This is a genomic window from Kitasatospora sp. NPDC029367 (assembly GCF_055569135.1).
This window is the reverse complement of the sequence record NZ_JBVHYH010000001.1, coordinates 137,810-250,184: the sequence shown is the minus strand read 5'-3', so window position 1 is coordinate 250,184 and position 112,375 is coordinate 137,810. Positions and strand designations below refer to the sequence as shown.

The following is a 112,375-nucleotide window of genomic DNA, read 5'->3' as shown; positions in this document are numbered from 1 at the left end:
GCAGTAGCCGCCGATCTGGTAGAGGTGCGGGTAGCCCATCACCACGACGTGGGCGTTCGGGGCCTTGGCGCTGATGGCGGAGTACACCCGGTCCAGCTGGCCGGGCAGGGTGTTGGTCGCGTAGTTCTCGGCCGTGTTGACGGCGTTGAGGCAGTCGCTGTCGGAGCCGAGCACGCAGGTCTTCATGGTGCTGGAGAAGCCCGCGTCGTTGCCGCCGATCGAGAGGCTGACCAGCGTGGTGCCGCTGTTCAGTGCGGAGATCTGGCTGTTGAGGATGTCACCGGTTCTCGCGCCCGAGCAGGCGACGAAGGTGAAGGAGGCCGGGGAGTTCGCGTTCGTCCAGAGCGAGGCGTACGCGTTGGCGCTGCGCTTGCAGCTGCCGCTGTCGCCCAGGTAGTTGCCGGCACCGACGCCGGCCGAGTAGGAGTCGCCGAGGGCGACGTAGTTCACGCCGGCCGCATTGGCGGCTGACGCCGTGAGGAGCGTCGTCATGGTGAGGGCCGCCGCGATCGCGGCGACGGAGAGGGCACGGGCAGGGCGGAGCATCGTACCTCCAGATATGACGGGGGTCACAGGAAGGGAGACCAAGCGGCAATCGAACGCGGAAGTGTTTATGCCAAAGACGGTGGCGGCCAGCCCGCCGGCGCGGGAGGTGAACTGCCCTGCAAGCAAGGCACGTTCACGCCGACCGTCACACCGGGCGCCGGCGCGCACGCGACCTGCACAGGCGTACGCGCACTCCGGCACGGAGAGTCGCGCCGGTACCTGCCGGCCGTGACCGCCCGGCACCGACGCGCTCGACGCCGCTTCGCTCAGGAGCGACTGAACACCGGGAGGTAGCCCCCGGACTGGCCGGCCGCGTTCGGGTGGTAGCTCTCGTCGATCGGCAGGGTGGTGCTGTGCAGCCAGGTGCTCTGCGAGCCGCAGATCTCGTGCTCGGTGAAGGCGCCGCGCACGTCGCCGAAGGTGAAGCCGGCATTGGCGACCCGCTTGGCGATCACGCCGTCCAGCGTGTCGGCCGCACCGTTGATGGCGGCACGCTTGGTGTCGCCGATGCCGAAGATGCAGTCGCCGCCGACCTTGTACAGGTGCGGGTAGCCCATCACCACGACGTGGGCCTTCGGGGCCTTGGCCTTGATCGCGGAGTACACCTGGTCCAGCTGGCCGGGCAGGGTGTTGGTCGCATAGCTCTTCGCCGTGTTGACGGCGCTGAGGCAGTCGCTGTCGGAGCCCAGCACGCAGGTCTTCATCGTGTCGGCGAAGCCCGCGTCGTTGCCGCCGATCGACAGGCTGACCAGCGTGGTGCCACTGTTCAACGCGGAGACCTGACTGTTGAGCACATCGCCGGTTCTCGCCCCCGAACAGGCCACGAAGGAGAAGGAGGACGGTTTGTTCGTGTTCTTCCACAGGTACGCGTACGCATTGGTGCTGCGCTTGCAGCTACCACTGTCGCTCAGATAGCTGCCGGCACCGACGCCGGCCGAGTACGAGTCCCCGAGGGCGACGTAGCTGACACCCGCCGCATCGGCGGCCGACGCCGTGAAGAGCGTCGTCATGGTGAGACCGGCCGCGATGGCGGCGACGGACAGGGCACGAGCAGGGCGGAGCATGGCACCTCCTGATATGACGTGGGTCACAGAAGGGATACCAGGCAGTAGCCCCGCGCGGAAGCGCTCATGCCAAGGACATTGACGGGCCGTCTGATAGCAGGGAAGTGAACTACCCTCGACCGAGCGTGAGTTCGCCCAGGTGGGTGCGGGTGTATGTCGACGCGTGTCGGTCATCGCGTGTAGACAAAAAACTTCCGAGAAGTCAGCTCGCCGTCAGCCAAAGGTCGGCGTACGGCCGCCGGTGCGTCAGTTCCGGGCCCGCCGCCGGGCAGCCCGTTCCGGGGACGGCACGCCGCCGACCGCGTTCCGAGGCCCGGCTCAGTACCGCGGGAAGCGCCCGCCGCCCGGGTACACCGGGCCGGGGAAGACCGTGCAGCCCTCGACCGGGAGCTCCTCGATCTCCTCGTTCGCGGCGGCCGGCACGCCGAGCCAGCGGACGGCGGTGGCGACCGCCGCCCGGGCCTGGCGCAGCCCGGGCTCGCCCCAGCCCAGCAGCTCGACCGCGAGCCCCGGCGCGACCAGCAGCCGCCGGTAGTGCCGGCCCGAGGCCGGATCGGCCGCGCTCGGACCGACCGCCCGCAGCGCCGCCGCCATCCGGACCCGGGCACACTCGTGCCCGCCGTTCGCCGAACCGACCCGGTCGTACAGGTAGCCGAGGTAGTACGGCCGACCGATCACGGCCTGGGCCTCCTCCCCCGCCTCCCGGGCCAGGGCGGCGGCCGGGTCGCCGTCGTCCTCCGGTTCCAGCGAGCCGCCGGGCAGCGAGCAGATCCCGTCCCTGGGGTTGACCAGGGTCAGCACCCGGCCGTCCGGGGCGAACAGCCAGCCCCAGGACTGCTTCATCGGCAACCCCTCGGGCACCTGCTCGCCCGGCCGCCACGGCCAACCCGCCGTGGGACGCCGGCGCACCTTCCCGAGCAGCTCGGCGATCTCCGCCGTGAACTCGATCCGGCCCATGCCGCGCGTCCCCCCTCTCGGTGTCGGGCTCGCCGGACCCTACGGAGCACGGTACGGAGCGGAGCGACCGGAGTGGCGGCGTGGGGTACCGCGCACTCCTGCTGTTGATCTTCTCCGATCTTCCCCGAACAGGCGGTCGATGAACAGTCCCCAGCGCCGCATGGTGGATGCGGAGGCCGCGAACCCCCTGATCACCCCAGCAGCCCACCCCCGCCCCCGGCTTCCGGGAGGCCCGGCAGCGGGAACCCCGGCTGCGGGACCGCACCGGGCGGGAAGGGCACCCCGCGCGCCGCGTCGTCGGCCAGCTCGTCGAACACCTCGTGAGCGGTCATCGGCCGCAGCCGCCCACCGGCCAGTGCCCAGCCCCGCACCCGCGGCCCGGACCTCGCCCCGTCCGCGGGCCCGCTCCCGCCGTCGCCCGCGGGCCCGTTGCCGCCCCCGGCCCGGGGCCCGCCCGGCGGAGCGCCCGAGGACCGGTTCGACGACCAGTCCGACGACCACTGCGACACCCGCGACGGCGACGCGGCCGGGTCGCCGTGCAGCAGCAACGCCCCCGCGCCGCCCGAGGCCACTCCGGCCGCGAGCGTGACGCAGAACGCCTCCACGTCCCGCCCGGCGGGTTGCAGGCGCCCCGCCTCCACGCAGAGGTCCACCGCCGAGGTGAGCTGCTCGCCGTCCTCCGGGCCGTGGCAGCGCAGCGTCAGCAGGTGGCAGCCCTCCCCCGCCCCCTCGGCCAGCGCCAGGTACACGGACGTCACGTACCGCATCACGGCCGCCATCCGCCGCTGCCCGGCCAGGTCGTCACCCAGCACGTCGAGCAGCACCGCACAGGCGACGGACATCCGCACCCGCGCCCGGTGGTCGTCCAGCAGCACCGGAAGGAGGTCGGCCATCGGCTCCCCCGCGTAGACGAACGGCTCCCCAGCCAGGTCCGGATCCCCCGCATACGCGACCCGGGCGGCCGACGCCCGGGGGTCGAGGCCGAGCGCGGCGCAGTAGTCCTCGAAGTCACCCGCCTCCAGCACGCGCAGGTGCACCTCCAGCCCCTGCTGGTACAGGCCCCTGAGCTGACCCTCCGCCCGCACCAGGTACTCGTGGTGCCCGAGCGCGCCGAACAACCCGTACTCCGCCAGTACAGCGAAGTCCTCCGCCTCGACGGCCAGCGCCACCGCCACCGGCTGGGGCGGCGCCCCGCGGGCCCGGCCACCGCGCCGCCCCCGTGCCCCGGCTCCCCCGGCCCCACCGGGACCACCGGCCCGCGCACCCGGCGGTCGCCCCGCGCCCGGCGGCGCGGCCCCGCCGGGGCCACCGGCCGGCGGTCGCCCGAACCCGGGGCCGGCCCCGCTCCCGGCCCCATTCCCGCTCCCGGGCCCGGACCCCGGCCTCCGCCCGCCGAACAGCAGCGCCCCCGGCTCCCGCAGCAGCCGCTTCCGCACCACCACGACTCCCGACACCGCTCCCGACACCTCGTACACCGACTCCCGCACGGTCATGGTCTCCTCCTGTCCGGTCGGCCTCCGACCCCCGGATCCGCCGACGCCACGGAACATACACAGAGCCACTGACAATCCACCCCGAGTAATCGAACACCGACGCCCGGGGCCCCTCGAAGGAGAAATATTTGCCCCCTAAAGCCGCCCATCGCAGCACAGCAAGGGGCAAAAATGAGCCCCTCGCCCACCATGCACTCACCGCCCGTCCACCGGGCGGCCCCCGTGGCCACTGAGCAGGCCGGGATTGTCAGTGCCGGGCGTTAGGGTCGGGGACCATGCGACTGCTGCATACCTCCGACTGGCATCTCGGGCGCTCCTTCCACCGGGAGAGCCTGCACGACGCCCAGCGCGCCTTCCTGGACCACCTCGTGGACGTGGTCCGGTCCGAGGGCGTGGACGCCGTGCTGGTCGCCGGGGACGTGTACGACCGGGCGCTGCCGAGCCTGGACGCGGTCGCGCTGTTCGACGACGTGCTGCACCGGCTGGCGGAGCTCCAGGTCCCGACGGTCTTCATCAGCGGCAACCACGACTCGGCCCGCCGCCTCGGGGTCGGCGCCGGCCTGATCGGGCGCGCCGGGATCCACCTGCGGACGGACCCGGGCGAGTGCGCCGAGCCCGTCCTGCTGGCGGACGAGCACGGCCCGGTGGCGGTGTACGGGCTGCCCTACCTGGAGCCGACCCTGGTCCGCGAGCGGTTCGGGCTCGCCAAGGGCGGGCACGCGGCTGTGCTCGGTGCGGCGATGGAGCAGGTCCGGGCCGACCTGGCGGCCCGCCCCGAGGGGACGCGGGCGGTGGTGCTCGCGCACGCCTTCGTCACCGGCGCGGCAGCCAGCGACAGCGAGCGGGACATCGCCGTCGGCGGGGTCGCCGCCGTCCCCGCCTCGGTGTTCGACGGGGTGCACTACGCCGCGCTCGGCCACCTCCACGGCTGCCAGACCCTCGCCCCGCACCTGCGGTACAGCGGCTCCCCGCTGGCCTACTCCTTCTCCGAGGCGCGCCAACGCAAGACCATGTGGCTGGTCGACCTCGCCGCCGACGGCGCGGTGACGGCCGAGCGGGTCGACTGCCCCTCGCCCCGCCCCCTCGCCACCCTGCGCGGCACCCTCGCCGAGCTGCTCACCGACGAGCAGCACACCGAGCACGAGCAGTCCTGGGTACAGGTCACGCTCACCGACGCCGCCCGCCCGAGCGAGCCGATGGAGCAGCTCCGCCGCCGCTTCCCGCACACCCTCCAGCTGCTGTTCGACCCCGAGGACGGCGGCGCCGAGCCGTCCCGTTCGTACGCCTCCCGGGTCAGCGGCCGGGGGGACTTGGAGATCGCCGAGGGCTTCCTGCGGCACGTCCGCCCCGGGGCCGAGCCGGAGCCGGACGAGCTCGGCTGGCTGCGCGAGGGCTTCGAGCACGTCCGCACGGACGCCGACCGGAAGGCGGACCTGCCCCGATGAGGCTGCACCGGCTCACCGTCACCGCCTTCGGCCCGTTCGCGGGCAGCGAGACGGTGGACTTCGACGCGCTCGCCGCCGGCGGACTGTTCCTGCTGCGCGGGGCGACGGGCGCGGGCAAGAGCAGCGTGCTGGACGCGGTCTGCTTCGCCCTGTACGGCGAGACTCCGAACGCCCGCCGGGCCAACCGGCTGCGCAGCGACCACGCCGACCCCAAACGGCTGACCCAGGTCGAGCTGGAGCTGACGCTGGGCGGGCGGCGGCTGCAGATCACCCGGCTGCCCGAGCAGCGCCGGCCGAAGAAGGTCGGCACCGGCACCACCGTCGAGCGGCCGCAGACCCTGCTGCGCGAGTGGGCCGCCGACGCGGGCGACGGCGCCCCCGGCTGGCGGCCGGTCAGCAAGTCGCACCAGGAGGCCGGGGAGGAGATCCACCGGCTGATCGGCATGAGCCGGGAACAGTTCTGCCAGGTGGTGCTGCTGCCGCAGGGCGACTTCGCCCGCTTCCTCAAGGGGGACTCCGAGGAGCGCGGCAAGCTGCTGCGCCGCCTCTTCGACACCGAGCGCTACGGGCACGTCGAGGCCTGGCTCGCCGACCGTCGCCGCGCCCAGGAGACGGCCGTCCAGGCCGGACGCCGACGCCTGCGGGACCTCGCCAGCAAGGCCGAGCAGGCCGCCGGCCCCGGGGCCGAACCCGCCGGGGCGTGGGTGCCGGCCGAGGACGACGACGCCGACCTCGCCCCCGGGCTGCTCGGCTGGGCCGCGATCCTGCGCAGCGGCGCGGCCGAGCAGCTCGCCGTCGCCGAGGCCGCACTCGCGGGCGCCGAGGCGGCGCACCGCGCCGCCCAGCACGGGCGCGAAGGCGCCGAGGAGCTCGCCGCCCGCCAGCGCCGGCACCGGGAGGCGCTGGCCGAGGCCGACCGGCTGGCCGCCTTCGAGCCGGCCGCCGCGCGGGACCGGCAGCGGCTCGCGGCCGCCCAGGAGGCGGTCGGCGTGGAGTCCGCGCTGCGCCTGCGGGAGAGCGCGGCCGAGGCACTCGGTCGCGCCCGGGAGACGGAGCAGCGGCGCCGGGAGGCGCTGGCCCGTACCGGGATCGCGGAGCACGTCCCGGCCGGGGCCGAGGCCGGTGCCACCGAGCTGGCCGAGGCGGAGCTGCGGCTGCGCGCCGAGGTGGTCCGGCTGGAGACGGCCCGGGTGGAGGAGCGGCGCTGCGCCGAACTCGCCCGTGAGCAGCTCGCCCTGGCCGGGGAGCGGCGCGGCGCCGAGGAGCGGGCCGAGGAGGCCGAGGACTGGCTGGCCGAGTTCGACGGCGAGTTGGGCCGCCTGGAGGAGCAGCAGGAGCGGGCCCGGACGGCGAGCGCCCGGGTCGAGCAACTGGACGGGCAGCGCGCCGAGTTGACCACCCGCCTGGCCGCGGCCCGGGAGCGGGACGGCCTGCGGGTCGAGATCGCGGCGGCCGAGCCGAGGGTCGCCGAGCTGCGCACGGCCGCGTTGGACGCCCGCGAGGTGGGCCTGGACCTGCGGGACCGCCGGCTGGCCGGCATGGCCGCCGAACTGGCCGAGCAGCTACTCCCGGGCGAGGCCTGCCGGGTCTGCGGCTCCGCCGAGCACCCGGCGCCCGCCGAGGCCGCCGCGGGCGGCCGGGTGAGCGCCGAGGACGAGGAGCGGGCCGGTCGGGCGCAGGCCGCCGCCGAACGGGCCTGGGGCGAGGCCGACCAGGCGCTGACCGCGCTGCGGGTGCGCGAGGCGACGGCCGCCGGTGCGGCCGGCCCCGAGGCCGCGGACGCGCTCGCGCGGTCGCTCGCCGAGCTCGAGCAGGAGCACCGCACCGCGCTGCACGAGGCGGAGGCGCTCGGCCGGGTCGGCCGGGAGATCGCCCGGCTGTCGCAGGACCGCACCCGTCGGCTGGACGAACTGCACGAGGCCAAGGAGCGCGCCGCCGTCCTCACCGACCGGCTGCAGGCCCTGGCGGACGAGCAGCGGGCGCTGACCGCCAGGGTGTCGGCCGCGCGCGGCACGGCCGCCTCGGTCGCCGACCGGGCCGCGACGCTGGGCCGGCTCGCCGAGGCGGTCGCCGCGGTGGCCGGGTCCGCGCGGGCGACGTCGGAGGCGCGGGAGCGCCTCGACGGAGCCGAGGAGGAACTCGGCAAGGCCGCCGCGGCGGCGGGCTTCCCGGACGCCGGGGCCGCGCTCGCCGTCCTGCTGCCCCGGGAGGAGCGGGACCGCTTGGAGGCCCGGCTGGAGCGGCACCGCGCGGAGTCCGCCGCCGTCCGGCACGAGTTGGCGCTGCCCGAACTGGCCGAGGCCGCCGCCCGTCCGCCGGTCGACCTGCCCGCCGCCGCGGCCGCGCTGACCGCCGCCACCGACCGCCTCGGCCGGGCGCACGCCGCCCGGTCGGCCGCCCGGGAGCGCTGCGCGGCACTCGCCGAGATCGGGCACCGACTGGACGAACTGGCCGCCGAGCTCGCCCCGGCCCTGGAGCGCTACGGGCGGATCAACCGGCTCGCCGCGCTGGCCGCCGGCACCTCCACCGAGAACCGGCTGCGGATGCGGCTGGAGTCGTACGTGCTCGCGGCCCGCCTGGAGCAGGTCGCGGCGGCGGCCAGCGACCGGCTGGTCCGGATGTCCGGCGGCCGCTACACCCTGGTCCACAGCGACGACCGCGGCACCGGCAACAAGCGCTCCGGCCTGGCCCTGCGGGTCGTCGACGCCTGGACGGGCACCGAGCGGGACACCGCCACCCTCTCCGGCGGCGAGAGCTTCTTCGCCTCGCTCTCCCTCGCCCTCGGCCTGGCCGACGTGGTCACCGACGAGGCCGGCGGGATGCCGCTGGACACCCTCTTCATCGACGAGGGCTTCGGCACCCTGGACGAGCAGTCCCTGGAGGAGGTGATGGACGTCCTCGACGGCCTGCGCGAACGGGACCGCGCCGTCGGCATCGTCAGCCACGTCGCCGACCTGCGCAGCCGCATCCCGGCCCAGCTCCTGGTCCGCAAGGGCCGCCACGGCTCCACCCTCGCCCTGGCCGGCCGGGAGGACGCCTGACGCCCGCGCCCCGTACCAGCCCGCCCAGCCCATCCGGCTCAGCCAGCCCGCCCAGCCCCGCCGAACCCAGCCGGCCCGCTCAGCCCGAACAGGCGATTCGCTGGGCCTGCTGCCAGGCACAGATCGGGCACAGGGTGCTGCCCGGCTGATCGGCGGGCAACACCGTCGGCTCACCGCACAGCACGCAGTCGGCCCGCGGCCCCTCCGCCCCCGGGTCCTCCCGCAGCGCCGCCTCCGTCGCCCCCACCGGCACCGGCCCGCAGACCGCTGCGTCGCCGCCCACCCCGGCGCCGTCCGCCCCGGTGCCGTCCACCCCGGTGCCGTCCGTCCTGGTCTCACTCATGCCGCCTTCCTACTCCCCGCCCCCACCCCGCCGCAAGGCGTGCCTGCGGCCTGGGGCTAGCGTGACCAGCATGGTTGGCACGGTGGGCGCGGGTGGCGCGGTCGGCAGGGTTCGTGGATCCGGGGACCTCCAGCGGCGGTTGCGGGCTGCCCGGGCGAGTGAGCCCACGTACGCGGAGGTGGGGGCGACCCGGGGCGGGCGGTTGCCGAAGGGGTACGCACACCTGCGCCGGCGGGTGCACCTCGGGCGGGGGCCCGAGGTGCTGGAGCGGGCCGGGCGGTACGTGCTCGGGTGGGGCAGCCAGTTGGGGACCGGGTTCGCGGTGTACCCGGGCGGACCGGTCCGTGACGGGGCCACCGTGCTGCTGCGGCTGAGACCGCCGGGCAGCCGGTGGCCGAGGCTGGTGATCCCCTGCCGGGTGGTGTGGACGGTGTCCGAGCCGGACCGGATCGGGTTCGCGTACGGGACGCTGCCGGGGCATCCGGAGTGCGGGGAGGAGTCGTTCCTGGTGTCGATGGACGCCGAGGGCGAGGTGTGGTTCGAGGTGGCCGCGTTCTCCCGGTTGTCCGCCTGGTACGCCCGGCTGGGCCGGCCGGTCGCGCTGCTCTGCCAGTACCTGGCGATCGAGCGCTACCTCGCGGCCGTGGCCGGCCACGTCGCGTAGCTCGGCTCGTGGCCCAGCTCGCGGCTCGGCTCGTGACTCAGCTCGTGGCTCGGCTCATGACCCAGCTCGTGACTCAGCTCGTGACTCAACCCAGGAAGGACAGCCGGACGGTGCGGCGCGGGTTGTCGCCGTTGGTGTCGATCAGCACCACGGACTGCCAGACGCCGAGGGCCAGTTGGCCACCGAGCACCGGGAGGGTGGCGTGCGGGGCGACCAGGCCGGGCACCACGTGGTCCCGTCCGTGGCCGGGGCTGCCGTGCCGGTGGCGCCAGCGGTCGTCCGCCGGGAGCAGTTCGCGCAGGGTGGCGAGGAAGTCGTCGTCGCTGCCCGAACCGGTCTCCAGGACGGCGATCCCCGCGGTGGCGTGCGGGACGAAGACGTTGAGCAGCCCGTCCCGCCCGGGGGCCCGCTCGTCGAGGAACGCGGCGCAGCGGTCGGTGATGTCCAGCGCGACCTCGCGGTTGCCGGTGGTGATCTCCAGGGTGGTGGTCTGGAAGGACCCGGTCGCCCCGGTTGACGTGGAGTGGTTGTTGTCCGCCATGGCGCCATCCTGGCCCAGGCCGACCGGTCGGACGTACTGCCTCGCCGACTGCCCACGCCGGGACGGCGGGCTCGCATAGAGTGAAAGGCTCAGACCAATGGAGTGGCCCCGTCTCCGTCCCGGCCTCCGGATACGCCGAAGACCCGACGGGCCGGTGATCCGGTGGTCCGTCGGGTCGTTGGTGAAGCCGGTCCCGGGCCGAGGCCCCGGGCCCTGCCAGAGAGTCTCAGCCGCGCCCGCCGAAGAGGCTGCGGCGCAGCCGGCGCAGCGGCGCCAGCAGCGAGACCCGGGTGTGGCGACGGCGGGCCGCCGCCGGGGTGTCGGCGCCGCGCGGCGTCAGCTCCCTTATCAACCCGAGCGCCTCGGCGGTGTCCACCGCCGGGAGCGCGGGCGCGCCGAGCACGGCCAGGTGTCGCTCGATCCGACGGCCGGTCGCGCCGACACCGCACTGGATCGCCGGCACACGGGGCCGAGTCCGCACTTGCATGTGTTCCATCAGTTTTCCCACCCCTACGAGGCGCCAGGGCCGTGAGGCGAAGACTATCCGTGAGGGACGGCCTTCGCGCAACCGTCCTCGGTGTTGTGCCACCGTACCGTGCGGCGTCAACTGACGATGCACCAGGGGCAGCTCGGGCGGTCACGACTAGGCATCAATGATGGTGCACGACCCGCCATCCGTCACCAGGGCCAGGAGGCGCGACCCCGGCGCCCGTCCGCGCACTGTGCGCCGGGCGCGGACGGGCGCGGGCGGGCGGCCGAACGGCGGCTGGCGGGCGTGCGGCAGGCACTCCCGCGGTGTCGACCGCGGTGTCGGCTGCGGTGTCGACGAATCGCTCCCATATAGGGGACAGTCGCAAGGTCGACAAAACGATCACCATCGGGGGTGGGCGACCTCCGGCAAGCTGCTTCATGAAGTGAACACATTCGAGGGATTGACTCGCGTCGATCCTCCAAGCAATATCTGAGGAACGCACCGGTGCCCGCACCGCACTCAGGTGCGTGTTCGAGTCGTGAAGCGACTCGATCGAACTCCGGCTCCCGCGGGCCACTGCCCGGTCACCTCGACGCTGCGGTGACCAGGCCCGTAGGGTGCCCGGACCGGCGGCCGGCCGTAGAGGGTCGGCCCGGCCGCCACCAGACTGCCGGTGCCACCCCGTTCCGGGGCCAGGCACCGGCGGTCCCGGACCGGTGATCAGCCCTCGTCCGGGGCCCGCCCCACCGCTCGACCCCACCCGAGTCCCGCCCCGCCCCACCCTGTGGCCGCCCCGTCCCGTCCGACCGGACGTCCCCGCAGGTCGCACTGCGTGGATCGGTAGACTCGGCCAGCGTGTCCCTCCTCCTCAGCATCGTGCTCCCGGTCCACGGCGTGGAGCGGTACCTGCCGCGCTGCCTCGACTCGATCCTCGGCGAGACCCCCGCCGCCGAGACCCGCTTCGAGGTCATCGCGGTCGACGACCTCTCCCCCGACGGCTCCGGCGCGATCCTGGACGCCTACGCCGCCCGCGACCCCCGGCTGCGCGTGATGCACCTCACCGAGAACCAGGGCCTCGGCGGCGCCCGGGCCGCCGCCCTGCCGCAGGTGCGCGGCGAGTACGTCTGGTTCGTGGACAGCGACGACTGGCTGCCCGAGCGGACGGTCGGCGTGATCCTGGACGAGCTGGCGCAGGAGCGCCGCCGCGAGGCACCCGCCGACGTGCTGCTCACCGACTTCACCCACGTCTACCCGGACGGCGGGAGCGAGCCCAACCCCTGGCGGCACGTGCTGGTCGGCTCCCCGCTGGTCGAGGGCTGCACGGTGGCCGAGCACCCGGCGCTGTTCCAGACCGTGATGTCGGTGTGGAACAAGGTGTTCCGCCGCGCGTTCCTGGAGGGCCTCGGGGTCTCCTTCGGCCGCGGCTACTACGAGGACATCTCGGTCACCTACCCCGCGCTGCTGGCCGCCGGTCGGCTGCGCTACCTCGACCGCCCCTGCTACAACTACCGGCGCGGCCGGGACGGCGCGATCACCGCCACCGCCTCCCCCAAGCACGCCGACGTGTTCGCCCAGTACGACGCCATCTTCGCCTTCCTGGACCGGTGCGAGCTCCCGGACGGCCCCGGCCGGCCCGTCCCGCCGTCGCTGCGCACCCTGGTCTTCGACCGGACCGTCCGCCAGGCGCTGAACGTCTACGACACCCCCGGGCTGGTCCCGGTCGACCGGCGGCGGGACTACTTCCACCGGATCGCCGTGCACTTCGAGCGCCACCGCCCGGCCGACTACCGCTTCCCCGGCGGGGTGCGCGGCGTGCAGTACCGGCTGGCCGCGCGCGGCGCCCGGATCGCGTACGCCGAGCTGCGCCGCACCGGCCGCCTGCCGCGCGAACTCAGGCGCGGGGCGCGGGCGGTGGCCCCCGCGGTGAAGAAGGGCGTGCGCAGCGGTGCCCGGTTCACGGCGTACAACGCGTTCCGCCGCCTGCCGCTGGACGAGCACCTGGCGGTCTACGCCGCGTACTGGCACCGGGGTTACGCGTGCAACCCGGCGGCGATCTACGAGAAGGCGAAGGAACTCGCCCCGCAGATCCGCGGCGTGTGGGTGGTGGAGAACCGCCGGCAGGCCGACGCGATGCCGCCCGGCGTCCCGTACGTGATCGTCAACACCCCGGCGTACCTCAAGGCGATGGCGACCGCGAAGTACTTCGTGAACAACGTCAACTTCCCGCGCACGATGGCGAAGCGGCCGGGCACGGTGCACGTCCAGACCCAGCACGGCACCCCGCTCAAGGCGATGGGGATGGACCTGCGGGGCCGCCCCGAGGCCGCCGCCGAGGGGATGGACTTCGACCGGCTCCAGGAGGCCGTCGACCGCTGGGACTTCCTGGTCTCCTCCAACCCGCACACCAGCGAGCACTTCGCCCGGGCCTTCCCGGGCCGCTACGAGATGCTGGACGCCGGCTACCCGCGCAACGACCGGCTGGCCAACGCCACCCCGGCGGAGGTCCGGGCCATGCGCGAGCGGCTGGGCCTGCGGCCCGGCACCACGGCGGTGCTGTACGCGCCCACCCACCGCGGCGGCAAGGGCGGCTACGTGCCGCTGCTGGACGTGGCGGAGCTGGCCCGGCTGCTGGGCCCGCGGTTCACGCTGCTGGTGCGCACCCACTACTTCCACGCCGACGGCCCGGGCGACCTGACGGCCGGTGAGGACGCGGCGGAGATCGTGGACGTGTCGGCGCACCCGGTGGTCGAGGACCTCTACCTGGCCGCGGACGCGCTGGTGACGGACTACTCGTCGATGATGTTCGACTACGCGGTGCTGGACCGACCGGTCGTCATATTCGCCCCGGACTGGGAGGAGTACCAGCGCGAACGCGGGGTGTACTTCGACCTGTTCGCGCAGCCGCCGGGCGCGGTCACGGTCGACGTGGCGGGGCTGGCGCGGGCGCTGCGCGCGGGCGATCCGGAGCCGGAGGCGCGGAAGCGGTTCCGGGAGCGGTTCTGCGTCTGGGACGACGGCGGGGCGGCGGAGCGGGTGGTGCGGCGGGTGTTCCCGGTGGCGCCGACGGCCCCGACGGACGGGCTGCAGAACTAACGGCGAAGCAGGACGAACGACGGGGCCTGCGGCCGGGACCGGTGCCGCCGGTACGGCGACCGGCCCCGTCCGCGCGGGCTCAGCGCTGGCGGGCGGCCAGGAACTCCTCGAAGTCCAGGTAGCCCTGGTGACGGGTGTCCATCGCGTGGATCAGTGCCTCGGCCATCGAGATGGTGACGCTGTGGTCGCCCATCTCGTTGGCGGCCAGCGCGTACTCGGCCGGGGTGATCTTGCCGTCGCCGTTCTTGTCGAAACGGTCGAACATCTCCTTGATGGCCTCGACGCTCTCCATCGTTCCTCCTGGGTACTGCAAAGTCTTGCTCGGTTCGGACGGCCGTACCCTACCCGGCCGTGGTGTTCGCCACGGTCGGCGGGAGTGGACGGGCGCCCGGGTGGGTGTCGTAGTCTGCGGGTCTGATTGCTGGCCCGGACTCCTCCGGGGCGGTCGTTCGTCCAGGGAGGGAACCCGTGCTCGACCTCGCCACCAGGCTGGTGCTGAAACCCCTTTCACGGGGGATCTGGCGTCCGGCCATCGAGGGCATCGAGAACGTGCCGCGCAAGGGCGGGGTGATCCTCGCCAGCAACCACCTGTCGTTCATCGACAGCGTGGTGATCCCGCTCACCGCCCCGCGCCGGGTCCACTTCCTCGCCAAGGCCGAGTACTTCACCGGCACCGGGCTCAAGGGCCGGATCTCCAAGGGCTTCTTCGAGTCGATCGGCGCGGTTCCGGTCGAGCGCGGTACCTACCGCTCCGCCCAGGCCTCGCTGGAGTCGGCGCTGGAGATCCTGGAGGACGGCAAGGCGTTCGGCATCTACCCGGAGGGCACCCGGTCGCTGGACGGCCGGCTCTACCGGGGCAAGACGGGCGTGGCCTGGCTCGCGCTGACGGCGGGTGTCCCGGTCGTCCCGGTGGCCCTGGAGGGCCCGGAGCAGATCCTGCCGGTGGGCAAGCGGCTGCCGCGGATCAAGAAGGTGACCGTCCGCTTCGGCGAACCGCTGCACTTCGACGAGCTGCACGGGCAGGCGCGTTCGTTGAAGGCCCGTCGCCAGGTGACCGACGAGGTGATGGCGGCGATCCAGCGGCTCTCCGGCCAGGAGGTCGTGGAGAGCTACAACGAGGTGCCGAAGGCTGCTTGAGCGCCGAGCGCCGTAGGCGCCCCGCGCGGCCGGCCATCCGCGCCACGGGCGCTCCGCGCGGCCGGTACGACTACGCGTGACCGAGGGCGGCGTCCGTCAGGGACGCCGCCTCCGGCGTCTCCCGGCGCAGCAGCGCCGCGTACCGTCCGTCCAGTTCCACCAGCTCCTCGTGGGTGCCGAGTTCGACCACCCGGCCGCGGTCCAGGACGGCGATCTGGTCGGCGGAGCGGACGGTGGAGAGCCGGTGCGCGATGGTGATGGTGGTCCGGCCGGCGGCCAGGGTGTCCACGGCCTGCTGGACGGCATGTTCGGTGCGGTTGTCGAGCGCGCTGGTGGCCTCGTCCAGGATCAGTACGGGCGGGTTGCGCAGGATGGTGCGGGCGAGCGCGAGGCGCTGCTTCTCGCCGCCGGAGAAGCGGTAGCCGCGTTCGCCCACCAGGGTGTCGTAGCCGTCCGGGAGGGCGGAGATGGTGTCGTGGATCTGCGCGGCCCGGGCGGCCTCGACCAGTTCGGCGTCGCTGGCGCCGGGCTTGGCGAAGCGCAGGTTCTCGGCGACCGAGGCGTGGAAGAGGTAGGTCTCCTGGGAGACCACGCCGACCGCGCGGGCCAGGGTGTCGAAGGACAGCTCGCGCACGTCCACGCCGTCCAGGGTGACCCGGCCGCCGGTGACGTCGTACAGCCGCGGCACCAGGTAGCTGAGGGTGGTCTTGCCCGAACCGGTCTCGCCGACGACGGCCAGGGACGTCCCCGCCGGGACCTTGAGCTCGACGCCGTCCAGGGTGGGGCGCTCCTGCTCGGGGTCGTACCGGAAGTCGACGGCCTCGAAGCGGACCTCGCCGCGGATGTCGGCCAGGGTGACCGGGTGCGGCGCTTCGGCGATCTCCACCGGCAGGTCGAGGTACTCGAAGATGCGCTGGAAGAGCGCGAGCGAGGTCTGCACGTCCACGCCGGTGGAGAGCAGGCTGACGGTCGGGCGGAACAGGCCCTGCTGGAGGGTGACGAAGGCGACCAGGGTGCCGACCGAGACGATCGGCGCACCGGCGGCGGAGGTCAGTCCGGCCGCCCAGTAGATCAGCGCGGGCATCGCGGCCATCACGATCATGATGGTGTTCATCCGCCAGCGCCCGGCCATGCTGGAACGCACCTCGAGGTCGGCGAGCTGGTCGGACTGCTCGGTGAACTCCCGGGCCAGCGAGTCGGAACGGCCCATGGTGCGGCCGAGCAGGATGCCGCTGACCGACAGCGACTCCTGGACCGCCGAACTCATCGCGGCCAGCTGCTTCTGCCGCTCGGTGGTGATCTTCTTGCGCTCCTGGCCGACCCGGCGGCTGATCCAGACGAACAGCGGGAGCAGGACCAGCGAGACGACGGTCAGCCGCCAGTCGAGGGCGACCATGGCGACGATCGAGGCGATCACGGCGGTGAGGTTGGAGACCAGGCTGGTCGCGGTGGAGGTCACCGTGGACTGCATGCCGCCGATGTCGTTGGCGATCCGGGACTGCACCTCGCCGGTGCGGGTGCGGGTGAAGAAGGCCAGCGACTGCCGTTGCAGGTGGCCGTAGACGGAGGTGCGCAGGTCGTGCATGACGCGCTGGCCGACGGTGGTGGAGATCAGCGTCTGCAGCACGTTGAACACGCTGTTCACCACGGCGGTGAGGATCATCCCCAGCGCGAGCAGGCTGAGCAGCCCGGTGCGGCCCTGCGGGATGGCGGTGTCCAGCACGGCCTTGAGCAGGAACGGCGAGACGACGGACACCACGGCGGAGGCGGCGACCAGCAGCCCCACCGTGGCCAGCCGGCCCCGGTACGGGCGGAAGAGCGCGAGGATGCGGCGCCACTGGGCCGGCGGGCGGGGGGCGCCCTCGGCGCGTTCGGGCGGGGTCCAGTTGATGGCGGGCCTCAAGTACGGGCCTCCCTGGGTCGGGCGCGCCGGGGTGCGGGCGCGGACGGGGGTGCGGCGGCCGGACGGACACCAGCATAGCGAGAGTAGCTCATAGTTAGGCAAGCTAATAGTGAGGGTGGCTCTATTCCCTCGGGGTGGCTCTGTTCCCTCGCGCTGGAGCCGGCTCCGTCCGGCCGCCTCGGTCCGGCCGTCTCAGTTCATCCCGCCGTCGCGGTTGGTCCCGCCGTCCCGGTCCGTGCAGCCGTCTCAGTCCGTGCGGTACGTGCGCGCCGCCTTCGAGGACAAGCCGCCGAGCTTGCCGGACGGCAGCACCCGGGCGACCGCCACGGCCAACTTGTAGCGCTTGCCCGGCACGGACACCGAGCGGCCGCGGGCGAGGTCACGCACCGCCTCGTCCACCACCCGCTCGGCCGAGAGCCAGGACCAGGCAGGGATGTTGCCGGTGCCCATGCCCGCCCGCTGGTGGAACTCGGTCCGGGTGAAGCCCGGGCAGAGCGCCATCATCCGCACGCCCGTCCCGCCGAGGTCGCGCAGCACGCCCTGGGTGAAGCTGACCACCCAGGCCTTGCTCGCCCCGTACGTGCCGCGCGGCAGGAAGGCCGCCACCGAGGCGACGTTCACGATCGCGCCCCGGCCGCGCTCGCGCATCCCCGGCAGGGCGGCCGTGGTCAGCCGCAGGATCGCCTCGATGTGCACCTTGAGCATGTCCAGCTCGTCCTGGAGCGGGACGGTCCCGAAGGCGCCCTTGTTGCCGAAGCCGGCGTTGTTGATCAGGAGGTCCACCGGGCGGGAGGCGTCCGCGAGCCGGGCCTCGACGGCGGCGATGCCCTCGTCGGTCGCGAGGTCGGCGGTCAGCACCTCCGTCTCCGCGCCGTACTTGAGCTGCAGGTTCGCGCTCGCCCGCTCCAGGCGCTCGGTGTCGCGGGCCACCAGGACGAGGCGGTGGCCGCTACGGGCGAGCCGGCGCGCGAACGCGGCTCCGATGCCGGCGGTCGCGCCGGTGATCAAGGCTGTGGTCATGCCCAGACCGTACCGACTCACCGCAGCCACGCCCACACCCAGGGCAACGTCCCAGCTCAGCGAGGTGCGGATGCAGGCACCGGTTCGTGCTCGTAGTGTCGGACAGGGGCATCGCCCGACCGGGTGATGAACACCAGACGAGGAGGCACATCTGATGCTTACTCAGTTCCGGACCGAAACCGCTTCGGCGTCACGCAGCGCGACGCTCGCCGAGGCCGAGACACTCGCGAGCCTGATGGTGGAGGACGAGGCCGTCGTGTCCGACGCGCCCACGTACCTGCCGGAGGCCGCCGGCGCCGCCCTGCTGGCGGGCCTCCTGCTGCTCTCTCCGAAGGGCCCCAAGGAGAAGCCGACCCGCTAGCCGGGCCCGCAGGCTGCCGGGCCCCGCGCCTGCGCTGCGCCTGCGCCTGCGCCTGCGCCTGCGCTCAGCCTCTCGAACGTTCAGCGTTTCGAACGTTCAGCATCTCGTACGTTCAGCGTCTCGAAGGAGAACCACGACACCATGCCGTTCGCCGAGACCCCACTCCGTGACGAGTACGCCGCGGCGGTCGAGCGAGTGGCGGGCCGTACCCTCGACGCCCTCCGGGACGGCGGGGGCACGGCCGCGCTCGCGGACCCCGACACTGCCGCTCCCCGTCCGGTGCTGGCCGCCGTACGGGTGCTGGGCGCGGACGTGTTCGCCCCGCAGTTGATCTCCGGGGCCGAGCCCGACACCGCCACCGCCGCGCTGCTGGCCGAGGCTCGCCGGGCGCTCCCGGCACCGGCGCCCGCCTCCGAGGACGCGGCCCTCGTCATCGGCTGGCAGGACTGGGCGGCCGACCGGCTGCTCGCCCGCACGCCGTACGGGGACGGCGCACGGGCCGCCTCCCTGCCGCCCGCGCCCCCGTTCGACCGGGAACGGCTCGGCTGGCGGACCTGGTCCGCGCGGATGGCACAACTGTCCGTCCTCGCCCTGCCCGGCCTGGACGGCCCCGTGCACGACTCCGCCCGCGCGGGCACGCTCGACCTCGCCCGCGGCACCGTCCGCGCCATGCTGCGGCGCGACGCCACCACCTCCGTCCGACTCGCCCGCTGGCTCGCCTGGGCACAGGCCGACGGCCGGCCGCTGCGACTGGAGCTCGAGCCCGTCCTGGACCGGATCGACCAGGTCAATGACGGCACCGACCGATCCGGGCTCGAACTCGCCATAGCCCGGGCCCTGTCGAACGGGGCTCCGCGATGACCGACACCCAGATGACCGACACCCAGCTGCTCGCCACCGCCCAACAGCTCGGCTCCCGGTCCCTGGCCTGGCTGCACGCCGGCTACCGGAAGGGCTACGGCCGGCTCGAGGACAACACGATCATCGACCTCGCCGAACCGAACGACGTCTACAAGCCGCTCTGCGAAGTCGCCCTGGCCGCCTCGCTCGTGATGCGCGACGGCATCACCGGACCACGCGACACCGAGCTCGCGCGCGAGCTCCTCGAAACCGCCTGGGCCCAACTCCGGGACGGCGAGCTGCTGTACGAGCGGCAACTGCGGCACGTCACGGTCATCGACCCGCTGGAGACGTACGGCCACTTCGCCCGGGCCGGGTTCCGCCACGCCGCACTGGAGGAACTGCTCGACTCGCTCGGCCGTCTGCGCTCCGTGCACGCCGTCGAGATCCCGGCCAACCGCCGGCTCGCCCTGGCCAACGCCCGGCGGATCGCGGGGCTGGAACACCGTCCGGACTGGGACGCGCTCACCGGGGCCACCTGGCTCGGCGCCCTCCCCGAACCGTGGACCATCGCCTGGCTGATCGCCTACCACGTCACCCACACCGTCTTCCACGTCACCGACTGGGGCGCCCGGCCCGAGTGCCTGCCCGAACCGATGCGCGACTACCTGCGCGACTGGCTGCCGGTCTGGCTCGACATCTGGCTGGAGATCGAGCAGTGGGACCTCGCGGGCGAACTGTTGATCGTCGACTCGTGCATCGGCCGGCCCGTCACCGGCCGGATCGGCTGGGAGGCCCTGGCCGCCGTCCAGCAGCCGGACGGCCTGATTCCGTGCGAGGGGTCGGCGCCCGACTACGACGACCCGGAGGACGCCTTCCGCGATCACGGGCACACCGCCGTGGTCGGAGTGGTGGCCGCCACCGTGGCGCTCTCGCGTGCGCTCGGCGGCACTCCGGTGACCGGGTGAGCGACCTGGCCGCCGCGGTGGCGGCGGCGGTCCGGGCCGCCCAACCGCACGCCACCGCCGTCACGGTGGCCGTGGCACGCGGGGAGGCGGAGGAGGTGCACTGCCACGGACGGCTCGGACACGAGCCGACCGCGCCGCCGTGCACGCCGGACACCGTCTTCGAACTCGGCTCGGTGACCAAGACCTTCACCGCGCTGCTGCTGGCCGACATGGCCGTGCGTGGCGAACTCGCCCTGGACGACCCGATGGAGGACCGGCTTCCGCGCCACTGGCGCCCGGCGCGCGTCCGCTCGAGCGAACCGATCCGGCTGCTGCACCTGGCCACCCACACCTCCGGCCTGTCCCGCCTACCGCCGGGGCTGCTCGCGAGCGCCCTGCCGGCCTGGTCCAGCAACCCCTACGCCGCCTACGGCGACGAGCAGTTGAGGGACGGACTGGCCCGAACCACCGTACGCGGGAGACCGGGCAGCCGGTTCAGGTACTCCAACTACGGGGTCGCGCTCCTCGGCCGGGCGCTCGCCGAGACTGCGGGGATCCCGTACGAGCAGCTGCTCGCCGAACAAATCTGCCGACCGTTGGGGCTGCGCTCCACGGGCTGCGCACCGGACACCCCGGGGCGGGCCGTCGGACACCGACGCGGGCGGGCACTACCACCCTGGCGGATCCCCGGACTCCCGGGAGCCGGCGCGGTACGGGCCGGCGGGGCCGACCTGCTGCGCTATCTGAGGCTCCATCTCGACGGAGCAGAAGGCGAGTTGGGGGCAGCAGCGCGGGACGTCCAACGCTCGAGACTGCGGCTGCCGCACTCGACCGACCGGATCGGCCTGGTCTGGATGCACCGCCGCTCGGGCGACCGCGACCTCTACTTCCACTCCGGTGGCACCCGGGGGTTCACCGCCTTCGTCGGATTCTCACCGGAGGGATCGGCCGCCGTAGCCGCACTGGCCAACACCGGGCCGGCACTGAACGGACGGTTCGTGCAGGCCGGGTACGAGGTGCTGCGGGCCGCGAGCCGCGCCGGCTAGACGGCCACCGCCTTGGCCCGGTCGGCGGCGATGTGCACCGCCAGACCGGCGAGCACCGTGCCCATCACGTACCGCTGGACGCGCAGCCAGGCCGGGCGGCGGCCGAGGAAACCCGCGATACCGCCCGCGGTCATCGCGATCAGGCCGTTCACGCCGACCGCGATCACGATCTGGACCAGGCCCAGCACCAGGCTCTGCAGGGCGACGTGCCCGCGCTCGGGCGCCACGAACTGGGGCAGCAGCGAGACGTACATGATGGCGATCTTGGGGTTGAGCAGGCAGGTCAGGAAGCCCATCGCGAACAGGCGGCGCGGCGGGTCCGGCGGCAGCTGCTGCGGGGCGAACACCGCCGTGCCGCCGGGCTTGACCGCCTTCCAGGCCAGCCAGAGCAGGTAGCCGACACCGGCCAGCTTGATCCCGGTGTAGAGGGCGGGGACGACCGAGAAGACCGCAGCCACTCCGACCGTCACGGCGACCAGGTAGACCAGGAAGCCGGTCGCCACGCCGGTCAGCGAGACCAGGCCGGCCCGGCGGCCCTGGGATATCGAGCGCGACACCAGGTAGATCATGTTCGGCCCCGGGGACAGCGCCATGCCCAGCGCCACGGCGGCGATGCCGAGCACGGCGTGGCCGTCCACTGCGGATGTCAAGGTGTCCAGCGTGTCCAGCGCGTCCAGCTCGTCCATGCGAGGAGGCTAGGGCGCGGATCCCGCTCGATGCAATGATGGCTTTGCACTCGGTGCAATGTCTGCTCGGCGCAATCGCTGCGCGGTGTATCCATGCTCGGTGCGTCTCTGCTCGGTGCAGTGCCCCCTGGGCGCGAAGAAGGGGCTCGGAGACCGATGACCGACTACCACCTGATCGCGGACCGGGTCGCCGCCGACATCACGGCCGGAAGGCTGCGACCTGGCCAGCAGCTGCCCACCCAGCGGGCCTTCGCCCGTAGCCGGGGCATCGCCGCCTCGACCGCGGGCCGCGTCTACCGCGAACTGGCCCGGCGCGGGCTGACCGTCGGCGAGGTCGGGCGGGGCACCTTCGTCCGGGCCGGGCGCGGTACGGCGGCGGACGACGGACGGATCCCGCTCGCCGAACCGGCCGACGCGCCGATCGACCTGGAGCTCAACTACCCCACCACGCCCGAACAGTCCGAACTGCTGGCCGCCGCCCTGGCACCGCTGCTGCGGGCGGACGCGCTCGGCGAGGCGCTGCGGCCGGTGGGCGCGGCGGGGACGGCGGCCGCCCGGCGGGCCTTCGCGGAACTGCTGTCGACGGATGCGGGCGGCTGGGGCGCCGACCCGCGGGAGCTGCTGTTCGCGGGCAACGGGCGGCAGGCGGTCGCGGGGGCGCTCGCCGCACTGGTGCCACCCGGACAGCGGCTGGGGGTCGAGGCGCTGACGTACCCGGTGGTCAAGGCCGTGGCCGGGCAGTTGGGCATCCGGCTGGTGCCGCTCGCGGTCGACGAACACGGGCTGCGGCCCGACGCCCTGGCGGCGGCCCACCGCACGGCGCCGCTGAGCGCGGTGTACGTCCAGCCCCGGCTGCACAACCCGCTCGGCACCAGCCTGCCGCCCGAGCGGGCGGCCGCCCTGGCCGGGGAGCTGCGCCGACTGGACCTGCCGGTGGTCGAGGACGCGATCTGGTCCTTCCTGCGGCCCGGGTCGGCTCCGCTCGCCGCGCTGGCGCCCGAGCGGACGGTGCTGGTCGACAGCCTCTCCAAGCGGCTCGCCTCCGGACTGACCACCGGGGTCGCGGTCGTCCCGGACGGGCTGCGCGAGCGGGTCGCGGCGGCCCTGCGGGCCGGCGGGTGGGCGCCGAACGGCTTCGCGCTGGAGGCGGCGGTGCGCTGGATCGGGGACGGGACGCCGACCGCGGTGGCGGCGGCGAAGCGCGCGGACGCGACCGCCCGGCAGGCACTGGCCCGGGAGATGCTCCCCCGGCAGCGGCTGCGGACGGACCCGTGCTCGTACTACCTGTGGTGGGAACTGCCGGGGGCCTGGCGGGCGGAGACCTTCGTCGCCGCGGCCGCCCGGGCGGGCATCTCGATCACACCTGCGGCCGCCTTCGCGGTGGATCCGCGGAGCACCCCGTCCGCGGTGCGGGTGGGACTGGCCTCGCCGCCGTTGCCGGTGCTGGGGTGGGCGCTGGGGGTGCTGGCGGGGATCGCGGGTGGCGGGTGACAACTGACAGGTAACAGATAACAGCTGACAGATTTCGAAAGTTGTTATCTGTTATCCGTCATCTGAAATCTGTCAGCTGTTCGCTGTCAGCAGTCAGCTGTCACGCGCCGCCCGTCCGCCGCCCGCCGTCAGTCCCCCGCCCCCGTCCGTTCCCTCCGCACCGCCGTGTCGGCCGCGCCGCCGGCCCCGACGGCGCGCAGGCGGGAGGCGGCGGTGGCCGCGAGCTGCGGGGCGAGCTTGGCGACGTCGCGGGAGCCGACCACGGCGATCAGGCTCGGCAGCAGCCAGCGCACCGGCTGCATCCCGCGCAGCCATGCCTGGGCGTACACATGGGCGGAGCGCCGGGCGATACCGGCGACGATCCGGTCCACGGCCGGCTCCAGTGGGTACGTCTTGTTGGCCGGCCACGGCAGCCGGCTGCGCATCTGCTTGAGCACGGCATCCTCGTCGGCACCGCGCACCATGTCCGTGTCGGTCCAACTCAGATACCCCACACCGACCTTGACCCCCTGGTAGGCGACCTCGGCGCGGATCGAGTGGGCGAAGGCCTCCACCCCGGACTTGCTGGCGCAGTAGGCGCTCATCAGCGGCGCCGGGGTGAGTGCGGCGAGCGAGGCGATCTGCAGCAGGTAGCCGCGGCTCTCGGTGAGGGCCGGCAGGAAGGCCCGCGCGGTGGCGACACTGCCCAGCAGATTGACCTCGATCACTCGACTGAACGCCCGGTGGTCGCTGTCGGCGAGCGGTCCGCCGATCGCGATCCCGGCATTGGCGACCACGGTGTCGATCCGCCCGTAGTGCTCCTTGATCCGCTCGACGGTGGCGCCGAGCGCCTCCAGGTCGGTGACGTCCACCTCCCAGGCGGTCGCGTCGGCGCCGCACTGCGCCGCGACGGCCTTCAACTCCTCGGGCTCCAGGCCCAGTAGAGCGACCTTGGCCCCGCATCGGGCCAGCTTCCGGGCCAGCGAGGCACCGACCCCACGGGCGGCCCCGGTGACCACCACGACCTGTGCGGACAGCGGCGGGATGGCGTTCATGCGACGGTGGTCCTCTCGACGGCGGGGTCGACGGCAGGAGCGGAGGCAGGAGCGGAGGCAGCAGCAGGGACGGAAACGGTCTCGGTGGGCGCGCCCGCCAGATGGGCGCAGGCCATCCGGTGGATCTCGGCCGCGACCTCCGCCGGGCGCTCCAGCGGCGCCATGTGACCGACCCCGGGAAGCAGCAACAACCCCTGTGGATCGGCGAGTTCGGCGACCATCCGGTGGGCGTGCACCGGCGGGGTGAGCCGGTCGGCGGTGCCCACCACCACGGCGGTGGGGGCGGTGATCCGGCCGAGCCCGGCCCGTACGTCCAGCCGGTCGAGCACTCCGGCCCAGTGGTAGCGGACCGCGGTCGGGCAGGCGTGCACGATCCGGGCCGTCGCCTCGACCTGCCCGGCAGGTGAACTCGGCCCCATGGTCGCGTACTTGAGCGCGGCCCGACTCACTCCCGAGACCGGTCCGAGCGGCAACCGGGAGCGCAGCAGCTGCCGGTGCAGGAAGCGCCGCAGACCCGGGGCGCGCACGCCGTCCGGCAGGACGGTGAGCTCGGCGACCAGGTCGGCCGGGCCGGTGGAGATCAGGACGTTCGCGGCGGTGCGCTCGGCGACCTCGGGGCGGCCGCCGGCGGCCATGATGGTCATGCCACCCATGCTGTGCCCGGCCAGCACGGCCCGTTCCCCCGCCGGGACGGTCCGCGCGAGCACGGCGGCCAGGTCCTCGGCGAGCGCCCGGGTGGAGTAGCGGGCCCGGCTGGGCGGAATCTCGCTCTGCCCGTGGCCGCGCTGGTCGTAGGCCACCACCCGGTAGCGGTCGGAGAGTTCACGGATCACCGGGGCCCAGAAGGCGGTCGAGCAGGTCCAGCCGTGGGACAGCACCACGGTGGGCGCGCCGGGTTGGCCGTGCACCTCGGCGTGCAGCCGGATGCCGTCCGCCGACCGGATGCTCAACTCCTCGACGGGCGTGGGCGGAACGTACTCGGCGGGCAGTTGGACGGCACTCATGCGGTGGCCTCCTGGGCGGCGGTGGAAGCGACGGGACGGGCGGTGCTCGGTTCGGTGCGCATGATCAGCTCGTACTCACCCAGGTCGACCTTGCGGGTGGCGCGGCGGAAGGAGGTCGTGGAGCCGGGCCAGAGCACGGTGTTCTTGCCGTTCGGGTCCAGGTACCAGCTGCGGCAGCCGCCGGTGGTCCAGACGGTGCGGTCCATCCGGTGCTGGAGCTCCAGGTTCCACTGCCGCTGGGCCCGGACGGTGGGCTGCATGGCGGCGGCGCCCACCGTGTCGAGCGTGGTCAACGCGTCGATCATGTAGTTCAGTTGGGACTCGATCATGAGGATCATCGAGCTGTTGCCGAGGCCGGTGTTGGGGCCGATCACGAAGAAGAGGTTGGGGAAGCCGTGCACGGCCGAGCCGCGCAGGGCCTCCATACCGTCCTTCCACTCCTCCGCCAGACTGGTCCCGTTCACCCCGAACACCCGGGCACCGATGGGCATGTCGGTGACGTGGAAGCCGGTACCGAAGACGATCGCGTCGACCTCGTGCTCGCTGCCGTCGGCGGCCACCAGGGTGGAGCCGCGCAGTTCGCGCAGGCCGGAGGAGACGACCTCGGTGTTGGCCGCGGCGAGCGCCGGGTAGTACGTGTTGCTGAGCAGGATGCGCTTGCAGCCGATCCGGTAGTCCGGGGTGAGCCTGGCGCGCAGCGCGGGGTCGGCGACGCCCTGGGCGATGTGGCGCTCGGCGAGCTGCTGGACGACCCGCAGCAGCCCGGGGCGGCGCACGAAGGCGTCGACCTGCAGCTCGCGGAGCGCGAACAGGGTGCCGCGGCGGATCTTGGCGGTGACCGGCAGCCGGCCGTGCAGCCACTTCTCCAGCTGGCTGATTTCGCGGTCGCGGCGCGGCAGGACCCAGGCGGGGGTGCGCTGGAAGACGGTCAGCTTGCCGACCTTCGGCTGGATCGACGGGATGATCTGGGCGGCGGAGGCGCCGGTACCGACCATCGCCACGCGCTTGCCGGTCAGGTCGAAGTCGTGGTCCCAGCGGGAGGAGTGGAAGACCTTGCCGGGGAAGGTGCTCAGGCCGGGCAGGTCGGGGATCTGCGGGTCGGCGAGCGGTCCGGCGGCGGAGACGACGGCGTCGGCGGTCCACTGACCGGCCGAGGTGGTGATCCGCCAGCGGGTCCGCTCGGCCTCCCAACGGGCCTCCAGCACCTCGGCGTTGAAGCGCAGGTGCGGGCGGATTCCGAAGACGGTGGCGACCTTCTCCAGGTAGGCGCGGATGTCGGGCTGGCCGGAGAAGCTGCGCGGCCAGTCGGGGTTGGGCGCGAAGGAGAAGGAGTAGAGGTGCGAGGGTACGTCGCAGGCGCAGCCGGGGTAGCTGTTGTCGCGCCAGGTACCGCCGACCGAGTCCGCGCGCTCCAGCACGACGAAGTCGGTGATGCCGGCGCGGCGCAGCCGGACGGCCGCACCGAGGCCGCCGAAGCCGGAGCCGATCACCGCCACCCGCACGTGCGGTACGGCCTCCGCTGCGGCGCCGGGGTCGGGCGCCGTGGTCGCGCCGGGGCGGGGGCGCTTGCTGCTGGATGCCATGCGGCCTCCTCCTGAGGGTGGGGCGGTGGTCTTCACGCTCTTCCGGGGGCGGCGCCCTCGGAAACCTCCGGGGCCGCGCCCCGGAGCCCTGCCGATCGCGCCAGTAATCACTGGCATGGTGGGCAGGGTAGTCCTTGCTGACACCGGATGGAAGAAGCACGACAGCCCGGATCCACCGGAAGTCCCCGGAATTCCCGGAGGGCCCGCCGCCGACCTGACGGACCTATGCTGATCGCCGTGGACAAGGTCAGAGCTGCTGCGGACGACAGAAAACGCGAGTACCGGGTGGAGGAACTGGCCGAAGCGGCCGGGATCACCACCCGCACCCTGCGCTTCTACCGTGAGCGCAAACTGCTCCAACCGCCCCGCAAGGAGGGCCGGATCGCCTGGTACGGCGAGGAGCACCTGACCCGGCTGCGGATGATCGGCGAACTGCTCGACCGCGGCCACACCCTGGGCGGGATCGCCGAACTGATCGGCGCCGGCGAGAGCGGACGGGACGTCGCGGAGCTGATCGGGCTCGAAGCCGCGATCGTCGCCCCCTGGTCGGACGAGACCCCGGTGCGCCTGGAGTGGGACGAGCTCAAGGCCGCCTTCGGGGACCAGCTCACCGAGGAGAACACCGCCGAATCGATCGCCCAGGGCTACATCACGGTCGAGGAGGACGGGATCACCCACGTCAGCCGCCGGCTGATGGACGCCACCACCGAGCTGGTCGCCGAGGGCGTACCGCTCTCGGCCGTACTGGACGCCAGCCGGCGCACCCGGGAACACGTCGACGCCATCGCCGAGATCTTCATCGAGGTGGTCAGCGACCACCTGCTGAGCGTACTCTCCGCCGACACCCCGCTGGCACCGGGCGAGGCGGCCAAGCTCACCGAACGCATCCTGCGGGTACGGCCGCTCGCCCGCACCGTCGCCGACGCGCAGTTTACCCTCGCGATGGACCGCCGGGTGCGTGCCGAGTACGCCGAACTGCTGCGCCAGCGACGGGAGTACGGATCCGAGGCGTAGCGGGGCGGCTGGGCGGGCAGGGATTTCCGCGCCCCGTCAGTCCGTTGAGGAGCCGCCGATGCCCCGCACCCTCGGCCGTCGAACGCCCGATCGTCGAACTCCCAGTCGCCGCGCGGCACTCGGTCTCGCCGCCGGGCTCGCACCCGGCCTCCTGCTCGCCGCCTGCGGGCCCGACTCCCCCACGCCGGGCGGCGGTTCGACGGGCTCCGGCGGCACCCGGACCGTCCAGCACGCGCGCGGCACGAGCACCGTTCCGGACCGGGCCGCGCGGGTGGTGGCGCTGGACACGGACGCCCTCGACTCGGTGGTCACCCTCGGACTGAGCCCGGTCGGCGCCACCACCGTCAGCGAGGGCGCGCCCTTCCCCGGGTACCTCCCCACCGAGCGGCTGGCCGGGACGAAGGCGGTCGGCACGATCGGCCAGCCCAACCTGGAGGCGATCGCGGCGCTGCGGCCCGATCTCATCCTCAGCAACCAGGTCCGCGACGACAAGCGGTACGACCAGTTGTCCAGGATCGCTCCGACCGTACTGTCCAGGACCACCGGCCCGACCTGGAAGGAGAACGTCCGGCTGCACGCCGAGGCGATGGGCCGCGGGGCCGAGGCCGAGGCGGCGGACGCGGCGTACCGAGCCAAGGTGCGGAACCTCGTGACCGCACTGGGCGGGCCGGCCAGGGCGGCGGCCACCCGGGTCGAGATGGCCCGCTTCCTGGCCGGCGCGCCCACCCGGCTCTACCTCGACGACACCTTCGTCGGCTCGCTGTTCAAGGACCTCGGGCTCGGCCGCCCGGCCAACCAGGGCAAGCCGGGGTTCTCGCTGGAGATCAGCCCCGAGCAGGTGGACCAGGCGGCGGCCGACGTCATCTTCTACTCGGTGTACGGGGACCCGGCGAAGTCCGACCGGACCCGGATCACCGAGGGAGCGCTGTGGAAGAACATCGACGCCGTCCGCAACGGCCGGGTGTACCAGGTGGACGACAGCCTCTGGATGCTCGGCATCGGCTACACCGGGGCCGGGCTGATCCTGGACCAGATCCGCAAGGACCTGGTGTGACGGCCGGCGGGTGGGGGCTGACAGTTCACAGAGGACGGCTGGCGGCTGACAGATCACAGCGAACAGATTTCAGATAACAGATGTTGAAATCTGTGATCTGTTCGCTGTGATCTGTTCGCTGCTACTTGTCAGCCGTCACCGGCCGGCCCCGTCAGCCGTCCACCGCCCCCGGCGCCAGCGCGGGCGACGGGAAGACGTGCCGGGCCTCGCCGCCCGCCCACCAGACACCGATCGCGAACACCGCCGTCGCCTCCAGCAGCCCCGCCCGGTCCAGGCCGCCGCAGTGCACCGGCGTGCAGCCCATCGAAGCCACCAGCTCGGCGGTCAGGGCCGCAGCCGATCGATCGTCCGCGCAGTACGGGACGCCGAGCGACGCCCCCTCGAAGCGGGGCCGTGGCAGCGACCAGATGCTGTCGTGGCAGATGCCGAACGCCTTCACCACCCGCGCCGCCGGGGCCGCCGAGGCGAGCCGCCGGGCCATGGAGTCGGCGGCTCCCGCCGTGGTCAGCGCCGGCCCGTCCGGGCCCGGGGCCATCGGGACGGTGCAGTCCAACAGGACCCGTCCGGCCAGTTCGTCCGCCAGCGACGCGACCACCGGCTCCGCCGCCCCGGCCGGAAGCGCGACCAGCACCGCCTGCCCGAACCGCGCCGCCTCCACGGGTTCGCCGCCGCCCGCGGCCCCGATCGCCCCGGCGAGCTTCCGTGCCGCCGCCGCGTCCCGACCACCCACCACCACTTCGTGCCCGGCCCGTACCCACGCCCCGCCCAGTGCGCCCGCCATGGCGCCGGTACCGAGAATGCCGATCCGCATGGTCCATCCACTCCTCATCACGTGAAATGCCGCGCCCGGACGCTAGCCGGGTCGATGCACACCGCCGGGTAGGCAACGGACAGGGCAGGATGGACCCATGCGGAACGAAGGCGTCAGCGACGAGCGATCGGGGGGCGGGCCAGGCAGCGGGCCGGGCGGCGATGCGGGGTTCGCCGCGGACTGCCGCGCCCGACTCGCCTTCGAGGTGATCGCCAACCGCTGGGACAGCGTGGTGCTGTACGTCCTCGGCGAGGGCGGACCGATGCGCCCGCGCACCCTGCTGGACCGGATCGGCGGCCTCAGCCCGAAGGTGCTCAACGAAACGCTGCGGCGACTGGAGTACAACGGCCTGGTGGAGCGCCACCGTTACGCCGAGGCCCCGCCGCGCGTCGACTACGCCCTGACCGACGCGGGCACCGCCCTGCTCGACCCGATCCGCGCCCTCGGCACCTGGGCGGAGACCCACGCGGACGCCGTCCTCGCCGCCCAGGAGAGGTACGAACACAAAGCCAATTGACGGTACGTCGGCTAAGTCCTCCTGTCGGTCCCGCGTGCCATCCTCCTCGTGCACCCACGACAACCGGAGGCACCCGTGCACACCGATCTGGACGAACTGGAAGTCCTCACCCTCTTCGTGACGGACGTCCCCGCCGCGAAGGCCTTCTACCAGGAGGTATTCGGCCTGCCGGTGGTCCACGAGGACGACGCCTCGGCCGTCCTCCGACTGCGGAACCTGCTGCTCAACCTGCTGGCGGCGGACCAGGCGCCCGAGCTGGTGGAGCCCGCGCCGGTGGCAGCGCCCGCCGTGGGGGTGCGGGCGCTGCTGACCGTCCGGGTCCCGGACGTGGACGCGGTCTGCGCCCAACTGGCAGAGCGCGGCGTCGCGTTGCTCAACGGCCCGGTGGACCGCCCGTGGGGCCGCCGGACGGCCGCCTTCGCCGACCCGGCGGGTCACGTGTGGGAGGTCGCCCAGGACCTCACCTGACCCGCCTGCCCCGCGCCCCACCCGCCACGCCCGACGCGCACAACGACGGGAGCGACGGTGGTCCGCACACCGTCGCCCCCGCCGTCCGACCCGGCCGTTCGGCACCCACAGTCCGACCGGGCCCTGCTCGGACGCGCCCCGGGCCGGGCCTGCCCAACTCAGGCCCGACCCGGTTCAGGCCCGAGTCAGTTGACGTTGACCGCGGTCCAGGTGGCCGCCACCGCGTTGTACTCAGTGCTGTTCGCGCCGTACAGGTCCGACGCCGCGCTCAGGGTGGCCGCACGGGCGCCCGCGTAGTCGGTCGTCGAGGTGAAGTACACGGTCAGCGCCCGGTACCAGATCTGCGCGGCCTTGTCCCGGCCGATGCCGGCGAGCGAGGAGCCGTCCGCCGTGGGGCTGTTGTAGTTGAACCCGTTGATCGTCTTCGCGCCGCTGCCCTCGGACAGCAGGTAGAAGAAGTGGTTCGCCACACCGGACGAGTAGTGCACGTCCAGGTTGCCGACGTTGGCGTCCCAGTAGTCGGCCGAGGAACCGTCCTTGCTGGGCTGGTCCATGTAGCGCAGCGGGCTGCCGTCGCCGCGCAGGTTGATCAGCTCGCCGATCTGGTAGTTCGGCGGGTTGGAGGGCAGGTTGGCGTACCACTCCACCATGGTGCCCATGATGTCGGAGGTGGCCTCGTTGAGGCCGCCGGACTCGCCCGAGTAGTTCAGGCTGGCGGTCGCCGCGGTGACGCCGTGGGTCATCTCGTGGCCGGCCACGTCGATCTCGGTGAGCGGCGCGCTGTTGTTGTTGCCGTCGCCGTACGACATGCAGAAGCAGTCGTCGCTCCAGAACGCGTTGACGTAGTTGGAGCCGTAGTGCACCCGGCTGAGGGCGCCGACGCCGTCGTTGCGGATGCCGTTGCGGCTGAACGTGTTCTTGTAGAAGTCCCAGGTGGTGGCGGCGCCGAACTGGGCGTCCACGGCGGCGGATTCGCGGCTGTTGTTGGTGCCGTCGCCGAAGCTGTTGCTGGGGTTGGCGAACAGCGACCCGCTGCCCGACTCGCTGTTGTTCATGTCCGTGGTGGACTGGCCGCCGCGGCTGGTGTCCTTGAGCTCGAACTGCGAGCCGTTCTCATTGGTGTTGAGGGGGACCTGGCCGACGAAGATGCCGTTGCCGGTACCGGCGGCGGTCTCGATCTTCTCGTGGGTGGAGAGGACCTTGCCGTCGGCCGCGTCGGTGACCAGGATCTGGGCGCTCGGGGTGCCGTCGGCGCGCACGCCCTCGACGGTGGTCCGGTAGGCCAGGCGCGGGTTGCCGTCGGTGGCCCAGACGACCAGCTCGGCCTTGCCGACCTGGTGCACGCCGGCGATCGGGGACTCGTCGGAGTCGATGGTCTGGCCGATGGTGGCCTTGACCGTGCCGGAGGCCTGGTCGGCGGCCTTGTCCGCGGGGATCTTCGGAGTCAGGCTCGGCAGCGCGATCCGGGCGGAGACGGCCCTGTCCACCGACTTCACGGCGCCGCCGGGCTTCTGGTGGACGACCAGGTCGCCGCCGATCACCGGGAGGCCCGCGTAGGTGCGCTCGAAGCGCAGGTGACGGGTGCCGTCCTGGTCGACGACGGCGTCCTTGGCCACCAGCTTCTCCTGGCCGCCGAGGCCGAGCGCCTGGGCGAGCGGGGTGGACTGGCCGTTGGCCACGGCGAGCACGGCCGCGTGCTGCGAGGCGGCCTGTGCCTGCAGCGACGGGGACGCGGGGGCGGCCTGGGCGGCGGTGGTGGCCACCTGGATGACACCGGTCAGCATGGCCGTGGCCGAAAGCACGGCAACAGCGGCGAGCTTACGCTTCAACGTAAGAGTCCTTCCGGGAAACCGCGTCTGGGCGCGGTCGCGCCGCGCTCCGGGGGCCGGGGTCGGCACCTGTGGGGCGGAGCGGGCGCTGACGTGCAGGAACCCCGTGCGGTCGAGCGGCTTGCCACCGAGGGGTGGGGGTGGGGGGCTACCGCTGGGGGGTGACCAGAAGCATGACAATCCAGCAGGTGAATTGACAGGTCTGCATCAGTGATTGGCCAGGTCTCGCCAGTTGGTAAAGGGATTCAAAAGGCGGTCGAACCAGGGCAATTCGAGCGACCTTGCAGGGGGTTCCGATCCGAACCAGGCCCGATCGCCTGCGCCGACGGCGGGCCGGCCACCGACGGTCGGTCGGGGTGTCAATACCGATGACCGGCCGATCGACTTTTACATCCTTGTAGAAGTTTCCATACATACCCTTGACGCCCCAGTGGCGAGGTCCCGCCACCGAACGCCCTTGCCCGCCGGGGTGACGGCCTGATAGAGGCCGGCACCCCGGTGACCGGGCGCCTACGCGCCGTACTCCCTTGCGGCGGCCAGCAGTTGGCGCAACGAGGGGTTCACCATCGGACGGCCGGCCACACTCACCGTCGGCACGGTCTCGTTGCCGTCCGCGACCGAACGCACGAAGGCGGCCGCGTCCTGGTCCTTCCAGATGTTGACCCGGGTGAAGCGGCGGCTGTACCGCAGACGGGTGAAGAGCAAGCCGAACCGCAGCTTCATGCAGTAGGTGCACAAGGGGCGCCAGTAGAGCACCACTTCGCCGGTCCCGGCCACCCCGTCCGCCGTCGCACCGCTCGCCGCGTCCGTCACTGCAACCTCCACTCCTGCGCCGTGTTCCCGGGTGTGCACGCGACCATGGTGAGCTCGTTGCCGGGGCCGTTGTCCGTCATGCACGACTGGTTCTGGTAGTCGGCCAGCGTGTACGAGCCCGGGGTGCTGCCGTTGCGGACCGTCCACCGGGTGAGGAAGCTGAACCCGTTGCTCAGCACGACCTTGCCGTCCATGGTCTGGACCAGCTGCGGGCCGCCGTTGTTGCAGGCATTGAACACGATCCAGCTGCCCGGGTCGGTGGCGCGCACCCAGCCGTACTGCGAGGCACCGCCGAGGACGATCGGGTTGTCGCCGTTCAGGTTGTCGTTGCGCATCCCGATCGGGCGGCCGTTCCTGACGCTGACGATGGTGCTCCAGCTGCTGCCGCCGCAGGACGCGGGACGGGCGGCCGCCGACGGGGCGGACGGGTTGCCGCCCGCCGACGAACCGCCCGCACCGCCCGAACCCCCGGAACCGGCCGAACCTCCCGAGCCGCCTGAACCGCCGCCCTGGGAGGCCGGGTTGCCGGGCTTGGCGGGCGACTGGTCCGCCGCCGTACCCCCGCCCGCGGGCTGGCCGCCCGAAGCCCCACCGGCCGCCGCGCCGCCACCGGGGTTCGAGCCGCCGCGCCCCTGGGAGCCGCTGCCGCCCTGCGCCGGTACGGGAACGGGCAGTTGGGTACCGGGCGGCAGCCCGCCGCCGGTGGCCTGCTGGTCGGCGGTCGGGGTGGCCGACGGGGTGTCGGTCGGTGACGGCGTGGCGGGTCCGGAGCCGGCCGCGGAGGTGGTGGCCGGGACCGCCGGGACCGTCACCACCACGGTGGGCTGGGCAGCCGGTGGCACGGCCGCGTCGGACCGGCCGGGGCCGCGGTCGACCAGCAGCACCGTCGCCGTGCCCATCGAGATCACGATCGGGACGACGACCGGGAGCAGCAGGGTACGGCGCGAGCGGCGTCGGCCCGGCTCGGTCTCCGCCTGCGGGTCCATCCGCACGACCTGCTCCGGACCGACCGGGGCGGCCGCGGCAGCGGCCCCCGCCGGCACGACGGCGGCGCCGCGGTTCGGAGCACCGGCCGGGTCGGCGGGTGCGGCGCCAGATTCGGCGCCAGATGCGGCACCGGCTTCGGCACCGGCCTTGGGAGCCGCCGAAGGTACGGCCCCGGCCCCGCCGCCGACACCGCCCGCCCCGGCCCCGCCGGCGTCCGCCCGCAGGTCGATCGTCCCGCTGTCCGCCGCCTTCCGCGCCGCCCCCGGCAGCCCGATCGCCACCCGGGCCGCCGCCGCCATTCCGGCCGCGCTCTCGAAGCGGTCCTCGGGCTGCTTGGCCAGCGCGGTGGCGATCAGCGCCCGGACCGCCGCCGGGAAGGTCTCCGGCAGCTCCGGTACCGGCTGGTTGACGTGCTTGAGCGCGACCTGCAGCGGCCCCTCGCCCTGGTACGGCACCCGACCGACCAGCAGCTCGTAGCCGACCACGCCGATCGAGTACAGGTCGGAGGCCGGGCCGATGGCCTCCCCCGAGGCCTGCTCGGGGGACATGTAGGCCGCGGTGCCGATGACCGCGTACGGCGCGGTGAGCTTGGTGCTGGCGACGGCCCGGGCGATGCCGAAGTCGGTGATCACGACCCCGCCGTCCTCGCGCACCATCAGGTTGGAGGGCTTGAGGTCGCGGTGCACGATCCCCCGCCGGTGGGCGGCGTGCAGCGCGTCCAGGGCGTCGGCGAGCAGGCGCAGCGCGCGCTCGGCGCTCATCGGACCGTCGTCCTCGAGCACCCGGTCCAGCGGCCGGCCCTCGATCAGGTCCATCACGATGTACGCGCAGCGGGCGTCGTCGCCGTCCCCGCCGCTCTCCCCGTAGTCGTGCACGCCCACGATGCCGGGGTGGTCGACCGCGGCGACCAGCTGGGCCTCACGGCGGAACCGCTGGAGGCCGGTGCCGTCCTCGAACAGGTCCGCGCGGAGGATCTTCACGGCGACCGGCCGGGCCAGCACCCCGTCCTCGGCCCGCCAGACCGCCCCCATCCCCCCGCCGCCGACCTTCTCGACCAGCGTGTACCGCCCGCCGAGCACAGTGCCCGCGCTACTCATCTCCCCTGCCCCCAGGTGTCATGACCCTCCCCGCCGGGTCGTCGGCACACAGTGTGCCAGAGCGTGCCGCGGGCTCAGCAGCCGCTGTGAGAAGGGAGATTGACCCCGGGAGTCAGGCCTTCCGGGCGATTCGGACCTGCCGGGACACCGCGCGGACGGCCTCGGCGACCACCCCCGGCCGGTCCTGGTGGACGGCGTGCCCGGCTCCGGGCACCACCAGGTGGACGCCGAGGGAGGCACCGGCCGTGATCCGCGCCTGGGCGGCGGTGAAGCGGGCCCGCAGCCCGCGGGGCAGCCCGAGCGTCGCGCTCAGCACGGTGACCGGCACCTCGGGCGACGGCCCGGCGGCCCGGCGACGGCGGAGCTGCCCGGTCGCCCGGTTCGACAGCCGGTTCTCGGCCAGTACGGCCCGCCGCTGGTGGGGGTGGGCGAGGACAGCCGCCTCGGCCCGGGCCGCCGCGTTGCCCGGGCCCGGCACATCACGGGTGCCCGGCACGTCACCTGTGCCCGGCGCGGCGGGCACCCGCGCCGCCCGGAACAGCCCGATCCGCAGCAATCCGATCCGGACCAGCTCGATCCGGAGCAGCAGTGACTCGATCACGCTGATCGCCCGTGGCCGGAAGTCCTCGTGCGCCGGATCGACCAGGACCAGTCCGGCCACCAGCTCCGGCCGTTCCCTGGCCAGGAGTTGGGCCAGTTGCCCGCCCCAGCTGTGCCCGACCAGCACGGCCGGCCCGGCGTCGAGGTGCCGCACCAGCGCGGCCAGGTCCGCGACCTGCGTGTCCAGGGTCGGGGTCGGAGCGCGGTCGGGTTCGCTGGCGCCGAGCCCGGCCCGGTCGTACGCCACGACCCTGGCCCGCCCGGCGAGTTCGGGCAGCAGCGGGGCCCAGGTGAGCGAGCTGGTGCCCATCCCGGCGACCAGGACGACCGGCGGACCGCCGCCCGTCCCGGGCCCCGTTTCCAGCCAGCGCAACGCCCGTCCGTCACGGTCGAGTTCGCCCCGCCGCACGCCGCCGGGCAGCTGCTCGGCCAGCGCCTCGGCGATGACCTGCTGAACTCCGGTCAGGGCCGGTGCCCGGCCGGTTCGCCCACTCCACCTGCTGGTTGCCACTTCCGCTCCCCCGGTCGGCCACAACGGCGGGGCCACTCTACGTCCCTACGTCTCTCCGGCTACTGCCGGACGGGGTGCCGGGGCGGCGAACCGGAGTGCTACGCCGGTAGGTTGCGCTTCAACAGGTCGAACAGCGCCGACCAGTGCCGGGCGTCACCGCCCGCGTGGTACCGGGTGGTGTCAGCCTGGGTGTAGCCGTGTCCGGCGCCCTCGTACACCTCCGTCCGGTGGCGGACCCCGGCGGCGGTGAGGGCCTCGTCGAGCCGGGCGATCTGCTCGGGCGGCATCGACTCGTCCTGGTCGGCGTGGCCGAAGTGCAGCTCCGCGGTGATGCGTTCGGCGCGCAGGTGCGGGCTGTCCGGGCGGTCGGTGGCGAGGTGGCCGCCGTGGAAGGCGCCGACCGCGGCGATCCGGTCCGGGTGGCTGACGGCGGCGCTCAGGGCCAGGTAGGCGCCGAGGCAGTAGCCGGTGACGCCGATCGGGCCGTCCTGGACCAGCGGGGACTCCTCGAACCAGGCCAGGAAGCCGTTCGCGTCACGCGCGGCCGTCTCCGGGTTGCTGGCGCCGAAGAGCAGCGGGCCGAGCTGGGCGAAGATCTCGTCGCACTGCTCGATGTCGATCATCTCGGGCAGTTCCACCAGCGGGGCGCGGCCGCTGCGGTAGTAGAGGTTGGGGACGAGGACGGTGTAACCGGCCTCGGCGATCCGCTCGGCCATGGCCTTCAGGTGGGGCCGGAGCCCGAAGGCGTCCTGGTAGAGCAGCACGCCGGGGCGGGGCAGGCCGTCATCGGGGTGGGTGAGGTAGGCGTCGGCGACGCCGTCTGCTGTCGGAATGTCCACGAGGGTTCCGCGCACGGTCATGGGTGAAAGCTCTCCTTGGGGTCGCGGGCAGCGTAGCCGCTGCGGACCCGGAACCGGGAACGCTCATGCCGGGGCGAGGCGTTGGGCCTGGCATGGGGCTGGTCGTGGGAGTGGCGTGCGTGGCCTTGGCCGCGGTCGGGCTGGTGGTGCTGGCGGGTTGGCAGGTGTGGTCCGAGTCCTCGCCGCGCCGTCGTGAGCGCGGGCCCGGGGTCGGCGGCGGTGGCGTGCTGGGCGAGATGCACGCGCTGTTCAGCCCCGGCAAGCGGATCCAGGTCGAGCAGCGCCGGGAGCAGACCTCCCGCCGGGACGACACCCGGGCCGGGGCCCCTCCGCACTTCGGGGTCGACCTGGACCGTGGCGTGGCGGTGCTGCGCCGACCGGACGGCGACGACAACCGGTAGCACCGCCACCGGGCATCGGGGCCGGGCCGGTGGCCGCGGCCGCGTTCTGTGGACCGTCCGTCAGAGCCGGCGGATCCGCTCCTCGTCCGTGGTGCGCGGGCAGGTCAGGCAGGCGAGTGCCTCGGGCCCGACGGCGTAGTAGAGGCAGCAGCCGAGCCGGGTGCGGGTGTGGTGGTCCTGGCCGTCCGGGGTGCGCAGCCGGCGGAAGTCGGCGGCTCCGGGCAGCGGCAGGGTGCCGCCGGGCAGCAGGGCCGCGGCGGCGACGACGGCGGCGTCCTCGCCAGCCGTAACACCACCGGCCGTTGCACCCGCGGCCGCGTCGTCCTGCGCATCGAGCATCCGGCCGAGGTACCAGACGGCGGACGCGAGGTCGTCGGTCACCATGCCCCAGAGCGCGCGGTCGCGGCGCCGGGTCGGTCCGGCGAACGCGGCGAGCACCGGTTCGAGGTGGGCCACCACGGCGGCCCGCAGTTCGGCGCGCAGTTCGTCGTCGCCGGGGAGGGTGACGTGCCCGCGCGGGCGCAGGGCGAGCTCGCCGGTCGGGGCGTGCAGCCAGAGGTCGGCGGGGTCGACGGCGGGGACCCGCCGGGCAAGGTGCCAGGGGCCGGCGATGAGCAGGCAGACGGACCAGGCGTAGTGGTGGAGCAGCCGGGAGGCGGTGACGTGCGGGCGGGGCGCGCGGCCGTGTTCGGCGGCGATCCGCTCCTCCGCCCCGGCCAGTACGGCGGCCAGGGCCCGTTCGTCGGTGGCGAGTCGGGCGCCCGAGTACCAGCCGTCGGCGGCCGAGGGGTCGGGTTCGGCGGGATCGAGCAGGTGCAGCCGGAGCGCGGGGCAGAGTTCGCGCAGCCGCCGGTAGTCGCCGGTCAGACCGGCCGACCGACCGCCGGGGCGAACGGCCGGGGTGCGGGCAGGCGCGGAACAGGCGGGCGGGGAACAGGCCGGTTGGGAGCAGGCCGGTGCGACGGGCAGGGGTGTTCCGGGGACCATCGGCACTCCCGAGATCGACTCCGAGTGATCATTAAGGTGAGGCTCACCTTACAATGCCTCAGAGGGTGCACCGACCACCCGCCCGCAGGGCCGGTTGTGATGTTCGGCCATCGGCACGAGCTTGACGGACTTAGGCAAACCTAACCTAAGATGTCGACTCGTGTTGAGAACCGACCCACCCGCCACCACAGCCCCGGCGACGCCCCGTCCCGCGGCGGCGCTCCGGCGGCCGTTGCTGCTGGTCGCCGGTGTGGCCGCACTCGTGCTGTGCGCCGCCCTGAGCCTCGCCCTGGGCTCCCGCGCCATCCCGCTGTCCACCGTCGTCGACGCCCTCACCGGTGTCGCCCACGGCGGGGACGCCGACGTGGTGACGGGCCTTCGGGTCCCGCGCACGCTCATCGGCCTGGCCGTCGGAGCCGCGCTCGGCGTCGCCGGGGCGGTCGCCCAGGGCGTCACCCGCAACCCCCTGGCCTCCCCGGTCACCCTCGGCATCAACGCCGGCGCGAGCCTCGCCGTGGTCGCCGCGATCTACGCGCTGGACCTCTCCCGCCCCTCCCAGTACGTCTGGTTCGCCTTCGCCGGGGCGGCCGTCGCCGCCGTCTCCGCCTACGGCATGTCCCGGCGCGGCGGGGACCTCGACCCGGTCCGGCTCGCGCTCGGCGGCACCGTGCTCACCGTGGTGCTCACCTCCTGGACCTCCGCGCTGATGCTGGCCAGTCACCGCACCCTGGACGAGGCCCGGTTCTGGCTGGCCGGCTCGATCGCCGGACGCCACCTGGACACCCTCACCCCGGTGCTGCCCTTCCTGGTGCTCGGTCTGGTGGCGGCCTTCGCGATCTCCCCCGCGCTCAACGCGCTGGCCCTGGGCGACGAGACCGCCCAGGCCCTGGGCGTGCCGGTGGCCCGGATCCGGGTGGTCGGCGGACTGGCGGTGGTGCTGCTCGCGGGCAGTGCGGTCGCCGTCTCCGGACCGGTGGCGTTCATCGGACTGGCCGCGCCGCACCTGGTCCGCGCCCTGCTCGGCAACGACCACCGCTGGCTGCTGCCCGGCTGCCTGATCACCGGCCCGCTGCTGCTGCTCGCCGCCGACGTACTCGGCCGGCTCGTGGTGCAGCCCTCCGAGATCGAGGTCGGCATCGTCACCGCCTTCCTCGGCGCGCCGCTGCTCGCGGTGCTGGCCCGGAAGGTGGCCAAGTGAGCGCGCGCAACGGGCGGACCGCCGCGCTGGGCGCGATCGCGCGCCGCCGGGCCCGTACCGCCGGCTGGTCGCTGCTGGCCGTCGCCCTGCTGGTGGTGCTCACCGGCATCGCGCTCGGCACCGGCCAGGTAAGCATCTCCGCCTGGGACGCGCTGCGCGCCCTGTTCGGCCAGGGCCAGCCCGGCGACGTCCTGGTGGTGCAGCAGTTCCGGGCGCCGCGCGTGGTGTCCGCGCTGATCGCGGGGGCCGGGCTGGCGATGGCCGGCTCGATGCTGCAGCGGCTGTTCCGCAATCCGCTGGCCGCCCCCGACACCATCGGGATCACCGGTGGCGCCTCCTTCGGCGCGGTGCTGATGCTCGCCACCGGCGCCTCGCAGCAGCTGATCCCGCTGGCCGCGGTCGGCGGCGGGCTGCTCGCCGCGCTGCTGCTCGGCGGCCTGGCCTGGCGCTCCAGGATGGCCGTGACCCGGCTGGTGCTGGTCGGCCTGGCGGTCCAGCAGGGCCTCGCCGCCGCCGTGAACCTGATGATCGTACGGTTCCCGGCCGAGCTGGCCTCCTCCGCCATGCAGTGGACCACCGGCTCGCTGTACGGGCGCAACTGGACCGAGGTGTGGATCGGCGGCAGCGCCATCGCCCTCACCGCCGCAGCCCTCCTGCTCTGCCAGCGGCGGGTCGCCGTCCTCGACCTCGGCGACGACTCGGCCGGCGGCCTCGGCCTCGACCCCGCCCGGGACCGGCTCTGGCTGCTGCTGCTCACCATCACCCTCGCCTCGCTGGCCGCCGCCCTCACCGGACCGGTCGCCTTCGTCGCCCTCGCCGTCCCCCACCTGGTCCGGCTGCTCGCCGGGCCGCCCACCCCCGGCACCCTCGGCCTCACCGCGCTCACCGGCGCCGTGCTGCTGCTCGCGGCCGACCTCCTCGTGCTGCACGTGATCCCCGTCCACGGCCTGCCGGTCGGTGCCGTCACCGCCACCCTCGGCGCGCCCTGGCTCCTGGTGCTGATGATCCGCCAGGGCCGGCTTCCCCAGAGGAGCAGCTGATGACCTCCCCCTCGGCCCCGGCGACCGCCAACCGGCTCGCCGCCCAAGGCCTCGGACTGCGCTACGGCGACCGGACCATCGTCGACGGCCTCGACCTCGAACTCCCCGGCGGCGCCGTCACCGCGATCGTCGGACCGAACGCCTGCGGCAAGTCGACCCTGCTGCGCGGCCTCGTCCGACTGCTCGACCCGGCCGCCGGCACGGTCACCCTGGACGGCGCCGACATCCACCGGATGCCCGCCCGCACCCTTGCCAAGCGGATGGGCCTGCTGCCGCAGCAGCCCGTCACGCCGGAGGCGGTCACCGTCGAGGCCCTGGTCCGGCTCGGACGCTACCCGCACCAGCGGATGCTCAGCCCGTGGTCCAAGGCCGACCAGGCGGCGGTCGAGGAGGCCCTGGAGCGCACCGGGACCGCCGAGTTGCGCGACCGGCAGGTCGACCGGCTCTCCGGCGGGCAGCGCCAGCGGGTCTGGATCGCGCTCGCGCTCGCCCAGGAGACCGACCTGCTGCTGCTCGACGAGCCGACCACCTTCCTCGACCTGCGGCACCAGCTCGACGTGCTCGACCTGGTCGCCGACCTGCATGCCGAGGCCGGGCGCACCGTCGTGATGGTGCTGCACGACCTCGGACAGGCCGCGCGGTACGCCGACCACCTGGTGGTGCTCAAGGACGGGCGGCTCGCCGCGGCCGGTCCGCCCGCCGAGGTCCTGACGGCCGAACTGGTCGAGGCCGTCTTCGGTGTGCCGTGCCGGGTCGTGCCCGACCCGGAGACCGGCACTCCGCTGGTCGTGCCGCGGGCCCGGGTGCGCACTGGCGCTGCGGCCGCTGCCGTCTGACCCCCACCGCCCTTCCCCTCGCCCTTTCCCTCCCCTCCTCCCTCTTCCGTCTCCCCTCTTCCGTCTCCCCGTTCGACCCGATCCAAGGAACTCCGATGAACCGCCGACTCCCCGTCGCCGTCCTCGCCGTCACGCTGTCCGCCACGCTCCTCGCCGCCTGCGGCAGCAACGGGGACGGCGCCAAGTCCGGTGGTGACTCCGGCTCCTCCGCCGCCGCCTCGGCCGGCACCGCCGCCGGCTTCCCGCGCACCGTCAAGCACGCCGCCGGGACCGCCCAGATCAAGTCCCAGCCCAAGCGCGTCGTGGTGCTGGACAGCGGCGAGCTGGACGACGTCACGCTGCTCGGCATCACGCCGGTCGGCGCGGTGTCCCCGCACATGAAGACCGAGGGCGGGTTCCCGAACTACCTCAAGGACAAGATCAAGGACACCAAGGACGTCGGCCCGATGAACGAGCCGAACCTGGAGCTGATCGCCTCCCTCAAGCCCGACCTGATCCTCTCCTCCAAGGTCCGGCACGCCAAGGTGTACGACCAGCTGAACGCGATCGCGCCGACCGTGCTGGCCGAGACCACCGGTTTCCCGTGGAAGGAGAACCTCGCGCTGTACGCCCAGGCCCTCGGCAAGGAGGACGAGGCGAAGAAGGCGCTGGCCGACTACGAGGAGCGGGCGCACAAGCTGGGCGAGGCGATCAAGGCCAAGTACAACGGGACGATGCCGACCGCCTCGGTGGTCCGCTTCGTGGCCGGCCCGACCCGCCTGTACGCGAAGGCCTCCTACAGCGGCGTGGTGCTCAAGGACGTCGGCCTGACCCGCCCGGCCCCGCAGGACGTGGACAAGAACATCATCGAGGTCAGCGCCGAGCAGGTCAGCCAGGCCGACGCCGACCTGGTGTTCGTCACCACTGCTGACGACCCGTCCAAGACCAAGGAGAGCGAGGTCCAGCAGACCCCGGTCTGGCAGGGCCTGAACGCCGTCAAGAACAACAAGGTCTTCACCGTGCCGGACGAGACCTGGATGTCCGGCATCGGCGTCCAGGCCGCGGACGCGATGCTCGTCGACATCGCCAAGGCGGCGGGCGTGGACGCGCCCAAGTAGCCGTCGCCCAACGCCCCGCGCCCCAAGCCCCGCGCCCCGCGCCCCGCGCCCCGCGCCCCACGAACAGCTGACGGCGAACAGATTTCAGAATTCAACTTTCAGAGTTCATCTTTCAGACGACAGATAACAGATTTCGAACTCTGTCATCTGTTCGCCGTCCTTCGTCCGCCACCACGCCCCGAGGACCCTCCCCATGCGGCTCTACCTGCTCGCCCTCAACCCCACCGACTCGGTCACCCGTGGCTTCCTACCCGCCGCAGCCCGGCTCGGACTCGACGTCACCGTCCTCACCGACCACGTCGAGGCCCACCAACGCGCCTACGCCGAGGCGGAGTTCACCTGCGAGGTGGTGGAGTGCGACGTGCAGGACTTCCGCGAGGTCATCGGCCTGATATCCCAGCACCACACACCGGCCGCGGTGTTCAGCAACAGCGACCACCTGCAGACCCAGACCGCCCTGGTCGCCGAGTACTTCGGCCTGGCGGGCAAGGACTGGAAGGCCGCCCTGCGGACCAAGAACAAGGGCGAGCTGCGCCGCCACCTCGCCGAGTCCGGCCTGGACGCGGTGGAGTCCGCCGAGCTGGCACCCGGGCAGGACCCGACCGGCCTCACTCCCTCGTTCCCGTGCATCGTCAAGCCGCGCGAGGGCGTCGCCAGCGAGGACGTCACCCTGGTCGCCGATGCCGCCGAACTCGCGCTGCGGGTCAAGGAGATCCAGCAGCGCCGCCCCGGGGCCACCCTGGTGGTCGAGGAGTTCCTGGCCGGTGAGCTGTGCACCCTGGAGACCCTGGGCGACGGCCGGACCAGGCGCGTCCTCGGCGGCTTCCGCACCCGGCTCTCCCCGCCGCCGGACTTCATCGAAGAGGTACTGACCTTCACCCCGGCGCACCCCCGCCCGGTGGTCGAGCAGGTGCTCGCCCAGCTCGACGCCCTCGGGGTCGGACTCGGCGCCTGCCACACCGAGTTCGTCCTCCAGCCGGACGGCCGAGCCCGCATCATCGAGGTCAACTACCGCGCCATCGGGGACCAGTGCGACCTGATGCTCGCCGAGATCCTCGGGATCCCCTACTTCGAGCTGGTGCTGCGCACCCACCTCGGCGAGGAGCTGCCCGCCGACCTGGGCGCCCGCAGCGATCAGCGGGCCCGCCACGAGCGGGTCTGCGCCGAGCAGGCCGGCACCCTGACCGCCGCCCCCGAGCCGCGCTTCGAGCGACGGGCCGACGGGGTGACGCTGTCCTACCTGCCGGTTCGCGAGCTCGGCGCCCGGCACGAGCTCTACCGCACCAACCGCGACTACCTGGGCATCGTCTGGGCCGTCGGCCCGGACCAGGACGCGGTGGACGGCGCGGTCGCGGAGTTCATCGCCGCCAACCGCTGGGAGATCACCGCGTGAGCCCGGCCGATCATCCCGCCCCCACCGCTTCGACACCCACCGAGACCGTCCCCACTGATTCGGCACCCACCGCTTCGACCCCCGCCGCGCAGCTCACCCTGCGGGTGCTGTCCGCCCTGCTGCGTGAGGACGTGCTCGGCCTGCGCGCCCGCGGCACCCTGGAGCAACGTCCGGACGGCCCCTGGCTGAGCGACGGTTCGCTCGCCCTGCCGGTCGTCCCCGACGGCTTCCAGGCCGACCACGCCGCCCGGCTGCCGGAGCTGGAGGTCGACGGCGCCCGGCTCACCGAACTGGCCGCCGTCCTGGCCCTGCTGGCGGAGCGGGCCGATCCGCTGGACCGCCCCGGCCACCTGGCCTTCGCCGAGGAGTGCCGGCAGACCCTCGCCACGATGGAGCTGCACGACCGGGTGCGGCCCGAGGTGCTGGCCGAACTCGCCGAGCGCTACAGCAAGGACGTGGCGGACTGGGCCGGCCCGCGAGCCGCGCTCGGCTTCGAGACCCTCGCCGCCTTCCTGGACCACCCCGTCTACCCGACCGCGCGCGGCCGCTCCGGCCTGAGCGAGGCCCAACTGCGCTCCTACGCGCCGGAGTTCCACCCAAGCTTCGAGCTGCGCTGGCTCGCCGTCCCATCCGGCCGACTGACCGTGTACGGCGACGGCCCACTGCCCGCGTGGTGGCCGAGCGCCGAACAGCTCGGCGTGCCGGGAGAGTTCACCACCGTCCCGGTCCATCCGCTCACCGCGGACGAGGACTTCGCGCGGATCGTGCCGGGCGCGGTGCTCGCGCCCGAGCCGTACCTCGACGTGCTCCCCACGCTGTCCATGCGCACCGTCGCCGTGGCCGCCGACCCGTCCTGCCACCTCAAACTGCCGCTCGCCACCGCGACCCTGGGCCTGCGTAACCGCCGCACCATCAAGCCGGTCACCCTGGTCAACGGCGCGGTCGGGCAGCGCCTGGTGGAGGCCGTGGCCGCCCACGAACCGCGCTTCGCCGGGCGGATCCTGCACGCCGACGAACAGCGCTACGCCCACGCCGAGGACGAGCTGCTGGCCGTCCTGCTGCGCCGCTACCCGGCGAGCCTGGACGACGCCGTCACCGTCCCGCTGGCGGCCCTGCTCGCCGAGGCGCCCGACGGCCGACTGGTGATCGACCACCTGGCCGACCGCTTCCACCACGGCTCCGTCCCCACGCTGTACGAGGAGCTGCTGCGGCTGCTGGTCGACTGGCAGACCACCCTGTTCGGCCACGGCATCGCCCTGGAGTCGCACCAGCAGAACACCTCGCTGGTCCTCGACGGCACCGGCCTGCGGCTGCTCTACAAGGACAACGACGGCCCCCGGGTCAACACCACCCGGGTGGGCCGCTCCCCCGTCCGCGAACTGGCCGCCCTGGTCGCCGAGTTCCGCGACCCGAGGATCCTCGGCGAGCAGGACCGCGCACTCACCGACCTGTTCACCACCATCACCGGCCACCTGTGCACCGCCTCGCTCGCCTTCGGCCTGGCCGCGCACGGCCGGGTGCCGCTGGCGCGGAGCCTGGAGCTGCTGCGCACCGTCCTCACCGAGGCGGTCGACCGGCTGGGCCCGGCCGGACAACCGCTGCGCACCGACCTGTTGGACGCCGAACGCCTGCCGGTCAAGGCCATGGTGAGCGCCGGGACGCTGCTCAGCAAGGAGCGCAGCGGCGCCGCGGACATCAACAAGCACTACACCGACGGCCCCAACTACCTCCTTCCCGAGGACCGTTCGTGACGACCGTCGAACCCCTGTCGCGGCCGGCCGAGGCCACGGGGCTGGACCGGCGCCAGGTGCACGCGGTGGCGGCCTGCTACTTCGTCGCCTCCTTCGCCGCCCTCGGCCTGCCTCCGTACCTCACCGAGATCCTCCCCACCCTCGGGGACCACAGCGGCCACTGGGCCGGTCTGCTGTACGTCGTGCCGACCGTCTTCACCGCCCTCGGCGCTCCGCTGTGGGGCCGGCTGGCCGATCGCTTCGGCCAGAAGCGGCTGCTGCTGCGCGCCCAACTCGGCCTCGCCGTCTCCTTCCTGCTCGCCGGAGCCGCCGACAGCCTGCCCGCGTTCACCGTCGCACTGGTGCTCCAGGGCTTCCTCGGCGGCACCTTCTCCGCCACCAACGGCTACCTCGCCGCGGCGCTGGACGGCTCCCGGCTGTCCAAGGCGCTGACCCTGATGCAGGGCAGCGCCCGGGCGGCCCTGGTCGCGGCGCCGATCCTGGTCGGCGCACTGTCGCCGTGGATCGACCCGCACCGGCAGTACCTGGTGATGGCGGTGCTGCCGCTGACCGCCGCGGCACTGCTCAACTCCCTTCCGGAGCCGGTCCGTCCGCCCCTCGCCCCGGCGGGCCACGACACCGGCACGAACACCCCAACCGTCTCGGCCGTCCCGGCCGACCGGCCCGGCTCGCTCCGGCTGCTCTACACCTTCGAGTTCGCCTTCGTCTTCGCCACCATCATCTCCTTCCCGTACCTGATCACCCTGGTCCAGCAGCGGCTGCCAGGGGCCGGCGGCACCGTCGCGGGCCTGCTGTTCGCACTGCCGCACCTGGTCTACCTGGTCGGTGCCGGCCGGGTGCACGCCGCCGTCGAGGCACGTCCGCGCAGCGGACTGGCCCTGGGCTTCGCCCTGGTGGCCGTCGGACTGGTCGGCCACGCCCCGGCCCACTCGCTGCTCACCTTCGCCCTCACCCGAGCGGTGCTCGGACTCGGCATGACCTTCGGCCTGGTCTGCCTCGCCGTCCTCGCCGCCGAAGCCGCCCGCGGCCGCGCGCCGGGCCGGATGTTCGGCACCCGCGAAACCGTCTCCAAGTGCGGTGCCGTCGCCGCCGGACTGGCCGCCGCGCTCGCCAACGGCAGCGGCGGACCGGCCGCCCCGGTCGTCACCGGCACCGTCGCCGCACTGGCCGCCGCCCTGCTCGCCCTCCTGACCCGTAGGAGTCCCCGATGACCGCCCGGCCCACCACCCTCCCCGCCATGCCGTCGACCACGGATCCCGCCGAACTGCCCGGCGCGGACGAGGCGGTGGCGCACACCCTCCTCAACTGCCTGCTGCGCGAGGTGTCCGCCCCCGAGCACCAGACCGCCGTCGACGACGGGCGCCTGCTGCTGCGCCTGCCCCGCCGCGGCACCCTGCTGCGGGTCGCCCTGCGCCGGACCTCGCTGCTCGGAGCACACCGGTTCACCGGTCCCGTACACGAGGAAACCCCGGACGGCTGGCGCGAGTTGGGCTGGCGCGAGCTCGCCGGGTACGCCCAGGACGAGCTGGAGCTGCGCACCGGCACGGTGAACGAGGAGTTCCTCGACCAGGTGGCCTCCAGCCACCGGGGCGTCGGCGCGGGCCTGGCCGACCGGCCGGCCGCCGGGGCGGACCGCTACCTGGAGTCCGAGCAGGCCCTGCTGTTCGGCCACCGCTTCCACCCGGCCCCCAAGTCCCGCTCCGCCGCCCGGGGCGACTGGCGCCACTACGCGCCGGAGTCCCGCGCGGCCTTCCCGCTGCGCCACCTGGCCGTACGCGCCGAGCTGCTGGCCGAGGAGTCCGTGGACCCGGGGGCGAGCGCCGTACTGGACGGCCTCGGTGAGGTGCCGGACGGCTACCGGCTGCTGCCCGCCCACCCCTGGCAGTACCAACTCGTCGGCGACCACCCGCTGTTGCGCGCGGCCCTGGCCCGCGGCGACGTCCTGGACCTCGGCCCCCGAGGCGAGCGCTTCGCCGCCACCGCCTCGGTGCGCACCCTGTACGGCGCGGACGCCTTCCTCAAGTTCAGCCTCAACGTGCGCATCACCAACTGCCTGCGGAAGAACGCCGCCTACGAACTCACCGGCGCCGTCCGGCTCACCAGCGTGCTGGAGCCGGTGCTGACCGACCTGGCCGAGCGCTTCCCGGACGCGGCCATGCTGCGCGAACCCGCCTTCCGCACCCTCGCCCTCCCGGGCGCCGACGGCCACCCCGACCGGGCCCTGTTCGAGGGCTTCGGCCTGATCCTGCGCGAGGGCTTCGGCGGGCTGCTGCGGCCCGGTGTCACCCCGCTGCTCGCCGGCGCCGTCGCCGACGAGCACCCGACCAGCTCGGCCCACATTTCCCGCCTGCTGGACGGGAGTTCGGGCGGTGCGGCCGCCCTCGGCTGGTGGCGCGACTACCTGCGACTGCTCCTCCCGCCGGTGCTGGCGGCCTACTTCGACCACGGCGTGGTGCTGGAGCCGCACCTGCAGAACGTACTGATCGGCGTCGACGCGGACGGTCGGCCGGCCCAGGTGCTCTTCCGCGACCTGGAGGGCACCAAGCTCGTCCCCGAGCAGAACGCCGAACTGCTCGCCGCCCTGCCGCCCGAGGTGGCCGGCCCGATGACGTACGACGCCGAGCGCGGCTGGGACCGGGTGGTCTACTGCCTGCTGGTCAACCACGTCGCCGAGCTGCTCGCCGCCCTCGCCGACCGCCACCCCGAGTTGGAGGGCGCGCTCTGGCAGGCCGTCCGGGACGCCCTGGAGGAGTACGCGGCCGCCCACGGCCGCCCCCCGCGACTGCGGGCACTGCTGGCCGGCGTCCCGCTGCCCGCCAAGGCCAACCTGCTCACCCGCTGGGAGCGCAAGGCCGACCGGGAGGCCGGGTACGTCCGGCTGCCCTCCCCGCTGGCCGGCTCGGTGCTCGCCGAGGCCGCCCGCATGACCGCCCACCTTCCGACCGGGAGCGCCGTCCGATGAGCCACACCCCGACCACCGGCGCCCCGGTGACCGACACCGTCCACCGCCACGTCGCCTCTCTCGCACCCGACCAACTGCCCGCCTACGTCTACGACCTGGCCGCCCTGCGGGAGCACGCCGCCGCCGTCCGGGCCGCACTGCCCGAGCGGGTCGAGCTGTACTACGCCGCCAAGGCCAACCCGGACGCGCCGCTGCTGACCGCGCTGCGCGACGCCGTCGACGGCTACGAGGTCTCCAGCGGCGGGGAGTTGGCGCACGTACGGGCCGCCGTCCCGGACGCGCCGCTGGCCTTCGGCGGACCGGGCAAGACCCCCGCCGAGATCCTCGCGGCCGTGGACGCCGGAGTGCACCGCTGGCACGTCGAGAGCGAGCAGGAACTGCACCGGCTCGCCGCCGTCCTGGCAGAGCGCCCGGCGGTGGTCGTGGACGTCCTGCTGCGGGTGAACCTGCCGGTGGCCACCGACGCCCTGGACGCGGTGCCGCTGGCGATGGGCGGACGCCCGACCCCGTTCGGGCTCGACCCCGACCGGGCCGAGGAGTGCGTCCGACTGCTCACCGACGGCGGCCCGCTCGGGCACCGGCTGCGGCTGCGCGGGGTGCACGCCCACCTGGCCAGCGGGCTCGCAGCGGACGAGCAGCTGGCGGTCGCCGGGCAGATCGTCGCCTGGTCGGCCGAACTGGCCGACCGGCACGGCTTCCCGCTCGCCGAGGTCAACGTCGGCGGCGGGATGGCGGTGGACTACGACGACCCGGCGCGGCTCTTCGACTGGACGGCCTTCGGCGAGGGCCTGGCCAAGCTGCTCGACGCCCACCCCGGGCTGACCCTGCGGATCGAGCCCGGGCGGGCGCTGACCGCCTACTGCGGCTGGTACGCGACCGAGGTGCTGGACGTGAAGCGCAGCCACGGCGAGGACTTCGCGGTGGTCCGCGGCGGCACCCACCACCTGCGCACCCCGGCCACCCGCGGGCACTCCCAGCCCTTCGCGGTGCTCCCGGTGGGCGCCTGGCCGCATCCCTGGCCGCGCCCCGCCGTCACCACCGGCCGGGCCACCCTGGCCGGGCAGCTGTGCACCCCGAAGGACGTCCTGGCCCGAGCCGCGGACGGCGCGGCGCACCTGCGGACGGCGGACCGAGTGCTGTTCGCCATGGCGGGCGCGTACGGGTGGAACATCTCGCACCACGAGTTCCTGATGCACCCGCGGCCCGGGTTCCACTACCTGGGCGACTGACCGGCAGCCGACGGGGAGCCGGAGGGGAACCGGCAGACAATCAACGGATAGCGATGACGGGGAACAGATAACAGATGACAGATTTCGAAATCTGTCATCTGTTATCTGTTCCCCGTCTCCCGTCCCCGTTCCCCGTCTCCCGCTCCCGCCCGCCGTCACCGGCCGGCCGACACCCCCTCCCCCCACTCGTGCGAGAGTGGTAACCGGCGAAGGGAGCGCGAACGTGCTGATGGACAAGGTGGCGGAGATACTCGCCGAGGCCTCGGCCGAGGCGGTGGAGCCGCGCTTCCGGGCGTTGACCGCCGGCGAGGTGATGGAGAAGGCACCCGGCGAGGTCGTGACCATCGCCGACCGCGAGGCCGAGGCGATCATCGCCCGCCGCCTGCAGGAACTGCTGCCCGTCCCGGTGGTCGGTGAGGAGGCCGTGGCCGCCGACCCGTCGCTCGCCCTGGCCATCCACGACGAGCCCGCCGTCTGGCTGGTCGACCCGGTGGACGGCACCGCCAACTTCGTCGCGGGCCGCCCCGACTACGCCGTGATGTGCTCCCTGGTCCGCAGCGGCCTGACCGTCGCCTCGTGGATCTGGCAGCCCGCCACCGCGACCGCCTACCGCGCCGAACTGGGCTCCGGCGCCTGGCGGGACGGCGAACGCCTCACCCGCCGCCCCGCGCCCGCCGACGCCGGGAAGCTGACCGGCATCCTCAAGAGCCGCTTCCTCGACCCGGCCGACCGCCACCGCCTGGAGTCGCACTGCGCGGCCTTCGGCGAGATCTCCCCCGGCCGCAGCGCCGCCGGGATGGAGTACCCCGACGTCGTCGAGGGCCGGACCGACTTCATCTTCTACTGGCGGACCCTCCCCTGGGACCACGCCCCGGGTTCCCTGCTGCTCTCCGAGGCCGGCGGTGTCGCGGCCCGCATGGACGGCGCCCCGTACCGCCCCGAGGCCCCCGGCTGCGAGGACGGCCTGCTGGTCGCCGCCGACCCCGACACCTGGGAACTCACCCGCGGCGTCCTGCTGAACGGCTGACCCCACCGGAGCCGCCCGGCCGGCCCTCCCCTGCCCAGGCACCTGTCCCCGGGCGGGGCACCGCTACCCCGCCCGCTCCCCGGCGACCTTGCGCCCCGCGCCGACCACCTCCCGCAGCAGCGCCCCCACCTCGCCCACCGTCGTGTGCGGGTTGAGCAGCGTGAGTTTCAGCCGCACCCGCCCGGGCCCGTCCCCCGGCAGCTCGGTCCGCCCGACCACCGCCCGCCCGGTGCGCAGCAGCAGCCGACGCAGCTGCCCGTTCAACTCGTCCACGGCGGCCTCATCCGTCATCCCGGGCGGCCGGTAGCGGAACAGCAGCGTGGTGAGGACGGGTTCGGCGTGCAGTTCGAGCGAGGGTTCGGCCCGGACGGCGTCCGCGGCCGCCAGCGCCAGGTCATGGCAGGCGTCCACGAGCCGGCCGAGTCCTTCCCGGCCGAGGGTGCGCAGCGTGACGGCGAGCTTGAAGGCGTCGGCCCGCCGGGTGGTGCGCAGCGAGCGGCCGAGCAGGCTCGGGTAGCCGGCCCGCTCGTCGTCCACGGGGTTGAGGTACTCGGCGCGCCGGGCCAGCGAGACGTACGTCTCGGCCCGGCGGACCAGGAAGACCCCGGCGGCCGCGGGCTGCCAGCCGAGCTTGTGCCAGTCCAGGGAGACGGAGTCGGCGCGGGCGACGCCGTCGAGCAGCGGGGCGAGCCGGTCGGAGAGCAGCGCGCCGCCGCCGTACGCGGCGTCGACGTGCAGCCAGGCGCCGTAGCGGCCGGCCAGGTCGGCGGCGGCGTGCAGCGGGTCGATGGCGCCGGTGTCGGTGGTGCCGGCGGTGGCGACGACGGCGATCGGGGTGTGTCCGGCCCAGCTGGCCTCGGCCAGGGTGCGTTCCAACTCCTCCGGGGGCATGCGCAGTCGGCGGTCCACCGGGACGGCGAGGACGGAGCGTTCGCCGAGTCCGAGCAGGGCGGCCGCGCGCTGGACGGAGAAGTGGGCGGCCTCGGAGGCGAGGATGCAGGGCCGGGTGCCGGCCGGGATGCCGTCCAGTTCCACGATGCCGTCGAGCTTCTGGTCCCGCGCCAGCATCAGGCCCATCAGGTTGGACTCGGTGCCGCCGGAGGTGAGCACCCCGGCCGCGCGGCGCGGGTCGTAGCCGACCAGGGTGGCGAGTTCGGCGAGCAGGGCGGTTTCCAGGGCGGTCGCGGCGGGGGCCTGGTCCCAGGAGTCCTGGGAGGGGTTGAGCACGCTGACCGCGAGGTCGGCGGCGGCCGCGACGGCGAGCGGCGGGCAGTGCAGATGGGCGGCGCAGGCCGGGTCGGCGGGGTCGGCGGCGCCGTAGGCGAGCAGTTCGGTGAGCCGGGCGAGCGCGCCGTGTCCCCCGGCGCCGGCGAGGCCGTCCGCGACCAGGGCGGCGATCTCGGCCGGGCTGCCGGCGGGTAGTGGCCCGGAGCGCAGCGCGGTGCCGGTGTCAAGGGCGTCGAGGACGGTGGCCAGTAGCGGACCGAGGGCTCCGGGCCCGGCCGCGCCACCCGCGAGGGCGTCCAGGTCGCCGCCCTCGCCGGGCAGTTCGGGCGGCTCCGCCCCGGAGTCGGCGGCGGTCACGCCCCACCCCGCGCCGTCGACCCCGGAGCCGTGGCCCGGGCCCCCGAGGCCCCCGACGTCCCCAGGGCCCCCGACGCACCCGACGTAACCGAGGTCGCCGACGCGACCGAGGCCACCGAGGCCACCGCGATCGCCTCCGCCAGCCGCTCCAGCACGGCCGCGACCTGCTCGTCGGTGATGGTCAGCGGCGGCAGCAGCCGCAGCACCGCGTCGTGCCGCCCGCCGAGTTCGACGATCAGCCCGCGCGCCAGGCAGGCCTCGCGGACCCGTACGGCGAGCGCGGGGGCGGCCGGGCGGGCGCCGCAGGCGTCGGGGGCGGCGTCGGGGTCGACCAGTTCGACCCCGATCATCAGCCCGCGCCCGCGCACGTCGCCGATCGCGGGCAGTTCGGCGGCGAGGTCGCGCAGCCGGGCGGTGATCCGCTCGCCCGCCACGGCGGCGCGCTCGGCCAGTCCGTGCGCGGCGACGTACCGCAGGGTGGCGGCTCCGGCGGCCATCGCGAGGGTGTTGCCGCGGAAGGTGCCGGTGTGGGCGCCGGGCCGCCAACCGTCGTAGTCCTCGCGGTAGACGACCACGGCGAGCGGCAGGCTGCCGCCGATGGCCTTGGAGAGCACCATCGCGTCCGGGACGATGCCGCTGTGTTCGACGGCCCACATCGCGCCGGTCCGTCCGACGCCGGTCTGCACCTCGTCCACGATCAGCGGGATGCCGCGCTCGGCGGTGATCCGGCGCATCTCGCGCAGCCAGCCGTCGGGGGCGGGCACCACCCCGCCCTCGCCCTGGACGGCCTCCAGGATCATCGCGGCGGGCGGCACCACACCGCCGGAGGGGTCGTCCAGCAGCCGCTCGACGTAGGTGGCGCCGAGGTCGGCGCCCGCCTCGCCGCCGACCCCGAACGGGCAGCGGTAGCCGTACGGGTAGGGCAGCCGGACGACCTCGCCGCCGCCGGGCAGCGGTTCCTTGACGGCGACGTTGCCGGTGAGCGCGAGGGCGCCGGCCGTCATGCCGTGGTAGGCGCCGGTGAAGGCGAGGGCGCCGGAGCGCCCGGTGGCGGTCTGCATCAGCTTGAGGGCGGCTTCGACGGCGTCCGTCCCGGCCGGTCCGCAGAAGTGCACCCGGGCGCGGGAGGCGAACTCGGGGGGCAGGCTCTCGAACAGCGCGCTGGTGAAGTCGTCCTTCTCGGCGGTGGCCAGGTCGAGCAGGTGCAGCGGGGCACCGCTGTCGAGGGTGCGGCGGATCGCCTCCAGCACCACCGGGTGGTTGTGTCCGAGGGCGAGCGTCCCGGCGCCGGAGAGGCAGTCCAGGTAGCGGCGGCCGTCGGCGCCCTCGACGGTCATGCCGTGGGCCCGGACCGGGACGATCGGGAAGGACCGGGCGTACGTCCGGGCGGCGGACTCGCGGACGCGCTGGCGGCGCAGGATGGCCTCGCCGGAGGGCGGGGCCGCGGCGGCGGTGGCCCCGGAGGCGGCCTGGGCGGGTACGGCGGCGAGCGACAAGGCGAACCCCCAGAAGAAGTTAGGTAAGCCTAACTTTATCGCCCGCGACCTGCCGGAATGCCGCGGGGGCGCCCAGAACCACCCGAGTGAGTGAACCTCCCGCGCCAGCACCCGCGCCGCCCCGTCCGGACCAACGAACGAGGGCACCGAAAGGTAACGGGCGGCGCCCCTCCACCATCAGCGCCCCTTCGTCACCGCCCCTTCGTCACCGCCCCCGTGTCACCGTCCCGCCGTCACCGCTCCCGTGCCATCGCCCCCGTGTCACCGCCCCTTCCAGCGGTAGCAGAGCTCCGGCCGCCCCACACTCCCGTACTGCGGCTCGCGCACCGCCCGTCCGGTGTCCACCAGGTGCTCCAGGTACCGCCGCGCGGTGATCCGGGACACCCCGGCAGCGGCACCGGCGGCCGCCGCCGACAGACCGGTCGACGCCTCCCGCAGCACCGAGGCCACGGTGTCCAGGGTCGGCGCGCTCAGCCCCTTCGGCAGCGAGTTGCGCTCGGGCGTGCGGAGCAGGGCGAGCGCCTGGTCGACCTCGTCCTGTCCGGTCGCCTCGCCGGTGCGCCCGAGGCTGTCCCGGTAACGGGCGTAGCGCTCCAGCCGGTCGTGCAGCGCCGCCGCGCTGAACGGTTTCAGCAGGTACTGCACGACCCCCGCCGAGACCGCCTGTCGCACCATGGCGAGGTCACGGGCCGAGGTGACCGCGATGACGTCGGTGGCATGCCCGGCCGCGCGCAGCGTGCGGCACAGCTGGAGGCCGTGGCCGTCCGGCAGGTAGAGGTCGAGCAGGGTGAGGTCGACGGGCGTCCCGGCGGCACGGGCCCGCTCCAGGGAGCGCAGCGCGTCGGCGCAGCTGTGCACGGTGCCGATGGCGCGGAAACCGGGCTCGCGCTCGACGTACAGGGTGTGCGCGGCGGCGGCCACCGGGTCGTCCTCCACGACCAGGACGGAGATCCCGCTCCGGGCGGCCGCGCCGGAGGCGCCGCCCGCGCCGGTACCGCTCATGCCGCTGCCGCCCGCGCCAGGGCCGCTCATGCCGCTGCCGCTCACGCCGGGGCCCCTTCCTGGTCGAGCTCCCGTACCCGGCCGCCGGTCAGCGGCAGCCGTACGGTGAGCACCGCGCCGCGCTCGCGGCCGACCTCGACGGTGCCGCCGTTGCGCCGGGCGGCCTGGGCGACCAGCGCCAGGCCCAGGCCGTGTCCGTGGCCGTCCTGCTTGGTGCTCCAGCCGCGCCGGAACACGTCCTCGACGGCGGCCGGGTCGATGCCCGCACCGGTGTCGGCAACCCGCAGCAGCAGACAGGCGACCCCTCCCCCGCCATCACCGCCCGCACCGACCGCACCATCGCCGGCCCCACCGCCGTCGATCCGCGCGGTGACGGTGACCTCCGGCGCGCCCGGGCTCTGCGCGGCCCCGGCGATCGCGGCGTCCACCGCGTTGTCGATCAGGTTGCCGAGGACGGTGATCAGGTCCCGCGCGGAGAGCCCGGGCGGAAGCACCCCGTCGTCGATCCGGCTGTCCTCGGTGAGGGTCAACTCCACGCCCCGTTCGGCCGCCTGGGCCGCCTTGCCGAGCAGCAGCGCCGCCAGCACCGGCTCGCCGACCGCGGCGACCACCCGGTCGGTGAGCTGCTGGGCGAGGGCGAGTTCGGCGGTCGCGAACTCCACCGCCTGTTCGTGGCGCCCGAGTTCGATCAGCGAAACGACGGCGTGCAGCCGGTTGGCGGCCTCGTGCGCCTGCGCCCCGAGCGCCTCGGTGAAGCCGCGTACGGAGTCCAACTCTCCGCTCAGCGACTGCAGTTCGGTGTGATCGCGAAGGGTCACCACCCGGCCGAGACCGGTGCCGATGGTGGAGGTGTTGAGCACCACGACCCGCTCGGCCGTCAGGTGCACCTCGTCCCGGACCGGCTCCTCACCGAGCACGGCGGTCACCAGGGCCTCCGGCAGCCCGAGATCGGCCACCGGGCGTCCGTCCAACTCGCCTTCCAACCCGAGCAGTTCACGAGCGGCGTCGTTGCACAGCACCACCCGGTGCGCCCGATCGAGCAGGATCAGCCCCTCCCGCACCGAGCGCAGGGTCGCCTGGTGGTACTCGTAGAGGTGGCTGAGCTCGTCCGGCCGCATGCCGTGAGTGTGCCGTCGCAGTCGGGAGTTGGCGAGGTAGGTGCCCACCCCGCCGAGCGCCAGCGCGGCCACCGCGACCCCGACCAGGGCGAGCAGCGGCCCGCTCAGCTGCGCGGAGATCGAATCCAGCGTCAGCCCCACGCTGACGAGCGCGACCACCCGGTGCTGGTCGTCCCACACCGGGGTGACCACCCGGACGGACGGACCGAGCGTGCCGGTGTAGGTCTCGCTGCGGGTCTGCCCGGCCAGTGCCCAGTCGATGTGGCCGAGATAGCGCTTGCCGATCTGCTCGGGCAGCGGGTGGGTCCAGCGCACCCCGTCGGTGTCCATGACGGTGATGAAGGAGACCCCGACGTCCTGGCGCACCCGCTCGACGTACGGCTGGAGCACCGCGGTCGGATCCGGTCCGGCGACGGCGGACCGCACGGACGGGGAGTCGGCGACGGCGTGGGCGACCGAGGTGACCTCGCGGCGGGCCGCGTCCGCGGTGCGCTCGGCGGTGAACAGGTACGCCAGCACCGCGCCGCCCGCCACCACGGCGGCGACGATGACCACCTGGACGACGAACAGCTGCCCGGCCAGGCTGCGGACCAGCCGACGCGGCGGCGGGAGCCAGCGGCGACGCGAGCGGGTGGGGGCGGTGCTCACGGACATGCCTGCCAGTGTGCACCACGGCCCCGCACACCCGGGGGGCTCCGGGCACCCCGGGTCGTTCCCGTCCCGCCGTGAACTCTATGAACGCAAACGTGACCTCCGTCACGCCCGGACCTCATAGTCGGATCGGCCCACCACCCGGGGCCGCCAGGACTGCAGGGCGAAGGAGCCGCAGATGTCGACCACCGAGACCGCCACGGCGGGGGGACCCAGACGCAAGGACCGGACCCACTACCTCTACCTCACCGTGATCGCCGCGGTGGTCGCGGGCGTGGTGGTCGGGCTGGCCGCCCCCGGCTTCGCCGTCGAGCTGAAGCCGATCGGCACCGGGTTCGTCAACCTGATCAAGATGATGATCAGCCCGGTCATCTTCTGCACCATCGTGCTGGGCATCGGCTCGGTCACCAAGGCCGCGAAGGTCGGCAAGGTCGGCGGCCTCGCCATCGGCTACTTCCTCGCCATGTCGACCATCGCCCTGGCCATCGGCATGGTCGTCGGCAACCTGCTGGAGCCCGGCGGCGGCCTGCACCTGACCGCCGCGCTCGCCAAGTCCGGCCACGCCCAGGCGACCGCCGGCGGCGCCCAGTCGACCACCGACTTCCTGCTCGGGATGATCCCCGACACCCTGTTCTCGGCCCTCACCCAGGGCAAGGTGCTGCAGACCCTGCTGGTCGCACTGCTGGCCGGCTTCGCCCTCCAGGCGATGGGACCGGTCGGCGCCCCGGTGCTGCGCGGCGTCGAGCACCTGCAGCGGCTGGTGTTCCGGATCATGTCGATGATCATGTGGGTCGCGCCGATCGGCGCCTTCGGGGCGATGGCGGCGGTGGTCGGGGCGACCGGCGTCGACGCGCTGAAGAGCCTCGCCGTGATCATGATCGGCTTCTACGTCACCTGCGCGCTGTTCGTCGTCGTGGTGCTCGGGGCCCTGCTGCGCCTGGTCGCCGGGGTCAACGTGTTCGCGCTGCTCAAGTACCTCGGGCGCGAGTTCCTGCTGATCCTCTCGACCTCCTCCTCCGAGAGCGCGCTGCCCCGCCTGATCGCCAAGATGGAGCACCTGGGCGTCAGCCGCCCGGTCGTCGGCATCACCGTGCCGACCGGCTACAGCTTCAACCTCGACGGCACCGCGATCTACCTCACCATGTCCTCGATCTTCATCTCCGAGGCGATGGACAAGCCGATGTCGATCGGCGAACAGCTCTCGCTCCTGGTCTTCATGGTGATCGCCAGCAAGGGCGCGGCCGGGGTCACCGGCGCCGGGCTGGCCACCCTCGCGGGCGGACTGCAGTCGCACAAGCCCGCACTGGTGGACGGGGTCGGCCTGATCGTCGGCATCGACCGGTTCATGTCCGAGGCCCGCGCCCTCACCAACTTCGCGGGTAACGCCGTCGCGACCGTGCTGATCGGGCACTGGACCGGCGAGCTGGACGCCGAGCGCGCCCGCCGCGTGCTGGACGGCGAGCTGCCCTTCGACGAGCTGACCCTGGTCGACGGCCACGGCAGCGCCGCCCCCGAACCGGAGGCCGTCCCCGTGGCGCCCGTGACGGCGGCCACGACGGCAGCCACGACGGCAGCCACCGTCTGAGCACTCCCACGACTCCCCGGTCCGGCGCCACCACCATCCCCGGAAACGGCGCCGGACCGGGGGCTTCCCATTTCCGGCGGCGCCCGTACCGGGCCGGCGCTCGCGGATCCGCTCGGGACTCCTGACAGGGGCCCTGTCGGAACTTCCGCCAGAACTCCAGATCTCCAGAACTCCCGCCAGAACTCCTGTCAGAACTCCTGCGAGCCGCTGACCGCCCAGGCCACCCCGCTGGCCGGGTCCTCCAGCGCCACGTGCAGATGGCGCAGCCCGGCGGCCGGCTCATGCCAGGTGAAGCAGCGCATCCGGGCCACCAGGGCGTCCACCTCCCGGCGGTTCGGACCGTCCGCCCCGGCCATCGCGCCCAGCGCCCGCCAGAGCCTCAGCCGCCCGTGGGCGCAACCGTGCGTCCGGCCCACCGCGGCGGCCTGCACGAGCGCCGGGTAGGCGAGCGCGAACGGCAGGAACCCGCCGAGCACCCGCCGGCCCCGGGCCAGCACTGCGGCCGCCGACGGGGCCGGACCGCGGACGCAGACCACCTCCGCCCAGGGCGCCAGCGCGGCGAGCTCCGCCAGGCCCCGGGTGACCCGCTGACCGCCCGGCCGGGCCGACGACCTCGGCAGGTCGACCTGGCCCAGGCCCTCCCGGCTGGCCGGCAGGGTCAGCACCGCGCTGCGCGCTCCCCCGCCGGGCAGGTACTCGCGCACCCGGGCGGCCTCGTCCCAGCCCGCCTTCTCCCAGGGCTCCAGGCGCAGCGGCACGCCCTCGGGGTCGGGCTCGGCACCGTAGGAGAGGTCCTCGCCGAGCAGCACCCGGGTGTGCGCCACCAGGCGGCGCACCGGGGCCGGACCGAGCAGCGGGGCCAGCCGCAGCCAGGAGTGGCGGGTCGCCAGCACCTCCCACAGCGGGCCGGCGTCGTGGTCCGCCACCCCGGCGGAGGTCCCCGCGCCACCGTCCGTGTCGAACAGCCGGACGGCCAGCTCGGGCGGCGCCGCGTAGGCGATCAGATGGCCGAGCGGCGCGGTCAGGGCCACCGCGGCCCGCTCACCGGCCTGCACGACGGCGGCCGCCCGGCCCTGCCGGTAGGCGGCGAGCAGCTCGGGCCAGCGACCGTCCTCGGCCAGGGCGCGGACGCTGTGGTCCTCGTACGTGATCACGATTTTCAGCGTACGGGCCGGGGTGGCGCATCAGCCGACTTGCCGTCGACTCGGTGCGTCGGGGCAGGTCGGCGCGTCGGGGGGTTCGGCACGTCGGGGGGCTGCGCTGGCAGGCGGCCTCGGCACTCGGACCCAGCGCTCGGACTCGGCGGGCGGCGGCTTCGGCGGGCGGGCCGTCAGGGGTCCTGCCGGCGCTCGTGCTCCAGGACGGCGCGCAACCGGCCGTGGGCGCGGCGGCGGGTGACGGCCAGGGTGCTGCGGTGCAGGCCGAGCAACTCGGCGGCCTCGTCGACGGAGTAGCCGTCGAGGTCCACCAGCACCACGGCGCGGGCCTGCTTGACGGTCAGGAAGCCGAGCAGGCGGACCACCTCCCAGCGCGCCTGCAACTCGGCCATCCCACCGGGCGACGGGCCGAACGCCGCCGCCCGCCCGTGTCCCGCGGCCTCGGCCGACTCCGGGAGCTCGCGCAGCGCCGCCCGACGGCGCTCCCGGCGCCACTGGTCGCGCAGGATGTTCGTCATCGTGGTGAACACGTAGGCGTACGGCTGCGGGTGGCTGAGGAAGCGCTCCGGGCGGCGGGCGATCCGCAGGTACGCGTCGTGGACGACGTCACCGGCGGCGAGCGGGCTCCCGGCGAGCATCGCCGCCGCCTGCTGGAGTCTGGGCAGCAATTCGGTGAACAACCGGTTGAAGTCCGCCGACCGGTCCGCCGGTTGGCCTTCCGTCGGCCCCGGGCCGAAGTCCTTGCGCGGTCCGCCCGCACACCGCTCGTTGCATTCCGCCATGCCGTTCTCCCCGGAAATCGGCACCCCGAACGCCCAGTTGGGACCGTTTCCCACCCCTACCGGACATGTTGTGACACAGGTCACATCATAAGCCGCCCTCTCACCCTGCGCAGTCATTCGTGTGCAACTCGTCATCAGCCGAACGGAGCGGGCGTCCACCTCCCCCCACCACCGGGCCGGCCGGAGGGCATGACCACTGACAGCTGACAGATAACAGATTTCAAAATCTGTTATCCGTCAGCTGTCATCTGTTTTCTGTTCGTTGTCATCTGTCACCTGTTCCCTGCCATCCGTTCGCCGTCTTCCGTCTTCTCCCGTCCGCCATCCCGTCCAGCCTCCGTCAGCCGCCGGTCGCCGCCGGCGAGACCTCTGCCAGCAGCCGGGCGGCGTGCACCCGGCCGGCGCGCTCGACCAGGTTGATCAGCACCTCCTTGCCGGAGGCGCGCTGCCGGGCGTCGCAGAGCAGCACCGGCGTACCGGGGTCCAGGTCCAGCGCGCGGGCGACCTCCTCCGGGCCGTACTCGCGCGTTCCGGCGAACCGGTTCACCGCGACGACGAAGGGGATGCCGCGGTGCTCGAAGAAGTCCACGGCGGGGAAGCAGTCGGTCAGCCGACGGGTGTCGGCGAGCACCACCGCACCGAGCGCCCCCTGGGCCAACTCGTCCCAGAGGAACCAGAACCGGTCCTGCCCCGGGGTTCCGAACAGGTAGACGGCCAGGCCCTCGCGGATGGTGATCCGGCCGAAGTCCATCGCCACCGTGGTGCTGGACTTGCGCTCCACCCCGTCCAGGTCGTCCACCCCGCGCCCGGCCTCGGTGAGCCGCTCCTCGGTGCGCAGCGGACGAATCTCGCTGACCGCGCCGACCAGCGTCGTCTTGCCGACCCCGAACCCGCCCGCCACCAGGATCTTGAGCGCGAGCACGGAGTCGGACTGGTCCACCGGACCCACCGGGGTGGACGGCCACCGGCTGATCGGGCGGCTCGGACCGGCGGGGTGATGACGGCCGGACGGCTGGTCAGAGTGCGCGGAGCCCATGGATGACCTCCTGGAGGATGCGTTCGTCGGGGAGCAGGGCGGGCGGGACAGGGCGGTTGACCCGGATGAGCCCGGCCGCCAGCAGGTCGCCGAGCAGCACCCGCACGACGCCCACCGGCAGGTCGAGGTCGGCGGCGAGCTCGGCCACGGACAGCGGTGTGCCCAGGCACCGGCGGAGGATCCGCGCCTGCTCCGGACCGATCGGCAGCTCGGCCGCGTCCGGTGCGAGCGCCGGGTCGGGCAGCTCGGACACCACCACGGCGATCAGGTCGAACTGCTGCTCACCGCTCCCGGTCCGGCCCCTGGTCATGGCGTACGGGCGGACCAGCGGCCCGGCCTCGTCGTCATACCAGTGGGCCCGGTGGGCGGCGGCGAGCGGGTTCCGGGGCAGCCGGTCGGGGTCGGCCCTCGGGTGCTCCGGATGTCGCTGGTGGTACGGGTGGAAGGCGTGCTCCGCCCGGTGGTCCGGGCGGTCCGGCTGGGGCACCGATCTCACCCTCCGTGCACCGTGCGGGGCGGGGCGCTCAGGTGCTCACCGACCCGGCGGACCAGTCTGGCCATCTCGTAGGCGACCAGCCCGAGATCGGCCCGCGCGGTGGCGAACACGGCCAGGCAGGTACCCTCCCCGGCCGCCGCGACCAGCAGGTAGCCGCCCTCCAACTCGACCATGGTCTGCCGGACTTCGCCCGCGCCGAAGTGCCGCCCGGCACCCTTGGCGAGGCTGTGGAACCCGGCCGCGACGGCCGCCAGGTGCTCGCCGTCCTCCCGGGCCAGACCGGCCGAACTGCCCATGGCCAGGCCGTCGGCGGAGAGCATCACGGTGAAGCGGACCTCGGGGGCGCGCTGGACCAACTCGTCGAGGAGCCAGCTCAGTTCCCCCGCGCGGTGGGTGGTGCCGATCACGACCGGTCTCCTTCGGTTCGGGTGTCGGGTCTCGCTCCGGGCCGGGCCTCCGGCCGGGCGTCGGGCGAGGTGCCGGGCCGGACTTCGGGCCGCTGGCCGCGCGCCCAGCCGTGCTGGAAGGCCGCCATCGCCGCCCGCGCCTCCTCCGGACTGCGGGCCACCGGCCCCGTACCGATTCCGCCCCCGGCTCCGGCGGTGACTCCGGCGGTGACTCCGCGGCGGCCGTACGGGGCGGCGGCGGGCGCCTCCCGCAGCTGCGGGGCAAGATTCGCCCGGCGCACCCGGCGCGGCAACTCCTCCGGACCGTCCACCGATCCGCGCTCGCCCGGCACCTCGCCCTGCGGCCCGCTCGGCAACGCGCCCGCCGACGGTGCGGAGGCGCCGTGCTGGGGCTGCGGCGGACCGGGGGGGGGGGGGGGGGGGGGGGGGGGGGGGGAGGGCGGAGGGGGGGCGGGGGGGGGGGGGGGGGGGGGAAGGCGCGCCCCCCGGTCTCGCCTCCCGGCGCCCCGCTCAGAAACACACCCGCCGACGGGGCGGGCCCGCGTGGCTGGGGCGGGGCAGGACGGGGCGGGGGGGGGGGGCCCCCCCCCCGCCCCCCCCCCGCACCCGGTCCGGCAGTCCGGGCACCGGAGGCCCGGAAGGGGGTGCGGTGCGCCGGCCCGGGGTCGACGCCCCGGACTCCGAACGGCAGCAGCGCCCCGCCCTCCGGCAGCGGCCCACCCGCCGCCGGAAGCTCTGTCCCCGCCACCCCGCTGCCCGGGAGGACGGGTTCCGCTCCGACCCCGGACGGATCCGGCACCCACTCGGGCTCCGGCTCCGGCGTGATGTCCAACTCCGGTACCGGCTCGTGGCCTTGTCCCGGATGGTCCCCCCGCTCGTCGGCCAGCAGCCCGGTGGGCAGCAGCACCACCGCGGTGGTGCCGCCGTACGCGGAGGTGACCAGGGAGACCCGGACGTCGTGCCGCCGGGCGAGCCGGCTGACCACGAACAGGCCGAGCCGGTCGCTGTCGAACAGGTCGGTCTGTTCGGCCGCGGCGATCCGCCGGTTGGCGGCGGCCAGGGCGGCCGGACCCATCCCGAGGCCGCGGTCCTCGATCTCCAACGCGTAGCCGTTGCCGACCTGTTCACCGCGGATGTGCACCCTGGTGTGCGGCGGGGAGAACCCGGTGGCGTTCTCGACCAGTTCGGCCACCAGGTGGGTGAGGTCGGCGACGGCGTGGCCGACGACGGCGGCGCGCGGCAGTGGGTGCACCTCGACCCGGGCGTACTCCTCGACCTCCGAGACGGCCGCCCGCACCACGTCCACCAGCGGCACGGGCCGCCGCCAGGCCCGGCCGGGAGCCGCACCGGAGAGGATGATCAGGCCCTCGGCGTGGCGGCGCATCCGGGTGGTCAGGTGGTCCAGCCGGAACAGGTCGGCGAGCTCGGACGGGTCCTCGGTGCGGCGCTCCATGCTGTCCAGCAAGGTGAGTTGGCGGTGCACCAGGACTTGGCTGCGGCGCGCGAGGTTGACGAACACCCCGGACACTCCCGACAGCACCTCGGCCCGTTCCACCGCCGCCGTGACAGCTGCCCGTTGCACGGTACCGAGCGCCCGGTGCACCTGGCCGATCTCGTCGTCGCGGCCCACCGGCCGGGGCGCCTCGGATTCGATGTCCACCTCCTCGCCAGCACGTAACTTCCGCATAGTGGACGGGAGTTTGCGCCAGGCAAGGTCAAGTGCCGTGTCACGCAGGCCGGTCAGCTCGGTGACCAGTCCGCGGCCGATCTGCACCGAGATCACCAGCGAGGCGACCACCCCGAGCAGCCCGAGCAGTACGGCGATCCCGGACGGGGTGAACAGGCCCAGTGCGTAAGGGTTCTGCTGTTCGGCGGCGAGCCGACCGGCCCGGTCCGCAACGTCGCGCAGCCCGGCGGCGACGTTCCCGGCCACCGCCGCCCACCGGTCCGCCGGCACCGCGGCGACGGCCGACCGGCCGTCGGCGGCGGTACGGACCTCCTCCTCGTAACCCACCAGTTCCCGGTGGTCAGGGCCGTCGGTGACGGCGAGCAGTGCCTCCCGGTCTGCCTGGCCGAGACCGGCGGCCGCGCCCTGCTCGAACGCGCGACGGGCGAAGGCCGCACCGGAGAACTCCCGCAGCTGTTCGCCACCCAGCCCGCCGGCGAGCTCGGCGGACCGCAGCAACGCGTCCTCACGGGACAGGAGTTCGCGGGTGCGGTCCAGCTCCGGCAGCACCCGCGAGTCGGCCCCGGGGTGGCCGTCACGCGGCGCGGCGACGGCGCCGGACACGGCCAACGCCCGGTCCACGGCCGCCCCGTACGCGGCGTACGCCTCGGACCAGCCCACGCTCCGGGTGAGCACCCTGCCGCGCAGTTCGGGCAGGGCGGCGAGCGCGGTGCCGAGGTCGTCCAGACGGGCGGCGGCGTCGGCGCCGAGGCCCTGGGCGTCGGCCCGGTTGTAGCCCCGGCCGGGGCGGCGCGGGTCGGGGAACAGCGGGGTGAGCGCCCGGTCGGTGGCGGCGGCGGCCTCGCGCAGGGCACTCTCCCGCCCCGCGGCGGGCACCGTCCCCGGGACGAGGCCCGGACCGGCCAACAGCTGTCCGGCGGCGGCGCGTTCGGCCTGCAGGCCGGCGACCGTGTCGGCGATGGGGGTGAGCAGGCTGCGCTGGGCGTCGCGCAGGCGCAGCAGGTCCCAGACGCCCTGGGCGGTGGTGACGGTGGCGAAGCCCCAGAGGGCGATGACAGAGACGACCGGGACCATCAGCAGGGCGATGATCCGGGCGCGCACGCTCCGGGGACGCAGCCCCCGCAGTCCGAACGGCCCGCGCAGCCCGCGCAGTCGGGGGCCGGGGCGCGACGAGCGGGCGGGCGGTCCGGCGTGGGCACCCCGGCGGGCGCCAGGGGTGGTGCCACGGACTTCTCGCATGGACGGGGGCCTTTCGGGCAAGGGCGACGGGGCTCGGGCGGCACGAACAGCCATAGGCGGCACGGATGGGCTCAGGCGGCGCAAGCGGGCTCAGGCCGCGCGGTCCCGGCCGTACGGATCCCGCCCGTCCGGGGCTGGGCCGGCCGGGTCGAAGCCGTCCGCGGCGGGGCCGTACAGGCTTGTGAGCGCGGTGCCCGAGGACGCGGCGCCCGGCTCGGTGCCGGGCCGGGCGGCGGGGTCGGCGAACTCCTCGATCGCCAGCTCCCCCGCTGTCAGGTCGCCGGCCCGCTCCTGGGTGGTCGGGGAGAGCGCGACGAAGGCGGAGGCCAGGAAGAGGAACGAGCCGAGGCCGACGGCGAGCGGGAAGACGAACTCCATCGGGCTGACCCCGCCCAACCCGGTCCGGGCGGGATCCAGTTGGACGTGGACGGCCGCCATGCCCGTGTAGTGCATGCAGCTGACGGCCAGGCCCATGCCCAGCGAGGCGGCGGCCGCGGCGTACCCGTTGCGGACGGTGACGGCGGCCCAGAGCGCGGCGGTGGCGGCACCGACCGCGACCAGAACGGAGAGCGCGACCGTCCCGCCGTCGTAGCGCAGCCCGCCGTGCATCCGGACGGCGGCCATGCCGAGGTAGTGCATCGCGGCGACGCCGACGCCGGTGGTGCAGCCGCCGCCCAGCAGAGCGAGGCCGCGGTGCCGGCCGTAGCAGACCACGGTCAGGCCGAGGCCGGTGACCAGTACGGCGACCAGCAGGCTCAGCACCGTGAGCGGCACGCTGTAGCGCAGTTCGGTTCCGTCGACGGCGAAGCCGAACATGGCGACGAAGTGCATGGTCCAGATCCCGGAGCCGATCGCGGCGGCTGCGGTGAGCAGCCAGTTCCGGCGGGCGGCGCCCGTGGCGGCCAGGCCGCGCAGGGTGCAGCGCAGCCCGAGGGCGGCACCGGCGCAGGCCATCGCGTAGGAGAGGACGGGGGTCAGCCAGCCGAAGCTGAACTGGTTGAGGGCTCCCATGGGACCTCCGGTCGACCGGTCGGGCCCGGGGCGGAATGCGGTACTCCCGGGCACCCCCGGCCGGGCGGACTGCATCCGACGGGCACATGGGCATGTGCGGCATATGCCCGTCGCATGTGCGCTTCCGGCCTGGGGTGCGTGGGACGCTATCGAGCGACTGGAATCGGCCAGGCGAAGATCTGAAAAGCTGCACGCGCGGCGCGGGCGCTGTGTTCGAATGGCCCGGTCCTGTGCCCAGCGGCACCCGGGGCCGACTGACAACGAACAAAAGACAGACGACAGATAACAGATGTTGAAATCTGTTATCTGTCGTCTGAAAGTTGAACTCTGAAACCCGTCAGCCGTTCCCGTCAGCCCTGCGCCGTGACCCGCACCCGCATCGCGCTCGCCGCCCGGAGCGTGATCCCCTGCACGAGCGCCACCCGCCGGTCCACCACCTCCAGGTCGAAGTCCCGCAGCAGCACCCCGAGGGTCAGGACCGACTCCAGCATCGAGAAGTGCTGCCCGATGCAGGCCCGCGGCCCGCCGCCGAACGGGAACCACGCGTAGCGGTGCCGCGCCTTCTCCTCCTCCGGCAGGAACCGGTCCGGGTCGAAGCGCTCGGGCTCGGCCCAGTGGTCCGGGTGCCGCTGGGTGACCAGCGGCGCGACCACGACCTGTGCCCCCGCCGGGATCACGTACCCGTCGATGACCGTCTCCTCGACCGCCCGCCGCCCGATCAGCGACGCCGCCGGAAAGAGCCGCATCGCCTCCTTGATCACCCGGGTGATGTACGGCAGTTGCTCCAGGTCCGCCGCCGTCGGCGCCCGCCCGGCCAGAACGGTCCGCGCCTCCTCCTGGGCGAGCTTGCGCTGCTCCGGGTGCTTGGCCAGCAGGTGCAGGGCGAAGGCCAGCGAGGTGGCCGTGGTCTCGTGCCCGGCGAGCAGGAACACCAGGACCTGGTCGCGGAGTTCGGCCGGATCCAGCCGCTCGCCGTCCTCGCCGCGCGCCCGGCCGAGCAGCGTCAGCAGGTCGTCTGCCTCCTCGTCACCGCCCCCGCGCGCCGCCCGCTCCGCGATGATCCGGTCGCAGACCTCGTAGAGCGCCCGCTGCGCCTCCAGGCCGCGCCGGTTGCCCGGCGTCGGCCAGGTGCGCGGGAACCGGACCGGCGCGAAGCCTCGCTCCTTGATGTACTCGCCGAGCACCGGGAAGCTGCGGTTCACCACCTCCACCGCTTCCTCCACGTCGGCGCCGAAGAGGATCCGGGCGACGGCCCGCAGCGCGAACCGCGACATCTCCTCCGCCGCGTCCACCACCCCGCCCGGAACCGCCCGCCAGCGCTCGGCGAGCGCCTGCGCCTCCTGGGCGAGCGCCTCCGCGTAGCCGTCGACCCGGCGACGGGTGAACAGCGGCTGGACCAGTCGGCGCTGATGCTGGTAGACCTCGTCCTGGCTGGTCAGCAGCCCGTTGCCGACACTGGTCCGCAGTTCGTCGTAGAAGCTGTTCTCCTTGCGGAAGTTCGCCGCCTCGCTGCCCAGCACCTGGTGGGCGCCCTCCGGCGAGAACACCCCGTAGAACTCGACGCGCAGCCCGGGCGGCCCGGCCACCATGCGCACCACGTCGCCGTGGTCCCGCCGGGCCGCGAGGTAAGTGCGCAGCGGACGGCGGGTGAGGTCGAAGAGCGACCCGACCAGGGGGTTCCCGGCCGGTCCGGGTATGGCGGCTGCGGTGGCCATCGGCACTCCTTCTGGGATTCCTCGGCGCTGACGCGCGCTCGCTGACCCTTCAACCTTACTGACGGGTATTCAGCCGAGGAAGCCGCGCGGAAGGACCGGGCCGCCGACCCACGCCGCCGGCCCGGTCCGCTCACTCGTATCACTCGTACTCGGTGCCACCCTTGCGGGTCAGGTAGGCGTCGCTGACCACCTTGGCGATCGCCCGCCCGCCGAGCACCGGGCTCCAGCGCTCGACCACCGGCCGGACCACCACGCCCTCACGCAGGTGGAGTTCACGCCCGGAGTGCGCCTCCTTGCCCTGCGCATGCGCCAGCACCGTCGCGGTGTCGAACGGCCCGCGCCACAGTTCGGTCACCAACGGCAGTTCGCCGTCCAGGAGTTCGGCGGCCGACAGCCAGGTCAGCTGCCCGTCCAGCACGGCCGACACGTCGAAGGCCGCGTACCCGGGGCGCTCGGTGCGCGCGGAGGCGCCGTACGTCAGGTCCTGCACTCCCTCGCCGAACACCTCGCCGAAGATGCCAACCCGCTCGGCACCCAGCCGTTCGGCCAACCGGGCCGCCACCGCCGGGATGTCGTACGCGCGCACCGCCCGCCAGTACAGGTTGCGCTCGTCCTCGGCGAGCGCCAGCCCCTGCGCGCCGATCCCCTTGGACGAGACGTGCACCTCGCCGGTGGCGGCGGTGTAGGTGACCAGGCAGCAGCTGCCGTGCAGCTTCTCGGTCAGCACCACGGGCTCGCCGGGCTCGAAGACGTCGGGGTGGCGCTTGAGGTTCTCGATGTCCACCCAGGGCAGCAGGTCGGGCGCGCTGAGGACCTCACCGTTCATCGAGGTCGGCACCGGCGGCTGCCACTTGACGATCCCGAGCAGGTCGGCGAAGTCCTCGCCCCGCTCGGCCGCCCCGGCCAGGTCGGTTGCGGCCAGCGCGCCGGGCCGGCAGACGATGCCCTGGGACAGCTCCCCGCGCAGCCGTACCGCCTTCACCCGGTTCGCCGCACTGCCCGCCAGCTTGCCGGTCAGCCCCAGCTCCTCGATCAACTCCTCGGGCAGGACGGCCTGTTCGGGGATGTAGACGGCGTGGTCGCCGGTCCGGTAGGAGCCCTTGGCCACCACCGCGCGATAGAGCCCGACCTGGGCCAACTCCAGTGCGTCGGCGTTCGGGTGCTCCAGGATGACCAGCTTCTCGGCGGTGACGCGCAGCGTGGACATGGGCGGACTCCTCCCCGTTGATCCGTTCGGATCGACCATCGGGCCCGGGCGGCCGACGGTCGGCCGCGCCTACGGGCTGTCGCCCACTCTGACCGTTCCACCTGCCCGGATGCGAAGGGTTTTCCAACGGCCGCCCTTCCGCCGGCCGTCCTTCCACCTGCCGCCCTTCCGGACCGAACCGTCCGTGCACGTTTGAGTCTTCGCACAGCAGCCCCGAGACCGTCGCCCCACTCCCGCTGTGCGATGTGACAGGCGATTTATCGCTCGCATCTGCGGCACTATGATCGCCGTAATGGCCGCACCTGCGGCCACACCTCCGCGCCCCTTCCGGCGCGAACCCTGGAGGGGAAGCACCGATGAGCACCCGAACCACCCCCACCCACAGACTCGCCGTCGCCGCCGCTGCGGCCCTCGTCCTCAGCCTCGGGGCCACCGCCTGCGGCAGCGACGGCGGCAAGTCCTCCGGCTCCGCCTCCTCGGCCGCGACCGCCGCCTCCACCGCCACCGCCGCCACCGCCGCCACCGGCGCGGCGGGCACCGACGGAGCCACCGCTCCGAAGGCCAAGGGCGCCATCACCGTGTTCGCCGCCGCCTCCCTCAAGGAGACCTTCACCGAGCTCGGCAAGAAGTTCGAGGCCGCCAACCCGGGCACCAAGGTCACCTTCAACTTCGGCGGCAGCTCCGCCCTCGCCACCAGCATCAACTCCGGTGCACCGGCGGACGTCTTCGCCGCGGCCAGCCCGGCCACCATGAAGACGGTCACCGACGCGGGCGGCGCGAGCGGCCAGCCGACGACCTTCGTCAAGAACTCCCTTGCCATCGCCGTGCCCAAGGGCAACCCCAAGCACCTCGCGGGCCTCAAGGACCTCACCGGCTCCGGCGTGAAGGTCGCGCTCTGCGCGAAGGAGGTGCCCTGTGGCGCCGCCGCCCTCACCGCGTTGAAGGCCGCCGGCGTCGACCTCACCCCGGTGACCCTGGAGCAGGACGTCAAGGGCGCGCTCACCAAGGTCGAGCTCGGCGAGGTCGACGCCTCGCTGGTGTACAAGACCGATGTGCAGGCCGATGCTGCGAAGATCGACGGCGTGGACTTCCCCGAGGCCGCCAAGGCCGTGAACGACTACCCGATCGCCGCACTCGCCAAGGCGCCGAACAAGGACGGCGCGGCCGCCTTCGTCGCCTACGTCCGGTCCCCCGAGGCCAAGCAGGTGCTGACCACGGCGGGCTTCCAGGCGCCGTGACGGACCGCACCACCGGCAGCGACCGCAACCGGGACTCCGGCTCCCACATCGGCTCCGCCACCGACACGGGTACCGGTACCGGCATCACCCGGGACGACGCAGCCCCGGCACCGGCAGGACCCGCGAACGCCCTGCCGGGCCGCCGCCGGGGCCCGCGCCGCCCCGGCGCACAGCGCGTCCCGGTCACGCTGCTGCTCCCCGCGCTGCTCGGCCTGGCGTTCCTGATCCTCCCGCTGGTCGGGCTGCTCGTCCGGGCACCGTGGAGCGGCCTGTCCGAGCAGCTGACCAGCATCGCCGTCTGGGACGCCCTGCGGCTCTCGCTGATCTGCGCGACGGCCGCCACCGCGGTGTCGCTGGTCCTCGGGGTCCCGCTGGCCTGGCTGCTCGCGCGCGCCGAGCTGCCCGGCCGGCGGGTGATCCGGGCGCTGGTCACCTTGCCACTGGTGCTGCCCCCCGTGGTGGGCGGTGTGGCGCTGCTGCTGGTGCTCGGCCGACGCGGCATCGTCGGTTCCTGGCTGGACTCGGCGTTCGGCATCACCCTGCCCTTCACCACCACCGGGGTGGTGATCGCCGAGGCCTTCGTGGCGATGCCCTTCCTGGTGATCAGCGTGGAGGGAGCGCTGCGGGCGGCCGATCCACGCTTCGAGGAGGCGGCCGCGACCCTGGGCGCCTCCCGGCTGACCGCGTTCCGCCGGGTCACCCTGCCGATGATCGCCCCCGGGATCGCCGCCGGAGCCGTCCTGGCCTGGGCCCGGGCGCTCGGCGAGTTCGGCGCGACGATCACCTTCGCGGGCAACTTCCCGGGCCGCACCCAGACCATGCCGCTGGCCGTCTACCTGGCCATGGAGTCCGACCCGGAGGCGGCGATCGCGCTGTCGCTGGTGCTGCTGGTGGTCTCCGTCGCCGTCCTGGTCGGCCTGCGCGACCGCTGGATGTCGACCCCATGACACCGACTCCGGACCAAGACCCGGCCTCGGCCCCGACCCCGGCCCCGGACGGACGCCCCCACACCCAGGACGCCGACAGGACGGCCGAACCGATGCCCCCCGAACCGCCCTCCGCCGCCGCCCCTGCCCCTGCACCCGCCCCTGCCCCCGCACCGGGTGTCGGGGCCGCGCCCGCCGCCCTCGACGCCCACCTACGGGTCGACCGCGCCGCGTTCGCCCTCGACCTGGCGCTCACCGCCGCCCCCGGCGAGGTGATCGCCCTGCTCGGACCGAACGGCGCCGGCAAGTCCACCGCGCTGCGCGCCCTCGCCGGCCTGCTCCCACTCACCGGCGGCCACCTTCGCCTGGACGGCCACGTCCTGGAGGAACCGGCCCGGCGCCTGCACACCCCCGCCGAGCGGCGACCGGTCGGCGTGGTGTTCCAGGACTACCTGCTGTTCCCGCACCTCAGCGCGCTCGACAACGTCGCCTTCGGCCCGCGCTGCCAGGGCCGCGCCAAGCGCGAGGCCAGGGCCGAGGCGGCGGCCTGGCTGGAACGGATGGGCCTGGCGGGCCACGCCTCGGTGCGCCCCGGCCGGCTCTCCGGCGGCCAGGCCCAACGGGTGGCGCTGGCCCGGGCCCTGGCCGTCCGCCCCCGGCTGCTCCTGCTGGACGAGCCGCTGGCCGCCCTGGACGCCCGCACCCGGCTCGACGTACGGTCCCAACTGCGGCGCCACCTGGCCGAGTTCGAGGCCGTGGCGGTGCTGGTGACGCACGACCCGCTGGACGCGATGGTGCTGGCCGACCGGCTGGTGGTGATCGAGGACGGCCGCGAGGTGCAGTCCGGCAGCCCGGCGGAGGTCGCCCGGCGTCCGCGCACCGACTACATCGCCCGCCTGGTCGGCCTCAACCTGTACCAGGGACGGGCCGAGGGCACCCTGGTCACCCTCCCGGACGGCACCGTCCTGACCACCACCGAGGAGCTGTCCGGACCTGCGTTCGTCGCCTTCCCGCCCGCCGCCGTCACCCTGTACCGGGAGCGGCCGCGGTCCAGCGCCCGCAACCTGTGGCAGGCCGAGGTCACCGGCCTGGACCTGCACGGCGACCAGGTGCGCGCCGAACTCGCCGGAACCCTGCCGATGGCCGCCGACCTCACCCCGGCCGCCGTCGCCGAACTGGGGCTGGCACCGGGGACACCGGTCTGGGCCTCGGTCAAGGCCACCCAGACCCACGCCTACCCGGCCTGACCGGCCGCCCTCCCCGAACCGCCCTGAGCCGCCCTGAGCGACCCCGAACCGCCCGGCTGTCCGAACGCCTGAACGCCTGAACGCGCCTACGCCGACGGCTCGACGAACCCCGACTCGTATGCGGCGATCACCGCCTGGGTACGGTCCCGCGCGCCCAGCTTCGCCAACACGCTGCTGACGTGTGTCTTCACCGTCTGCACCCCGAGCACCAGCTGCTCGGCGATCTCCCCGTTGCTGAGCCCGCGCGCCATCATCCGCAGCACCTCGGCCTCCCGCCCGGTCAGCGCCGCCCGGTCCATGGCCGCGCGGGCGGCCGGGTTGCCGTGCCCGGCGGCCAGCTGCCGGATCGCGGCCGGGAACAGCAGCGACTCGCCGGCCGCCGCCAGCCGTACCGCGTGGACGATCTCGGCCGGGCGGCTGCGCTTGAGCAGGAAGCCGTCGGCGCCCGCGCGCAGCGCCTGGTAGACGTAGTCGTCGTTCTCGAAGGTGGTGACGACCAGGATCCTCGGCGGCCGTTCCCCCGGCGGGCCAGGGCGCAGCAGTTCGCGGGTGGCCGCCAGGCCGTCCATGACGGGCATCCGGACGTCCATCAGCACCACTCTCGGGCGCAGCGCACGAGCGAGGGACACGGCCTCCGCGCCGTCGCCCGCCTCCCCGACCACCCGCAGGTCGCCCTGGGCCTCCAGCACGGCCCGCATCCCGGCCCGGACCAGTTCCTCGTCATCGGCGAGCAGGATGTCGGTCATCCCAGCCGCACCGGCCCCGACGCCTCCGCCTGCAAGATCATTCGTCACGAGCCCAAGCGTAGGGGCAGCCGGACGTCGAGCACCCACTCCGCTCCTCCGTCGCCGCCCGCCCCGACCATGGCCTCGCCGCCGAGCAGCGCGGCCCGTTCCCTGATGCCGCGCAGACCCTTGCCGCCCTTGCGCGAACCGCCGACCCGGCCTGGGCCGCCCCGGCTCGGCGCCGCCACCAGGCGGTTGGCGCAGCGCAGCTCCAACTGCCCCTCCCGAACGGCGATCTGGACATCGACCGGCTGGCCGGGCGCGTACTTGAGCGCGTTGGTGACGCCCTCCTGGACGATCCGGTAGGACTCGCGCGAGAGCACCCCGGGCAGCACACCGGCGGGTACTTCGATGCTCGCCTCGACCGGGCTGCCGGCCGCGCGGGCGGTGTCGAACAGCGCGGGCAGCTGGTCGATGCCGGGCTGCTCGGTGGCCGCCCCGTTCCTCGCCGCGCCGCCTGCCGGGGTCTCCCGCAGCAGGACCAGGGTGCGTTCGAGGTCCTCCATCGCCTGCCGCCCGGTCTCCTCGATGACCTCCAGCGCCTTGGCGGCGAAGACCGGGTCCCCGACCTCGCGCGCCGCCCCCGCCTGGAGGACCGTCACCGTCAGTGCGTGGCCGATGGAGTCGTGCAGCTCGCGGGCCAACCGGTTGCGCTCCAGCAGCCGTTCGGCCCGAAGCTCCGCCTCCGCCAGCCGCTCCGCCGGGGACGGCCCCAGCAGCCTCACGGCCATGGCGAGTTGGAGGCGGCCCGCCCAGACCACCAGCCAGCCGTAGCCGAGCGCCGGCACCGGGGCGAGCGGGAGGTACCAGAAGCCGCGCGGACCGGTCAGCAGGTCGAAGACCGGAGCGAGGCCGAAGACCGTCGCGAAGCCGATCGCCGAACCGAGCGCCACCCGCCCGATCAACCAGGCCGCCGTACGGCGCCGGTCGGCCCAGGTGCCGGAGGGTTCGACGCCGATGTCCTCCTCGCGGTCGGGCACCAGCAGCAGTCGCGCCTGCACTCCCTCGGCACGGCGCGCCGCCGGGATGAGGGCGACCAGCCCGAGCAGGACGACGTCCAGCGAGACGGCCGCCGTCAGGATCGAGCCGAGGCTCCGCTGGTACGTCCCCGGGTAGATCATCAGGACGACGCCCGCGAAGATCCACCCCACCAGCAGGTGCAGCAGCCGGGCGTAGGTGGCACCGGCCACCAGCGGCGCGAGGATCGCGGTCGCTCGGCCCCGGCTCCGGAACGCGTTCATTCGTGGCACCGCCCCATCCTGCCAGCTCAGCGGGCGGCCCCGGCTCCCCTGCCGGGTTGCCGCCGTCTCCCTCCCGGGAGGGAGACGAATCCCCGCTGCGGCGGGATCCGCCCACCAGCCCGTTCCGGTCGAATGGAGCCACCGACCGGAACACGGACGGTGACCAGCGACGAGGAGGGGAAGCGGCCGTGATCAAGATCCAGGGCCTGACCAAGGAGTACGACGGCCGTCGGGTCGTCGACGACCTGTCGTTCGAGGTCCGGCCCGGCGTGGTGACCGGCTTCCTGGGCCCGAACGGCGCCGGGAAGAGCACCACCATGCGGCTGGTCCTCGGCCTGGACCGCCCCACCGCCGGGCACGCCCTGGTCGGCGGCCGTCCGTACGCCGAACTCGCCGAGCCGCTGCGGCAGGTGGGCGCACTGCTGGACGCCCAGGCCCTGCACGGCGGCCGGACGGCGCAGGGCCACCTGCGCTGGCTCGCCGCGAGCAACGGCCTGCCGGCGCGACGGGTCGGCGAGGTGCTCGCCCAGGTCGGGCTGGCCGAGGCCGCCGGGCGGCGGATCCGGGGCTTCTCGCTCGGTATGCGCCAGCGCCTCGGGGTGGCCGCCGCACTGCTCGGCGACCCGCCGGTGCTGCTCCTGGACGAACCGGTCAACGGCCTGGACCCGGAGGGCATCCGCTGGATCCGCACCCTGCTGCGCGAACTGGCCGCCGAGGGACGGGCGGTACTGGTCTCCTCCCACCTGATGACCGAAATGGCCATCACCGCCGACCACTTGGTGGTGATCGGTCGCGGCCGCCTGCTCGCGGACGCCGCCACCGCCGAGTTCATCGACCGCCACGGCCGCACCAGGATCCGGGTCCGGGGGGTGGACGCCGCCAAGCTGGCCGCGTTGCTCGGCGGGCCCGGCCACGGCCTCGACGCCGTCGAAGTCGACGGCGGAGCCTGGGAGGTGACCGGTGCCGAACCCGAGCGGATCGCCGCACTGGCCGCCGCCAACGGCGTGGTGCTGTACGAGATCGCGGTCCAACAGGACTCGCTGGAGGAGGCGTTCATGCGGATGACCGCGGACAGCGTCGAGTACCGGGCGGAGGCCGTCGCATGAGTGCCGTTCCGTACACCGCCAACGCCTTCCGGGCCGAGCGGGTCAAGCTCACCACCCTCCGCTCGCTCTGGGTCCCGCCGTTGCTCTCCGTGCTGCTCACCGTCGGCGCCACCACGGCCGTCGGCGCGATACTCGGCGACAAGGACCACAGCATCACCGACGACCCGGGCATCGGCATCTTCTACGGACTCAACTTCGGCCAGGCGGCGCTGGTCGCCTTCGGTGTCCTGCTGATCGGCCAGGAGTTCAACACCCGGATGATCGGCGTCTCCCTCGCCGCCGTCCCCGCGCGCGGCCGACTGTACGGCGCCAAGCTGGCGTTGGGCGCCCTGATCGGCCTCGGCGTGGGCGCGCTCGGCACGGCGGGCTCCTACGCCGGGTACGCGGCCACCGTGCCCGCCGACTGGCACGGCCCCGCCTTCGCCCGCGCGGCCACCGCCGGGGTGCTGTACCCGGCGCTGCTGGTGGTGTTCTGCCTCGGGGTGACCGCACTGTTGGGCAATCTCACCGCCGCCATGGGCCTGCTGACGCCGACCGTCTTCCTGCTCTCGCCGCTGCTGGGCGGCGTGCCCGGGGTGCGCCGGGTGGCCCAGTTCCTCCCCGACCGGGCAGGCCAGTACGCGCTGCACTACGCCGACGACCCGCAGCTCGCGTACGGGCACTGGACCGGCCTGGCGATCATGGCGTTCTGGACGGCGCTGGCCGCGTACGGCGGACTGCGGGCGATGCGGGAGCGCACCAAGTGACCGTGAGCGAAGGAGAGATGAGGATGAGCCTCGGCAACGCCCTGCGCGCCGAACGGATCAAGTTCACCACCCTGCCCTCGCAGTGGGCGGCGCCGCTGACCTCAGTGGTCCTCACCGTCGGGGTGACCGCGGCCGTCAACGCCGCCTACGCGGCGAAGGACCATGTCCCCGGCGAGGACCCGGCCGGCGGGATCTTCTACGGCCTGCTGTTCGGCCACGTGGCCGTGGCCTGCCTCGGCATCCTGCTGATGGGGCAGGAGTTCAACACCCGGATGATCGGCACCTCGCTCACCGCCGTCCCCCGGCGCGGCGAGCTGTACGGTGCCAAGCTCGCACTCGGCGCCGGGCTCGGCCTGTTGGTGGGGCTGGCCTCCACGGCGGGCTCCTTCCTCGCCTTCGACGCCACCGCCGGCCTTGACCTCTCCACCCCGGGCCTGGCCCACAGCTTCCTGGCCGGCGTGCTCTACCACCCGCTGATGGTGCTGATCTGCCTCGGACTGACCGCGATGCTGGGAAACTTCAGCGCCGCACTCGGCCTGCTCACCCCGATGGTGTTCCTCGGCACCACCTGGCTGGCGGCAATTCCCGGTGTGCGTGAGATCGGCCAGTTCCTGCCCGACCGGGCCGGCCTCTACGCGATGCGCACCCAGACCGAGCCCGGCATCCACTACGGCCACTGGACGGGCCTGCTGATCATGGCGCTCTGGACGGCCGCGGCGGTGTACGGCGGGCTACGGGCGATGCAGCGCTACCAGGCTTCGGGCGAGTAGCGGGGTGGCGGGCGGCAGGAGGGCGGGCAGGACGGGAGGGCAGGCGACGGGTAACAGATGACAACAAACAGATGACAGATAACAGCGAACAGATTTCGAAATCTGTTCGCTGTTATCTGTTACCTGTCATCTGTCATCCGACATCCGTTCGCCGCCGGCCCGCCCCGTCACCGCAGCGCCGGGTGCTCCGCGATCACCGTGCAGCTGCCCGGCGCGATCTCGGTGAAGCCCGCATCCCGGACCACCGGCAGCCCGCTGCGGACCAGTTCCTCCCACGCCCCCGGCTCCGCCGTGCGGACGGCGAGCGCGAAGCCCGACTCCGCCCACTCCTTGCGCTGGGCATCGTCCAGCCGCCACCAGGCGAGCTGTGCCGCGTGGCCGGTCTGGGCCATGGTCTTGCCCGCACTCATCTCCAGCTCCGGGTTGAGCCACAGCACCGGCAGTCCCGGCTCGGGCGCGCCGACCTCGGCGGTCTCCTCCAGGTCCGTCCCGGAGACCTGCAACTTGGCGAGCTCCTTCGGCCAGCCGTCCAAGGGGATCGGCGGGAACACCCGCACCTCCGCCTCCCGCCCGTGCACCGTGATCCCCGGCAACTCCCCGGCCCGGCGCCACTCCCCGCCCCGGGCACGCCGGACCACCTTGCGGATCCGGGCGTCCTCCCAGGCCTCGACCTGCTCCGCCCACTCCCCGTCCGGCCCGGTCACCCGAGGGTCGGCGAGCAGCGTCAGCACCGCCCGTGCCGAGGTCTCCAGCGCGTCCGTCCGCCCGGGCGGCGTGGCCTTCTCCAGCCGGACGACCAGCGGCAGCACGTACTGCGGCCGCGCGTCGCGGTCCTCGGGGTCGGGAAGGTCGCCGGGGGCGGGAGCAGGGGCCGGGGCATCGAACGGAGAAGTCACCCGTCCAGCATGCCAGCCCCGCCGTCACCGCCCCGGCCCGCCCCCGCGCCCTCGCACCGCACCCGCGCCCGCAGCCGCACCCCGAGCCGCGCCCGCGCCGCCAACGCACCGCCCGACCCACCCCGGCCCGGCGGCCACGCTCAGCGCAGCCGCTGCCGCAGTTCGTCCACCGCCGCCCGGATCCCCGCGCTGTAGGCGTCCTCCGGCAGCGCGTCCAGGCGCCGGACCGCCCGTTCCAGCTGTTCGCGCGCGAGGTCGGGTTCCCCGAGCTTGAGGTGGTCGGAGGCCAGGTTGAGGTGCAGCGACGGATAGAAGGCCCGTACCTGGAGCGCGGACTCGTAGGTCCGGGCGCGCTCGGCGGTCAGCGAGTCGGCGGCCGCGAGGGCCCGCCGGTCCCACTCCAGTTCGGCCCGGGGGTCGTCCTGCAGGTCGGCCAGATAGTGCGCCAGGACGCAGCGGTGGAAGACGTCCCGCTCGCCCAGTTCCTCCCAGAGGGCCTCGAAGCTGGCCCGCGCCTCGGCGGTCCGCCCGAGCTGCGCCGCCCGCACACCGTCCAGTCCGAGCGCGATCCGGCCGAGCGCCGACTCGTCAGCACCCCCGTCCGGACCGGACTCCGCCGAGGACACACCGTGCACATCAGACACATCGGATACATCGGACATGACGGCAGCCTAGGGCCAGTCCGGCGAGTCCCGCCCGGCAAGGTCCGCCGGACAGGCCCGGCGGCCCGCTCAGCGCCGGTAGCCGCGCTGCGGGTCCCGCTCCTCCGCGTCCTCGTAGATCAGGAACCAGCCCTCGGGGTGCGTCGCGGCCAGCAGTAGTTCGGTGCGCTGCTCGGCGCCGAGCTCCGGGTCGCCGTCGTCCGGCCCGTACACGCCGAACAGTTCGTCGTGACAGCCGTCCCAGTCGTAGTCGTACAGGTCGGCGGGCAGGTCGCCCATCATGTCGGCCACCGACTCGGGCTGGGAGCCCAGCAGCGTCCGGGCGTCCACCAGGGCCATCCGCAGCGCGAGCTCCTCGGCGAGGCAGCGCGGCAGCGGCCATTCGCCGAGGGCGAGGTCGTCGGCCAGGTCGTCGAAGGCCCGGGCCATGGTGCGCCGCCAGCCCCGGTGGAGCCGCCAAGTGCGCTGGGGCAGCCGGGCGAAGACCGTCCAGTCGACGTCCTCGCCGTCGACCACCGGGTCGTCCCCGTGCTCGTCGAGGTCGTCGTAGGCGGCGTCGGCCAGGCCGAGCAGCTGGGCGTGCAGCAGGCAGGCGGTGCGCGGGGTGAGGGTCCAGTCGGCGCCGGCACCGCCCTCCTCGTCCTCGCCGTCCAGCGGGAACAGTTCGGCGAAGTCCGGGGTGAAGTCCTCGGTGACGCTGATCTCCAGCGTGCCGCCGATCGCCTCGACCCCGGGGATGGCGGCCACCAGCCGGTCCGGGTGGAGCAGCGCGCCGAGCGCCGCGTTGGCGTCCTCGGCCACCTCGCGCAGCAGTTCACGGCGCTGGCCGGCCGGGTCGATGCCGTCGAAGTCCAGCTCCTCGACGGCCTTGATCGCGGCCGCGCGCAGCGCCGGCCAGTCGTTGATCCGCAGGCCCAGCACCACCGTCGCCTCGATCTCCGGTGCGCCGGAGTACTCTGCCGCGCCCGGCCCCTGCGGATGATCGCTTCGCTCGCCCATGGGGCTACGGTACGGCTTTTCGGCCGCCCGATCACCGGTCCGGACCAGCTTCCGGAGAGCTTCTCGGCCACCGCCCGGCCGTGTCTCTGTCACCCGGACGCACGACGCGGGCAGGATGGGCCCATGGCTGACATCAACGAGTACGGCGGCGGGCAGGGCCCGAACGCCGACGTCATGGTCGTGACCACCAACGACATCCCCGGCTTCCGGGTCGACCACGTGATCGGCGAGGTCTTCGGGCTGACCGTGCGCAGCCGCCACGTCGGCAGCCAGATCGGTGCCGGACTCAAGTCGCTGATCGGCGGCGAGCTGCGGGGTCTGACGAAGACCCTGGTCGAGAGCCGCAACGAGGCGATGCAGCGGCTGATCGAGCAGACCAAGGCGCGCGGCGGCAACGCCGTCCTGATGATGCGCTTCGACGTGACGGCGGCGGCGGACGTCGGCACCGAGGTCTGCGCGTACGGCACCGCCGCGGTGATCTCGCCGATCGGCTGAGGCCCCGGCCCACTGCGCCACACCGGCCCCCCGCGCCACACCGCGCCGCGCCGCTCCGAGGGCCAGCCGCGCGGGGAACAGCCACCGACCGCCCGATGTTTCACGTGCGTGACTGTTTACGGTGCAACAGACGAGGCCGGCGAGCGGCGCGTGGACGTCCTGGTGGTGGGTGCCGGACAGGCCGGACTGTCCGCCGCCTACCACCTCGGCCGCCGCGGCTTCGCCCGCTACCGGGCAGGAGTCGACGGCGGCTTCGTCGTACTCGACGCCAACCCCGCCCCCGGCGGCGCCTGGGCCCACCGCTCGCCGTCCCTGCGGATGGCCACCGTGCACGGCTTCCACGACCTCCCGGACGCCGAGCTCCCCGCGCCCGACCCGGAGGCCCGCGCACGGGAGGTGGTGCCGGGGTACTTCACGGCGTACGAGGCCCGGCACGCGCTCCCGGTCGTGCGCCCGGTCACGGTACGCGCCGTACGCGCCGAGTCCGACCGCCCCGACTCCCGACTGCTGGTCGAGACCGACCGCGGCACCTGGTCCACCCGCGCACTGATCAACGCGACCGGCACCTGGACCCGCCCGTTCCTCCCCCACTACCCCGGCCACTTCGCGGGCCGTCAGCTGCACTACGCCGAGTACCGCGGCCCCGAGGAGTTCGCGGGCCGGCGCGTCCTGGTGGTGGGCGGCGGCGCCTCGGCGGTCCAGGTGCTGTCCGAGGTGGCCGCGGTCGGCGAGACGGTCTGGGTCACCCGCTCCGAACCCGTCTTCCACGAGGGCCCGTTCACCCCCGAGTACGGGCGCGCGGTGGTCGCCAAGGTCGAGGAGCGGGTCCGCCAGGGCCTGCCGGTGCGCAGCGTGGTGAGCGTGACCGGCCTCGGCCCGTCCGTCGCCTACCGCCGAGCCGAGGAGCTGGGCGCGCTGCACCGCCGCCCGATGTTCGACCGGCTCACCGAGCACGGAGTCGCCTGGGGCGACCAGGAGTTGGCGGTGGACGCGATCGTCTGGGCGACCGGCTTCCGCCCCGAGGTCGGCCACCTCGCCCCGCTCGGCCTGCGCTCCCCCGGCGGCGGCATCGCGCTCACCGGGACCCGCGCCACCGCCGACCCGCGCGTCCACCTGGTCGGCTACGGACCGTCCGCCAGCACCATCGGCGCCAACCGGGCGGGCCGCGCCGCCGTCAACGACCTGGTCGAGTTGCTCGGGGGCCCGACCGGGCGGGCCGGGGAGGCCGGGAAGCCAGGGGAGGCCGGGGAGGCCGGGCGCGGGACCGAATCCGCGGCCGACCCGGTCCCCGTCACCGCCGTACCGGCACCGGCACCGGCACCGGCACCCGTCCCCGTCCCCGCCGCCGTCTGACGGCCCGGGTCAGCGGTCGTAGTCGACGGTGACCCGGTCGGTGACCGGCCGGGCCTGGCAGGTGAGGACGTAGCCGGCCGCCAGCTCCTTCTCCTCCAGCGCGAAGTTGCGGCGCATCTCCACCTCGCCCTCGGTGACCAGGGCCCGGCAGGTGCCGCAGACCCCGCCCTTGCAGGCGAAGGGCAGGTCGGGGCGGGAGCGCTGGGCGCCGTCCAGGATCGAACGGTCGCGCGGGAGGCTGAGGGTGCTGCCGCGGCCGTCGAGGACGACGGTGACCTCGCTGCGCTCACCGGCCGCGGCCTCGGCCGCGCCGTCGGGACCGTCCAGGTCCTCGTCCCGCTCGGCGAGCGGCTCGTCCTCGGCGTGGAACAGCTCCTGGTGCACCCGCTCCCCCGGCACGGCCAGTTCGGCGAGCAGTTCCTTCGCCCCGGCGACCATGCCGAACGGCCCGCACAGCCACCAGTGCCCGACGGCGCCGACGTCCACCAGCGCCGCCAGCAGCGCCCGGACCCGCTCCGGGTCCAGTCGGCCGCTGAGCAGTTCGGCGTCCCTGGTCTCCCGGGAGAGCACGTGGACCAGCTGGAACCGGCCGAGGTAGCGGTCCTTGAGGTCGGCCAGCTCGTCCGCGAACATCACGGTGTCGCTGCGCCGGTTGCCGTAGAGCAGGGTGACGGTGGAGCGGCGGTCGGCGGCCAGCACGGAGGCGGCGATCGACAGCATCGGGGTGATGCCGGAGCCCGCCGCGAGCAGCACGTGGTCGGCGGGGACGCCGAGTTCGGGGGTGAACAGGCCGGACGGGGTCAGCACCTCGACCTCCTCGCCGGGCCGGGCCTCGCGCACCAGCCAGCGCGAGAACAGCCCGCCGGGCACCTCCCGGACGGCGATCCGCAGCGGGCCGCCGACCGGCGCGCAGATCGAGTACGAGCGGCGCTCGTCGGTACCGTCCACCAGCTTGCGCAGGGTCAGGGTCTGGCCGGGACGGAACGCGAACTCGGCCGCCAGGGCGTCCGGCACCGCGAAGGTCACCGCCACGGCGTCCTCGCAGAGCCGCTCCACCCGGTCGATCCGCAGCCGGTGGAAGCTCGGGCGGCGGGCCGGGCGGACGGGATCCGTCACAGGGGTCGCGGCGGGCATTCAGATCTCCTTGACGCGTTCGAACGGCTCGCGGCAGGCGCGGCAGCGCCAGAGCGCCTTGCAGGCGGTGGAGCCGAAGCGGGACAGCTCCTCCGTGTCGGTGCCGCCGCAGTGCGGGCAGGGCACCGGGGCCGCGGCGCCCGCGCGGGTGGGGCCGAGGGTGAGCGGGACCGGCCCGGGGCCGGGCGCGAGGGCCGAGGTCGGGCGCGGCGGGGCGATGCCCGCCTCGGCGAGCTTGCGGCGGCCCTCGGCGGTGATCAGGTCGGTGGACCACGGCGGGTCCAGCCGCAGCCGCACCCGGACCTCCGGGTACCCGGCGGCGCGCAGCCGGCGGTCGACGTCGGCGGCCATCTCGGCGACGGCCGGGCAGCCCGAGTAGGTCGGCGTCAGCCAGGCGGTCACCGCGCCGCTGCCGTCGTCCACCTCGACCCCGGCGAGCACGCCCAGGTCGGCCAGGGTGAGCATGGGCAGCTCCGGGTCCGGGACGGCCGCGGCGACCGACCAGGCCGTCCCGCGGACGGTGTCCGCGGCGACCGTGTCCGCAGTGCCCGTATCCGCGGTGCCCGGGGCCGCGGTGCCCGTCACCACGTCGCCCCCGGGTGGGCGCGCGCCACCACCTGCAGCTCGGCGAGCAGCGGGCCGAGCGCCTCGGTGTGCACGCCATCGCGGCCGGCCCGGCCCAGGACGGTGGCCAGCGGCGGGACGTCCGGCAGGGTCAGCCCGGCCTCCGCGACGACGGCGGCGAGCTCGCGCAGCACCGGTTCGCGCAGGCCGACCGGGTCGACGCCAACCCGCAGCTCCACCGGGTGCGCGGTGAACAGCTCGTCCAGCAGCGGCCAGACCGCGTCCAGCCCGGCCTGCATCCGCTCCGCCGAGTACGGCGTGCCGTCGCCGAGGCGCAGCGTCCAGGCGGTGGCGTACTCGCGGTGGTAGGCCAGTTCCTTGACGCCCCGGGCCGCGACCGCGGCCAGCACCGGGTCCGGGTGGGCGCTCAGCGCCTCGTACAGCGCCCCGCGGGCGGTGGCGAACAGCAGCAGCCGGGCGATCGAGTACGCGAAGTCGCCGTTCGGGGTCTCCACCAGGCGGACGTTGCGGAACTCGTGCTCCTCCCGCCAGTACGCCAGGTCGTCCTCGGTGCGGCCGGAGCCGTCCGCCTGGCCGGCCCGGGTGAGCAGCAGCCGGGCCTGGCCGAGCAGGTCCAGGCCCAGGTTGGCGAGCGCGACCTCCTCCTCCAGCTCGGGCGCCCGGGTGCACCACTCGATCAGCCGCTGGGAGAGCACCAGGGCGTCGTCGCCGAGCATCTGGCAGTAGGCGGCGAGGTCGGCACCATCCAGGCCGGCGGGCAGGGCGGTGTCCACGCCGAGCAGCGGGTCGGCGAAGCCCGTCCCGTACGCCCAGCGGCCCTCGCCCTCGGGGCCGGGGGTGGCCCCGGCGAGGCTGAGGTAGACGTGGTCGTCCTCGGTGGCGGACGTGGTGTGGTCGTGCACGGTGACTCCCCCGTCAGATGTGCGGGACATCCTCGGGGATGTCGTAGAAGGTCGGGTGGCGGTAGACCTTGTCACCGCTGGGCTCGAAGAACGGGTCGCGCTCGTCCGGAGTGGAGGCGGTGATCGCGTCCGAGCGGACCACCCAGAGGCTGACGCCCTCGTTGCGGCGGGTGTACAGGTCGCGGGCGGCGAGCAGCGCCATCCGGTCGTCGGAGGCGTGCAGCGAGCCGACGTGGACGTGGTTCAGGCCGCGCCGGGGGCGCACGAACACCTCGTACAGCGGCCAGCCGGCCTTGGGCCCTGCCTCGGACTCGGTCACTTCTCGTTCTCCTGTTCGGGGGTGGGCCGCGCGGCGGCCGCGGCGTGTTCGGCGTCGGCGGCGCGCTTGGCGGCGTAGGCGACGGCCGCCTCGCGCACCCAGGCGCCGTCCTCGTGCGCGGCCCGGCGGCGGTCGACGCGCTGGGCGTTGCACGGGCCCTGGCCGTGGATGACCCTGGTCAGCTCGGACCAGTCCGGCTCGCCGAAGTCCCAGCTGCCGCGCTCCTCGTTCCAGCGCAGCTCGGGGTCGGGGAGGGTGACGCCCAGGTGCTCGGCCTGCGGGACGGTCATGTCGACGAAGCGCTGCCGGAGCTCGTCGTTGGTGTGGCGCTTGATCCGCCAGGCCATCGAGCGGGCGGTGTTCGGCGAGTCGGCGTCCGGCGGACCGAACATCATCAGCGACGGCCACCACCAGCGGTCGACCGCGTCCTGGACCATCCGGCGCTGGCCCTCGGTGCCGCGCATCAGGGTCATCAGGAGCTCGTAGCCCTGGCGCTGGTGGAAGGACTCCTCCTTGCAGATCCGCACCATCGCGCGGGCGTACGGACCGTAGCTGCAGCGGCAGAGCGGGACCTGGTTGCAGATCGCGGCACCGTCCACCAGCCAGCCGATCACGCCGACGTCGGCGAAGGTGAGGGTGGGGTAGTTGAAGATCGAGGAGTACTTCTGGCGGCCGTTGATCAGCTTCTCGGTGAGCTCGGCGCGGTCGACGCCGAGGGTCTCGGCGGCGGCGTAGAGGTAGAGGCCGTGGCCCGCCTCGTCCTGGGCCTTGGCGAGCAGGATCGCCTTGCGGCGCAGCGAGGGGGCCCGGGTGAGCCAGTTGCCCTCGGGCTGCATGCCGATGATCTCGGAGTGGGCATGCTGGGCGATCTGGCGGATCAGGGTGGCCCGGTAGGCGTCGGGCATCCAGTCCCGGGGCTCGATCCGCTGTTCGGCGGCGATCACCGCGTCGAACCGGTCCTCCGGCGTCTGCGCGGGGACCGCCTCTGCCACCTCTGTTGTCACCACGGTCCCCTCTCGTGTTCCCTGCTCCGGCTTCCGACTTCTCAGCCTTGGCACCAGGGCGCCAACCGACTGACCGTTCGGTCGGTACCATTCTGCGCGGCGGGACGGAGGGATGGCAAGGGACGCCGACGAATGGGCGGGCGCGAGGGGCGGGGAGCGGAACAGCGAACAGAACACAGATAACAGCTGACAGAATCTGAAATCTGTCAGCTGTTATCTGTTCGCTGTTACCTGTTACCCGTCGCCTGTCAGCCGTCACCTGTCAGCCGTCGAGGGTCACCCCTCCGCGCGGTCCCGCAGTCGCGGCAACGGCACCGCGAGCAGCGCCGCAAGCAGGGCGATCCGCGGTGCGAGCTGGTCCAGCTTGATGTACTCGTGCCGGGCGTGGGCGCCAGCACCGACCGCGCCGAAACCGTCCAGCGTCGGCAGTCCGCGCGAGCCGGGCAGGTTGGTGTCCCCGGCACCACCGGCCGGGGCGCCGTCGATCTGCTGCCCGAGCACCGCGGCGAGCGAACGCACATGCCTGAGCAGCGGGTTGCCGGTGCGCTCGGGCCAGGCCGGCCGACTGGACAGCACCTCCGTCCGCACCCGCGCTCCCGGCCGCAACGCGGTCAGCCGGGCGAGGTTGTCGAGCGTGCGGCGCTGCGCCTCGGTGGTGGAGAAGCGCAGGCCGAGCTCCGCCTCGGCCCGTCCGGCGACCACGTTCGCCCGCGAACCCCCGCTGATCCGACCGGTGTTGAGCTCCGTACCGGGCTGGCCCGCGAGGCCGCGGACGAGTACCAGCTGGTCGACCAGCTCATCCACCGCCGACACCCCGTCGTGGGCGTCGTTGCCCGCGTGCGCCTCCCGGCCGGTAACCGTCAGCCGCACCCGGGTACTGCCGCGCCGCGCGGTCTTCAACCGCCCGTCGGGATGCGGCGGTTCCAGGCCCAGGACGGCTGCCGCGCCCCGGAGTTGGCGCTCGACCAGGCCCCGCCCGTCCGGACTGCCGACCTCCTCGTCGGACACCACGACCAGCCGTACGGTGCGGTGCGGCCGCTGCCCCAGGTCGGCGAGCAGCGCCAAGGCGCCCTCCAGGACGGCGAGTCCGCCCTTCATGTCGACGACGCCGGGCCCGGTGAGCCGACCGTCCTGCTCGGTCACCGGCCAGTCGGCCAGGGTTCCGGCGGGCCAGACGGTGTCGTGGTGCCCCACGATCAGCAGGTGGGGCAGGGTCTCGTCCCGTCCCTCCCACTCCAGCACCAGGTGGTCACCGGCCGGCCCGGGTTCGCGGCGGGCGGTTGCCCCGGTGGCCCGGAATCCGGACTCCAACTCCTCGGCGAGCGCGTCGAGTCGGGGCGCGTCACCACTCGGCGATTCGATCCGGGCCAGGTCCGCGCACCGCCGCCGGACGGCGCCGGCGAGGGTTCGGGCCCGGGTGCTGAGTGCCTGCGGCAGTCCGGGCAGCGCCGCGGTGATGCTCGTCGCAGTGGCACCGGCAGTGGTGCCGGCAGTGGTGCCGGCAGCGGCGGATCCGACCGCCGCGGCACCGGACTTCGCTGCCGCACCGGACTTCGCCGTGGCACCGAGCTTCACCGCGGCCACCGACTTGGCCGTGACAGCGGGCTTGGCCGTGACACCGGACTTGGCCGTGACACCAGTCGCGGACGTGGCGGCCGGGGGGCTCTCGACGGCAGAGCCCACCACGGCGGAGCCCATGGTGGAACCGATGGTGGACGAACCGGCCTTGACGGAGCCGCCCCGGGCGACCAGGGCCTCACCGTCGGCCGCGGCGGGAACGGTCACGGGTACGCGGTCGGGTTCCGCGGCGCTGCCCGGTGCGGCCGGCGACCCGACGATCTGGGGACTCAACGCTCGCCTCCGCGGCCGCAGCCGATATTCAGCGGCCGCACCGGCCGACCGCTCCCGCCCGGGTGCCAGGCCCGGCCGGACCGCACCGGTCGGCCGGGGGGTCGGACGGCCCGTCGGAACGGCCCGTCTGGCCCAAGTGCGGTGGAACGGTTGGGCGGCGTGCTTGGCATCTGCGTCCTCCTCGCTCGATCCGGTGGCCCCGGTTCCGCCCGGAGCCCCGTGGACGGCGGCTTCCTGGTGGCGGGCGCAAGGGCCGGACCGCCGCAGGGAAGCCGAGATGTGAGCCTAGAAGAACCGTTCGGTTTCCTGCGAGGTGGCCCTGCTCCCAGCGTGCCGGTACGGGCCCCGGTGCCGGGCACCCGTCGGCGGAAGCGGCGGGCGCTCGGCGGGCGGGCCCGGATCGACGCGCGGGCGCGGTCGCCGGATCACGCCCATCTCCACCATGGACCCGCCGCCCGGGTTCGGCAGCGCAAACGGCCAAGGCACGGCATTTCCACGCCGGATGGGTGACAACGGCTCAGCGGGCGGTACCAACCGGAGGCACGCGACGGCTCAGGGAAGCCCGTGGCGAAGCCCGGACCGACGCCCGGGGAACATCCGCGTGAACACCGTCCGACGCTGCGCCCCGCCCTGCCCTCCCGAGCGCCCACGGTCAGGCGCCGTCCCCGACGAGCCCCGCATCCCGTGCGAGCAGCGCCGCCTGGACCCGGTTGGCCACGTCGAGCGCGGTCAGGATCCGGCTGACGTGCGCCTTGACGGTGCTCTCCCGCATCCCCAGCACACCCGCGATCTCGGCGTTGGACAGCCCGTCGGCGAGCTCCCGCAGCACGTCGGTCTCGCGCGGGGTGAGCCCGGCGATCCGGCCCCGGGCGGCGACGGAGCGCGGCGCGCCGACCCGGTGGTACCGGTCGATCAGCCGTCGCGCGGCGGCGGGGTGCAGCATCCCCTGGCCGGCGGCGACCACGTGGACGGCGCGGGCGATCTCGGCGGGCGGGGTGTCCTTGAGCAGGAAGCCGTCCGCCCCGGCGGCGAGCGCCTGGTACACGTACTCGTCCAGGTCGAAGGTGGTGAGCGCGATGACCCTTGGGGCGTCGGGGAGTTGGCGCAGTCGCCGGGTCGCGGCGATCCCGTCGAGCCGGGGCATCCGGATGTCCATCAGCGCGACGTCGATCCGGCGGCCGCGAGCGAGCTCGACGGCCTGCAGCCCGTCGGCCGCCTCGGCGACCACGGTCAGGGCCGGGTCCTGGGCTAGGAGGTCGACCAGTCCGAGGCGCACCAGCGCGTCGTCGTCGACCACCATCGTGCGGATCATGCGGTGTCCTTCGACTTCGGGGGCTTCTTCCAGGACGGGCACCTCGGCGACGGGACCTCCGCCGGGGCCGCGGACTCCGCCGGGGGCGCGGACTTCGGGGACGGCGCGGACTGCCCCGGCCGGTCCGGCGCGGGCAACCGGGCGGAGAGCCGGAAGCCGCCGGCACCGTCCGGCCCGGCGTCCAGGTGGCCGCCGAGCGCGCCGACCCGTTCGCCGAGGCCCACCAGCCCGTACCCGCCGCCGGCGACCGGCCCGTTCGGCATGGACCCTCCCGGGCCGTTGCGGACCTCGACGGTGGTCGCCGGTGCCCCGTAGCCGACCCGGACGGTGACGGGCGCCGCGTGAGCGTGTTTGCGGGCGTTGGTCAGCGCCTCCTGGACCACCCGGTGCACGGCGAGCCGGTGGGTGGTGGGCACGGCCTCCGGGTCTCCCGCCAGGGCGAGTTCGACCTGCTGCCCGGCCTGGTTCGCCTCGTCGATCAGGTCGGTGAGGTCGCGCAAGGCGGGCGCCGGGACGGCTGGCGGAACCGGCGGCGCCTCGAACCGCGACCCGGACCGCGCCCCGGACGGTGACCCGGACGGTACGGGCGCGGCGGCCTCGGCGGCGGACCGCTCCGGCGGGTCGGCGCGCAGGGCGCCCAGGACGTCGCGCAGGTCGTCGAGCGAGCGGGCGGCGGTGGTGCGCAGGAGTTCGAGGCGGTGGGTGAGCCGGTCCGGGTCGGCGGCGACGGTACCGGCCCGGGCCTGGTCGCGCAGCACTCCGGCGTGCAGCACCAGCAGGCTCAGCCGGTGGGCCAGCACGTCGTGCATCTCCCGGGCGATCCGGGCGCGTTCGGCGGACCGGGCCTGCTCGGCTCGCAACTCCCGCTCCCGTCGCAGGGTTTCGACCTGGGCGTGCAGCGCCCGGATCAGCACCCGGCGGCCGTGCAGCCACAGCCCGAAGGACAAGGTGGCCGCCTGGAGGAGGAGTTGGGAACCGGTCGTACCGGCCCAGCCGGCCAGCGAGTCCGCGGCGATCGCGCTGCCCACGGCGATCATCGCGCCGCCGACCGCCGCCGGACCGACCCGGCCGAGGGAGGCCAGGTAGTAGACGCTGATCAAGCCGGGGAAAGCCCGGTTGAGCAGACCGCCGGTGAGCACCGGCAGGACGGCCGAGGCGATGGGGTGACGACGGGCGAGCAACAGCGAGAGCACGGCGAGCGCGGCCACCCCCGCCCGGGGCAGGCGCAGCGGGCCGTCGACGTGCAGCCACTGGAAGACGCCCTCCTCGACGGCGAGGCCGAGGATGCCGAGCAGCAACAGGCTGTCGGTCCAGGGCCGGTGGTCCGGGCCGTACCAACCGAGCAGGCCTGTGCGCATGGAGCTCCTCCCGCCCGGTCCCGTCCGCCCGCTCGATGCTACGGGCGGACGGCGGCGCGCCACCCCCTCCTCCCGGACGTCGGCACCCTCGACTTTCGTCGGGGGCCGGCGCCGCTCACCGGCCGATCCGCGGCGCTCCCGCGCTCCCTAGCGTCGTCTGCATGACGACCGAACAGCTCCACCAGGCCCCCGATTCCCCTTCACCGCACCGCAGTTCGCCCGACACCCACGACCAGAACCTCGCGCACGTCCAGCACGGAACGCACAGCACGCACGGTTCTCCGCACGGCGGGGACCACCTGCTGTTCCTCGCCGAGGCCCTGCGCACCTTCCACGACACCGGCGCGCTGGCGCCGAGCGGGCCCGCACTGGTGAACGCCCTGGTGGTACCGGCCACCAGCCGCCCGAACCGGCCGATCTCGGTGCTGGAGGTCGGCGCCGGCACGGGCGTGGTGACCCGTCGGCTGGCCCAGGTGCTGCGCCCCGGCGACCGGCTGCACGTGGTCGAGGCGAACCCCCGGTTCGCCGACCGGCTGCGGGAGGACCCGGTCCTGGCCGCGCGCCGGCCGGGGGTGGGGCTGCGGCTGTCGACCTGTCGGGTGGAGGAGCTCCCGGAGGCATCCGCCCCGGCGAGGCCCGAGAACGGGGGCGGCGCCGAAACCGGACCCGAATCCGAAACCGGGACCGGGACCGGGACCGGGACCGGACCCGGGACCGGGGTCGCACCCGATCTCGCGGGCGAGCGGTACGACGTGATCGTGTCCGGACTGCCGTTCACCAACTTCGAGCCGGCCCTGGTCCGGCGCATCCTCGACCTCTACCTGCGCCTACTGGCCCCGGGTGGCGAGCTGACCTACTTCGGGTACCTCGGCACCACGACGGCCCGCACCCTCACCTCGGGCCCCCGTCGGGGTGCCCGTCACCGGGCGGTGGTGCGGCTGCTGCGGCGCTTCGAGGCGACGTACGGGCTGGGCGAGCGCACGGTGTGGCGCAATCTGCCGCCCGCCCGGGCCCACCTGCTGCGCTCGCCGGGGCCGTACTCCTAGCGGAGTATCGCTACGAACAAATGACAAAAGACAGCGAACAGATTTTGAAATCTGTTCGCTGTCGTGCCATAGTGAGATCCGGGTCACACTGCCCTCGCCGTCCGGCGCCGCACTCGCCCCTGGAGCCCCCATGGCCTCGACCACCCGCCCCGCCCAGCGCCCGCTCGGCACCTCCGGCCCCGTCACCTCCGCGCTCGGCCTCGGCTGCATGGGCATGTCCGACCTCTACGGCCCGGCCGACGAGGCCGAGAGCATCGCCACCATCCACGCCGCCCTGGACGCCGGGATCACCCTCCTCGACACCGGTGACTTCTACGGCATGGGCCACAACGAGCTGCTGATCCACGAAGCCCTGCGCAGCCGCGACCGCGACCGCGTCCAGATCAGCGTGAAGTTCGGCGCCCAGCGCGGCCCCGACGGCCAGTGGCTCGGCTACGACACCAGCCCGGCCGCCACCAAGACCGCGCTGACGTACACCCTGCGCCGACTGCGCACCGACCACATCGACGTCTACCGCCCCGCCCGGCTCGACCCGAAGGTCCCGATCGAGGAGACCGTCGGCGCCATCGCGGACCTGGTGAAGGGCGGCTACGTCCGCCACATCGGCCTGTCCGAGGTCGGCGCCGACACCCTGCGCCGCGCCGCCGCCGTCCACCCGATCAGCGACCTGCAGATCGAGTACTCGCTGCTCAGCCGCTCCATCGAGGCGGCCGTCCTGCCCACCGCCCGCGAGCTCGGCATCGGCATCACCGCGTACGGCGTGCTCTCCCGCGGCCTGCTCAGCGGCCACTGGAACCCGGACCGCTCGCTCGCCGACACCGACTTCCGCACGAACAGTCCCCGCTTCCAGGGCGACAACCTGGCCCACAACCTGGCCCTGGTCGAGGCGCTGCGCGCGGTCGCCGACAGCAAGGGCGCCAGCGTTGCCCAGATCGCCATCGCCTGGGTGGCCTCGCGCGGCGAGGACGTCGTCACGCTGGTCGGCGCCCGCCGCCGCGACCGGCTGGCCGAGGCGCTCGGCTCGCTGGACGTCACCCTCACCCCGGCCGACCTGGCCGCCATCGAGGCCGCCGTCCCCGCCGGGGCCGCCGCCGGGGACCGGTACGCTGCCGCGCAGATGGCGCGCCTGGACAGCGAGCGCTGACCGAGCCCGCACTGACCAGTGAGAACCCTCCGCACCACCCGACCGCACGACCCTAAGGACGGCCCCGTGACCACGGACACCGCACTCACCGCCGAGCAGATCCTGATCGCGGCGGAGGAAGCCCTCCGGCGGTTCGGCCCGGCCAAGGCCACCGTCGTGGACGTCGCCCGGGAACTCGGCGTCAGCCACAGCAGCGTCTACCGCCACTTCCCCAGCAAGGCGGCGCTGCGGGAGGCGGTCACCCAGCGCTGGCTGAACCAGGCGCACTACGACCTGGAGATGGTCGCGAGCGACACCGGCGGCGCCGTCGAGCGCCTCCAGCGCTGGCTGACCACGCTGTTCGAGGCCAAGCGGAAGAAGGCGCTGGACGACCCGGAGCTGTTCGCCACGTACCTGGTGCTGGCCGAGGAGAACAGCACGGTCGTCGACGCGCACGTCGAGACCCTGGTCAAGCAGATCGCCCAGATCGTGCACGACGGCATGGACGCCAAGGAGTTCCAGCTCGCCCACGTCCCCTCCACCGCCCGCGCGGTCTTCGACGCCACTGCCCCGTTCCACAACCCGGTCTTCGCCCACACCTGGTCCGAGCCGACCGCGGACGAGCGCTTCGCTGCGGTCTGGAAGCTCGTGCTCGGCGGCTTGAAGGGCAAGCCCACCAAGCCGGTCCCCGAGCCGGCGGCGTCCTGAGCGGAAACGCGCCCTGATGCGGAGCGCGCCCTGACCGGAGTACGTCCTGAGCGGAGCGCGCCCTGAGCGGAGCGCGTCCCGAGCAGAACGCGCCCCGCACGGGGCGGTGAGGCGTCGGCGGCCGGAGCGAAATCCGGTCGTCGGCGCCTCACCCTTTCCGGCAGACTGTCGCACCAGTTGATCTCACTCGGAGGATGACATGCGTGCGGCCGGTCCGGTCCTGGACAGTCTGCGGGGGCTCGCGCTCGGCGACGCCTTCGGCGACCGGTGGTTCTCCGTCCCGGTGGACGAGGCACCCGCCGCTCTGGCGGCCCGCCTGGTCCGCCCGGCGCCCTGGCACTGGACCGACGACACGGCGATGGCCCTGGTCCTGGTGCGCCACCTCACCGCCCACGGCGAGGTCCGGCAGGACGCGCTGGCCGCCGAGTTCGCGGCCGAGTACGCCCGCGAGTACCAGCGCAAGTACGGCCCGTCGATGCACCGGGTACTGCGCGGGATCGGCGCCGGCGGGCACTGGCGCGCCATCACCTCGGGCCAGTTCGAGGGCCAGGGCTCGTACGGGAACGGCGCCGCGATGCGGGTCGCGCCGCTGGGCGCCAGGTTCGCCGAGGACCTCGACGAGGTCGCCCGGCAGGCCGAACTCCAAGCGCTCACCACCCACTTCCACCCCGAGGCGGTCACGGGGGCGGTGGCGGTGGCACTCGCCGCGGCGCTCGCCGTCCGCAGCCGGGGCCGCCGGGCGCCGGGCCGGACCGAGCTGCTCACCGAGGTCGCCGACCGGCTGCCGGAGAGCGACGTCCGCTCCGGCCTGCGGATCGCCGCCCGGCTGCCGGAGCACACCAGCGTCCGGCACGCCGCCAACGTCCTGGGCTCGGGGCTGATGATCTCCGCGCCGGACACCGTCCCGTTCGCCCTCTGGTCCGCCGCCGGGCACCTGGACTCGCTGCCCGACGCGATCTGGCACACCCTGGAGGGCTGGGGCGACATGGACACCACCTGCGCCATCGCCGCCGGCGTGGTGGCCGCCCGCACCGGACTCGCGGGCGTACCGGCCGACTGGCTCGCGGCCTGCGAGGAGCTACCGGACCGGGCCACCGACCGGTGACCGGCGCCCGACGGTCAACGCCCGGCAGTCAGCGCCGGGCAGTCAGCGCCCGGCGAGGAAGCGGAGCACCCGGTAGGCGAGGAGCAGGACCATCGCGCCGCCGATCGCCGACACCCAGGTCGTGACGTCGAGCAGGCCCACCCGCACCGTCCCGTGCATCCAGTGCAGGACGATCCAGGTGCCGATGTAGGAGCCGGCGATCCCGATCAGGGTGCTGCCGATCAGGCCGCGTTCCCGCCTCGACATCGCCATCCTGGCCAGCGTCCCCGACACCAGGCCCAGCACGATCCACTCCAGCCAGCTCATCCACCGCCCCTTGCGTCATCGGTGCAACTCGCGCCGCCGCCGAGCTCGCCCGTCAGCGGCGCGAGTTGCCGAACAGCAGTCGGTAGAGGATCAGCAGCACCAACGCGCCGCCGATCGCCGACACCCAGGTCGGCCCGTCGAAGAAGCGTGCCGTGATCGACCGGTGCAGGAAGTGCGACGCGATCCAGCCGCCGACGAAGGAGCCAGCGATCCCGATCAGAGTGGTGACGATCAGACCGCCCGGGTCCCTCCCGGGCAGCAGCAGCTTGGCCAGGGCTCCGGCCACCAGGCCCAGCACGATCCACGCGATGACGCTCATCCGAACCCGTCCCTCCCGTCCGTGGCGCGACGGCCCCGTTCCGCGCGCTCTGCCGCTGAGGACGCCGACCCCCGCCGCCGCGGTTCCGGCCGACCCCGACGGGCGGCGGGATCCGGCCACCCGGAGCCGACCGGTCCGCGCGTGGCGTCCTTCCGGCCGGCCGTACCCGCCGAAATACTGCGGCCATGCGCATCCTGATCGCCACCGCCGGCTCCCGGGGCGACGTCGCACCCTTCACCGGGCTCGGCGTCCGTCTGCGGGCGGCCGGACACCAGGTGGCCGTCGCCACCCACGCCACCTTCGCCGACTCGGTACGGGCCGCCGGACTGGAGTTCCGTCCGTTGCCCGTCGACCCGCGGGCCGAACTCGCCTCCGCCGAGGGCCGGCGACTGCTGCGGGCCGGCAGCGGGCCCGGCGTCGTCCTGCAACTCCTGCGCCTGGGGCGGAGGTTCATGCCCGCCCTCGGCGACGGCATCGCGGACGCGACGGCGCTCGGCACCGACCTGCTGCTCACCACCAGCACCACCAGTGCGCTCGGCCAGGTCGCGGCCGAGGCGGCCGGCATCCCCACCATCGGGCTGTACCTCCAACCCCTCTCCCCCACCCGCGAGTTCGCCCCGGCCGTGACCGGCGCACGCTCGCTCGGACGGGCCGGCAACCTGCTCGCCGGTCACGCCGTCCAGGCGGCCACCGACCAGCTGTTCGTCCCGGCCGTCCGCGGGCTGCGCCGCCGGCTCGGACTGGCGCCGATGGGCATCGCCCGGGCCCGGCGGGACCACCCCGTCCTGCACGGCTTCTCGCCGCGGGTCGTCCCCCGCCCGACGGACTGGCACCCCCGACTGGACGTGGCCGGGTACTGGTGGCCCGCCGGGCACGCGGACTGGCAGCCGCCGCAGCGGCTGCTCGACTTCCTGGCCGCCGGACCGCCCCCGGTCTTCGTCGGCTTCGGCAGCCTGGTCGTACCCGATCCCGAACGGCTCACCGCGACCGTCATCGCCGCCGCCCGCACCGCCCGGGTCCGCCTCCTCCTGCAGTCCGGCTGGAGCGGCCTGGCCGCCGAGGACTCGGAGACCGTACTGACCATCGGCGACACCCCGCACGACTGGCTGTTCCCGCGCACCGCGGCCGTCGTCCACCACGCGGGCGCGGGCACCACGGCGGCCACCCTGCGCTCCGGCACCCCAGCCGTCCCGGTGCCCGCCCAACTGGACGCCCCCTTCTGGTCCGCGCGGCTGACCGCGCTCGGCGTCTCGCCCGGCCCGGTACCCCTGCGCGCCCTGACCGCCGCCCACCTCGCCACCTCCATCCGCCAGGCCCTGGACGACCCCCACTACCGGACCCGCGCCCGGTCCGTCGCAGCCGCCCTCGCCACCGAGGACGGCGCCGCCAAGGTCCTGGCCGCGGTGGAGGCGACGGGTGACAGATGACGGATAACAGATGTCAGCGAACAGGTTTCAGCGAACAGATTTCAAAATCTGTTCGCTGAAACCTGTTATCTGTTCGCTGTCATCTGTTACCCGTCAGTCGTCCCCCGCCCGCTGCTCCCCGCCTCTCTCTCCTCTCCCCGCCCCGCGCTCAGCACCAGGTACACCACCGCCGACGACGCGAGCCCCACCGCCCACCCGTAGTCCGCCAACGGCTGGAGGAACGGCACCAACCCGTCCACCGGGAACGGTCCCTGCTTCACTCCGTGCGCGTCCACCGTCGAGTACGACCCCCCGACCGCCAGCAGACCGCCGACCAGCAGTGCGGCGACGGCCCGCCAGTTCCATCCGCCCGTGTACCAGTAGGCGCCGAACGGCCGGTAGAGCTCGGCGAGTTGCAGCCGGGTGCGGCGCAGCAGCCAGTAGTCGGCGATCAGCACCCCGGCGACCGTCCCGAGCAGGCCGCCGACCACGCCCAGCCAGACGTAGATGTAGACGTGCGGGTCGGCGGTCAGCCGCCACGGGAAAATGGCGATCCCGACCACGCCGGTGATCAGCGCCCCGGTGCGGAAGTTGATGAACCGGGGCACCAGGTTGGCCAGGTCGTAAGCCGGGGAGACGACGTTGGCGGCGACGTTCACCGACAGCGTCGCGATCAGGACGGTCAGCAGCGCGAACAGGAGCGCCACCGGACTCTCCATCTTCGCGGCGAGCTTGATCGGGTCCCACACCGGCTCGCCGTACACCGCCGCGGAGCCCGAGGTGACCAGCACCGACAGCAGCGCGAAGAGCGTCATCGTCGTCGGCAGGCCGAGGGCCTGGCCGCGGATCTGGGCCCGCTGGCTGCCGCCGAAGCGGGTGAAGTCGGGGATGTTGAGCGCCAGCGTGGACCAGAAGCCGATCATCCCCATCAGTGACGGGAAGAAGACCTTCCAGAACCCGCCGCCCCAGCCCAGTTTCGACGGCTGGTCGAGCAGCGGGCCGAGCCCGCCGGCCTTGACGCCGATCCAGACCAGCAGGGCGAGCGCGCCGACGATGACGAACGGCGCCGCCCAGTTCTCGAAGCGCCGCAGCGCCTCCATCCCCCGGGCGATGATGACCATCTCGACCAGCCAGAACAGCAGGAAGGAGGCCCACTGCGTCCACGGGTAGCCGCCGAACTCCGGTGCGGTCCGCCAGGATTCACCGAGAAGCCGACCCGCCAGCAGGAAGATCCCCTCGCCCCCGATCCAGGTCTGGATGCCGAACCAGGCGCAGGCCACCGCCGCCCGGATGAGCGCGGGCAGGTTGGCGCCGCGCAGCCCGAACGAGGCCCGCGCGAACACCGGGAAGGGAATGCCGTACTTCGTCCCGGCGTGCCCGGTGAGGAGCATCGGTGCGAGCACGATCAGGTTGGCGAGCGCGATGGTCAGCACCGCCTGCTTCCAGTCCATCCCGAGCGCGACCAGGCCCGAAGCCAGGGTCCAGGAGGGGATGTTGTGGGCCATGCCGACCCAGAGCGCGAGGAAGTTGTAGGTGGTCCAGGTACGCCGCCGCACCGGGACCGGCCGGAGGTCGTCACTGGTGAAACCGTTGGGGGGCAACACCCCTTCGACCGAGTCGAGTTCGACCCGGCCGTCGGAGTGCTGCCACTGTCCGCCACCGCCGGTCGCGATGTCGGCCATGGGCAACTCCCTTCTGCCACATGCTGGTTCCGGAGATCATGGATTCAGGGACCGCGACACCAGGAACCACGGGTTCAGAGGTGCGGGATGACGTCCGCCCCGTAGGCGTCGATGGTGGCCTCGACCGCGTCGTGCATGGCGTAGACGGCGAACTGGTCGACGCCGAGCGAGCGGAGTTCGGCGAGCCGGGCTCGCTGGGCCTCGACCGGTCCGATCAGGCAGAAGCGGTCGACGATCGCGTCCGGCACGAAGGCGGTGTCGGGGTTCCCGGCCCGGCCGTGGTGGCTGTAGTCGTAGCCCTGGCGGTCCTTGATGTACTCGGTGAGGGCGTCGGGCACCAGGTCGGAGTGTTCGCCGTAGTGGCTGACCAGGTCGGCGACGTGGTTGCCGACCATCCCGCCGAACCACCGGCACTGCTCACGGGCGTGGGCGAGCGCGGCGGGCGAGTCGTCGGCGGTGACGTACGCGGGCGCCGCAACGCAGATGGTGACGTCGGCCGGGTCCCGTCCCGCCTCGACGGCGGCCGCCCGGACGGCCTTGATCATGTACTCCGTGAGGTAGGGGTCCGCCAACTGGAGGATGAAGCCGTTGGCCTGACGTCCGGTCAGCGCGAGCGCCTTGGGCCCGTAAGCGCCCATCCAGATCGGCAGGGAGGCGCCGGGGCCGACCCACGGCAGGTGCATCTCGGTGCCGTCCACCTCGACGGTGCGCCCCTCGGCCAACTCCTTGATGGCGTGCATGGCTTGGGAGAGCCGGTCGAGGGTGGCGGGGCGACGGCCGGCAACCCGCATGGCGGAGTCGCCGCGGCCGATGCCGCACACCGTCCGGTTGCCGTACATGTCGTTGAGGGTGGCGAACAGGGAGGCGGTGACCTCCCAGGTGCGGGTGGAGGGGTTGGTGACCATCGGGCCGACGGTGAGGCGCTCGGTCTCGGCCAGGATGCGGCTGTAGATCACGAAGGGCTCCTGCCACAGCACGCAGGAGTCGAAGGTCCAGCCGTGGCTGAACCCGGCCTGTTCGGCGCGGATCATCCGGTCGATGAGCAGGCGGGCCGGCGGGTCGGTCTGCAGGACGAGGCCGATGTCCATGGGGTGCTCCGGGAGGGGTGGGAGGGCGGCCCAGGGCCGACGCGCTCGGCGCGGCCCCGGGCGACGAAGGAAGGACGGAGGTAAGTCAACGGGAGGGCGGAGGAAGGACGGAGGGAGGGAAGGCGGAGGGGAGACGAAGCGGATCAGGTCAGGTACTGGCAGGTGTCCCGGCGCAGGAAGGTGCCGTGTCCGGCCCGGCCGAGCCAGCGGCCGTCGTCCAGCACCACGGTGCCGCGCGAGAGCACCGTCCGGGCCCGGCCGGTGAGCCGGCGGCCCTCGTAGGCCGAGTAGTCCACGTTCATGTGGTGGGTGGCGGCGGAGACGGTCTGCACGGCGGTGGGGTCGTAGACCACGAGGTCGGCGTCGGCACCGGGCGCGATGGTGCCCTTGCGCGGGTGCAGCCCGAACATCCGGGCCGGGGTGGTGCAGGCGATCTCGATCCAGCGGCGCCGGCTGATCCGCCCGTCCACCACGGCCTGGTGCAGGAGGTCCATCCGGTTCTCCACGCCCGGGAGGCCGTTGGGGATCTTCGAGAAGTCACCGCGGCCGAGTTCCTTCTGCCCGACGTAGCAGAACGGGCAGTGGTCGGTGGAGACCACCTGGAGGTCGTTGGTACGCAGTCCGCGCCAGAGCGCCTCCTGGTGCTCGCGCGGCCGCAGCGGCGTGCTGCACACGTACTTGGCGCCCTCGAAGCCGTCGGCGCCCTCCTCGGCGAGGTTGTCGGTGGAGAGGAAGAGGTACTGGGGGCAGGTCTCGCCGAAGACGGGGAGCCCGGCGTCGCGGGCCCGGGCGAGTTCGTCGAGCGCCGAGGCGGCGGAGACGTGCACCACGTAGAGCGGGCTGCCGGCGACCTGGGCGAGCTTGATCGCCCGGTGGGTGGCCTCGGCCTCCAGGAGTTCGCGCCGGACCTCGCCGTGGTAGCGGGGGGCGGTGTGCCCGGCGGCGAGGGCCTGTTCGACCAGGACGTCGATGGCGATGCCGTTCTCGGCGTGCATCATGATCAGCCCGCCGTTGGCCGCGCCGCGCTGCATGGCGCGCAGGATGCGGCCGTCGTCGCTGTAGAAGACGCCGGGGTAGGCCATGAAGAGCTTGAAGGAGGTGGACTCGCCGGAGTCGACCAGCGCGTCCATCTCCTTGAGGACGGCGTCGTTGACGTCCGAGACGATGGTGTGGAAGGCGTAGTCGATCGCGCAGTTGCCCTCGGCCTTGGCGTGCCAGGCGTCCAGGCCCTCCCGCAGCGCCCCGCCGACGGGCTGGACGGCGAAGTCGACGATGGTGGTGGTGCCGCCCCAGGCGGCGGCGCGGGTGCCGGTCTCGAAGGTGTCGGAGGCGGCGGTGCCGCCGAACGGCAGCTCCATGTGGGTGTGGGCGTCGACGCCGCCCGGGATGACGTAGTGGCCGGTGGCGTCGATGACGGTGTCGGCGCTCCAGGCCTCGGCGGCGGCGCTGCCGGTGACGGCCAGGGCGGCGACGCGCTCGCCCTCGATCAGGACGTCGGCATGGAGTTCGTCGGTGGCGGTGATGACGAGGCCGCCGCGGACGACGGTGCGCTGCTGCGGGTCACGGGTGCTCATCGCGGTGCTCCTCAGGCCTCGGCGAGCGGTCCGTAGGCGTCGGGCCGGCGGTCGCGGTAGAACGCCCACTGCTGGCGGACCTGTTCGATCAGGCCGAGGTCGAGGTCGCGGACCACCAGCTCCTCCTCCTTGTCGGAGGCGACGTCGCCGACGAACTGGCCGCGCGGGTCGACGAAGTAGGAGGTGCCGTAGAAGTCGTTGTCGCCGTACTCCTCGGTGCCGACCCGGTTGATGGCGGCGACGAAGTACTCGTTGGCGACGGCGGCGGCGGGCTGTTCGAGCTGCCAGAGGTAGGCGGACAGGCCGCGGCTGGTGGCGGAGGGGTTGTAGACGATCTGCGCGCCGGCCAGGCCCAGGGCGCGCCAGCCCTCGGGGAAGTGCCGGTCGTAGCAGATGTAGACGCCGACCTTGCCGACGGCGGTGTCGAAGACGGGCCAGCCGAGGTTGCCGGGCTTGAAGTAGTACTTCTCCCAGAAGCCCTTGACCTGCGGGATGTGGTGCTTGCGGTACTTGCCGAGGTAGCTGCCGTCCGCGTCGATCACCGCGGCGGTGTTGTAGTAGACGCCGGTCTGCTCCTCCTCGTAGACCGGTACGACGATCACCATGCCCAGTTCGCGGGCGAGGTCCTGCATCCGGCGCACGGTCGGCCCGTCCGGGACGGCCTCGGCCCAGCGGTAGTGCTCGGGTTCCTGGACCTGACAGAAGTACGGGGAGTTGAACACCTCCTGGAAGCCGATGATCTTCGCGCCCTGGGCGGCGGCCTCGCGGGCGTACCGCTCGTGGAGCGCGATCATGCTCTCCTGGTCGCCGGTCCAGCGGGTCTGGACGAGCGCGGCACGGACGATCTGCGACATGGGTACCTCCGCAACTCCGCGTCCCGGCCGTGCGGTCGGGCCCGCGGTCTGAGGGTTGACGGGGCGGGTTTCGCCTGCGGCTCCGCTCGGGGGCCGCGGGGTTCTACGGAAGGGTCTACGTGCGTAGAAAGCGATCTGTAGACGGTAGGCCGGGCTTTGGTCGCCTGACAATACGTCGGCAGTAACGCCTATGGGGCGATCTTGTTACGCGGACACGCGGGTGGCCCTGGGTGGGATGAAATGCTCATCTACCCCATTGGTGGCCTCCTTACTCATTCGAGTGAAAGCGGGCACCGGGGGTGCGGAATCGGCCACGGCAGGGTAAAACGCGCCTTGACGGTGCGACGGATCGTCATCCGCCGCACGTTCGGGGCGACTTCGGTGATCGTGCGCTGATCATGCGCTGATCATCCGGGGTCGGATGCGGCGATCAAACACGGGGATCGGCCGCGGCGATCGACGGTCGGCAGGGGGCCGAACGGGGGGTGGTACTGATGACGGCGACGGACGAGCGCGCGGAGCGCACGGCGGGTGCGTCGGCGCCGACGGGGCGGCCGCCCGCCCTACCCGCCTGGGCGGGCCTGCTGCTCGCCCCCGGAGCCCTGCTGCCGCTCGCCGGCGGCCTCCTCCTCGCCCCCGGGCGGGTGCCGCGGGCCGGGCTGACGGCCCTGCGCCTGGCCGGCTCCCGGGCGGCCGCCGAGGCGGTGGTCGGCGGGAGCTCCGGGGCGTACCGGGCCGCCCTGGGCAGCGAGCCCTGGCTGATCGCCGGCTACGGGCTGACGCTGACGGCTGCGGCCCTGCTGGGCGGGTACGTGCTCGGCTGGCGCCACCGGCTCGGGCCGGCCCTGGTGGTCGGGGTCGCCGGGCTGCTCGCCGCCGGCTGCGACCTCGCCGCGAACGTCCTGCTGCGCCTGGGGCTCGACCACGCCGACTCCGACACTCCCTTCGTGGTGGCGGCGGCGCTCACCACCGTCAGCCGGCTGCTACTCCTGCCCGCCGGGGTGACGGCCGCGGCCCTGCTCGCGGTGACGGCCGCCAGGGCCGCTCGCGGGCTGCGCGCCACGGCGGTGAAACCGGGTGACGACGCCGACCCGGACCGCCCGGCGCTGATACCGCCCTGGCCCGTCCTCACCCGGCACGGCCACCCGCTGCACGGGCCCCGGCACGGGCTCCGACACGGGCTCCGACACGGGCTCCGGCCCGAACCACCGCCCGAACCGCAGCACGAGCCACCGCGCGAGTCACCCCACGAGTCGCCGCACGACTCCCGGCCCGGCCCCCGGCGGCCGGAGGCAGCGACGCCCCCTGACGCTCCCGGCACCCACGCCCACTGGCGGGACGCCGGCCGGGTGCCGCCCGGCCGCGAGCCCGCCGAGCTGGGCTTCTGCGCCTCGGGCGGCGGTATCCGCTCGGCCTGCGTCACGCTCGGCGCACTCCAGGCCCTGCGCCCGTGGCTGAAACGGGCCCGCTACCTGGTCTCCGTCTCCGGCGGCGGGTACACCGTGGGCGCGCTGCAGCTCGCGCTCAGCGACTCCGCGCCCCGCAGCCCGGTGCGCGCCGTCTCGGGCCTGACGGCCGACACGGTGCTGGAGCCCGGCTCCCCGGAGGAGGACCACCTCCGCCGCCACAGCAAGTACATCGCCGACGGCACCGGCGAGTGGCTGGTCGCCCTCGGGACGCTGCTGCGCGGCGTGCTCTCGGCGCTCAGCCTGCTGCTGGCCGCTGTCCTGGTGCTCGGCCTCGGCCTCAGCCGCTTCTACCACGCCGTCCCGCTCGCCGACCTGGACGCACTGGCCGCCGTCGGCCTGCGCCACCCGGGCGCCGTGCCGGGCGGGTTGGAGTTCCGCGCCCCCGCGCTGGCCGCCCTCGGCGTGCTGCTGGGCGCGGCGGCCTGCTGCTGGCTGCTGTGGCTGCTCGCCTTCCCACCACTCGGCTGGCACGCGCTGCTGCCGCGCACGCTGCGCCGGCTCAACTACGCCGCGCTCGCGCTGGCCGGGCTGCTGGCCCTCGGGGTGCTGGCGGTGCCGGGCCTGGCCTGGGGTGCGGTCCGGCTCCAACAGGCGCTGGCGGCCGGCCCGCAACTGACCGGCGCGGGGCTCAGCCTGACCGTGGTGCTCAGCTACCTCGCCCTGCTGCTCGGCATACTCTGGCGCGACCGCCGGGCGATCGGCGGCGGCGTGCGCGCGGCCGCCGGGGCGCTGCGCGGCGCGGGCCGGCTCGGCGGCGGGCTGACCGCCAACCTCCCGCAGTACCTGGTGGTCTGGGCCGCCCTCAGCGCCCTGACGGCCGGCGCGCTGCTGGCCCTCGGCTGGGCGGTCGCCACCGGGTACGCCTGGCCGACGGCCGTCCAGGTGCTGCTGCCGCTGGTGCTCGGCGCGGTCGGGCTCAACCTCGACCAGACCTGGATGAGCCTGCACCCGTTCTACCGGCTGCGCCTGGCCTCGGCCTTCGCCGTCCGCCGCGTCACCGAGGGCAGCCGCTCGCTCGCCCGCCCGTACGACTTCCACCGGGAGCAGACCTGGCTGAGCCACTACGGCGCCCGCCACCCCGACTTCCCCCAGGTGATCTTCTCGGCGGCGGCCAACCTGTCCGGCAACTCCCGTACCCCGCCCGGCCGTCGGGCGGTCTCCTTCTCCCTCTCGTACGACTACGTGGGCGGCCCGGACATCGGCTACGCGCGCACCGACCTGCTGGAGCGGCGGACGCGTCGGCACATCGCCCGGGACCTCACCGTGCAGTCCGCGATGGCCGTCTCCGGCGCTGCCTTCTCCTCCGCGATGGGCCGCCAGTCCAAGGTCTACCAGGGCCTGTTCGCGGTCACCAACGCCCGGCTCGGGACGTGGCTGCCCAACCCGGCGGAGCTCGGCCCGGCCTGGTCCGGCACGCCCGACTGGCGTCGCGCCGGGCAGCCCGCCGTACGCCGGCTGCCCTACCAACTCCGCGAGCTGACCGGCCGGTTCCCGGCGGACGACCGCTTCCTGCTCACCACCGACGGCGGGCACTACGAGAACCTCGGGCTGGTCGAACTGCTGCGGCACCGGGTCCGGACGGCGGTGAGCATCGACGCCAGCGGGGACTCCGGCTACGCAGCCAACCTGGCCGCCGCGATCACCCTGGCCCGCGAGGAGCTCGGCATCGTCATCACCCTGCACCGGCCGGAGCTGCTGATCCCGGGCAGCGCCACCAGCGCCGACGGGGCCGGCACCGACGGCGGCACTCCCCTGCGCGGGCTGGCGGCCCAGCTCTCCGAACGGCTCTCGGCCCGGGGCGTGATCACCGGGGACGTCCACTACCCGGCCATCGACGGCGAGCCCGACTCCGAACGGCACGGCACACTGATCGTCCTCCAGGCGGTGCTGACCGCCGACATGCCGTACGAGCTACAGTCCTACGCGGTGGCCCACCCGGCCTTCCCGAACGACGGCACCAGCGACCAGTGGTTCGACCACCAGCAGTTCGACGCCTACCAGACGCTCGGCCGCTACCTGGGCGAGCAGGCCGGACCGGTGATCGAACGGGCGCTGTCCGCCGCTGCGGCCGCCGCCACCGCACCTGCGCCCGCACCCGCACCCGCACCCCCACCCGTGCCCGCGCAGCCGCGCGGTGGGCCGCCCGCAGCATCCGAGCCGCCCGCCGGGGACCGGACCGAGAGCTGAACAGAACGCTGAGCAGAGAGCTGAGCAGAGGGCTGAGCCGGCGCCCCTGGCCGGGGCGCCGCGTCTCCCGTCCACAAGGCGCAACAGGCGGCAACAAACGGGCGCCCCGGCTTGACTTCGTCCGACCGGCTCGGAAAAGATCCGGGGCATGGACTCCGGCACCACTCTGGTTTGCCGCCTGCACGTCGATCTGCGACGCCAGGCGAGTTCCATCTGTGCCTGTTGACCCTGTTCCATTTCGCCGGTTCCGCCCTGTGACCACTGCCAGGGCCCGCACCGCGCAGCCGTACCCGCAGTCCTGAAACCCGCCCGCCCGGCGGCACCGCACGTGCCGTGCCCGGCCGGGTGCGGGCCGCTCCGCCGGCCCGCGCCCGTCACCGCCACGTCGCAGCAGCCGCAACCACGGCCGCAACAGCCGCACCCCGCGGCGGCGCGGCCCCGCCGCCGGATCCGAGCGCCCCTCCCGACGTTCCCGCCGCACCCGAGGACGCCCCATGAGCCTGGACCTCGCAACCGAGAACCCGACCCGCAGCCCCGAGCTACCCGCAGCCACCGACCCCGCACGGCCTCCACTCAGCCCGAGCACCCTGCGGACCGTGGTCCGGGAGCTGGCCGAGCGGCCCGACCAGTGGATCCACCTGGTCCGGCTCTCCACCGAGGAGCGCTGGTACCAGCGGCTGGTCGCCGACGACGACCACGAAGTCTGGCTGATCAGCTGGCTGCCCGGCCAGTCGACCGGCTTCCACGACCACGGCGGCTCGCGCGGCGCGTTCACCGTCGCGCTCGGCGAGTTGGAGGAGCTGTCCCTCGGCGGCCCGGACCAGGGCCTGCTGATCCGCAGGGTCCCGGCCGGCACGGCCCGCGCCTTCGGCCCGGAGTACGTGCACGACGTGCGCAACACCGCCTCGGGCCCGGCCGTCACCCTGCACGCCTACTCGCCCCCGCTGAGCTCGATGGCGCACTACGACCTGCGGGCCGGCGGGCTCGTCCGCACCTCTGAGGAAGGACCGGAGCAATGGTGACCACGATCGACGACCTGGTGGAGCGGGCCCGCGAGGGCGTCCACCGCCCGCGCGCCCGGGAGGCGTACCAGGCCCAGCTGGACGGCGCGCTGCTGGTGGACATCCGTCCGGCGGCGCAGCGGGCCGCCGAGGGCGGGATCCCGGGCGCGCTGGTCATCGAGCGCAACGTGCTGGAGTGGCGGCTCGACCCCACGGGCAGTCACCGCATCCCCGAGGCCTCGGGCTACGACGTCGAGGTGATCGTGGTCTGCTCCGAGGGCTACGCCTCCAGCCTGGCCGCGGCCTCGCTGCGCGAGCTCGGGCTGCACCGGGCGACCGATCTCGACGGCGGTTTCGTCGGCTGGGCGGCGTCCGGGCTGCCGACCCGTCCGGGCGACTGAACCCTCGGGCCCGCGGGGTGCTCCCGGACTGCTGAGCCCGGGTCACCTCACGGGGCACCGGGCCGCCGGGCCGGGAGTCACGCCGCGTGCCGGGCGGTAAATCAGGGACAGGAGATGATGCAGGTCATAGTCTGATCAGAGTTTCCGCCGGTCCGAAGCTGGGCAGCCAGGCGGGCGGAAGAACGCCCGGGCGGTGCGACCGCCGCCAACCGAACGACCCGAAAGACCGACCGACACAGGCGCCGCCTCCCCGGGGCGCCCTGACGAGGAAACACTCCGTGATCAGATTCGAGGGCGCCGGCAAGCGCCACCCAGACGGCACCATCGCGGTCGAGGGACTGGACCTGGAAGTCCCGACCGGTCGGATAACCGTCCTGGTCGGGCCCTCCGGGTGCGGCAAGACCACCCTTCTGCGCATGGTCAACCGGATGGTCGAGCCCACCTCGGGCCGGGTGCTGCTGGACGGCACCGACATCGCCGAACTGGAACCCGCCAAGCTGCGCCGAGGCATCGGGTACGTGATCCAGCAGGCGGGGCTGTTCCCGCACCGCAAGGTGATCGACAACATCGCCACCGTCCCCTACCTGCTCGGCTGGGACCGCAAGAAGGCCCGGGCCCGGGCCGCCGAACTGCTGGAGCTGGTCGGCCTCGCCCCCGAGACCGCCAAGCGCTACCCGTTCCAGCTGTCCGGCGGCCAGCAGCAGCGGGTCGGCGTGGCCCGGGCGCTGGCCGCCGACCCGCCGGTGCTGCTGATGGACGAACCGTTCAGCGCCGTCGACCCGGTGGTGCGGGCCGGCCTCCAGGAGGAACTGCTGCGCCTGCAGTCCGAGCTGCACAAGACCGTGCTGTTCGTCACCCACGACATCGAGGAGGCCGTCCGGCTCGGCGACCAGGTCGTGGTGCTGCGCGAGCACGGCCGGATCGCCCAGCTGGCCGACCCGCACACCCTGCTGACCGCCCCCGCGGACGACGGCGTCGCCGCCTTCCTCGGCCGCGACCGGGGCCTGCGCGGCCTGGGCCTGCGGCCCGCGAAGGCCGTCGAGCTCCGCCCGATCGACGACGGACTCCACCACGGGGGCTGGGAGTTGGCCCTGGACGACGAGCGCCGCCCGATCGGCTGGATCGACCGTGCCGCCGGGGCCACCGAACTGCGGCCGGCCGCCGGCTACCGCCCGGACACCGACACCCTGCGCGCCGCCCTGGACGCCGCCGTGCTCTCCCCCGCCGGGGTCGCGGTCGCGCTGGACGCCGCCGGCCGGGCGGTCGGCACCGCGGGCCGGGAGGCCGTCCTGGCCGCGCTCACGCCCGTCGCCCTCACCAAGGCGAACCGGGCGGCCGTGGCGCACGAGGCGAACAAGGCGGCCGTGGCGGACAAGGCGGCCGTGACGGACGAGGCGGACGGGGCGCACGAGGCGGACTTGGCGAACGAAGCGCTCCCGCAGTCCCCGACGGACGGAGCCGACGGTGGACGATGAACCGATCGTCCGCTGGTACTGGATCGGCGACCACCTCGGCTACCTCGGCAACCTGCTCGCCGACCACGCCGTGATCGCCCTGGTCCCGGTGCTCATCGGCCTGCTGCTGGCAGTTCCGCTGGGCCTGGCCTGTGCCCGCTTCCCCCGGCTCTACCAGCCGCTGTCCGCCGTCTTCAACATCGTCTACGCGCTGCCCTCACTGGCCGTCTTCGTGGTGCTGATCCCGTACACCGGGCTCGCCACCCAGGCGACCGTGATGATCCCGCTCACCTTCTACGCCCTCGCCGTCCTGCTGCCGACCACGGTGGACGGGCTGCGCGCCGTCCCGGACTCCGTCCGGCAGGCCGCCACCGCGATGGGGTACGGGCCCTGGCACCGGCTGACCGCCGTCGAACTGCCCGCCGCCGTGCCGTACCTGATCGCCGGGCTGCGGGTCGCGGCGGTGTCCAGCATCTCGCTGGCCAGCGTCGGCGCCCTGATCGGCCGCGGCGGGCTGGGCTACCTGTTCATCGACGGGTTCCAGCGGACCTTCCCGACCCCGATCGTGGCCGGGATCGTGCTGATCGCCGTGCTGGCGCTGGCCGTCGACCTGCTGCTGGTGGCCGCCCGCCGGCTGCTCGCGCCGTGGGCCGTCCGGGAGCAGGGGGCGGGCTCGTGAACTGGCTGAACTGGCTGAACGACTTCTTCTCCGACCCGGACCGCCGCAGCGGCCCGGACTCGATCGTGCACCGGGTCTCCGAGCACCTGCTGCTCTCCGGCGAGGCCCTGCTCTTCGCGGCGCTGCTGGCCGTCCCGCTCGGGCTGCTGATCGGCTACACCGGGCGCGGCGTCACGGTGGTCACCGCGCTGGCGGGGGCCGCCCGCGCCCTGCCCACCCTGGGTCTGGTCACGCTCGCGGTGCTGCTCGCCGGGGTCGGCGACACCGCCGTCCTGTTCCCGCTGGTCGCCCTGGCCGCGCCGCCGCTGCTGGTGGCGGCCGTCGAGGGGGTGCGCGGCACCGATCCGGACGTCCGGGACGCCGCGCGGGGGATCGGCCTGACCCACCCGCAGGTGCTGTTCCAGGTCTGCCTGCCCTCCGCCGCGCCGACCCTGCTGGCGGGCTTCCGGACCGCGACCGTCCAGGTGATCGCGACCGCCACGGTGGCCGCCTACGTCGGGCTGGGCGGCCTGGGCCGCTACGTCATCGACGGGCTGGCCACCCGGCAGTACGCGGTGACCGTGGGCGGCGCGCTGCTGGTGGTGCTGCTCGCGGTCGGTGCCCAACTGTTCTTCGCCCTGCTCGCCCGGTTCGCGCTCCCGCCCGGGGTGCGCGCCCAGCGCCGGACCCGCTGAGGCCCCTCCCTCTTCTCTCTCCCATTCGCTCCGGAAGGACAACTGTCATCATGTCGACATTCAACGGAAGCCGCCGCGCCGTACTCCTCGGCACCCTCGCCGCACTCGCCCTGGGCGCCACCGCCTGCGGCTCCTCGGGCAGCAGCAACCCGCTCGGCGGCGGGTCGAGCGCCTCCGCCGGTGCCACGGCCTCCGGCGGTGCCGCCGCGGGCGGCTCCGGTGGTTCCGGCGGGACCGTGGTGGTCGGCTCGGCGAACTTCCCGGAGAACGTGCTGCTCGGCTCGATCTACTCGCAGGCCCTCAAGGCCAAGGGCGTCAAGGTCCAGGAGAAGTTCAACATCGGCAGCCGCGAGGTGCTCTACGGGCAGTTGCAGAGCGGCAACCTGACCGTCCTGCCCGAGTACAACGGCGCGCTGCTCGCCTACCTGGACGCCAAGAACACCGCCGTCACCACCCCGGACGTGAACGCGGCGCTGACCAAGGCGCTGCCCGCCTCGCTGGCCATCCTCGACTCCTCCCCCGCGGAGGACAAGGACTCGCTCAGCGTCACCCAGGAGACCGCCGACAAGTACAGCCTCAAGAGCATCACGGACCTCGCGGCCAAGGCCGGCGAGTTCACCATCGGCGGTCCGCCGGAGTTCAAGACCCGCCGCGAGCAGCAGTTCAAGGACGTCTACGGGCTGACCTTCAAGGAGTGGAAGCCCACCGCCGACACCACCGCGAACGCGCTCAAGGACGGCAGCATCCAGGTCGGCAACGTGTTCACCACCGACCCGAAGATCGTCCAGTACAAGCTGGTGCCGCTGAGCGACCCGAAGAACGTCTTCGGCGCGCAGAACGTCACCCCGCTGGTCAACAAGGCGGGCGTGGACGCCAACGCGACGGCGGCGCTCAACGCGGTGTCGGCCAAGCTCGACACGGCCGGGCTGACGGCGCTGATGAAGCGGGTCTCGGTCGACAAGGAGGACCCGTCGGCGGTGGCCAAGGACTGGCTGAAGAGCAACGGGCTGGGCTGACGGTCCGACCTAGCCGTCCGCCGCCCGACTCGGCCCGGCCCTGCCCTGCCCTGGAATCGGCGGGCGGCGGGCGGTGGACAGCGGGCGGCAGACAGCGGCGCGGCGGGCGGCGGCACGGAGGGGCTTCCTCCGCGCCGCCGTTCGCCGTTTCCGCGCCCTTCGCGGCAGTCCCACCGGACCTTCCCTTCTACGCCGCGAACATGACAGTGTGGCGCCATGCGCACTCGTCTCCTCGCCGCCTCCCTCACGGCACTCGCCGCGGTGAGCCTCGCTGCCTGCTCCAGTTCCGCTTCGAGCTCGGGCTCCGGCTCCGGCTCGGGATCGGGCTCCGGCTCGAGCTCGGCCAAGGCCACCGTCGCGGCCGGCTCCCCCACCGCCGCCGCCACCGCCGACGCCACCGCCACGGCCTCGGCAGGCGCCCCGGCACCCGCGACGGCCGCACCGTCCGCACCCGCCGACCCGGGCTCCACGCCCGGCGCGGACGGCTCGGCCCCGGCCAAGCCCGCACCGCCCGCCGACGCCGGCCTGCCCGCCAAGCCGGACGCCGACCTGACCGGCAAGGTGGTCGCCGCACTGAACGCGATCGACCCGGCGATCGTCGGCGGCAAGCCCGACCAGGCGGTGGAACAGGCCCGCAAGCAGTGCCAGGCGCTGTACCAGTACCCCAAGGACAAGGCGAAGCTGGCCCAACTGGCCGACCAGCACTTCACCTCGCCCGAGCATCCACAGGGCTTCGGACCGGACACGGCCGCGAAGATCGACGACGCGCTGCGCGCCACCCTCTGCCCGGCGGCGCGCTGACGCCTCCCGCACCACCCCCGAACCGCCCGGTGTCCTGAGCTCCGGGCAGCCGTGGCCGCGCCCCGTCCGCCGGGTGCGCGGCCATCGGCGTCCCCGCCCTTCGACGGCCGGGGCCGTCCGCTGACGAACTGTTAGCTCTCTTGACAGACCAGTGGTCTAGTCCAAACATAAGCATGTCGATCCGACCGGGATGCACTGTGGGGGTGTGACCACCGGCGGCTGAGGCACTGCCCTGCCCTGCTCCGCTCCACCCCCGCTCCGTACGGCGTGCGCACCTTTCGCACCGCCGCCCGCCTCCATGCGAGGCGGCGGGCTCCGCACGCCCTCACGTCCGCATCGAACGCCCCCTGCACCCGATCCGGCCCCGGACGTCCGCACGGTCGACCCCACACGACCACCGGACGCCCCACGGCCCGTACGCCCCCAACATCCTCCCCCACCACGTCTGTTGGAGAATCCATGCGTCTTCGCAGAACCCTCCGGGCCGCGCTGACGGCCTGCGTCACACTGGCCGCCTCGGCCGGTCTGGTCGCCACCGGGACGGGCTCCGCCCAGGCCGCCACCCCGCTCCCCAGCCGGGTCTTCGCGCCCTACTTCGAATCCTGGACCGGCCAGAGCCCCGCCACCCTGGCCGCCCAGTCCGGCGCCAAGTACCTGACGATGGCCTTCCTCCAGGCCGCCACCAAGGGCTCCTGCACCCCGTACTGGAACGGCGACACCTCAAAGCCGGTGTCCTCCTCCACCTTCGGCGCCGACATCGCCACCATCCGCGCCAACGGCGGGGACGTGATCCCCTCCTTCGGCGGCTACACCGCCGACAACACCGGCACCGAACTGGCCGACAGCTGCACCGACGTCAACCAGATCGCGGCCGCCTACGAGAACCTGATCACCACCTACGACATCAGCCGGATCGACCTCGACATCGAGGACAACTCGCTGACCAACACGGCCGGCATCGACCGCCGGAACAAGGCGATCAAGGTCGTGCAGGACTGGGCCGCAGCCAACGGGCGCAACGTCCAGTTCTCCTACACGCTGCCGACCACCACCAGCGGGCTGGCCGACAACGGCCTCGCGGTGCTGCGCAACGCCGTCAGCAACAAGGCGCGGATCGACGTCGTCAACATGATGACCTTCGACTACTACGACAACGCCACCCACGACATGGCAGCGGACACCCAGAC

103 protein-coding genes and 2 pseudogenes (2 of these 105 cut by a window edge) are annotated in these 112,375 nt (G+C 73.8%); 50 read left to right on the top strand and 55 right to left on the bottom strand.

Features of this window, described 5'->3' with window-relative positions; genetic code table 11:
* The 4 genes from ACZ4W5_RS01175 to ACZ4W5_RS01160 all read right to left on the bottom strand — a co-directional run.
* A protein-coding gene (locus ACZ4W5_RS01175) for an SGNH/GDSL hydrolase family protein (protein ID WP_402478018.1) crosses the window boundary here: on the bottom strand, positions 1-546 show its 5' portion. It extends 252 nt beyond the left edge of the window; 546 of the gene's 798 nt are visible here — the first part of the coding sequence; the start codon lies at positions 544-546; the stop codon falls past the left edge of the window.
* A gap of 266 nt (positions 547-812) precedes the next feature.
* Complete coding sequence (locus tag ACZ4W5_RS01170) at positions 813-1,610, bottom strand: SGNH/GDSL hydrolase family protein (protein ID WP_465651922.1); 798 nt, start codon at positions 1,608-1,610, stop codon at positions 813-815.
* Positions 1,611-1,928: 318 nt separating this feature from the next.
* The gene (locus tag ACZ4W5_RS01165) at positions 1,929-2,567 is read right to left on the bottom strand and encodes a hypothetical protein (protein WP_402478025.1); all 639 of its coding nucleotides are present in this window, start codon (positions 2,565-2,567) and stop codon (positions 1,929-1,931) included.
* 191 nt (positions 2,568-2,758) lie between these two features.
* The gene (locus ACZ4W5_RS01160) at positions 2,759-3,742 is read right to left on the bottom strand and encodes a hypothetical protein (RefSeq protein ID WP_465651920.1); all 984 of its coding nucleotides are present in this window, start codon (positions 3,740-3,742) and stop codon (positions 2,759-2,761) included.
* A gap of 593 nt (positions 3,743-4,335) precedes the next feature.
* On the opposite strand from ACZ4W5_RS01160, the gene ACZ4W5_RS01155 reads away from it, so the two are divergent.
* The gene (locus ACZ4W5_RS01155) at positions 4,336-5,505 is read left to right on the top strand and encodes an exonuclease SbcCD subunit D (RefSeq protein ID WP_465651918.1); all 1,170 of its coding nucleotides are present in this window, start codon (positions 4,336-4,338) and stop codon (positions 5,503-5,505) included.
* Entirely contained in the window at positions 5,502-8,546 is a 3,045-nt protein-coding gene (locus ACZ4W5_RS01150) for an AAA family ATPase (protein ID WP_465651916.1), read from the top strand. The genes ACZ4W5_RS01155 and ACZ4W5_RS01150 overlap by 4 nt, the downstream gene beginning before the upstream one ends.
* A gap of 79 nt (positions 8,547-8,625) precedes the next feature.
* Here the strand turns inward: ACZ4W5_RS01150 and ACZ4W5_RS01145 are convergent, their stop codons facing one another.
* Complete coding sequence (locus ACZ4W5_RS01145) at positions 8,626-8,889, bottom strand: hypothetical protein (protein WP_465652212.1); 264 nt, start codon at positions 8,887-8,889, stop codon at positions 8,626-8,628.
* A gap of 70 nt (positions 8,890-8,959) precedes the next feature.
* Between ACZ4W5_RS01145 and ACZ4W5_RS01140 the strand changes: the two genes are divergently transcribed.
* Positions 8,960-9,553, top strand: coding sequence for a DUF1990 family protein (locus tag ACZ4W5_RS01140; RefSeq protein WP_465651914.1), 594 nt, complete (start codon positions 8,960-8,962; stop codon positions 9,551-9,553).
* An 85-nt stretch (positions 9,554-9,638) separates the two neighbouring features.
* Here the strand turns inward: ACZ4W5_RS01140 and ACZ4W5_RS01135 are convergent, their stop codons facing one another.
* On the bottom strand, positions 9,639-10,094 hold the full coding sequence (locus ACZ4W5_RS01135) for a YjbQ family protein (RefSeq protein WP_360229744.1): 456 nt from the start codon (positions 10,092-10,094) through the stop codon (positions 9,639-9,641).
* Between the two features lie 226 nt (positions 10,095-10,320).
* Positions 10,321-10,590: a hypothetical protein gene (locus tag ACZ4W5_RS01130; protein ID WP_360229746.1), complete on the bottom strand. Its 270-nt coding sequence runs from the start codon at positions 10,588-10,590 to the stop codon at positions 10,321-10,323.
* An 831-nt stretch (positions 10,591-11,421) separates the two neighbouring features.
* Here ACZ4W5_RS01130 and ACZ4W5_RS01125 point away from each other — a divergent pair.
* Positions 11,422-13,659 carry a bifunctional glycosyltransferase/CDP-glycerol:glycerophosphate glycerophosphotransferase gene (locus ACZ4W5_RS01125; protein ID WP_465651912.1) on the top strand — a complete coding sequence of 746 codons (2,238 nt, stop codon included), beginning with the start codon at positions 11,422-11,424 and terminating at the stop codon, positions 13,657-13,659.
* Between the two features lie 79 nt (positions 13,660-13,738).
* On the opposite strand, the gene ACZ4W5_RS01120 is transcribed toward ACZ4W5_RS01125, so the two are convergent.
* Positions 13,739-13,951 (bottom strand): EF-hand domain-containing protein, encoded by a 213-nt coding sequence (locus ACZ4W5_RS01120; RefSeq protein ID WP_350504210.1) that lies wholly within the window; start codon positions 13,949-13,951, stop codon positions 13,739-13,741.
* Positions 13,952-14,127: 176 nt separating this feature from the next.
* Between ACZ4W5_RS01120 and ACZ4W5_RS01115 the strand changes: the two genes are divergently transcribed.
* Entirely contained in the window at positions 14,128-14,796 is a 669-nt protein-coding gene (locus ACZ4W5_RS01115; RefSeq protein ID WP_402478039.1) for a lysophospholipid acyltransferase family protein, read from the top strand.
* 70 nt (positions 14,797-14,866) lie between these two features.
* Here the strand turns inward: ACZ4W5_RS01115 and ACZ4W5_RS01110 are convergent, their stop codons facing one another.
* Both ACZ4W5_RS01110 and ACZ4W5_RS01105 read right to left on the bottom strand, forming a co-directional pair.
* Positions 14,867-16,699, bottom strand: a complete 1,833-nt coding sequence (locus ACZ4W5_RS01110; protein WP_465651910.1) for an ABC transporter ATP-binding protein — start codon at positions 16,697-16,699, stop codon at positions 14,867-14,869.
* 246 nt (positions 16,700-16,945) lie between these two features.
* Positions 16,946-17,719, bottom strand: a complete 774-nt coding sequence (locus ACZ4W5_RS01105) for an SDR family NAD(P)-dependent oxidoreductase (RefSeq protein ID WP_465651908.1) — start codon at positions 17,717-17,719, stop codon at positions 16,946-16,948.
* A gap of 154 nt (positions 17,720-17,873) precedes the next feature.
* Between ACZ4W5_RS01105 and ACZ4W5_RS01100 the strand changes: the two genes are divergently transcribed.
* The 4 genes from ACZ4W5_RS01100 to ACZ4W5_RS01085 all read left to right on the top strand — a co-directional run bounded on the left by ACZ4W5_RS01100 (position 17,874) and on the right by ACZ4W5_RS01085 (position 20,913).
* Positions 17,874-18,080 (top strand): hypothetical protein, encoded by a 207-nt coding sequence (locus tag ACZ4W5_RS01100; protein ID WP_360229756.1) that lies wholly within the window; start codon positions 17,874-17,876, stop codon positions 18,078-18,080.
* 141 nt (positions 18,081-18,221) lie between these two features.
* Positions 18,222-18,941 carry a hypothetical protein gene (locus ACZ4W5_RS01095; protein ID WP_465651905.1) on the top strand — a complete coding sequence of 240 codons (720 nt, stop codon included), beginning with the start codon at positions 18,222-18,224 and terminating at the stop codon, positions 18,939-18,941.
* Positions 18,938-19,888 carry a DUF6895 family protein gene (locus ACZ4W5_RS01090; RefSeq protein WP_465651903.1) on the top strand — a complete coding sequence of 317 codons (951 nt, stop codon included), beginning with the start codon at positions 18,938-18,940 and terminating at the stop codon, positions 19,886-19,888. The genes ACZ4W5_RS01095 and ACZ4W5_RS01090 overlap by 4 nt, the downstream gene beginning before the upstream one ends.
* Positions 19,885-20,913: a serine hydrolase domain-containing protein gene (locus ACZ4W5_RS01085; protein WP_465651901.1), complete on the top strand. Its 1,029-nt coding sequence runs from the start codon at positions 19,885-19,887 to the stop codon at positions 20,911-20,913. Before ACZ4W5_RS01090 ends, ACZ4W5_RS01085 begins: the two co-directional genes overlap by 4 nt.
* Here the strand turns inward: ACZ4W5_RS01085 and ACZ4W5_RS01080 are convergent.
* The gene (locus ACZ4W5_RS01080) at positions 20,910-21,599 is read right to left on the bottom strand and encodes a LysE family translocator (protein ID WP_465651899.1); all 690 of its coding nucleotides are present in this window, start codon (positions 21,597-21,599) and stop codon (positions 20,910-20,912) included. The two genes, ACZ4W5_RS01085 and ACZ4W5_RS01080, sit on opposite strands and share 4 nt — an antisense overlap.
* Before the next feature lie 156 nt (positions 21,600-21,755).
* Here ACZ4W5_RS01080 and ACZ4W5_RS01075 point away from each other — a divergent pair, with 156 nt between their 5' ends.
* Positions 21,756-23,090, top strand: a complete 1,335-nt coding sequence (locus ACZ4W5_RS01075) for an aminotransferase-like domain-containing protein (RefSeq protein ID WP_465651897.1) — start codon at positions 21,756-21,758, stop codon at positions 23,088-23,090.
* A gap of 128 nt (positions 23,091-23,218) precedes the next feature.
* On the opposite strand, the gene ACZ4W5_RS01070 is transcribed toward ACZ4W5_RS01075, so the two are convergent.
* The 3 genes from ACZ4W5_RS01070 to ACZ4W5_RS01060 are packed head-to-tail and all read right to left on the bottom strand — an operon-like array spanning position 23,219 to position 26,711.
* Positions 23,219-24,124, bottom strand: a complete 906-nt coding sequence (locus tag ACZ4W5_RS01070; RefSeq protein ID WP_465651895.1) for an SDR family oxidoreductase — start codon at positions 24,122-24,124, stop codon at positions 23,219-23,221.
* Positions 24,121-25,128, bottom strand: coding sequence for an alpha/beta fold hydrolase (locus tag ACZ4W5_RS01065; RefSeq protein ID WP_465651893.1), 1,008 nt, complete (start codon positions 25,126-25,128; stop codon positions 24,121-24,123). Before ACZ4W5_RS01065 ends, ACZ4W5_RS01070 begins: the two co-directional genes overlap by 4 nt.
* On the bottom strand, positions 25,125-26,711 hold the full coding sequence (locus ACZ4W5_RS01060) for a flavin-containing monooxygenase (protein WP_465651891.1): 1,587 nt from the start codon (positions 26,709-26,711) through the stop codon (positions 25,125-25,127). Before ACZ4W5_RS01060 ends, ACZ4W5_RS01065 begins: the two co-directional genes overlap by 4 nt.
* A 225-nt stretch (positions 26,712-26,936) precedes the next feature.
* Here ACZ4W5_RS01060 and ACZ4W5_RS01055 point away from each other — a divergent pair, with 225 nt between their 5' ends.
* Together ACZ4W5_RS01055 and ACZ4W5_RS01050 are read left to right on the top strand one after the other, a co-directional pair.
* Entirely contained in the window at positions 26,937-27,725 is a 789-nt protein-coding gene (locus ACZ4W5_RS01055) for a MerR family transcriptional regulator (RefSeq protein ID WP_402478069.1), read from the top strand.
* 58 nt (positions 27,726-27,783) lie between these two features.
* The gene (locus ACZ4W5_RS01050; protein WP_465651889.1) at positions 27,784-28,779 is read left to right on the top strand and encodes an ABC transporter substrate-binding protein; all 996 of its coding nucleotides are present in this window, start codon (positions 27,784-27,786) and stop codon (positions 28,777-28,779) included.
* 151 nt (positions 28,780-28,930) lie between these two features.
* Here the strand turns inward: ACZ4W5_RS01050 and ACZ4W5_RS01045 are convergent, their stop codons facing one another.
* Positions 28,931-29,590, bottom strand: a complete 660-nt coding sequence (locus ACZ4W5_RS01045; protein WP_465651887.1) for an NADPH-dependent F420 reductase — start codon at positions 29,588-29,590, stop codon at positions 28,931-28,933.
* Between the two features lie 97 nt (positions 29,591-29,687).
* Here ACZ4W5_RS01045 and ACZ4W5_RS01040 point away from each other — a divergent pair, with 97 nt between their 5' ends.
* Complete coding sequence (locus ACZ4W5_RS01040) at positions 29,688-30,107, top strand: winged helix-turn-helix transcriptional regulator (RefSeq protein WP_465651885.1); 420 nt, start codon at positions 29,688-29,690, stop codon at positions 30,105-30,107.
* A 75-nt stretch (positions 30,108-30,182) separates the two neighbouring features.
* The gene (locus ACZ4W5_RS01035; RefSeq protein ID WP_465651883.1) at positions 30,183-30,575 is read left to right on the top strand and encodes a VOC family protein; all 393 of its coding nucleotides are present in this window, start codon (positions 30,183-30,185) and stop codon (positions 30,573-30,575) included.
* 185 nt (positions 30,576-30,760) lie between these two features.
* Here ACZ4W5_RS01035 and ACZ4W5_RS01030 read toward each other — a convergent pair whose 3' ends face one another.
* The 5 genes from ACZ4W5_RS01030 to ACZ4W5_RS01010 all read right to left on the bottom strand — a co-directional run bounded on the left by ACZ4W5_RS01030 (position 30,761) and on the right by ACZ4W5_RS01010 (position 37,272).
* Positions 30,761-32,359, bottom strand: coding sequence for a M4 family metallopeptidase (locus ACZ4W5_RS01030; protein ID WP_465652200.1), 1,599 nt, complete (start codon positions 32,357-32,359; stop codon positions 30,761-30,763).
* Between the two features lie 555 nt (positions 32,360-32,914).
* Positions 32,915-33,217 carry a glutaredoxin domain-containing protein gene (locus ACZ4W5_RS01025; protein ID WP_360229784.1) on the bottom strand — a complete coding sequence of 101 codons (303 nt, stop codon included), beginning with the start codon at positions 33,215-33,217 and terminating at the stop codon, positions 32,915-32,917.
* Positions 33,214-35,301 (bottom strand): serine/threonine-protein kinase, encoded by a 2,088-nt coding sequence (locus tag ACZ4W5_RS01020; protein ID WP_465651881.1) that lies wholly within the window; start codon positions 35,299-35,301, stop codon positions 33,214-33,216. The genes ACZ4W5_RS01025 and ACZ4W5_RS01020 overlap by 4 nt, the downstream gene beginning before the upstream one ends.
* Before the next feature lie 112 nt (positions 35,302-35,413).
* Positions 35,414-36,412: an alpha/beta fold hydrolase gene (locus tag ACZ4W5_RS01015; protein WP_465651879.1), complete on the bottom strand. Its 999-nt coding sequence runs from the start codon at positions 36,410-36,412 to the stop codon at positions 35,414-35,416.
* Positions 36,413-36,510: 98 nt separating this feature from the next.
* Positions 36,511-37,272: a dienelactone hydrolase family protein gene (locus tag ACZ4W5_RS01010; protein ID WP_465651877.1), complete on the bottom strand. Its 762-nt coding sequence runs from the start codon at positions 37,270-37,272 to the stop codon at positions 36,511-36,513.
* Between the two features lie 119 nt (positions 37,273-37,391).
* Between ACZ4W5_RS01010 and ACZ4W5_RS01005 the strand changes: the two genes are divergently transcribed.
* Entirely contained in the window at positions 37,392-37,673 is a 282-nt protein-coding gene (locus tag ACZ4W5_RS01005) for a DUF6191 domain-containing protein (protein ID WP_465651875.1), read from the top strand.
* Positions 37,674-37,733: 60 nt separating this feature from the next.
* On the opposite strand, the gene ACZ4W5_RS01000 is transcribed toward ACZ4W5_RS01005, so the two are convergent.
* Positions 37,734-38,660: an iron-sulfur protein gene (locus ACZ4W5_RS01000; protein WP_465651873.1), complete on the bottom strand. Its 927-nt coding sequence runs from the start codon at positions 38,658-38,660 to the stop codon at positions 37,734-37,736.
* Between the two features lie 160 nt (positions 38,661-38,820).
* Between ACZ4W5_RS01000 and ACZ4W5_RS00995 the strand changes: the two genes are divergently transcribed.
* The 10 genes from ACZ4W5_RS00995 to ACZ4W5_RS00950 all read left to right on the top strand — a co-directional run bounded on the left by ACZ4W5_RS00995 (position 38,821) and on the right by ACZ4W5_RS00950 (position 51,193).
* Positions 38,821-39,858: a FecCD family ABC transporter permease gene (locus tag ACZ4W5_RS00995; protein WP_465651872.1), complete on the top strand. Its 1,038-nt coding sequence runs from the start codon at positions 38,821-38,823 to the stop codon at positions 39,856-39,858.
* Entirely contained in the window at positions 39,855-40,898 is a 1,044-nt protein-coding gene (locus ACZ4W5_RS00990; RefSeq protein ID WP_465651870.1) for a FecCD family ABC transporter permease, read from the top strand. The genes ACZ4W5_RS00995 and ACZ4W5_RS00990 overlap by 4 nt, the downstream gene beginning before the upstream one ends.
* Positions 40,898-41,734 (top strand): ABC transporter ATP-binding protein, encoded by an 837-nt coding sequence (locus ACZ4W5_RS00985; protein ID WP_360229796.1) that lies wholly within the window; start codon positions 40,898-40,900, stop codon positions 41,732-41,734. The genes ACZ4W5_RS00990 and ACZ4W5_RS00985 overlap by 1 nt, the downstream gene beginning before the upstream one ends.
* Positions 41,735-41,829: 95 nt before the next feature.
* Entirely contained in the window at positions 41,830-42,831 is a 1,002-nt protein-coding gene (locus ACZ4W5_RS00980; RefSeq protein WP_360229798.1) for an ABC transporter substrate-binding protein, read from the top strand.
* A gap of 193 nt (positions 42,832-43,024) precedes the next feature.
* Positions 43,025-44,224 carry an ATP-grasp domain-containing protein gene (locus tag ACZ4W5_RS00975; protein WP_465651867.1) on the top strand — a complete coding sequence of 400 codons (1,200 nt, stop codon included), beginning with the start codon at positions 43,025-43,027 and terminating at the stop codon, positions 44,222-44,224.
* A complete protein-coding gene (locus tag ACZ4W5_RS00970) occupies positions 44,221-45,975 on the top strand; it encodes an IucA/IucC family protein (RefSeq protein WP_465651865.1) in 1,755 nt (584 codons plus the stop codon). Before ACZ4W5_RS00975 ends, ACZ4W5_RS00970 begins: the two co-directional genes overlap by 4 nt.
* Complete coding sequence (locus tag ACZ4W5_RS00965; protein ID WP_465651863.1) at positions 45,972-47,186, top strand: MFS transporter; 1,215 nt, start codon at positions 45,972-45,974, stop codon at positions 47,184-47,186. Before ACZ4W5_RS00970 ends, ACZ4W5_RS00965 begins: the two co-directional genes overlap by 4 nt.
* Positions 47,183-48,937, top strand: coding sequence for an IucA/IucC family protein (locus ACZ4W5_RS00960; protein WP_465651861.1), 1,755 nt, complete (start codon positions 47,183-47,185; stop codon positions 48,935-48,937). Before ACZ4W5_RS00965 ends, ACZ4W5_RS00960 begins: the two co-directional genes overlap by 4 nt.
* Positions 48,934-50,166, top strand: coding sequence for a type III PLP-dependent enzyme (locus ACZ4W5_RS00955; protein ID WP_360229804.1), 1,233 nt, complete (start codon positions 48,934-48,936; stop codon positions 50,164-50,166). The genes ACZ4W5_RS00960 and ACZ4W5_RS00955 overlap by 4 nt, the downstream gene beginning before the upstream one ends.
* 229 nt (positions 50,167-50,395) lie before the next feature.
* Entirely contained in the window at positions 50,396-51,193 is a 798-nt protein-coding gene (locus tag ACZ4W5_RS00950; RefSeq protein ID WP_465652198.1) for an inositol monophosphatase family protein, read from the top strand.
* Positions 51,194-51,256: 63 nt separating this feature from the next.
* Here the strand turns inward: ACZ4W5_RS00950 and ACZ4W5_RS00945 are convergent, their stop codons facing one another.
* From ACZ4W5_RS00945 to ACZ4W5_RS00930, 4 genes are all read right to left on the bottom strand, one after another.
* On the bottom strand, positions 51,257-52,741 hold the full coding sequence (locus ACZ4W5_RS00945) for a pyridoxal phosphate-dependent decarboxylase family protein (protein WP_465652196.1): 1,485 nt from the start codon (positions 52,739-52,741) through the stop codon (positions 51,257-51,259).
* A 32-nt stretch (positions 52,742-52,773) separates the two neighbouring features.
* Positions 52,774-54,273, bottom strand: a complete 1,500-nt coding sequence (locus ACZ4W5_RS00940; protein WP_465651859.1) for a diaminobutyrate--2-oxoglutarate transaminase — start codon at positions 54,271-54,273, stop codon at positions 52,774-52,776.
* 261 nt (positions 54,274-54,534) lie between these two features.
* Positions 54,535-55,275 carry a response regulator gene (locus ACZ4W5_RS00935; protein ID WP_360229961.1) on the bottom strand — a complete coding sequence of 247 codons (741 nt, stop codon included), beginning with the start codon at positions 55,273-55,275 and terminating at the stop codon, positions 54,535-54,537.
* A gap of 41 nt (positions 55,276-55,316) precedes the next feature.
* The gene (locus ACZ4W5_RS00930; RefSeq protein ID WP_465651857.1) at positions 55,317-57,047 is read right to left on the bottom strand and encodes an ATP-binding protein; all 1,731 of its coding nucleotides are present in this window, start codon (positions 57,045-57,047) and stop codon (positions 55,317-55,319) included.
* A gap of 175 nt (positions 57,048-57,222) precedes the next feature.
* On the opposite strand from ACZ4W5_RS00930, the gene ACZ4W5_RS00925 reads away from it, so the two are divergent.
* Positions 57,223-58,629: a cation:dicarboxylate symporter family transporter gene (locus ACZ4W5_RS00925; protein ID WP_360229810.1), complete on the top strand. Its 1,407-nt coding sequence runs from the start codon at positions 57,223-57,225 to the stop codon at positions 58,627-58,629.
* A gap of 188 nt (positions 58,630-58,817) precedes the next feature.
* Here the strand turns inward: ACZ4W5_RS00925 and ACZ4W5_RS00920 are convergent, their stop codons facing one another.
* The 7 genes and pseudogenes from ACZ4W5_RS00920 to ACZ4W5_RS00890 form a co-directional block, all read right to left on the bottom strand.
* Positions 58,818-59,783, bottom strand: a complete 966-nt coding sequence (locus ACZ4W5_RS00920) for a hypothetical protein (RefSeq protein WP_360229812.1) — start codon at positions 59,781-59,783, stop codon at positions 58,818-58,820.
* A gap of 176 nt (positions 59,784-59,959) precedes the next feature.
* A complete protein-coding gene (locus ACZ4W5_RS00915) occupies positions 59,960-60,568 on the bottom strand; it encodes an RNA polymerase sigma factor (RefSeq protein ID WP_465651854.1) in 609 nt (202 codons plus the stop codon).
* A 340-nt stretch (positions 60,569-60,908) separates the two neighbouring features.
* On the bottom strand, positions 60,909-61,508 hold the full coding sequence (locus ACZ4W5_RS00910) for a GTP-binding protein (protein WP_465651852.1): 600 nt from the start codon (positions 61,506-61,508) through the stop codon (positions 60,909-60,911).
* A 76-nt stretch (positions 61,509-61,584) separates the two neighbouring features.
* Positions 61,585-61,995 (bottom strand): DUF742 domain-containing protein, encoded by a 411-nt coding sequence (locus ACZ4W5_RS00905; protein WP_360229965.1) that lies wholly within the window; start codon positions 61,993-61,995, stop codon positions 61,585-61,587.
* 101 nt (positions 61,996-62,096) lie between these two features.
* Positions 62,097-62,507, bottom strand: a complete 411-nt coding sequence (locus tag ACZ4W5_RS00900; protein WP_360229816.1) for a roadblock/LC7 domain-containing protein — start codon at positions 62,505-62,507, stop codon at positions 62,097-62,099.
* The gene (locus ACZ4W5_RS00895) at positions 62,504-62,863 is read right to left on the bottom strand and encodes a hypothetical protein (protein WP_465651850.1); all 360 of its coding nucleotides are present in this window, start codon (positions 62,861-62,863) and stop codon (positions 62,504-62,506) included. The genes ACZ4W5_RS00900 and ACZ4W5_RS00895 overlap by 4 nt, the downstream gene beginning before the upstream one ends.
* 596 nt (positions 62,864-63,459) lie before the next feature.
* Positions 63,460-63,891: pseudogene (locus ACZ4W5_RS00890) on the bottom strand (ATP-binding protein); the annotation flags it as partial.
* A 340-nt stretch (positions 63,892-64,231) separates the two neighbouring features.
* Here ACZ4W5_RS00890 and ACZ4W5_RS00885 point away from each other — a divergent pair.
* Positions 64,232-64,363, top strand: coding sequence for a hypothetical protein (locus ACZ4W5_RS00885; RefSeq protein ID WP_465651848.1), 132 nt, complete (start codon positions 64,232-64,234; stop codon positions 64,361-64,363).
* 86 nt (positions 64,364-64,449) lie between these two features.
* Here the strand turns inward: ACZ4W5_RS00885 and ACZ4W5_RS00880 are convergent.
* The 4 genes and pseudogenes from ACZ4W5_RS00880 to ACZ4W5_RS00865 form a co-directional block, all read right to left on the bottom strand.
* Positions 64,450-65,268 (bottom strand): annotated as a pseudogene (locus tag ACZ4W5_RS00880) (nitrate- and nitrite sensing domain-containing protein); the annotation flags it as partial.
* 255 nt (positions 65,269-65,523) lie between these two features.
* Positions 65,524-66,444 carry an MHYT domain-containing protein gene (locus ACZ4W5_RS00875; RefSeq protein WP_465651846.1) on the bottom strand — a complete coding sequence of 307 codons (921 nt, stop codon included), beginning with the start codon at positions 66,442-66,444 and terminating at the stop codon, positions 65,524-65,526.
* Between the two features lie 350 nt (positions 66,445-66,794).
* Positions 66,795-68,159, bottom strand: a complete 1,365-nt coding sequence (locus ACZ4W5_RS00870) for a cytochrome P450 (protein WP_465651844.1) — start codon at positions 68,157-68,159, stop codon at positions 66,795-66,797.
* A gap of 139 nt (positions 68,160-68,298) precedes the next feature.
* On the bottom strand, positions 68,299-69,366 hold the full coding sequence (locus ACZ4W5_RS00865) for an RNA ligase (ATP) (protein WP_465651842.1): 1,068 nt from the start codon (positions 69,364-69,366) through the stop codon (positions 68,299-68,301).
* A gap of 356 nt (positions 69,367-69,722) precedes the next feature.
* Between ACZ4W5_RS00865 and modA the strand changes: the two genes are divergently transcribed.
* The 3 genes from modA to ACZ4W5_RS00850 all read left to right on the top strand — a co-directional run bounded on the left by modA (position 69,723) and on the right by ACZ4W5_RS00850 (position 72,777).
* Positions 69,723-70,604 carry a molybdate ABC transporter substrate-binding protein gene (modA, locus tag ACZ4W5_RS00860; RefSeq protein ID WP_465651840.1) on the top strand — a complete coding sequence of 294 codons (882 nt, stop codon included), beginning with the start codon at positions 69,723-69,725 and terminating at the stop codon, positions 70,602-70,604.
* An 83-nt stretch (positions 70,605-70,687) separates the two neighbouring features.
* On the top strand, positions 70,688-71,551 hold the full coding sequence (locus tag ACZ4W5_RS00855) for an ABC transporter permease (RefSeq protein ID WP_465652193.1): 864 nt from the start codon (positions 70,688-70,690) through the stop codon (positions 71,549-71,551).
* Between the two features lie 92 nt (positions 71,552-71,643).
* Positions 71,644-72,777, top strand: coding sequence for an ABC transporter ATP-binding protein (locus tag ACZ4W5_RS00850; RefSeq protein WP_465651838.1), 1,134 nt, complete (start codon positions 71,644-71,646; stop codon positions 72,775-72,777).
* An 86-nt stretch (positions 72,778-72,863) separates the two neighbouring features.
* On the opposite strand, the gene ACZ4W5_RS00845 is transcribed toward ACZ4W5_RS00850, so the two are convergent.
* Positions 72,864-73,523 (bottom strand): response regulator, encoded by a 660-nt coding sequence (locus ACZ4W5_RS00845; RefSeq protein ID WP_465651836.1) that lies wholly within the window; start codon positions 73,521-73,523, stop codon positions 72,864-72,866.
* Positions 73,524-73,567: 44 nt separating this feature from the next.
* Positions 73,568-74,803 (bottom strand): sensor histidine kinase, encoded by a 1,236-nt coding sequence (locus ACZ4W5_RS00840; RefSeq protein WP_465651834.1) that lies wholly within the window; start codon positions 74,801-74,803, stop codon positions 73,568-73,570.
* A gap of 188 nt (positions 74,804-74,991) precedes the next feature.
* Here ACZ4W5_RS00840 and ACZ4W5_RS00835 point away from each other — a divergent pair, with 188 nt between their 5' ends.
* The 3 genes from ACZ4W5_RS00835 to ACZ4W5_RS00825 are packed head-to-tail and all read left to right on the top strand — an operon-like array spanning position 74,992 to position 77,425.
* The gene (locus ACZ4W5_RS00835) at positions 74,992-75,909 is read left to right on the top strand and encodes an ABC transporter ATP-binding protein (RefSeq protein ID WP_465651832.1); all 918 of its coding nucleotides are present in this window, start codon (positions 74,992-74,994) and stop codon (positions 75,907-75,909) included.
* Positions 75,906-76,655: a hypothetical protein gene (locus tag ACZ4W5_RS00830; protein WP_465651830.1), complete on the top strand. Its 750-nt coding sequence runs from the start codon at positions 75,906-75,908 to the stop codon at positions 76,653-76,655. Before ACZ4W5_RS00835 ends, ACZ4W5_RS00830 begins: the two co-directional genes overlap by 4 nt.
* A 23-nt stretch (positions 76,656-76,678) precedes the next feature.
* Positions 76,679-77,425 carry a hypothetical protein gene (locus tag ACZ4W5_RS00825; RefSeq protein ID WP_465651828.1) on the top strand — a complete coding sequence of 249 codons (747 nt, stop codon included), beginning with the start codon at positions 76,679-76,681 and terminating at the stop codon, positions 77,423-77,425.
* Between the two features lie 167 nt (positions 77,426-77,592).
* Here ACZ4W5_RS00825 and ACZ4W5_RS00820 read toward each other — a convergent pair whose 3' ends face one another.
* The 3 genes from ACZ4W5_RS00820 to ACZ4W5_RS00810 all read right to left on the bottom strand — a co-directional run bounded on the left by ACZ4W5_RS00820 (position 77,593) and on the right by ACZ4W5_RS00810 (position 79,982).
* Positions 77,593-78,321, bottom strand: a complete 729-nt coding sequence (locus ACZ4W5_RS00820; protein ID WP_360229838.1) for an aminoacyl-tRNA hydrolase — start codon at positions 78,319-78,321, stop codon at positions 77,593-77,595.
* Positions 78,322-78,461: 140 nt separating this feature from the next.
* Complete coding sequence (locus ACZ4W5_RS00815; protein ID WP_465651826.1) at positions 78,462-78,983, bottom strand: hypothetical protein; 522 nt, start codon at positions 78,981-78,983, stop codon at positions 78,462-78,464.
* A 69-nt stretch (positions 78,984-79,052) separates the two neighbouring features.
* A complete protein-coding gene (locus ACZ4W5_RS00810; RefSeq protein WP_465651824.1) occupies positions 79,053-79,982 on the bottom strand; it encodes a beta/alpha barrel domain-containing protein in 930 nt (309 codons plus the stop codon).
* 123 nt (positions 79,983-80,105) lie between these two features.
* On the opposite strand from ACZ4W5_RS00810, the gene ACZ4W5_RS00805 reads away from it, so the two are divergent.
* Positions 80,106-80,477, top strand: a complete 372-nt coding sequence (locus ACZ4W5_RS00805; RefSeq protein WP_360229844.1) for a YbjQ family protein — start codon at positions 80,106-80,108, stop codon at positions 80,475-80,477.
* Between the two features lie 108 nt (positions 80,478-80,585).
* Positions 80,586-81,830 (top strand): NAD(P)-binding domain-containing protein, encoded by a 1,245-nt coding sequence (locus tag ACZ4W5_RS00800; protein ID WP_465651822.1) that lies wholly within the window; start codon positions 80,586-80,588, stop codon positions 81,828-81,830.
* 9 nt (positions 81,831-81,839) lie between these two features.
* Here ACZ4W5_RS00800 and paaE read toward each other — a convergent pair whose 3' ends face one another.
* The 8 genes from paaE to ACZ4W5_RS00760 form a co-directional block, all read right to left on the bottom strand.
* Entirely contained in the window at positions 81,840-82,964 is a 1,125-nt protein-coding gene (paaE, locus tag ACZ4W5_RS00795) for a 1,2-phenylacetyl-CoA epoxidase subunit PaaE (protein ID WP_465651820.1), read from the bottom strand.
* Complete coding sequence (paaD, locus tag ACZ4W5_RS00790; protein ID WP_465651818.1) at positions 82,965-83,552, bottom strand: 1,2-phenylacetyl-CoA epoxidase subunit PaaD; 588 nt, start codon at positions 83,550-83,552, stop codon at positions 82,965-82,967. It abuts the gene before it with no gap.
* On the bottom strand, positions 83,546-84,481 hold the full coding sequence (paaC, locus tag ACZ4W5_RS00785) for a 1,2-phenylacetyl-CoA epoxidase subunit PaaC (protein WP_465651816.1): 936 nt from the start codon (positions 84,479-84,481) through the stop codon (positions 83,546-83,548). The genes paaD and paaC overlap by 7 nt, the downstream gene beginning before the upstream one ends.
* On the bottom strand, positions 84,465-84,770 hold the full coding sequence (gene paaB, locus ACZ4W5_RS00780; protein WP_360229852.1) for a 1,2-phenylacetyl-CoA epoxidase subunit PaaB: 306 nt from the start codon (positions 84,768-84,770) through the stop codon (positions 84,465-84,467). Before paaB ends, paaC begins: the two co-directional genes overlap by 17 nt.
* On the bottom strand, positions 84,767-85,777 hold the full coding sequence (gene paaA, locus ACZ4W5_RS00775) for a 1,2-phenylacetyl-CoA epoxidase subunit PaaA (RefSeq protein WP_465651813.1): 1,011 nt from the start codon (positions 85,775-85,777) through the stop codon (positions 84,767-84,769). The genes paaB and paaA overlap by 4 nt, the downstream gene beginning before the upstream one ends.
* Before the next feature lie 273 nt (positions 85,778-86,050).
* Positions 86,051-87,559, bottom strand: a complete 1,509-nt coding sequence (locus ACZ4W5_RS00770; protein WP_465651811.1) for a M20 family metallopeptidase — start codon at positions 87,557-87,559, stop codon at positions 86,051-86,053.
* A gap of 718 nt (positions 87,560-88,277) precedes the next feature.
* Positions 88,278-88,937 (bottom strand): response regulator transcription factor, encoded by a 660-nt coding sequence (locus ACZ4W5_RS00765; RefSeq protein ID WP_360229858.1) that lies wholly within the window; start codon positions 88,935-88,937, stop codon positions 88,278-88,280.
* Positions 88,934-90,295, bottom strand: a complete 1,362-nt coding sequence (locus ACZ4W5_RS00760) for a sensor histidine kinase (RefSeq protein WP_465651809.1) — start codon at positions 90,293-90,295, stop codon at positions 88,934-88,936. Before ACZ4W5_RS00760 ends, ACZ4W5_RS00765 begins: the two co-directional genes overlap by 4 nt.
* 161 nt (positions 90,296-90,456) lie before the next feature.
* Here ACZ4W5_RS00760 and ACZ4W5_RS00755 point away from each other — a divergent pair, with 161 nt between their 5' ends.
* The 4 genes from ACZ4W5_RS00755 (at position 90,457) to ACZ4W5_RS00740 (ending at position 94,277) form a co-directional block, all read left to right on the top strand.
* Positions 90,457-91,341 carry a class I SAM-dependent methyltransferase gene (locus ACZ4W5_RS00755; RefSeq protein ID WP_465651808.1) on the top strand — a complete coding sequence of 295 codons (885 nt, stop codon included), beginning with the start codon at positions 90,457-90,459 and terminating at the stop codon, positions 91,339-91,341.
* Positions 91,342-91,471: 130 nt separating this feature from the next.
* The gene (locus ACZ4W5_RS00750) at positions 91,472-92,485 is read left to right on the top strand and encodes an aldo/keto reductase (protein WP_465651806.1); all 1,014 of its coding nucleotides are present in this window, start codon (positions 91,472-91,474) and stop codon (positions 92,483-92,485) included.
* 66 nt (positions 92,486-92,551) lie between these two features.
* The gene (locus ACZ4W5_RS00745) at positions 92,552-93,172 is read left to right on the top strand and encodes a TetR/AcrR family transcriptional regulator (RefSeq protein ID WP_465651804.1); all 621 of its coding nucleotides are present in this window, start codon (positions 92,552-92,554) and stop codon (positions 93,170-93,172) included.
* A 199-nt stretch (positions 93,173-93,371) separates the two neighbouring features.
* On the top strand, positions 93,372-94,277 hold the full coding sequence (locus ACZ4W5_RS00740) for an ADP-ribosylglycohydrolase family protein (protein WP_465651802.1): 906 nt from the start codon (positions 93,372-93,374) through the stop codon (positions 94,275-94,277).
* A gap of 42 nt (positions 94,278-94,319) precedes the next feature.
* On the opposite strand, the gene ACZ4W5_RS00735 is transcribed toward ACZ4W5_RS00740, so the two are convergent.
* A complete protein-coding gene (locus ACZ4W5_RS00735; RefSeq protein WP_465651800.1) occupies positions 94,320-94,583 on the bottom strand; it encodes a GlsB/YeaQ/YmgE family stress response membrane protein in 264 nt (87 codons plus the stop codon).
* Between the two features lie 52 nt (positions 94,584-94,635).
* On the bottom strand, positions 94,636-94,902 hold the full coding sequence (locus ACZ4W5_RS00730; RefSeq protein ID WP_360229872.1) for a GlsB/YeaQ/YmgE family stress response membrane protein: 267 nt from the start codon (positions 94,900-94,902) through the stop codon (positions 94,636-94,638).
* Positions 94,903-95,087: 185 nt separating this feature from the next.
* Here ACZ4W5_RS00730 and ACZ4W5_RS00725 point away from each other — a divergent pair, with 185 nt between their 5' ends.
* On the top strand, positions 95,088-96,329 hold the full coding sequence (locus tag ACZ4W5_RS00725) for a glycosyltransferase (protein ID WP_465651798.1): 1,242 nt from the start codon (positions 95,088-95,090) through the stop codon (positions 96,327-96,329).
* Positions 96,330-96,415: 86 nt separating this feature from the next.
* Here ACZ4W5_RS00725 and ACZ4W5_RS00720 read toward each other — a convergent pair whose 3' ends face one another.
* From ACZ4W5_RS00720 to ACZ4W5_RS00705, 4 genes are all read right to left on the bottom strand, one after another.
* Positions 96,416-97,990, bottom strand: coding sequence for an NCS1 family nucleobase:cation symporter-1 (locus tag ACZ4W5_RS00720; RefSeq protein WP_465651796.1), 1,575 nt, complete (start codon positions 97,988-97,990; stop codon positions 96,416-96,418).
* A 74-nt stretch (positions 97,991-98,064) separates the two neighbouring features.
* Positions 98,065-99,078 carry a TIGR03842 family LLM class F420-dependent oxidoreductase gene (locus tag ACZ4W5_RS00715; RefSeq protein ID WP_465651794.1) on the bottom strand — a complete coding sequence of 338 codons (1,014 nt, stop codon included), beginning with the start codon at positions 99,076-99,078 and terminating at the stop codon, positions 98,065-98,067.
* A gap of 143 nt (positions 99,079-99,221) precedes the next feature.
* Entirely contained in the window at positions 99,222-100,652 is a 1,431-nt protein-coding gene (gene hydA, locus ACZ4W5_RS00710; protein WP_465651792.1) for a dihydropyrimidinase, read from the bottom strand.
* An 11-nt stretch (positions 100,653-100,663) separates the two neighbouring features.
* A complete protein-coding gene (locus ACZ4W5_RS00705; protein WP_360229882.1) occupies positions 100,664-101,506 on the bottom strand; it encodes a nitrilase-related carbon-nitrogen hydrolase in 843 nt (280 codons plus the stop codon).
* 494 nt (positions 101,507-102,000) lie between these two features.
* Between ACZ4W5_RS00705 and ACZ4W5_RS00700 the strand changes: the two genes are divergently transcribed.
* The 10 genes from ACZ4W5_RS00700 to ACZ4W5_RS00655 all read left to right on the top strand — a co-directional run.
* On the top strand, positions 102,001-105,162 hold the full coding sequence (locus ACZ4W5_RS00700) for a hypothetical protein (protein ID WP_465651790.1): 3,162 nt from the start codon (positions 102,001-102,003) through the stop codon (positions 105,160-105,162).
* 148 nt (positions 105,163-105,310) lie between these two features.
* Positions 105,311-105,388 (top strand): putative leader peptide, encoded by a 78-nt coding sequence (locus tag ACZ4W5_RS00695; RefSeq protein WP_101948289.1) that lies wholly within the window; start codon positions 105,311-105,313, stop codon positions 105,386-105,388.
* A 268-nt stretch (positions 105,389-105,656) separates the two neighbouring features.
* Positions 105,657-106,184, top strand: a complete 528-nt coding sequence (locus tag ACZ4W5_RS00690) for a cysteine dioxygenase (RefSeq protein ID WP_465651788.1) — start codon at positions 105,657-105,659, stop codon at positions 106,182-106,184.
* Positions 106,178-106,564 carry a rhodanese-like domain-containing protein gene (locus tag ACZ4W5_RS00685; protein ID WP_465651786.1) on the top strand — a complete coding sequence of 129 codons (387 nt, stop codon included), beginning with the start codon at positions 106,178-106,180 and terminating at the stop codon, positions 106,562-106,564. Before ACZ4W5_RS00690 ends, ACZ4W5_RS00685 begins: the two co-directional genes overlap by 7 nt.
* A gap of 278 nt (positions 106,565-106,842) precedes the next feature.
* Positions 106,843-108,039 carry an ABC transporter ATP-binding protein gene (locus ACZ4W5_RS00680; protein WP_465651784.1) on the top strand — a complete coding sequence of 399 codons (1,197 nt, stop codon included), beginning with the start codon at positions 106,843-106,845 and terminating at the stop codon, positions 108,037-108,039.
* Positions 108,029-108,697, top strand: coding sequence for an ABC transporter permease (locus ACZ4W5_RS00675; protein WP_188303439.1), 669 nt, complete (start codon positions 108,029-108,031; stop codon positions 108,695-108,697). The genes ACZ4W5_RS00680 and ACZ4W5_RS00675 overlap by 11 nt, the downstream gene beginning before the upstream one ends.
* Positions 108,694-109,371, top strand: a complete 678-nt coding sequence (locus tag ACZ4W5_RS00670) for an ABC transporter permease (RefSeq protein ID WP_465651782.1) — start codon at positions 108,694-108,696, stop codon at positions 109,369-109,371. Before ACZ4W5_RS00675 ends, ACZ4W5_RS00670 begins: the two co-directional genes overlap by 4 nt.
* A gap of 50 nt (positions 109,372-109,421) precedes the next feature.
* A complete protein-coding gene (locus tag ACZ4W5_RS00665) occupies positions 109,422-110,387 on the top strand; it encodes an ABC transporter substrate-binding protein (protein ID WP_465651780.1) in 966 nt (321 codons plus the stop codon).
* 216 nt (positions 110,388-110,603) lie between these two features.
* Positions 110,604-111,188, top strand: a complete 585-nt coding sequence (locus ACZ4W5_RS00660; protein ID WP_465651778.1) for a hypothetical protein — start codon at positions 110,604-110,606, stop codon at positions 111,186-111,188.
* Positions 111,189-111,647: 459 nt separating this feature from the next.
* On the top strand, positions 111,648-112,375 hold the beginning of the coding sequence (locus ACZ4W5_RS00655) for a glycosyl hydrolase family 18 protein (protein ID WP_465651776.1). 1,015 nt of this gene lie beyond the right edge of the window; only the first 728 of its 1,743 coding nucleotides appear in the window; the start codon lies at positions 111,648-111,650; its stop codon lies off the right edge, out of view.

Coding starts and splice junctions, on each gene's coding strand:
- ACZ4W5_RS00925 (WP_360229810.1), top strand. CDS start 57,223: ATGTCGACCACCGAGACCGCCACGGCGGGGGGACCCAGACGCAAGGAC.
- ACZ4W5_RS00805 (WP_360229844.1), top strand. CDS start 80,106: ATGGCTGACATCAACGAGTACGGCGGCGGGCAGGGCCCGAACGCCGAC.
- ACZ4W5_RS00865 (WP_465651842.1), bottom strand. CDS start 69,366: ATGTCCACGCTGCGCGTCACCGCCGAGAAGCTGGTCATCCTGGAGCAC.
- ACZ4W5_RS00695 (WP_101948289.1), top strand. CDS start 105,311: ATGGACTCCGGCACCACTCTGGTTTGCCGCCTGCACGTCGATCTGCGA.
- ACZ4W5_RS01170 (WP_465651922.1), bottom strand. CDS start 1,610: ATGCTCCGCCCTGCTCGTGCCCTGTCCGTCGCCGCCATCGCGGCCGGT.
- ACZ4W5_RS00810 (WP_465651824.1), bottom strand. CDS start 79,982: ATGGGCGAGCGAAGCGATCATCCGCAGGGGCCGGGCGCGGCAGAGTAC.
- ACZ4W5_RS01120 (WP_350504210.1), bottom strand. CDS start 13,951: ATGGAGAGCGTCGAGGCCATCAAGGAGATGTTCGACCGTTTCGACAAG.
- ACZ4W5_RS01135 (WP_360229744.1), bottom strand. CDS start 10,094: ATGGCGGACAACAACCACTCCACGTCAACCGGGGCGACCGGGTCCTTC.
- modA (WP_465651840.1), top strand. CDS start 69,723: ATGAGCACCCGAACCACCCCCACCCACAGACTCGCCGTCGCCGCCGCT.
- ACZ4W5_RS01130 (WP_360229746.1), bottom strand. CDS start 10,590: ATGGAACACATGCAAGTGCGGACTCGGCCCCGTGTGCCGGCGATCCAG.
- ACZ4W5_RS00840 (WP_465651834.1), bottom strand. CDS start 74,803: ATGAACGCGTTCCGGAGCCGGGGCCGAGCGACCGCGATCCTCGCGCCG.
- ACZ4W5_RS00825 (WP_465651828.1), top strand. CDS start 76,679: ATGAGCCTCGGCAACGCCCTGCGCGCCGAACGGATCAAGTTCACCACC.
- ACZ4W5_RS00975 (WP_465651867.1), top strand. CDS start 43,025: ATGCGGCTCTACCTGCTCGCCCTCAACCCCACCGACTCGGTCACCCGT.
- ACZ4W5_RS00985 (WP_360229796.1), top strand. CDS start 40,898: ATGACCTCCCCCTCGGCCCCGGCGACCGCCAACCGGCTCGCCGCCCAA.
- ACZ4W5_RS00875 (WP_465651846.1), bottom strand. CDS start 66,444: ATGGGAGCCCTCAACCAGTTCAGCTTCGGCTGGCTGACCCCCGTCCTC.
- ACZ4W5_RS01100 (WP_360229756.1), top strand. CDS start 17,874: ATGCTTACTCAGTTCCGGACCGAAACCGCTTCGGCGTCACGCAGCGCG.
- ACZ4W5_RS01060 (WP_465651891.1), bottom strand. CDS start 26,711: ATGGCATCCAGCAGCAAGCGCCCCCGCCCCGGCGCGACCACGGCGCCC.
- ACZ4W5_RS00760 (WP_465651809.1), bottom strand. CDS start 90,295: ATGCGCACAGGCCTGCTCGGTTGGTACGGCCCGGACCACCGGCCCTGG.
- ACZ4W5_RS00700 (WP_465651790.1), top strand. CDS start 102,001: ATGACGGCGACGGACGAGCGCGCGGAGCGCACGGCGGGTGCGTCGGCG.
- ACZ4W5_RS01155 (WP_465651918.1), top strand. CDS start 4,336: ATGCGACTGCTGCATACCTCCGACTGGCATCTCGGGCGCTCCTTCCAC.
- ACZ4W5_RS01000 (WP_465651873.1), bottom strand. CDS start 38,660: ATGGTCCCCGGAACACCCCTGCCCGTCGCACCGGCCTGCTCCCAACCG.
- ACZ4W5_RS00735 (WP_465651800.1), bottom strand. CDS start 94,583: ATGAGCTGGCTGGAGTGGATCGTGCTGGGCCTGGTGTCGGGGACGCTG.
- ACZ4W5_RS01065 (WP_465651893.1), bottom strand. CDS start 25,128: ATGAGTGCCGTCCAACTGCCCGCCGAGTACGTTCCGCCCACGCCCGTC.
- ACZ4W5_RS00720 (WP_465651796.1), bottom strand. CDS start 97,990: ATGGCCGACATCGCGACCGGCGGTGGCGGACAGTGGCAGCACTCCGAC.
- ACZ4W5_RS00850 (WP_465651838.1), top strand. CDS start 71,644: ATGCCCCCCGAACCGCCCTCCGCCGCCGCCCCTGCCCCTGCACCCGCC.
- ACZ4W5_RS01075 (WP_465651897.1), top strand. CDS start 21,756: ATGACCGACTACCACCTGATCGCGGACCGGGTCGCCGCCGACATCACG.
- ACZ4W5_RS01020 (WP_465651881.1), bottom strand. CDS start 35,301: ATGAGTAGCGCGGGCACTGTGCTCGGCGGGCGGTACACGCTGGTCGAG.
- ACZ4W5_RS01050 (WP_465651889.1), top strand. CDS start 27,784: ATGCCCCGCACCCTCGGCCGTCGAACGCCCGATCGTCGAACTCCCAGT.
- ACZ4W5_RS01070 (WP_465651895.1), bottom strand. CDS start 24,124: ATGAACGCCATCCCGCCGCTGTCCGCACAGGTCGTGGTGGTCACCGGG.
- ACZ4W5_RS00665 (WP_465651780.1), top strand. CDS start 109,422: ATGTCGACATTCAACGGAAGCCGCCGCGCCGTACTCCTCGGCACCCTC.
- ACZ4W5_RS00685 (WP_465651786.1), top strand. CDS start 106,178: ATGGTGACCACGATCGACGACCTGGTGGAGCGGGCCCGCGAGGGCGTC.
- ACZ4W5_RS01140 (WP_465651914.1), top strand. CDS start 8,960: ATGGTTGGCACGGTGGGCGCGGGTGGCGCGGTCGGCAGGGTTCGTGGA.
- ACZ4W5_RS01165 (WP_402478025.1), bottom strand. CDS start 2,567: ATGGGCCGGATCGAGTTCACGGCGGAGATCGCCGAGCTGCTCGGGAAG.
- ACZ4W5_RS00845 (WP_465651836.1), bottom strand. CDS start 73,523: ATGACCGACATCCTGCTCGCCGATGACGAGGAACTGGTCCGGGCCGGG.
- ACZ4W5_RS01045 (WP_465651887.1), bottom strand. CDS start 29,590: ATGCGGATCGGCATTCTCGGTACCGGCGCCATGGCGGGCGCACTGGGC.
- ACZ4W5_RS00960 (WP_465651861.1), top strand. CDS start 47,183: ATGACCGCCCGGCCCACCACCCTCCCCGCCATGCCGTCGACCACGGAT.
- ACZ4W5_RS00660 (WP_465651778.1), top strand. CDS start 110,604: ATGCGCACTCGTCTCCTCGCCGCCTCCCTCACGGCACTCGCCGCGGTG.
- ACZ4W5_RS00765 (WP_360229858.1), bottom strand. CDS start 88,937: ATGATCCGCACGATGGTGGTCGACGACGACGCGCTGGTGCGCCTCGGA.
- ACZ4W5_RS01150 (WP_465651916.1), top strand. CDS start 5,502: ATGAGGCTGCACCGGCTCACCGTCACCGCCTTCGGCCCGTTCGCGGGC.
- hydA (WP_465651792.1), bottom strand. CDS start 100,652: ATGAGCACCCGTGACCCGCAGCAGCGCACCGTCGTCCGCGGCGGCCTC.
- ACZ4W5_RS00955 (WP_360229804.1), top strand. CDS start 48,934: ATGAGCCACACCCCGACCACCGGCGCCCCGGTGACCGACACCGTCCAC.
- ACZ4W5_RS00830 (WP_465651830.1), top strand. CDS start 75,906: ATGAGTGCCGTTCCGTACACCGCCAACGCCTTCCGGGCCGAGCGGGTC.
- ACZ4W5_RS00915 (WP_465651854.1), bottom strand. CDS start 60,568: ATGGCGGAATGCAACGAGCGGTGTGCGGGCGGACCGCGCAAGGACTTC.
- ACZ4W5_RS00870 (WP_465651844.1), bottom strand. CDS start 68,159: ATGGCCACCGCAGCCGCCATACCCGGACCGGCCGGGAACCCCCTGGTC.
- ACZ4W5_RS00690 (WP_465651788.1), top strand. CDS start 105,657: ATGAGCCTGGACCTCGCAACCGAGAACCCGACCCGCAGCCCCGAGCTA.
- ACZ4W5_RS00815 (WP_465651826.1), bottom strand. CDS start 78,983: ATGTCCGATGTATCCGATGTGTCTGATGTGCACGGTGTGTCCTCGGCG.
- ACZ4W5_RS01010 (WP_465651877.1), bottom strand. CDS start 37,272: ATGACCGTGCGCGGAACCCTCGTGGACATTCCGACAGCAGACGGCGTC.
- paaC (WP_465651816.1), bottom strand. CDS start 84,481: ATGTCCCGCACATCTGACGGGGGAGTCACCGTGCACGACCACACCACG.
- ACZ4W5_RS01055 (WP_402478069.1), top strand. CDS start 26,937: ATGCTGATCGCCGTGGACAAGGTCAGAGCTGCTGCGGACGACAGAAAA.
- ACZ4W5_RS00725 (WP_465651798.1), top strand. CDS start 95,088: ATGCGCATCCTGATCGCCACCGCCGGCTCCCGGGGCGACGTCGCACCC.
- ACZ4W5_RS00715 (WP_465651794.1), bottom strand. CDS start 99,078: ATGGACATCGGCCTCGTCCTGCAGACCGACCCGCCGGCCCGCCTGCTC.
- ACZ4W5_RS01040 (WP_465651885.1), top strand. CDS start 29,688: ATGCGGAACGAAGGCGTCAGCGACGAGCGATCGGGGGGCGGGCCAGGC.
- paaE (WP_465651820.1), bottom strand. CDS start 82,964: ATGCCCGCCGCGACCCCTGTGACGGATCCCGTCCGCCCGGCCCGCCGC.
- ACZ4W5_RS01105 (WP_465651908.1), bottom strand. CDS start 17,719: ATGACCACAGCCTTGATCACCGGCGCGACCGCCGGCATCGGAGCCGCG.
- ACZ4W5_RS00950 (WP_465652198.1), top strand. CDS start 50,396: ATGGACAAGGTGGCGGAGATACTCGCCGAGGCCTCGGCCGAGGCGGTG.
- ACZ4W5_RS01090 (WP_465651903.1), top strand. CDS start 18,938: ATGACCGACACCCAGATGACCGACACCCAGCTGCTCGCCACCGCCCAA.
- ACZ4W5_RS00750 (WP_465651806.1), top strand. CDS start 91,472: ATGGCCTCGACCACCCGCCCCGCCCAGCGCCCGCTCGGCACCTCCGGC.
- ACZ4W5_RS00935 (WP_360229961.1), bottom strand. CDS start 55,275: ATGAGCGGTACCGGCGCGGGCGGCGCCTCCGGCGCGGCCGCCCGGAGC.
- ACZ4W5_RS01145 (WP_465652212.1), bottom strand. CDS start 8,889: ATGAGTGAGACCAGGACGGACGGCACCGGGGTGGACGGCACCGGGGCG.
- ACZ4W5_RS01095 (WP_465651905.1), top strand. CDS start 18,222: ATGCCGTTCGCCGAGACCCCACTCCGTGACGAGTACGCCGCGGCGGTC.
- ACZ4W5_RS00755 (WP_465651808.1), top strand. CDS start 90,457: ATGACGACCGAACAGCTCCACCAGGCCCCCGATTCCCCTTCACCGCAC.
- ACZ4W5_RS00740 (WP_465651802.1), top strand. CDS start 93,372: ATGCGTGCGGCCGGTCCGGTCCTGGACAGTCTGCGGGGGCTCGCGCTC.
- ACZ4W5_RS00980 (WP_360229798.1), top strand. CDS start 41,830: ATGAACCGCCGACTCCCCGTCGCCGTCCTCGCCGTCACGCTGTCCGCC.
- ACZ4W5_RS00730 (WP_360229872.1), bottom strand. CDS start 94,902: ATGAGCGTCATCGCGTGGATCGTGCTGGGCCTGGTGGCCGGAGCCCTG.
- ACZ4W5_RS00930 (WP_465651857.1), bottom strand. CDS start 57,047: ATGTCCGTGAGCACCGCCCCCACCCGCTCGCGTCGCCGCTGGCTCCCG.
- ACZ4W5_RS01080 (WP_465651899.1), bottom strand. CDS start 21,599: ATGGACGAGCTGGACGCGCTGGACACGCTGGACACCTTGACATCCGCA.
- ACZ4W5_RS00705 (WP_360229882.1), bottom strand. CDS start 101,506: ATGTCGCAGATCGTCCGTGCCGCGCTCGTCCAGACCCGCTGGACCGGC.
- ACZ4W5_RS01030 (WP_465652200.1), bottom strand. CDS start 32,359: ATGCTGACCGGTGTCATCCAGGTGGCCACCACCGCCGCCCAGGCCGCC.